81 protein-coding genes and 5 pseudogenes (2 of these 86 cut by a window edge) are annotated in these 115343 nt (G+C 71.7%); 41 read left to right on the forward strand and 45 right to left on the reverse strand.

The window, feature by feature from the left end; translation table 11 throughout:
* Positions 1-258, forward strand: a pseudogene (locus K7B10_RS08200) (IS982 family transposase) (it extends 596 nt beyond the left edge of the window).
* 88 nt (positions 259-346) lie between these two features.
* On the opposite strand, the gene K7B10_RS08205 reads toward K7B10_RS08200, so the two are convergent.
* Entirely contained in the window at positions 347-1117 is a 771-nt protein-coding gene (locus tag K7B10_RS08205) for a transposase (protein ID WP_229335315.1), read from the reverse strand.
* A gap of 136 nt (positions 1118-1253) precedes the next feature.
* Between K7B10_RS08205 and K7B10_RS08210 the strand changes: the two genes are divergently transcribed.
* Both K7B10_RS08210 and K7B10_RS08215 read left to right on the forward strand, forming a co-directional pair.
* Positions 1254-1757 carry a hypothetical protein gene (locus tag K7B10_RS08210; protein WP_229335316.1) on the forward strand — a complete coding sequence of 168 codons (504 nt, stop codon included), beginning with the start codon at positions 1254-1256 and terminating at the stop codon, positions 1755-1757.
* A gap of 170 nt (positions 1758-1927) precedes the next feature.
* A pseudogene (locus K7B10_RS08215) lies at positions 1928-2506 on the forward strand (transposase); the annotation flags it as partial.
* 501 nt (positions 2507-3007) lie between these two features.
* Here the strand turns inward: K7B10_RS08215 and K7B10_RS08220 are convergent.
* Positions 3008-3664, reverse strand: a complete 657-nt coding sequence (locus tag K7B10_RS08220; RefSeq protein WP_229335318.1) for a DUF5701 family protein — start codon at positions 3662-3664, stop codon at positions 3008-3010.
* Between the two features lie 257 nt (positions 3665-3921).
* On the opposite strand from K7B10_RS08220, the gene rox reads away from it, so the two are divergent.
* Positions 3922-5382, forward strand: coding sequence for a rifampin monooxygenase (gene rox, locus K7B10_RS08225; protein WP_229335319.1), 1461 nt, complete (start codon positions 3922-3924; stop codon positions 5380-5382).
* A gap of 185 nt (positions 5383-5567) precedes the next feature.
* The gene (locus tag K7B10_RS08230; protein ID WP_229335320.1) at positions 5568-7643 is read left to right on the forward strand and encodes a DUF11 domain-containing protein; all 2076 of its coding nucleotides are present in this window, start codon (positions 5568-5570) and stop codon (positions 7641-7643) included.
* A 128-nt stretch (positions 7644-7771) separates the two neighbouring features.
* Here K7B10_RS08230 and K7B10_RS08235 read toward each other — a convergent pair whose 3' ends face one another.
* Complete coding sequence (locus K7B10_RS08235) at positions 7772-8329, reverse strand: pyridoxamine 5'-phosphate oxidase family protein (protein ID WP_229335321.1); 558 nt, start codon at positions 8327-8329, stop codon at positions 7772-7774.
* A gap of 179 nt (positions 8330-8508) precedes the next feature.
* Between K7B10_RS08235 and K7B10_RS08240 the strand changes: the two genes are divergently transcribed.
* Both K7B10_RS08240 and K7B10_RS08245 read left to right on the forward strand, forming a co-directional pair.
* A complete protein-coding gene (locus tag K7B10_RS08240; RefSeq protein WP_229335323.1) occupies positions 8509-9171 on the forward strand; it encodes an O-methyltransferase in 663 nt (220 codons plus the stop codon).
* A 41-nt stretch (positions 9172-9212) separates the two neighbouring features.
* A complete protein-coding gene (locus tag K7B10_RS08245) occupies positions 9213-9677 on the forward strand; it encodes a type II toxin-antitoxin system PemK/MazF family toxin (protein ID WP_030862046.1) in 465 nt (154 codons plus the stop codon).
* Positions 9678-9724: 47 nt separating this feature from the next.
* Here the strand turns inward: K7B10_RS08245 and K7B10_RS08250 are convergent, their stop codons facing one another.
* Positions 9725-10594 (reverse strand): TIGR02452 family protein, encoded by an 870-nt coding sequence (locus K7B10_RS08250; protein ID WP_229335325.1) that lies wholly within the window; start codon positions 10592-10594, stop codon positions 9725-9727.
* A gap of 135 nt (positions 10595-10729) precedes the next feature.
* Between K7B10_RS08250 and egtA the strand changes: the two genes are divergently transcribed.
* From egtA to egtD, 4 genes are read left to right on the forward strand one after another with little or no spacing between them, the layout of a single operon-like run.
* The gene (egtA, locus tag K7B10_RS08255; protein ID WP_229335326.1) at positions 10730-12073 is read left to right on the forward strand and encodes an ergothioneine biosynthesis glutamate--cysteine ligase EgtA; all 1344 of its coding nucleotides are present in this window, start codon (positions 10730-10732) and stop codon (positions 12071-12073) included.
* Positions 12070-13419 (forward strand): ergothioneine biosynthesis protein EgtB, encoded by a 1350-nt coding sequence (gene egtB / locus K7B10_RS08260; RefSeq protein WP_229335327.1) that lies wholly within the window; start codon positions 12070-12072, stop codon positions 13417-13419. Before egtA ends, egtB begins: the two co-directional genes overlap by 4 nt.
* Positions 13419-14177: an ergothioneine biosynthesis protein EgtC gene (gene egtC, locus K7B10_RS08265; RefSeq protein ID WP_229335328.1), complete on the forward strand. Its 759-nt coding sequence runs from the start codon at positions 13419-13421 to the stop codon at positions 14175-14177. Before egtB ends, egtC begins: the two co-directional genes overlap by 1 nt.
* Positions 14174-15241 carry an L-histidine N(alpha)-methyltransferase gene (egtD, locus tag K7B10_RS08270; protein WP_229335329.1) on the forward strand — a complete coding sequence of 356 codons (1068 nt, stop codon included), beginning with the start codon at positions 14174-14176 and terminating at the stop codon, positions 15239-15241. Before egtC ends, egtD begins: the two co-directional genes overlap by 4 nt.
* A gap of 236 nt (positions 15242-15477) precedes the next feature.
* Here egtD and K7B10_RS08275 read toward each other — a convergent pair.
* The 3 genes and pseudogenes from K7B10_RS08275 to K7B10_RS08285 form a co-directional block, all read right to left on the reverse strand.
* Positions 15478-16008 (reverse strand): annotated as a pseudogene (locus K7B10_RS08275) (lysophospholipid acyltransferase family protein); the annotation flags it as partial.
* Positions 16005-16859, reverse strand: coding sequence for a GNAT family N-acetyltransferase (locus tag K7B10_RS08280; protein WP_229335330.1), 855 nt, complete (start codon positions 16857-16859; stop codon positions 16005-16007). The gene K7B10_RS08280 and the pseudogene K7B10_RS08275, both read right to left, overlap by 4 nt.
* Before the next feature lie 252 nt (positions 16860-17111).
* The gene (locus tag K7B10_RS08285; RefSeq protein ID WP_372481386.1) at positions 17112-18374 is read right to left on the reverse strand and encodes an extracellular solute-binding protein; all 1263 of its coding nucleotides are present in this window, start codon (positions 18372-18374) and stop codon (positions 17112-17114) included.
* 165 nt (positions 18375-18539) lie between these two features.
* On the opposite strand from K7B10_RS08285, the gene K7B10_RS08290 reads away from it, so the two are divergent.
* Complete coding sequence (locus K7B10_RS08290) at positions 18540-18755, forward strand: dodecin (RefSeq protein ID WP_229335331.1); 216 nt, start codon at positions 18540-18542, stop codon at positions 18753-18755.
* Positions 18756-18861: 106 nt separating this feature from the next.
* Here K7B10_RS08290 and K7B10_RS08295 read toward each other — a convergent pair whose 3' ends face one another.
* The gene (locus tag K7B10_RS08295; RefSeq protein WP_229335333.1) at positions 18862-19356 is read right to left on the reverse strand and encodes a phosphatase domain-containing protein; all 495 of its coding nucleotides are present in this window, start codon (positions 19354-19356) and stop codon (positions 18862-18864) included.
* Between the two features lie 53 nt (positions 19357-19409).
* On the opposite strand from K7B10_RS08295, the gene K7B10_RS08300 reads away from it, so the two are divergent.
* Both K7B10_RS08300 and K7B10_RS08305 read left to right on the forward strand, forming a co-directional pair.
* The gene (locus tag K7B10_RS08300; protein ID WP_229335335.1) at positions 19410-20426 is read left to right on the forward strand and encodes an LLM class flavin-dependent oxidoreductase; all 1017 of its coding nucleotides are present in this window, start codon (positions 19410-19412) and stop codon (positions 20424-20426) included.
* A 27-nt stretch (positions 20427-20453) separates the two neighbouring features.
* Positions 20454-22850 (forward strand): excinuclease ABC subunit UvrA, encoded by a 2397-nt coding sequence (locus tag K7B10_RS08305; protein ID WP_229335336.1) that lies wholly within the window; start codon positions 20454-20456, stop codon positions 22848-22850.
* A 351-nt stretch (positions 22851-23201) separates the two neighbouring features.
* Here the strand turns inward: K7B10_RS08305 and K7B10_RS08310 are convergent, their stop codons facing one another.
* The 6 genes and pseudogenes from K7B10_RS08310 to K7B10_RS08335 form a co-directional block, all read right to left on the reverse strand.
* Complete coding sequence (locus K7B10_RS08310; protein ID WP_229335337.1) at positions 23202-23867, reverse strand: hypothetical protein; 666 nt, start codon at positions 23865-23867, stop codon at positions 23202-23204.
* Between the two features lie 117 nt (positions 23868-23984).
* On the reverse strand, positions 23985-24854 hold the full coding sequence (locus K7B10_RS41230; protein WP_308284563.1) for a stealth family protein: 870 nt from the start codon (positions 24852-24854) through the stop codon (positions 23985-23987).
* A gap of 67 nt (positions 24855-24921) precedes the next feature.
* Positions 24922-25782: pseudogene (locus tag K7B10_RS41560) on the reverse strand (Stealth CR1 domain-containing protein); the annotation flags it as partial.
* Positions 25783-25962: 180 nt separating this feature from the next.
* Entirely contained in the window at positions 25963-26712 is a 750-nt protein-coding gene (locus tag K7B10_RS08325) for a succinate dehydrogenase/fumarate reductase iron-sulfur subunit (protein ID WP_229335338.1), read from the reverse strand.
* Positions 26709-28706, reverse strand: a complete 1998-nt coding sequence (locus tag K7B10_RS08330) for a fumarate reductase/succinate dehydrogenase flavoprotein subunit (RefSeq protein WP_229335339.1) — start codon at positions 28704-28706, stop codon at positions 26709-26711. The genes K7B10_RS08325 and K7B10_RS08330 overlap by 4 nt, the downstream gene beginning before the upstream one ends.
* Position 28707: 1 nt before the next feature.
* A complete protein-coding gene (locus K7B10_RS08335) occupies positions 28708-29412 on the reverse strand; it encodes a succinate dehydrogenase (protein ID WP_030862095.1) in 705 nt (234 codons plus the stop codon).
* A 94-nt stretch (positions 29413-29506) separates the two neighbouring features.
* Here K7B10_RS08335 and K7B10_RS08340 point away from each other — a divergent pair, with 94 nt between their 5' ends.
* The gene (locus K7B10_RS08340) at positions 29507-30385 is read left to right on the forward strand and encodes a LysR family transcriptional regulator (protein WP_229335340.1); all 879 of its coding nucleotides are present in this window, start codon (positions 29507-29509) and stop codon (positions 30383-30385) included.
* 171 nt (positions 30386-30556) lie between these two features.
* Here K7B10_RS08340 and K7B10_RS08345 read toward each other — a convergent pair whose 3' ends face one another.
* Positions 30557-31201: a TetR/AcrR family transcriptional regulator gene (locus K7B10_RS08345; protein WP_229335341.1), complete on the reverse strand. Its 645-nt coding sequence runs from the start codon at positions 31199-31201 to the stop codon at positions 30557-30559.
* A gap of 105 nt (positions 31202-31306) precedes the next feature.
* Between K7B10_RS08345 and K7B10_RS08350 the strand changes: the two genes are divergently transcribed.
* Positions 31307-32437: an FAD-dependent monooxygenase gene (locus K7B10_RS08350; RefSeq protein ID WP_229335342.1), complete on the forward strand. Its 1131-nt coding sequence runs from the start codon at positions 31307-31309 to the stop codon at positions 32435-32437.
* Between the two features lie 52 nt (positions 32438-32489).
* Here K7B10_RS08350 and K7B10_RS08355 read toward each other — a convergent pair whose 3' ends face one another.
* Positions 32490-34661 (reverse strand): putative bifunctional diguanylate cyclase/phosphodiesterase, encoded by a 2172-nt coding sequence (locus tag K7B10_RS08355; RefSeq protein ID WP_308284683.1) that lies wholly within the window; start codon positions 34659-34661, stop codon positions 32490-32492.
* Between the two features lie 107 nt (positions 34662-34768).
* Entirely contained in the window at positions 34769-35599 is an 831-nt protein-coding gene (locus K7B10_RS08360) for an SAM-dependent methyltransferase (RefSeq protein ID WP_229335344.1), read from the reverse strand.
* Positions 35600-36438: 839 nt separating this feature from the next.
* Between K7B10_RS08360 and K7B10_RS08370 the strand changes: the two genes are divergently transcribed.
* The 3 genes from K7B10_RS08370 (at position 36439) to K7B10_RS08380 (ending at position 38226) form a co-directional block, all read left to right on the forward strand.
* Entirely contained in the window at positions 36439-36618 is a 180-nt protein-coding gene (locus K7B10_RS08370) for a hypothetical protein (protein WP_229335346.1), read from the forward strand.
* 78 nt (positions 36619-36696) lie between these two features.
* Positions 36697-37467, forward strand: coding sequence for a bestrophin-like domain (locus K7B10_RS08375; protein WP_229335348.1), 771 nt, complete (start codon positions 36697-36699; stop codon positions 37465-37467).
* A gap of 180 nt (positions 37468-37647) precedes the next feature.
* Positions 37648-38226: a hypothetical protein gene (locus tag K7B10_RS08380; RefSeq protein WP_229335349.1), complete on the forward strand. Its 579-nt coding sequence runs from the start codon at positions 37648-37650 to the stop codon at positions 38224-38226.
* A gap of 161 nt (positions 38227-38387) precedes the next feature.
* Here K7B10_RS08380 and K7B10_RS08385 read toward each other — a convergent pair whose 3' ends face one another.
* Positions 38388-38945: a hypothetical protein gene (locus K7B10_RS08385; RefSeq protein WP_229335350.1), complete on the reverse strand. Its 558-nt coding sequence runs from the start codon at positions 38943-38945 to the stop codon at positions 38388-38390.
* A 355-nt stretch (positions 38946-39300) separates the two neighbouring features.
* On the opposite strand from K7B10_RS08385, the gene K7B10_RS08390 reads away from it, so the two are divergent.
* Positions 39301-39996, forward strand: a complete 696-nt coding sequence (locus tag K7B10_RS08390; RefSeq protein ID WP_229335351.1) for a class F sortase — start codon at positions 39301-39303, stop codon at positions 39994-39996.
* A 65-nt stretch (positions 39997-40061) separates the two neighbouring features.
* Here the strand turns inward: K7B10_RS08390 and K7B10_RS08395 are convergent, their stop codons facing one another.
* Together K7B10_RS08395 and lysX are read right to left on the reverse strand one after the other, a co-directional pair.
* Positions 40062-40991 (reverse strand): polysaccharide deacetylase family protein, encoded by a 930-nt coding sequence (locus K7B10_RS08395; protein ID WP_229335352.1) that lies wholly within the window; start codon positions 40989-40991, stop codon positions 40062-40064.
* A gap of 70 nt (positions 40992-41061) precedes the next feature.
* Positions 41062-44367 (reverse strand): bifunctional lysylphosphatidylglycerol synthetase/lysine--tRNA ligase LysX, encoded by a 3306-nt coding sequence (lysX, locus tag K7B10_RS08400; RefSeq protein WP_229335353.1) that lies wholly within the window; start codon positions 44365-44367, stop codon positions 41062-41064.
* Between the two features lie 59 nt (positions 44368-44426).
* On the opposite strand from lysX, the gene K7B10_RS08405 reads away from it, so the two are divergent.
* Positions 44427-44888, forward strand: a complete 462-nt coding sequence (locus tag K7B10_RS08405; protein WP_229335354.1) for a universal stress protein — start codon at positions 44427-44429, stop codon at positions 44886-44888.
* A gap of 25 nt (positions 44889-44913) precedes the next feature.
* Here K7B10_RS08405 and K7B10_RS08410 read toward each other — a convergent pair whose 3' ends face one another.
* Complete coding sequence (locus tag K7B10_RS08410; protein WP_229335355.1) at positions 44914-46128, reverse strand: CapA family protein; 1215 nt, start codon at positions 46126-46128, stop codon at positions 44914-44916.
* 284 nt (positions 46129-46412) lie between these two features.
* Between K7B10_RS08410 and K7B10_RS08415 the strand changes: the two genes are divergently transcribed.
* Positions 46413-46952: a sigma-70 family RNA polymerase sigma factor gene (locus tag K7B10_RS08415; protein WP_229335357.1), complete on the forward strand. Its 540-nt coding sequence runs from the start codon at positions 46413-46415 to the stop codon at positions 46950-46952.
* 201 nt (positions 46953-47153) lie between these two features.
* Positions 47154-47618: a hypothetical protein gene (locus tag K7B10_RS08420; protein WP_229344853.1), complete on the forward strand. Its 465-nt coding sequence runs from the start codon at positions 47154-47156 to the stop codon at positions 47616-47618.
* Positions 47619-47658: 40 nt separating this feature from the next.
* Here the strand turns inward: K7B10_RS08420 and K7B10_RS08425 are convergent, their stop codons facing one another.
* Genes K7B10_RS08425 through K7B10_RS08440 form a run of 4 tightly spaced genes read right to left on the reverse strand, consistent with a single transcriptional unit; the run spans position 47659 to position 52500 of the window.
* Positions 47659-48102, reverse strand: coding sequence for a hypothetical protein (locus K7B10_RS08425; RefSeq protein WP_229335359.1), 444 nt, complete (start codon positions 48100-48102; stop codon positions 47659-47661).
* A gap of 26 nt (positions 48103-48128) precedes the next feature.
* Positions 48129-48989 carry an Fpg/Nei family DNA glycosylase gene (locus K7B10_RS08430; RefSeq protein ID WP_229335361.1) on the reverse strand — a complete coding sequence of 287 codons (861 nt, stop codon included), beginning with the start codon at positions 48987-48989 and terminating at the stop codon, positions 48129-48131.
* Positions 48990-49037: 48 nt separating this feature from the next.
* Entirely contained in the window at positions 49038-51101 is a 2064-nt protein-coding gene (locus K7B10_RS08435; RefSeq protein ID WP_229335362.1) for a SpoIIE family protein phosphatase, read from the reverse strand.
* Positions 51102-51108: 7 nt separating this feature from the next.
* Positions 51109-52500: a DUF6777 domain-containing protein gene (locus K7B10_RS08440; protein ID WP_229335364.1), complete on the reverse strand. Its 1392-nt coding sequence runs from the start codon at positions 52498-52500 to the stop codon at positions 51109-51111.
* Between the two features lie 201 nt (positions 52501-52701).
* Here K7B10_RS08440 and K7B10_RS08445 point away from each other — a divergent pair, with 201 nt between their 5' ends.
* The 3 genes from K7B10_RS08445 to K7B10_RS08455 are packed head-to-tail and all read left to right on the forward strand — an operon-like array spanning position 52702 to position 55561.
* Positions 52702-53571 (forward strand): YndJ family protein, encoded by an 870-nt coding sequence (locus K7B10_RS08445; protein ID WP_229335366.1) that lies wholly within the window; start codon positions 52702-52704, stop codon positions 53569-53571.
* Entirely contained in the window at positions 53568-54101 is a 534-nt protein-coding gene (locus K7B10_RS08450; protein WP_229335368.1) for a DUF1990 domain-containing protein, read from the forward strand. The genes K7B10_RS08445 and K7B10_RS08450 overlap by 4 nt, the downstream gene beginning before the upstream one ends.
* Positions 54102-54121: 20 nt before the next feature.
* Positions 54122-55561 carry a lipase maturation factor family protein gene (locus tag K7B10_RS08455; RefSeq protein WP_229335369.1) on the forward strand — a complete coding sequence of 480 codons (1440 nt, stop codon included), beginning with the start codon at positions 54122-54124 and terminating at the stop codon, positions 55559-55561.
* Here K7B10_RS08455 and K7B10_RS08460 read toward each other — a convergent pair.
* Positions 55547-56530 (reverse strand): NAD-dependent epimerase/dehydratase family protein, encoded by a 984-nt coding sequence (locus K7B10_RS08460; RefSeq protein ID WP_229335370.1) that lies wholly within the window; start codon positions 56528-56530, stop codon positions 55547-55549. The two genes, K7B10_RS08455 and K7B10_RS08460, sit on opposite strands and share 15 nt — an antisense overlap.
* 182 nt (positions 56531-56712) lie before the next feature.
* Complete coding sequence (locus K7B10_RS08465; RefSeq protein ID WP_229335371.1) at positions 56713-56889, reverse strand: hypothetical protein; 177 nt, start codon at positions 56887-56889, stop codon at positions 56713-56715.
* A gap of 346 nt (positions 56890-57235) precedes the next feature.
* Here K7B10_RS08465 and K7B10_RS08470 point away from each other — a divergent pair, with 346 nt between their 5' ends.
* Positions 57236-57763, forward strand: a complete 528-nt coding sequence (locus K7B10_RS08470) for an HD domain-containing protein (protein ID WP_229344855.1) — start codon at positions 57236-57238, stop codon at positions 57761-57763.
* An 89-nt stretch (positions 57764-57852) separates the two neighbouring features.
* Here K7B10_RS08470 and K7B10_RS08475 read toward each other — a convergent pair whose 3' ends face one another.
* A complete protein-coding gene (locus K7B10_RS08475; protein ID WP_229335372.1) occupies positions 57853-59346 on the reverse strand; it encodes an SDR family NAD(P)-dependent oxidoreductase in 1494 nt (497 codons plus the stop codon).
* A 257-nt stretch (positions 59347-59603) separates the two neighbouring features.
* Between K7B10_RS08475 and K7B10_RS08480 the strand changes: the two are divergent.
* A pseudogene (locus K7B10_RS08480) lies at positions 59604-60494 on the forward strand (DMT family transporter); the annotation flags it as partial.
* Here the strand turns inward: K7B10_RS08480 and K7B10_RS08485 are convergent.
* A complete protein-coding gene (locus K7B10_RS08485; protein WP_229335373.1) occupies positions 60456-61703 on the reverse strand; it encodes a transglycosylase family protein in 1248 nt (415 codons plus the stop codon). The pseudogene K7B10_RS08480 and the gene K7B10_RS08485 overlap by 39 nt on opposite strands.
* A gap of 185 nt (positions 61704-61888) precedes the next feature.
* Here K7B10_RS08485 and gnd point away from each other — a divergent pair, with 185 nt between their 5' ends.
* Positions 61889-63331, forward strand: coding sequence for an NADP-dependent phosphogluconate dehydrogenase (gene gnd, locus K7B10_RS08490; protein ID WP_229335375.1), 1443 nt, complete (start codon positions 61889-61891; stop codon positions 63329-63331).
* A 17-nt stretch (positions 63332-63348) separates the two neighbouring features.
* Here the strand turns inward: gnd and K7B10_RS08495 are convergent, their stop codons facing one another.
* From K7B10_RS08495 to K7B10_RS08535, 9 genes are all read right to left on the reverse strand, one after another.
* Complete coding sequence (locus K7B10_RS08495) at positions 63349-63558, reverse strand: hypothetical protein (RefSeq protein ID WP_229335377.1); 210 nt, start codon at positions 63556-63558, stop codon at positions 63349-63351.
* Positions 63559-63698: 140 nt separating this feature from the next.
* A complete protein-coding gene (locus K7B10_RS08500; RefSeq protein WP_308284564.1) occupies positions 63699-64121 on the reverse strand; it encodes a ricin-type beta-trefoil lectin domain protein in 423 nt (140 codons plus the stop codon).
* 136 nt (positions 64122-64257) lie between these two features.
* Positions 64258-64881, reverse strand: a complete 624-nt coding sequence (locus K7B10_RS08505; RefSeq protein WP_229344856.1) for an aspartate/glutamate racemase family protein — start codon at positions 64879-64881, stop codon at positions 64258-64260.
* Complete coding sequence (locus tag K7B10_RS08510; protein ID WP_229335380.1) at positions 64875-65234, reverse strand: GNAT family N-acetyltransferase; 360 nt, start codon at positions 65232-65234, stop codon at positions 64875-64877. Before K7B10_RS08510 ends, K7B10_RS08505 begins: the two co-directional genes overlap by 7 nt.
* Positions 65235-65248: 14 nt before the next feature.
* Entirely contained in the window at positions 65249-65668 is a 420-nt protein-coding gene (gene panD, locus K7B10_RS08515) for an aspartate 1-decarboxylase (protein ID WP_229335382.1), read from the reverse strand.
* Between the two features lie 638 nt (positions 65669-66306).
* On the reverse strand, positions 66307-67395 hold the full coding sequence (locus K7B10_RS08520) for a DEAD/DEAH box helicase (protein ID WP_229335384.1): 1089 nt from the start codon (positions 67393-67395) through the stop codon (positions 66307-66309).
* Positions 67396-67403: 8 nt separating this feature from the next.
* Positions 67404-69278, reverse strand: coding sequence for a DrmB family protein (drmB, locus tag K7B10_RS08525; protein WP_229335386.1), 1875 nt, complete (start codon positions 69276-69278; stop codon positions 67404-67406).
* A complete protein-coding gene (locus K7B10_RS08530) occupies positions 69245-72364 on the reverse strand; it encodes a helicase-related protein (RefSeq protein ID WP_229335388.1) in 3120 nt (1039 codons plus the stop codon). Before K7B10_RS08530 ends, drmB begins: the two co-directional genes overlap by 34 nt.
* Before the next feature lie 48 nt (positions 72365-72412).
* A complete protein-coding gene (locus tag K7B10_RS08535) occupies positions 72413-75673 on the reverse strand; it encodes a sigma-70 family RNA polymerase sigma factor (RefSeq protein ID WP_229335390.1) in 3261 nt (1086 codons plus the stop codon).
* A gap of 297 nt (positions 75674-75970) precedes the next feature.
* Here K7B10_RS08535 and K7B10_RS08540 point away from each other — a divergent pair, with 297 nt between their 5' ends.
* From K7B10_RS08540 to K7B10_RS08560, 5 genes are all read left to right on the forward strand, one after another.
* Entirely contained in the window at positions 75971-82240 is a 6270-nt protein-coding gene (locus K7B10_RS08540) for a protein kinase domain-containing protein (protein WP_372481542.1), read from the forward strand.
* A 35-nt stretch (positions 82241-82275) separates the two neighbouring features.
* On the forward strand, positions 82276-85212 hold the full coding sequence (locus K7B10_RS08545) for a DUF8741 domain-containing protein (RefSeq protein ID WP_229335392.1): 2937 nt from the start codon (positions 82276-82278) through the stop codon (positions 85210-85212).
* Complete coding sequence (locus K7B10_RS08550; protein WP_229335394.1) at positions 85212-89324, forward strand: Eco57I restriction-modification methylase domain-containing protein; 4113 nt, start codon at positions 85212-85214, stop codon at positions 89322-89324. The genes K7B10_RS08545 and K7B10_RS08550 overlap by 1 nt, the downstream gene beginning before the upstream one ends.
* 74 nt (positions 89325-89398) lie before the next feature.
* A complete protein-coding gene (locus K7B10_RS08555) occupies positions 89399-90640 on the forward strand; it encodes a hypothetical protein (RefSeq protein WP_229335396.1) in 1242 nt (413 codons plus the stop codon).
* Positions 90641-91110: 470 nt separating this feature from the next.
* The gene (locus K7B10_RS08560; RefSeq protein ID WP_229335397.1) at positions 91111-92757 is read left to right on the forward strand and encodes a hypothetical protein; all 1647 of its coding nucleotides are present in this window, start codon (positions 91111-91113) and stop codon (positions 92755-92757) included.
* Between the two features lie 51 nt (positions 92758-92808).
* On the opposite strand, the gene K7B10_RS08565 is transcribed toward K7B10_RS08560, so the two are convergent.
* Both K7B10_RS08565 and K7B10_RS08570 read right to left on the reverse strand, forming a co-directional pair.
* The gene (locus K7B10_RS08565; RefSeq protein WP_229335398.1) at positions 92809-92997 is read right to left on the reverse strand and encodes a DUF397 domain-containing protein; all 189 of its coding nucleotides are present in this window, start codon (positions 92995-92997) and stop codon (positions 92809-92811) included.
* Positions 92994-93860 (reverse strand): helix-turn-helix domain-containing protein, encoded by an 867-nt coding sequence (locus K7B10_RS08570; protein WP_229335399.1) that lies wholly within the window; start codon positions 93858-93860, stop codon positions 92994-92996. Before K7B10_RS08570 ends, K7B10_RS08565 begins: the two co-directional genes overlap by 4 nt.
* 162 nt (positions 93861-94022) lie before the next feature.
* Here K7B10_RS08570 and K7B10_RS08575 point away from each other — a divergent pair, with 162 nt between their 5' ends.
* From K7B10_RS08575 to K7B10_RS08595, 5 genes are all read left to right on the forward strand, one after another.
* Positions 94023-94496, forward strand: a complete 474-nt coding sequence (locus tag K7B10_RS08575) for an ATP-binding protein (RefSeq protein WP_229335400.1) — start codon at positions 94023-94025, stop codon at positions 94494-94496.
* Between the two features lie 84 nt (positions 94497-94580).
* Entirely contained in the window at positions 94581-95747 is a 1167-nt protein-coding gene (locus K7B10_RS08580; RefSeq protein ID WP_229335401.1) for a hypothetical protein, read from the forward strand.
* Positions 95748-95822: 75 nt separating this feature from the next.
* A complete protein-coding gene (locus K7B10_RS08585) occupies positions 95823-97673 on the forward strand; it encodes a DUF4357 domain-containing protein (protein WP_229335402.1) in 1851 nt (616 codons plus the stop codon).
* Positions 97670-98887, forward strand: coding sequence for an McrC family protein (locus tag K7B10_RS08590; RefSeq protein WP_229335403.1), 1218 nt, complete (start codon positions 97670-97672; stop codon positions 98885-98887). The genes K7B10_RS08585 and K7B10_RS08590 overlap by 4 nt, the downstream gene beginning before the upstream one ends.
* Before the next feature lie 40 nt (positions 98888-98927).
* Positions 98928-101069: a UvrD-helicase domain-containing protein gene (locus K7B10_RS08595; protein ID WP_229335404.1), complete on the forward strand. Its 2142-nt coding sequence runs from the start codon at positions 98928-98930 to the stop codon at positions 101067-101069.
* A 35-nt stretch (positions 101070-101104) separates the two neighbouring features.
* Here the strand turns inward: K7B10_RS08595 and K7B10_RS08600 are convergent, their stop codons facing one another.
* The 5 genes from K7B10_RS08600 to K7B10_RS08620 form a co-directional block, all read right to left on the reverse strand.
* Positions 101105-102769 carry an N-6 DNA methylase gene (locus tag K7B10_RS08600; RefSeq protein ID WP_229335405.1) on the reverse strand — a complete coding sequence of 555 codons (1665 nt, stop codon included), beginning with the start codon at positions 102767-102769 and terminating at the stop codon, positions 101105-101107.
* A 96-nt stretch (positions 102770-102865) separates the two neighbouring features.
* Positions 102866-105712, reverse strand: a complete 2847-nt coding sequence (locus K7B10_RS08605; protein WP_229335407.1) for a pPIWI_RE module domain-containing protein — start codon at positions 105710-105712, stop codon at positions 102866-102868.
* A gap of 56 nt (positions 105713-105768) precedes the next feature.
* Positions 105769-109197, reverse strand: a complete 3429-nt coding sequence (locus K7B10_RS08610) for a pPIWI_RE_Z domain-containing protein (protein ID WP_229335409.1) — start codon at positions 109195-109197, stop codon at positions 105769-105771.
* Positions 109190-110308: a pPIWI_RE_Y domain-containing protein gene (locus tag K7B10_RS08615; RefSeq protein ID WP_229335411.1), complete on the reverse strand. Its 1119-nt coding sequence runs from the start codon at positions 110306-110308 to the stop codon at positions 109190-109192. The genes K7B10_RS08610 and K7B10_RS08615 overlap by 8 nt, the downstream gene beginning before the upstream one ends.
* 41 nt (positions 110309-110349) lie before the next feature.
* Positions 110350-111981 carry a PD-(D/E)XK nuclease family protein gene (locus K7B10_RS08620; RefSeq protein ID WP_229335413.1) on the reverse strand — a complete coding sequence of 544 codons (1632 nt, stop codon included), beginning with the start codon at positions 111979-111981 and terminating at the stop codon, positions 110350-110352.
* 235 nt (positions 111982-112216) lie between these two features.
* Between K7B10_RS08620 and K7B10_RS08625 the strand changes: the two genes are divergently transcribed.
* Both K7B10_RS08625 and K7B10_RS08630 read left to right on the forward strand, forming a co-directional pair.
* The gene (locus K7B10_RS08625; RefSeq protein WP_229335415.1) at positions 112217-114349 is read left to right on the forward strand and encodes an N-6 DNA methylase; all 2133 of its coding nucleotides are present in this window, start codon (positions 112217-112219) and stop codon (positions 114347-114349) included.
* Between the two features lie 258 nt (positions 114350-114607).
* A protein-coding gene (locus K7B10_RS08630; RefSeq protein ID WP_229335417.1) for an SWIM zinc finger family protein crosses the window boundary here: on the forward strand, positions 114608-115343 show its beginning. 953 nt of this gene lie beyond the right edge of the window; only the first 736 of its 1689 coding nucleotides appear in the window; it begins with the start codon at positions 114608-114610; the stop codon falls past the right edge of the window.

The raw sequence follows: 115343 nt of genomic DNA on the forward strand, positions 1-115343 counted from the left end.
GGGCAGAGCTGCTGCGGCCCTCGCAAGCGGGAGAAGCGCCGTGAGGGCGAGTCACTGCTGAAATCGGTGCAGCAACTGATCGAGTCGGTGAACGACACCCTCAAAGGCCAGCTCGACCTGGAACAACACGGCGGCCGGACCTTTGAGGGCGTCACCGTCCGCGTCGCCCAACGCGTCCTCGCGCTGGCCGCAGCAATCTGGCACAACCACAGGACCGGACAGCCAATCACACGGTCCCTGATCGCCTACGACCACTGATCAGTTCGGAATGACTCATCTAGGGCTTGTCCCGTAAAGGATCTTCGAGCGGGTGCGCGCGAGGCCGGCCGGTGTTCGATCCCCTTGTCTATCCGCTGAGGACGAGGTTGTGCAGGCGAGCGATGCCGCTCATCGCGTGGTGGACACCGTCGCCCTTCAATCGGCAGTCGCGAAGGATCTTCCAGGCTTTCATCCGGGCGAAGGCGTGCTCGACGCGGGCACGGACCTGGCGGTGGGAGGCGTTGTGCTCTTCCTTCCAGGCGGGCAGTTCGTACTGTCCGCGTTCGCGACGGTGCGGGATGACCAGACCGGTGCCCCGGTAGCCGCCGTCGGCGACCACAGTGGTGCGGCCGACGGCGGCTTTGGCGCCGGACAGCTCCCATGCCTTGCAGACATTGCGGTTACCTGGCAGGGGCCGGCCGACCACCATGACGAGGCGGGTGTCGGCGTCGATGACGACTTGGTGATTCGTGGAGTAGCGGTAGTTCTTCGACTGCTCGGCCACCGTGTGGTCGCGTACGGGGACCAGGGTTCCGTCCACGATCAACACAGTGTCCTTGCGAAACCGCTTGCGCGGCCGGAGCGCAAGCAAGGGGCCGAGGTGTCTGATGACGCGGTCAGCCGCGGACTTTGATATCCCGAGCAGCGGGGCAAGCTGGCGCAGCGTCAAGTTTGTCCGCCAGTACGTCGTGACCAGCAGCACTCGGTTCTCCAGCGGCGGCCTCCACGGCCGACCTCGCCGCCCCTCATCGGCTCCCTCACTGCGCAACGCTGTCACCAGCTTGGCGAAACAGCGTGGGCTCAGCCCAGTGAACGGGGCTATACAGGATGGGGCCGACGCCGTGATCACTCCAGTCACAGCAAGATCATGACGCCAAGCAGGGGCCCTATAGCACTACTCCGTCGCAGGCCGCCTGGCCAGGGCCTCACCCATAACTGCACCATGCTCAAGACGCCGCCGGGGGCCGGCGCGATCATCTGACGAGGAGCAGGACATGGGAAGTCTGTTGAGGAGCATTTCCGGGATCCGCTGGGGAGAACTGCACGACGCGACGGGCGCCGCGGCCGGCGGTATCCCCCCTCTGCTGTCCCGGATCGCCTATGGGGATGAGGACACGGCTCGTATCGCCATCGATGACCTGGGTGACGCCGTCTGTGCGCTGGGGTTCGTCGTCGGTGAGGCGACAGTTCCCACGGTCCCGTTCCTTCTCGAACTGGCCGGGACCCCGCAGGTGGCCTGCAAGGCCGAGTTGTTGTACCTGCTGGGAAGCATCTACCGGACCGACCAATGGCACTCCGCTGCTGCGTCGACCCAGGATCGCAAGCACGGCGCGAGCTACCAGCAGCAAACCGGCTGGGAGGCGGCTGCAAGGGCTGCCGTGTATGCGGGCCTGTCAGTCATCGAGGGTGTCGCCTCCTCCGTGCGGCCGGAGGAGGCGATGCCTGCTCGGAAGTTGCTGCAGGTGATGGACGACACCCCTCGGTTCCCGGAGCTATGAGCGGTCATTGCGGGACAACCCTTGGTGACCTGAGTCAGAGATTCTGTGGCAGTAGGCGGCGACTTCGTCGAGGATCTCGTCGGCGGTCTAGCCGGTTCTCGCGGAAGGTCTCCTGCCAACGTGCGGCGTTCGCGTACCGGAGGACGGTGTTAAGTCCGTGATCTGATGGTTTGGGCGGGGCCGGTCGGCCCGCCGGGTCGGAGAGGCGAGATCGCGTGACTGAGACACAGATAGAGGCCGCTGTCGACGGGCAGCTCCCGCCGGAGCAGGTCGAGGCTGTGCTCGAGCGGGCCCTGCAGGCCGAGATGAGTGAACACCTCGGCTATGACAAGGGCGATCCGGCGGGTCGGGTCAGCGGCAACAGCCGCAACGGCACTGCCGCGAAGACGGTCCTGACGGACATCGGACCGGTCCAGGTCGAGGTGCCCTGGGACCGCAGCGGCGAGTTCGAACCGCAGATCGTCCCGACGAATGCCCGCTGGCGGTCTGGTTTCGACGAGCAGGCCCTGGCCCTCTACGCCCGTGGCATAACGGTTCGCGACATCCAGTCCTATCTGGCGAAGATGTACGGTAGCGACGTTTCACCGGACCTCATCTCGAAGGTGACGGATGCGGTCAACGACGAGATCACAACTTGGCAGTCGAGGCCCCTCGACTCGCTCTGGCCGGTCGTCTACATCGACGCGCTGTGGATCAAGGTGCGGGACGGCAAGGTCGCCAACCGGCGGCTACTTCTTTCGGTTGGCGTCAGCGATCGCGCCACCTTATCCACAACTCATGCGCTGCATCCCTCGCTCGGTCCGTCAACCGCTGACGCCGGGAAGTCCTAAGCCAAGCCTCATAGAACTCCCGCTGCTCCTCCACAGTCCCGACATCGGCCGGATTCGCATGACTGAAGATGAATACACGTTCTCGCGCGACTTCCCTTTTCTTCAATAGATAAAGGGTCTGCCCACCCGTCATGTCGCGCAACATGCCCGAAGGATGGGCATCGATTCGCGCTCCGTTGCAGAGCAACAAGTACCCCAGAGGCTCAATCTGGAGCCTCACATTCTTGAGCGCTTCAAACAGATCAGCTCCAGAAGTCCTAGAGGTTGTCCCGTAATCCCCGGCGGGCGCGCGGCGCCACCTACGGCACCTCGCCGCGCTGTCGGGATCGCCCGAATACGCCCGGTATGAGGACGGTCCTTCGCCTTGCGATGCACCGCATCTGACGCCGCGCTGACCCACCGCGGATTACGGGACAGCCTTTAGGGAGTGCGGCCCGTCGCGGAGGCGAAGCCGAGCCAGGTGTGGCGGTTGCCCCACCAGCACCAGCCGACCTTCGGGGCGTTGCGCCGCTCGCGGCCGTCGCGTCCCGTGCCGTTGCTGATCCAGATCGCCGGGGTACGGGCGTCCGGGGTGCCGTTCGGTTTGCGCAGCCGGGAGCCGACGGTCATGAAGCAGTGGTTGCGTTCCAGCGCCGCCGGCTGCTGGAGCACCCAGTGGATGCCCTCGCCGAGCAGCAGCGGAGTGCGCTCGTCCCGGGTGAGGGCCGGAAGTGCCTCCTCCGGGCTCCAGTTGGACATGTGGTCGCCGCGATCGAGGCCGGTGACCACGTAGAGCGGGGCGTCGGGCACCTCGATGACATCGAGCGGGGCGAAGCCGTCGACATCGGCCATGTCGGTGACGACGAAGCCCGGCTTGCCGTCTCGGCGCAGCAGCGGGGCCAGCGCGGAGGCGGGGACGCGGTCCGGATGGACGGCGAGCAGGCCTGCGCCGTCCTTGGCGGAGGTGTACGCGCGCAGCTGATCGGCGGTGATTCCGGCGAGTTCGTGCACCCCGAGCTCGATCAGGCGCTCGGCCTGGGCGGCGAGCGACGGGAGAGGGGGCACGGCGGGCTGGGACGAGGTTTCGGGTACGGCCACGAGCACGGCACTCCTGCGGTTCGCGGTTCAGAGCAGCGGACCCCGGGGCAACGAGACGGCTCGCCGGAAGGTTCCCGGCAGGAAAAAACGAAAGGCAAGGAGCGTCACGCACTCCTTGCCACTCTCAACATATAGCGCACCGGGGGGCTTGCGGCAAGGCCCCCGCCGTGCCGCACAATCGTCGGCCGAGGCCAGATCCGGCCGATATCAGCGATTCGCGCAGAACATGTGCCGTTGTCGACGTACCTGGGGTTTTCATGATGGACGTGATCGTGGTCGGCGGCGGGCCGACCGGCTTGATGCTGGCCGGCGAGCTGCGGCTGCACGGCGTGCGGGTGCTCGTACTGGAGAAGGAGACGGAGCCCACCCGTCAGTCCCGCGCGCAGGGTCTGCACGTACGCAGCATCGAGGTGATGGACCAGCGGGGCCTGCTGGAGCGGTTCCTGCCGCTCGGGCGGCAGTTCACGGTCGGGGGCTTCTTCGCCGGCCTCGGCGCCTCCTGGCCGCAGGGGCTGGACACGGCGCACTCGTACGTCCTCCACATCCCGCAGGAAATCACCGAGCGGCTGCTGGCCGAGCACGCCACCGAGGCCGGAGCCGAGATCCGGCGCGGCTGCGAGCTGGTCGGTCTGGGCCAGGACGAGCACGGCGTGAGCGTCGAGCTGGCCGACGGCACCCGGCTGCGCGCCCGCTACGTCGTCGGCTGCGACGGCGGCCGCAGTACGGTGCGCAAACTGCTCGGAGTCGGCTTCCCCGGCGAGCCCTCCAGGGTCGAGACGCTGCTGGGGGTGATGGAGCTGGCCGAAGCTCCCGGGACGATCGCCGCCGTGGGGGCCGAAGTCCGCAAGACCCAGATGCGGTTCGGCGCCACGCCGCTGGGGGACGGGGTCTACCGCGTGGTCGCGCCCGGCGCGGGCGTGGCCGAGGACCGTGCCGCGCCCCCGACGCTCGACGAGTTCAAGCAGCAGTTGCGCGCCTTCGCCGGCACCGACTTCGGCGCGCACTCGCCGCGCTGGCTGTCGCGCTTCGGCGACGCCACCCGGCTGGCCGAGCGCTACCGGGTCGGCCGTGTACTGCTGGCCGGCGACGCGGCACACGTCCACCCGCCGACCGGCGGGCAGGGGCTCAACCTCGGTATCCAGGACGCGTTCAACCTCGGCTGGAAGCTGGCCGCCGAGATCGCCGGCTGGGCACCGGAAGGGCTGCTGGACAGCTACCACGCCGAACGCCACCCGGTGGCCGCCGCCGTCCTGGACAACACCCGCGCGCAGATGCAGCTGATGTCGGACGGGCCGGGTCCGCAGGCGGTGCGCCGGCTGCTGGCGGAACTCATGGCCTTCGAGGAGGTGAACCGGCACCTGATCGAGAAGATCACGGCGATCTCCGTCCGCTACGACTTCGGCGGGGGTGAGGCGGGCGGGGAGGTCCACGAACTGCTCGGCCGGCGGATGCGGGACGTGACGCTGGGGGACGCGGCGCCGGGGGGCGGCCGCCTCTACGAGCTGATGCACGGCGGCCGCGGCCTGCTGCTCGACCGGACCGGCCGGCTCTCGGTGGCGGGCTGGGCGGACCGGGTGGACCACGTCGTCGACTCCGGTGGGGAACCGGACGTGCCCGGCGTGCTGTTGCGGCCGGACGGCCACGTGGCATGGGTCGGTGACGACCAGCGGGATCTGCTCGGCCACCTGTCCAAGTGGTTCGGCGCCGCCGCCGGCTGAGCGCACGGCCCGGCAGGCGGCCACGCTCAGCCGATCCCGCGAGCACCCCCCGCGCGCTCCTCCGCCGGGGTGGTTCCCGGGGCCGGGCGGGCGCGGTACGGCACGTCTCGCGGGGCGCGGGAGGGCTCCCGTACGAAGCTGTGCGCTGCTCCCTGCACCCCGCGAGGCCGGAGGTTCGTACGCCCATGACCCACGCACACCTGAGACCGGCCCGGTGGCCGCGCCGCGGACCCGGCGGGACGACCGGGGTGCTGGCCGCCGCGCTCGGCCTGGCGCTCGTACTCGCGCTGCCCGGCTCCGCGCTGGCCGCACCCGGCGATCTGGATCCCTCCTTCGGGCCCGACGGCCGGGTGGTCACCCCCTTCCCCGGGTACGCGGAGGGCCACGACATCGCGCAGCAGGCCGACGGCAAGCTGGTCGTGGCGGGCCTGAGCGAGGGCGGCTTCGCGCTCGCCCGGTACAACGCCGACGGCGGCCTCGACTCAGGCTTCGCCGGGGACGGTACGGTCACCAGCGACTTCGGCGGTGGCGCCCATACGGCCAACGCGGTGGCGATCCAACCCTCTGACGGGAAGATCGTCGTGGCGGGCACCACCGAGGTGATCGCGGAGGAGGGCGGCGGCTGCTGCTTCTTCTCCGTGGCCCGCTACAACACCGACGGCAGTGCGGACACCGGCTTCGGTGACGGCGGCCTCGTACGCCTCGAGGAGTTCGGCGGGTCCGCGGACGGCGCCGACGTGGCGGTCCAGCCCGACGGCAAGATCATCGCCGCGGGCAAGGGCGCCGGCGGAGGCTTCGCCCTGGTCCGCCTCGACACCGCCGGAAACCTGGACCCGAGCCTCGGCGGTGACGGCGCGGTCGTCGCGGGATTCACGCCCTCCTCGCCCCAGGACGCCGGCGGCACCGCCCGCCGCATGGCCCTCCAGCCGGACGGCAAGATCGTCTCGGTCGGGTACGTGGGCAACACCGACTTCGACATCGGCGTGGCCCGCTACCTGCCCAACGGCACCCTCGACACCACGTTCAGCGGTGACGGCATGGTGACCGCGAACTTCGGCGGCACCGAGTTCGGCAACGCCGTGGCGGTGCAGTCGGACGGCAAGATCGTCGCGGCGGGGTCCGGCGGGGCCGGCGTCGCCCTGCTGCGCTACAACGCCGACGGCAGCCCCGACGGCGGCTTCGGCACCGGCGGGCGGACCTCGGTCCACTTCCCGGGCGACGGCGGCGGCGCGAACGCGATGGCGCTCCAGCCGAACGGCAAGATCGTCATCGCGGGGCAGGCCGACGACCCGAACAGCCAGGAGGCCAACGACTTCGGCCTGGCCCGCTTCAACACCAACGGCACGGTGGACACCGGCTTCGGCGGCGACGGCTTCGTGGTCACCGGCTTCCAGGACTGGGACGAAGCCCGCGGGGTGCTCGTACAACCTGACGGCAAGATCGTCGCCGCGGGCTTCGGGGCGGGCTCCGCCTTCGCCCTCGCCCGCTACCAGGGCGGCGACGGCACGGCTCCGCCCCCGCCGCCCGGCGCGAACCTGTCGGTGACGCAGACCGGTACGGCCGCCGTGAGCATCGGCGACCGCGCCTCGTACACGGTGACGGTCTCCAACGCCGCGGCCTCCACCGCCACCGCCACCGGCGTGACCCTCACGGACACGCTCTCCGGAGCAGGAGTGGGCCTGACCTCGGCCGCGGCCTCACAGGGCACGTGTACGACCACGGCGACGGGGGCCGTCTGCGCCCTGGGCTCCCTGGCCCCGGGCGCGAGCGCGACGGTCACGGTGACGGGCGAGCCCCGGGCCGCCGGTACGGTCACGAACACGGCCGTCGTGAGCGCGACGCAGCAGGACCCCGTTACGTCCGACAACACGTCCGTGACGACGACTTCGGCGAACAACGCCCACGGCTGCACGATCATCGGCACCACCGGAGCCGACACGCTGACCGGCGGCTACTTCACCGACGTGATCTGCGGTCTCGGCGGCAACGACACCGTCCGCGCGGGCTACGGGAACGACACCGTCTACGGCGGCTACGGCAACGACAACCTCGACGGCGGCTTCGGCGACGACAACCTCGACGGCGGCTTCGGCGACGACACCGTGAACGGCGGGCCGGGCAACGACATCCTGACCGGCGACTACGGCAACGACCGGCTCACGACCACGGACGCCGTCTCCGGCAACGACACCGCCAACGGCGGCCCCGGCACGGACACCTGCACCACCGACCCGGGCGACACCCGCACCAGCTGCCCCTGACCCCGCCCCCACCCGGGAGAGCCGTCGCCACCCCCATGGCGACGGCTCTCCCCCGTTGCCGGACCGGCTCGCCCCCGAGCGGCGGATCCGGGGGGGGAACCCGGGTGGGGTGCGGCCGGACGTGCCGCTCAGAAGGTCCAGCGGGTGTGGGTGTAGACGCCGTCGTCGCGGCCGAAGCCGTAGGCCGTGGCCGGGCGGACCCCGAACATCGCCACGTCGCCCTTGCGGAGCGCGTCCCCGATGCCGTGGAAGGTGCCCTCGGAGGAGGTGACGTGGGGGCCGTACTTCGTCTCGTACGCCGCGATCACCTGCTCCAGCAGTGCCGGATCGGTGACCTGCTCCGCCGGGCCCTCGACCACGAGGTCGAGCCCCTCGGTGAGGGAGTTGCCCCCGGTGGTGAGCGCGCAGTGGCCGTTGTGGGCGAGGTTCTTCGCCTTCTGCTCGCCCGGGCCGGTCGAGAAGTACAGCGCTCCCTCGTGCCAGGCGGCGATCACGGGAGTGACGTGCAGTCGGCCGTCGGCCCGTACCGTGGACACCCAGAAGACCTCGGCGGCGTCCAACTGCCGCCGGGCCTCGGCCCAGTCGGTGGCGGTCACGTCCGCGGCGCCCGGGCGGGGGTTGAGGGCGGAGCTGTAGCGGGCGTCGAGTTCGGTCGTGGGGTGCTGCGCGGGTCCCTGTGCCGGCATGGCGGACCTCCCTTCCTCTCCTGCCCCCAACGACCGGCCGCCCGCGCGGAAACCGTCATCGGGCCCGCTTTCGCCCGTCTGACCCCCTGCGCTTCCACGGTCTGTTGAAAGATCCGCCCTTCGTGTAAGTTCCCTTTGGGAACTCGTATGTGAGGTCGGCGAAGGGATCGGGAGAGCTCATGGGGCAGCAGACGTGGACGGCCGTTGACGACTACTTCGACGGGCTGCTCGTCGAGGAGGACGAAGCGCTGCTCGCCGCCAACGCGGACGCCGCGTCCGCCGGACTGCCCGCGCACCAGGTGGCTCCCAACCAGGGCAAGCTGCTGCACCTCCTCGCCCGGATCCGCGGCGCGCGCACCGTCCTGGAGATCGGCACCCTCGGCGGCTACAGCACCATCTGGCTCGCCCGGGCGCTGCCGCCCGGCGGGCGGCTGGTCACGCTGGAGGCCGACCCGCGGTGCGCCGACGTCGCCGCCGCGAACATCGCGCGGGCCGGACTGGCGGACGTCGTCGACATCCGGCGCGGCCGGGCCGTCGACCTGCTGCCTGAGCTCACCGGCCTCGCCCCGTTCGACCTGGTCTTCATCGACGCCGACAAGCCGTCGAACCCGGACTACCTGAAGTGGGCCCTCGAACTGACCCGGCCCGGCAGCGTCATCATCGGCGACAACGTCGTGCGCGACGGCGCCGTCGTCGACCCCGACAGCACCGACCCCCGCGTCCAGGGCGTCCGCCGGTTCACCGAACTCATCGCCGAGCACCCGAGGTTGACCGCCACGGCCCTCCAGACCGTCGGCGGCAAGGGGTACGACGGCCTCGTCATGGCCCTGGTCACCGACTGACCCGCACCACGGCGACGCCCCGAGCCACTAACCTCAGCCGCATGACGGCACTTTCCCACCACAGCTCCGACCCCATCGAGCAGCCCGGGCGCGGCGGGGCCACCGCCACCACCGAGGCCGATCCGCACGCCATCGGGCCCGTGCGCACCGAGTACGCGCCCGACAAGGACGGCGACCCCGACCCCGGCGAGATCGTGTGGACCTGGGTCCCGTTCGAGGAGAACGACGGCCGCGGCAAGGACCGGCCGGTGCTGGTCGTCGCCCGGGAGGCGGGCGGGCGGACGCTGCTCGCCGTGCAGCTTTCCAGCAAGCGGCACGACAACGACCGGGAATGGGTGCCGATCGGGACCGGGCCGTGGGACGGCGCCGGACGGGAGTCCTGGGTGGACGTGGACCGGGTGCTGCGCGTGCACGAGGACGGCATGCGGCGCGAGGCGTGCGCCCTGGACCGGGGCAGGTTCCAGCTGGTCGTGGACCGGCTCCGAGAGCGCTACGGCTGGCGGTAGCGGATTCCGTACGTCGCGCGGGGGCCCCGGCCCCTACGCCCCGGCCCCTACACCCCGGAGCCCCCGGAGCCCGCGAGGCCCCCGAAGCCTGCGAAAGTCCGTTCGAACGCCTCCCGCGGCCCCGGATCTCGGTCCAGCACCCCGAACACCACCCGCTCGAAGACCCCCGCGAAGCGTCCGGCCAGCAGGGCCCGGAAGGCTTCCGCGACCTCGGCCGGGTCGTTCCGGAACACCCCGCACCCCCACGCCCCCAGCACCAGCCGCGGATATCCGTGCAGCGCCGCCGTCTCCAGGACGCGCTCCGCGCGCCGCGCCAGGGCCGCCGGGATCTCGGCGACGCGCTCCGGCTCCTGGCGGCGGATCGTGCCCGCGTTGGGAGCCGGTGAGGTCAGGAATCCGGCCCGGAAGGGGGTGTCCAGCAGCTCGCCCCGGTCGTCGCGGAAGACCGGCACCCCGGGGGAGTGAATCACCCGGTCGGTGTAGAAGGTGCTGCGCCCCGCGCGGTGGACCTCGTAGTACTCCGGGGCCTCCAGCAGGGTCTCGTACAGGGCCGAGGCGCGGCACAGCGCCTCCTCCTGCGCCTTGGCCCCGCGGACGTATCCGCCCCCGGGATTACGGGCCGAGGCGAAGTTCAGGACGGCGACCGAGGCCCCGCAGACCGGCCCCGGACCGGCCCCGGCGAGCCTGCGGGCCGCGACCGTGCTGCTCTCCCCCGTGACCTCGACGGCCGTCTCACACCGCTCGACGGGACGACGCTCGTCTGGAATGACCTGGTTTGGCCCATATATTCTGGTTCCGGCCCTGGATTCCGCCAGGGCGGCGGCCAGGGAGACGTGCCGCCCCGACCGCGTCCGGTATCCGCCGGCCGCCACGATGGTCGCGTTCTCCCGCGCGATCTCGCGCAATCTGCTGCTCACGTCGCCATCATCGGCAGCAGGAACCACCCGCGGCCAGAGATTTTCCGCGCGGTGGCGCGCACCCCCCATTTTCAGGCCGACGAGGACGGGTAGGTAGGCATGGTCAGGTCACACCCGCGGACAGGAGACCCTGCCATGCCACAGGACGCGTACGCACCACCGGACCCGAAGACGATGGGCGACTCACCCGCACTCGGCGAAACAGCTGCCGAGGACCTGGTCCACGGCATCTGTTTCAAGACGGGACCGCCCCGCACCCTCGGCGCCGAGCTCGAATGGCTCGTACTGGACGCCGACCGGCCGAGCGCGATACTTCCGCCGGACCGGCTGACCGCCGCCCACGACGCGGCCCGCGCCCTGCCCCTGCACTCCCGGCTCACCATCGAGCCCGGCGGCCAGCTGGAGCTCAGCTCCGCGCCCGCCCCCTCCCTCTCCGGATGCGTGGACGGCCTGCAAGCCGATCTCACCGCCGTACGGGCCGCTCTGCGGTCCCAGGGCCTGGTCCTGCGGGGCACCGGCCGCGATCCACGCCGACCGCTGCGCCGCTTGCTGTGCAGCCCGCGCTACGACGCGATGGAGGCCTACTTCGACCGCACCGGCCCGGCCGGGCGCGCCATGATGCGCTCCTCCGCCTCCGTGCAGGTCTGCGTGGACGCCGGGTACGAGGAACCGGGCCCGCTCGGGTACGGCCGGCGCTGGCGGCTGGCCCACCTGCTGGGCGCCGTGTTCGTGGCGGCCTTCGCGAACTCCCCCGCGCACGAGGGCCCGTACGCCGGCTGGCGGTGCTCCCGGCAGGGGATCTGGCACGACATCGACGCCCGCCGCGCGCTGGCCCCGCCGCTCGACGCCGAACCGCGGGCCGGCTGGACCCGGCACGCGCTGGACACCGAGGTGATGTGCGTACGGTCGCCCGGCGACGGGCCGTGGCCGGTCCCGAACGGCATGACCTTCCGCGACTGGCTCCGCGCCGGAGAAGGGGCCGCCGGCGGGGGCGGCGACGGCACCCCGCGTACGGACGGCCTCCGGCCGCCCACCGCCGAGGACCTGGAGTACCACCTGACCACGCTGTTCCCGCCGGTGCGCCCGCGCGGGCACCTGGAGTTCCGGATGATCGACGCCCAGCCCGGCGACGACGGCTGGCTGGTGCCGGTGGCCGTCGTCCACGCGCTGTTCGACGATCCGGAGGCCGCCGAGAGCGCCTACCGCGCGGCGAAGGCGCTGGCCGACACCCACGGGACGCGGCCCGCGCCGCGCAATCCCCTCTGGCGGTCCGCCGCCCGCCACGGCCTGGCCGACCCGGAGCTGCGCACCGCTGCGGCCGCCTGCTTCCGGGCCGCAGCCGAGGCACTGCCGCGGCTCGGTGCGAGCCGGCACGTCCAGGACGTGGTCGGGGCCTTCGCCGAACGCTTCACCCTGCGCGGCCGCTGCCCGGCCGACGACGGATACCTGCAGCTCACCGGGACGGGGGCCCGCTCATGACCGCATCGCCTTCAGCCGACTCCACCCGGCGGACACCCGCCGGCGACTCCGGCCGCGCCGACCTTCGCGAGCGGGCCTTCACGGCCCTGACCGCGGCCCGTGCCCGTACGGCCCTGCTCACCGACGCCGTCAGCGACCGCGACCTGACCGCCCAGCACTCCCCGCTGATGTCCCCGCTCGTCTGGGACCTGGCCCACATCGGGAACCAGGAGGAGCTCTGGCTGCTGCGCAACGTCGCCGGACACGACTCCCTGCACCCCGAGATCGACCCGCTCTACGACGCCTTCCAGCACCCCCGCGCAGAGCGGCCGAAGCTCCCCCTGCTGGGGCCGGCGGAGGCCCGACGCTACGCCGCCGAGGTGCGCGGCCGGGTCTTCGACCTGCTGGAGCGCACCGCTCTGGAGGGCTCGGCGCTGCTGGACGACGGTTTCGCGTTCGGGATGATCGCCCAGCACGAACAGCAGCACGACGAGACCATGCTGATCACCCATCAGCTGCGCCCGGGCGAGCCGGTGCTCACGGCCCCCGACCCCGGCCCCCCGCAGGGACCGCCGCCCGCGGCCGCCGAAGTCCTCGTTCCCGGCGGCCCGTTCACGATGGGAACCTCGGCCGAGCCGTGGTCGCTGGACAACGAGCGGCCCGCGCACGACCGGGACACCGGGGCGTTCTGGATCGACACGGTGCCGGTGACCAACTCCGCGTACCAGGCCTTCGTCGCCGACGGCGGCTACCGGGACGAGCGCTGGTGGGCCCCCGAGGGCTGGGACCAGATCCACCGGCACGGCATCGAGGCGCCGCTGTTCTGGCGCCGGGAGGCCGGCCAGTGGCTGCGCCGCCGCTTCGGCGTGACCGAGCCGGTGCCCGCCGACGAGCCCGTACTGCACGTCAGCTGGTACGAGGCGGACGCGTACGCCCGCTGGGCGGGGCGCCGGCTGCCCACGGAGGCGGAGTGGGAGAAGGCGGCCCGGCACGACCCGGCCACCGGCCGCTCCACCCGCTACCCCTGGGGCGACGAGGACCCGACCCCGGCGCACGCCAACCTCGGCCAGCGCCATCTGCGTCCGGCCCCGGCCGGCAGCTACCCGGCGGGGGCGTCCCCGCTCGGGGTGCGCCAGCTGATCGGCGACGTGTGGGAGTGGACCTCCTCCGACTTCCTGCCGTACCCGGGGTTCCGGGCCTTCCCGTACCGCGAGTACTCGGAGGTGTTCTTCGGCCCCGAGCACAAGGTGCTGCGCGGCGGCTCGTTCGCCGTGGACCCGGTGGCCTGCCGGGGGACCTTCCGCAACTGGGACCTGCCGGTGCGCCGGCAGATCTTCTCCGGGTTCCGGACCGCGAGGGATGCCTGATGTGCCGGCACATCGCCTTCGTGGGGCCCGAGATACCCCTGGCCCGGCTGCTGACCGAGCCGGAGCACTCCCTCGTGCGGCAGTCCTGGGAGCCGCGCCGTCAGCGCCATGGCACGGTCAACGCCGACGGCTTCGGCGTGGGCTGGTACGCGGAGGGCGATCCGGCCCCCGCGCGCTACCGGCGGGCCGGGCCGATCTGGGGGGACCCGAACCTCGCCGATCTGGCCCGGGTCGTCCGTACCCGGGTCGCGCTGGCCGCCGTACGGGACGCCACCGTGTTCGGGGCGGACGGGGAGGCCGCGGCGGCGCCGTTCGCCGCCGGGCCGTGGCTGTTCAGCCACAACGGCGCGGTACGGGACTGGCCGGACGCGGTGGCGCCGCTCGCGGCCACCCTGCCGCCCGCGGAGCTGCTGTCCCTGGCCGCGAGCACCGACTCGGCGCTGGTGTGGGCGCTGGTGCTGCACCGGCTGCAGCGGGGGGACGACCTCGGCTCGGCGCTCGCCGAGCCGGTGCGGGAGATCGCGGCGGCCGCGCCCGGCTCCCGGCTCAACCTGCTGCTGACCGACGGCACCGGCATCGCCGCTACGGCCTGGGGCGATTCGCTCTGGTACCTGGCCGACGCGGCGGCCGAGCGCACGGTGGTGGCGTCCGAGCCCTACGACGACGATCCCCGCTGGTGCGAAGTACCCGACCGGACCCTGCTGACCGCCCGTGGCACACGGGTCGATCTGACCCCGCTGAAGGAGACCTCCCCGTGAGCGACTTCCAGTTGACCCGCACCCTCGACGAGCACTCCGCCGACACCGCGCTGCGCGCGGACGTCCTGCACGGGCTGACGGCGTCCCCCAAGGTGCTGCCGCCCAAGTGGTTCTACGACGCGCGGGGCAGCGAACTCTTCGAGGAGATCACCCGCCTGCCCGAGTACTACCCGACGCGCGCCGAGCGGGAGATCCTGCTGGCGCGGGCCGGGGAGATCGCCTCGGCCAGCGGGGCGCGCACGCTGGTGGAGCTGGGTTCCGGCTCCTCGGAGAAGACCCGGCACCTGATCGAGGCGATGCCCGCGCTGGACACGTACATCCCGGTGGACGTGAGCGGGAGCGCCCTGGAGGGGGCGGGGCGGACGCTGCTGGCGGAGCACCCGGGACTGCGGGTGCACGCACTGGTGGCCGACTTCACGAAGCCGCTGCGGCTGCCGGACACGCCCGGGCCCCGGCTCGTGGTGTTCCTCGGCGGCACGGTCGGCAACCTGCTGCCGCCGGAGCGCGCCGTGTTCCTGGCCTCCGTACGGGCGATGCTGTCGCCCGGGGACGCCCTGCTGATGGGGACGGACCTGGTGAAGGACGAGGCCGTGCTGGTGGCCGCGTACGACGACGCGCAGGGGGTGACGGCCGAGTTCAACAAGAACGTGCTGGCCGTCGTCAACCGGGAGCTGGGCGCGGATTTCCGCACCGAGGACTTCGCGCACGTGGCGGTGTGGAACCGGGAGCAGGAGTGGATCGAGATGCGGCTGCGGGCCCGGTCGGAGCTGGTGGTGAAGGTCCGGGCGCTGGATCTGGTGGTGCCGTTCGCGGCGGGCGAGGAGATCCTGACGGAGGTCTCCGCGAAGTTCCGCCAGGAGGGCGTGCGAAAGGAACTCGCCGAAGCCGGACTTGAGTTGACTCAGTGGTGGACGGACGCGGAAGGCCGCTTCGCGCTGTCCCTGTCGGTGGCCGACGGCGAGCTCGGCTGGGCCGGCACGCCCGCGAGCAGTGCGGCGGCGGGGAGCGGGGGGACGGGTACGACGGGTACGACGGGCGTGGATTCGGCGGCGACGGCCGCCTGAGCCGCGGCCGCGAGCTCCCGCCGGTCCTCGTGGCGGCCCGGCGGGATCCGCGGCAGCAGCCGGACCTCGGCCCGCACCCCGCGGGCCCGGGCGATCCGCCACAGGGACGCGGTCAGCGGATCGTCCCCGACGAAGGCGGGCGCCGCGGCGGGGCTCCCGTCAGCGAGCCGGTAGGTGAGCCGCACCGGCTGTACGGGCACCCGGGCGTCGAGGGCGGACTGGAAGGCGGCCCGCCGGAAGGGCCCCCGGGCGCGACCGCACCAGGTGCTGCCCTCGGGGAAGACGGTGACGCGGTCGCCGGCCAGCAGGGCGTGGGTGATGGTCTCGACGGTGGCGGGGAGGGCTCGGATCCGCTCCCGTTCGATGAACAGGGTGCCGTTCTGCCGGGAGAGGGGCCCGAGCACGGGCCAGTTCCTGATGTCGCTCTTGGCCAGCATCCGGCAGGGCATGGCGGCGGCGACGAGCGGGATGTCCAGCCAGGAGATGTGGTTGGCGACGATCAGGCGGCCGCCGTCCGGGCCGGGGCTCCCCTGCACGGTGATCCGGATGCCGAAGGCCCGGACGAGGGCGGTCGCCCAGGCGCGCACCAGGGCCTGGCGGGGACGGGTGGGGAGCAGCCGGACCGGCTGGCAGCCCAGGATCCCGAGCAGGATCAGGGCGACGGCGGCGGCGAGCCGGAGCACCGCGCGGGCGAGACCCGCCCGCTCCCCCTCGTGGCCGGCGCAGGCCTCGGGGGTGCAGGGCGAGGTGGGCAGCCAGGCGTTCATGCGGCCGGGACGAGCGAGAGGAAGTGCTTGAGGTAGCGCGGGTTGGTGCGCCGCAGGGAGAGCAGGACGTACAGGTCGGCGCAGCCGAACTCGGCGTCGAGGGCGGGCTCTCCGCAGACCCAGGCGCCCAGGCGCAGGTAGCCGCGCAGCAGCGGGGGCAGTTCCACGCGGGCGGGGAAGGTGATGCCGTCCGGGTTCCAGCGGAGGTGCGGGGTGACGCGGTACTCCTCGGGGGCGAGGTTGCGGGTGAGGACGTTCTCGCGGGTGGCGGCGGCCAGGACCCCGCCGTCGGCGAGCGGTATCGAGCAGCAGCCGGCGAGCCAGTTGTGGCCGGAGCTGTCCATGTAGCGGGCGAGGCCGGCCCAGATCAGCGCGATGACGGCCCCGTTGCGGTGGTCGGGGTGGACGCAGGAGCGGCCGACCTCGACGAGGTCCGGGCGGATCGGGGCGAGGGCGGAGAGGTCGAACTCGCCCTCGGAGTAGAGGCGGCCGGCGACGGCGGCGCGCTCCGGCGGCAGCAGCCGGTAGGTGCCGACGACCTGCCCGGTCTCCTCCTCGACGACGAGGAGGTGGTCGCAGTAGGCGTCGAAGGCGTCGGAGTCGAGGCCCGGCTCGGGCCCGTCGAGGCGGGCGCCGAGCTCGCCGGCGAAGACCTGGTGGCGCAGGCGCTGGGCGGCGCGCACCTCGTCCTCGTCTCGGGCGAGGCGGACGGTGTAGTGGGGGGTGGCCGGGAGGGCCGGGGGCGCCGTGACGGGTGCGGCCGCGGGGACGGCAGCGGTGGTGCGCAGGGCGGTGACGGCCGGGGTCGCGGTGGGGGGAAGGGTGGACGGGGACAGGGGGGCGATCGTCATGGCGGCTCCTGATCCGGGCACGGGAGCCAGGCCGGCAGGTGGTGTGGCCTGGCTCCTTTACTTCTTCCGTGACCGGCTGGATTCGACATGACCGCTCAGCGGCACTTGGATGTGCGAACGCTGAACTCGGCGGGGGCGGCGCGACTCGACACCCGCTCGACGGGATCTCGACACGTGCTCGAAAGGCGCTGGGGCCGCCGTGCGCCCGAAAGGCGCCGGGGTCGCCGTGCGCCCGAAAGGCGGCCGGAGCCCTCAGCGGTCGGAGCTGAGTACCTTGCTGATCGTGTCAGAGGCCGTCTTGGCGGCCTGCTTCGGGTCCTGTCCGGTGAGTACGGCCGTCATGTAGGGCTTGATCGGGTTCTTGCCCTCGACCTCGGCCCAGCGTGCGGACTTCGGGGTGGCGCGCCCCTGGGCGGCTCCCGGCGCCATGCTCGCGGCGCCCTCGTTGCCGTCGACCACGTGTGCGAGGGTGGCCTTGTTCGGTACGTAGCTCATCGTGCGGGCGAGCTCGGTCTGCCAGGTCTCGCTGACGAGCGCGCTGATCACGTCGACGGCCTGGCGCCGGTGCTTCGTCCGCTCCGGGATGATCAGGTCGGAGCCGCCGGTGAAGACGGCGCCGGGCTTGTCGGAGGTCTTGCCGGGGACCGGGAAGAAGCCGAGCTTGCCCTTGAGGGCCGGGTTGGCGGCCTCGATGGCGGAGGCCTGGCCGGGCGGGGCGATGATCTGGCCGACGTCGCCCCCGGCGAACACCTCGGACTGCGGGGGCGTCTCCTCGTCGGCGTTCTTGGGGCCGTCGCCGAGGGCCTGGAGCTGCTTGTAGAACTCCATGCCGGCCAGGGCCTTGTCGTCGTCGAGGGTGCCCACCCACTCCCCGCCGGTCTCGACGGCGAGGTCGCCGCCCTCGTCCCAGATGAACCCGGAGAGGACGTACCAGTTCTGGCCGGGCAGGTAGATGCCCTGCCGGTCGCCCTTGTCGAGCTTCTGGGTGGCCTGGATCCACTCCTGGCGGTTCTTGGGCGGGGTCTTGATGCCGGCGTTCGCGAAGAGGTCCTTGTTGTAGATCACCACGCGGTTGGCGGCGTACCAGGGGACGCCGTACTGGGCCCCGTCGATGCTCGCCGGGTCGGAGAGGCCCTTGAGCCAGTCCTTGCTGCCCCACTCGCGCAGGCCTTCGAGGGTGAGTTCGGACAGGCCGCCGGTCTCGATGTACTGGGCGACCTGGGTGTTGCCGACCTCGATGACGTCGGCGCTCTCCGCGCTCTTGCCGGCGAGGACGGCGTTGACCTTCTCACCGATCCCCGTCCACTCCTGGATCTTGACCTCCAGGTCGACTCCCGGGTGCTCCTTCTCGAAGGAGGAGGTGAACTTCGCGATGAACTCCTCCGAGGCGCTGCCCTTCATCAGCCAGAGCGTCACCTTCTGCGTCCCTCCGGCCGATCCCGCCAGCTGGCTGCAGCCGGTGAGGGCTGTCGCGGCCGCGAGAGCCGTGCACATGGCGAGGAAGCGCATCTTCACGAAGGTCACCTTCTGGAGTCCGGTCTCGGAGATGGCTTGAAATTGGCATAGACCAATGAGCGGGTCAAGGCCCTTTCGCTCGGGACTGTTCACACAAAGTTCGCGTAGTCGGACTTACTGGGGCACCGTGGAACGAGGCAAAAGCCCCCACCGTCGGGAGAACCCATGTCGAACCACACCTACCGGGTGACCGAGATCGTCGGCACCTCCCCCGAGGGCATCGATCAGGCCATCCGCAACGGCATCAACCGGGCCGGCGAAACGCTGCGCAACCTGGACTGGTTCGAGGTCACCCAGGTGCGCGGGCACATCGAGAACGGCGCGGTGGCGCACTACCAGGTGGGACTCAAGGTCGGGTTCCGCCTCGACGGCGAGGACTGATCACGGGGGGCGATCGGCTGCCACGGATACGGACGCGCGGACGGCCGCGCGGGCCGCACGCCACCGCGCCCGGCCCGCGCGGCCGTGCGACCCGCGCGTCACGGCCTCAGGTGCGACCTTCGCCCTCCTGGGCGGACTTGAGCTCCGGCGCGTCCGCCGCCCAGTCCGCCAGGAGCACCTTGAAGCCCGCGGCGCGCGCCGCCTGGCAGACGAGCTCGTCGTCGTCCACGAGCATCCGCACCTCACGGCCCCGGGCGATCCGCCGCAGCACCTCCAGCTTGGTCACCCGGGCCGGCCTGCGGTCCTGGTTCCCGCGCATCCACAGCCGGCCCTCGGGCAGTCCGTGACGGATCAGCCACTCCTGCGTGTCCGCGCGGCACCGTTCCGGGCGCCCGGTCAGGTACACGACCTCGCAGTCGGCCGCCTGCTCCACCGCCAGCACCACCCCGCGCGCCAGCGGCGGGTCGGCCGGGGCCGCGCCGAAGAAGCCGTCCCAGTCCCGGGGACGGCCCTCCAGGAAGTGCTGGCGGTGATCGGTGTCGGCCAGGGTGTTGTCGATGTCGAAGACGGCCAGCGGCCGGCGGTCCTTGCTGTCACTCATGCGGGTCAGCGTAGGCAGGGAATCCTTTCGGCGCCCGTGCGTTACAGCCTTGTGTGATCCGCAGAATCTCCATCCTCGACCGGTCCCGCACCCGCGAGGGGCACACCGCCCCGCAGGCCCTGCGCGACACCGTGGAGCTCGCCCGCGCGGCGGAGCGGCTCGGCTACCACCGCTTCTGGGTGTCCGAGCACCACAGCGTCCCCGGGGTCGCGGGCTCCGCGCCCGCCGTACTGGCCGCGGCCGTCGCCGGGGCCACCCGGCGGATCCGGGTCGGAACCGGCGGGGTGATGCTGCCCAACCACCAACCGCTGGTGGTCGCCGAGCAGTTCGGGGTGCTGGAGTCACTGTTCCCCGGCCGGATCGACATGGGGCTCGGCCGCTCGGTCGGCTTCACCGGCGGGATCCGGCGGGCGCTGGGCCGCGACACCGGGGACGCGGACCGTTTCGAGGAGCAGCTGACGGAGCTGCTGGGCTGGCTGGACGGCACCCAGCGGGCACATCCCGAGGTGCACGCCCACCCGGCGGAGGGGCTGCGGATTCCGGCGTACGTGCTGGCCACCGGTGAGGGCGCCGGGATCGCGGCCCGGGCCGGGCTGCCGCTGGTGGTGGGCGACCTGCGGGCGCGGGACCGGGTCACGGAGGTCGTCGAGCGCTACCGCGCGCAGTTCCGCCCCTCGGCCGCGGGATCGCGGCCGTACGTGATGGTCTCCGGGACGGTGGCCGTGGCGGACACCCCCGGGGCCGCCCGGCGCATCCTGGTCCCGGAGGCCTGGTCCCTCGCGTACTCCCGCACCTGGGGCAGCTTCCCGCCCCTGCGCCCGGCGGAGGAGGTCGAGGCGCTGGCCATGACCCCGAAGGAGCGGGAACTGTACGAGAGCGGGCTCGCGGGGCACGTCCACGGCACGCGGGAGCAGGTCGCGGAGCGGCTGGCCGAGGTGGCCGCGCGGACGGGCGCGGACGAACTGCTGGTCACCACCTCCACGTACGACCGCACGGCGCTGCTGGACTCCTTCGAGCGGCTCGCCCGGCTGGCGGGGCTGACGGGACCGGCGGGGCCGGACGGGCTCTGACCGCGCACGGCCCGTAAACTGGGGCGAATGCACCACTCCACCGCGCCCGAGACCCACCACGACCCCTTCGTACGGGTGAGGGGAGCCCGGGAGCACAACCTGCGCGGCGTCGACGTGGACATCCCGCGCGACGCCCTGACCGTGTTCACCGGGGTCTCCGGCTCCGGCAAGAGCTCCCTGGCCTTCGGGACGCTCTACGCCGAGGCACAGCGCCGGTACTTCGAGTCGGTGGCCCCGTACGCGCGCCGCCTCATCCACCAGATCGGCGCCCCGAAGGTGGACTCCGTCACCGGGCTGCCGCCCGCCGTCTCCCTGGAGCAGCGGCGCTCCTCCCCCGGATCGCGCTCCTCGGTGGGGACGGTGACCCTGCTGTCCAACTCCCTGCGGATGCTGTACTCGCGCGCCGGCAGCTACCCGCCGGGCGCCGGACGGCTCGACTCGGACGCGTTCTCCCCCAACACCGCGGCCGGCGCCTGCCCTTCCTGCCACGGTCTCGGCAGCATCCACCGCACGAGCGAGGAACTGCTGGTGCCGGACCAGGGCCTGTCGATCCGTCAGGGGGCGATCGCCGCCTGGCCCGGGGCCTGGCAGGGCAAGAACCTGCGGGACATCCTGGAGGTGCTCGGGTACGACGTGGACGCGCCCTGGCGGGAACTGCCGGCGAAGGACCGCGAGTGGATCCTGTTCACCGAGGAGCAGCCGGTGGTCACGGTGCACCCGGTGCGCGACGCGGACCGCATCCAACGGCCTTACCAGGGCACGTACATGAGCGCCCACCGCCACGTGATGCGGACCTTCTCCGACAGCAAGAGCGCGACGCTGCGGGCCCGCGCGGAGCGGTTCCTGACCGATTCCCCGTGCCCGGCGTGCGAGGGGCGGCGGCTGCGGCCGGAGGCGCTGGCGGTGACGTTCGCGGGCCGTACGATCGCGGAGCTGGCGGCGCTGCCGCTGACCGCCCTGGACGCCGTACTGGCCGGCGCGCCCCCGGACGGGGAGGCGGCGCGGGTGCTCGTCGAGGACCTGCGGGGCCGGATCGGGCCGGTCGTGGAGCTCGGGCTCGGCTATCTGAGCCTGGACCGCACCGCACCGACCCTGTCGGCGGGCGAGCTGCAGCGGCTGAGGCTGGCGACGCAGCTGCGGTCCGGGCTGTTCGGGGTGGTGTACGTGCTGGACGAGCCGTCGGCCGGGCTGCACCCGGCCGACACCGAGGCGCTGCTCGGCGTGCTGGACCGGCTCAAGGCGGCGGGGAACACGGTGTTCGTGGTCGAGCACCACCTGGACGTGGTGCGGCACGCGGACTGGCTGGTGGAGGTGGGTCCACTGGCCGGCGAGCACGGCGGCCGGGTGCTGTACAGCGGGCCGCCCCGGAGGCTGGCCGGGGTGGCCGGGTCCGCGACGGCGCGCCACCTGTTCGCGGGGCGCGAGGCGGATCCGGGGCGGCGGCCGGTGCGGACGGCGAGCGGATCGGTGCGGCTCACCGCAGTGGAGCGGCACAACCTGCGGGGTGTGGACGCCGCGTTCCCGCTCGGGGTGTTCACGGCGGTCACCGGCGTGTCGGGGTCGGGGAAGTCCACGCTGGTGGGTCAGGTGCTCGCCCGGGAGGTCGGGGAGCGGATCGCCGACCCGGGGTTCCCCGTGCGGCGGCTGGTGGAGGTGGACCAGAAGCCGATCGGCCGGACCCCGCGGTCCAACCTGGCCACGTACACGGGGCTGTTCGACGTGGTCCGCAAGCTGTTCACGGCCACTCCACAGGCCCGTGAGCGCGGCTGGAAGGCGGGCCGGTTCTCCTTCAACGTCCCGGGCGGCCGGTGCGAGACCTGCCAGGGCGAGGGGTTCGTCTCGGTGGAGCTGCTGTTCCTGCCCAGTACGTACGCCCCGTGCCCGGAATGCGCCGGGGCCCGGTACAACACCGAGACCCTGGACGTGCGGTACGACGGGCTGAACATCGCGGAGGTGCTGGGCCTGACGGTGGAGTCCGCGGCGGCCTTCTTCGCCGGGGTCCCGGCGGCGGCGCGCAGCCTGCGGGCGCTGGAGGACATCGGGCTGGGCTATCTGCGGCTGGGCCAGCCCGCGACCGAGCTGTCGGGCGGCGAGGCGCAGCGGATCAAGCTGGCGACGGAGCTCCAGCGGCAGCGCCGCGACCACACCCTGTACGTGCTGGACGAGCCGACGACCGGGCTGCATCCGGCGGACGTGCGGGTGCTGTTGCGGCAGCTGCACGGACTGGTGGAGGCCGGGCACTCGGTGGTGGTGGTGGAACACGACATGGAGGTGGTCGCGGGCGCTGACTGGGTGATCGACCTGGGTCCGGGCGGCGGTACGGACGGCGGCCGGATCGTCGCGGCCGGCACACCGGCGGAGGTCGCCGCCACGGGCGGGAGCCGGACGGCGCACCACCTCGCGCGGGCCCTGGGGCAGCCTTAGGTTCCAACGGAGTTGGTGGGCTGCGGGCGGGGCGAGCAGCCCGTTCGTCGTCATGGCAGGCAGGGCCTGCGGCCGCCGTGTTCGCGTGGGCGCTGACCCGACGGCCTCCGGCGCGGGCGCGCCTGCGGGCCGGCCGACGAGCACGGCGCCCTCCTCGTCCGCCTTGTTCCCCTCGCGCCTGTCCCCGTCCTCGCCCCCCCGCGTCCACGGGTCCGCTCACCAGCACCCACAGCGGGCCGTGCCCCGACACCGACGGACCGCAGCGGCCCGGACTCGAAGTCGTGCTCCGCGCGTGCGGGAACCACACCGGCCGGTCCTGGCGGAGGTGAGAGCGGCCCGGCGGCAGGTGGCCTACGCGTCGCCCGGGAGCAGGTGCTGCGCGAGTTCGCGGAAGGTCCACTTCCCCTGCTGCCGGGTGAACATCCACACCAGGTCGTGGCGGTCGGGCCAGGCGGCGGGGACGCCGAGGACCCGGTGGGCGCCGAGGGCGTGGATCAGGCGGGGGATGCCGGTGTGCTCCCAGCAGACGAGTACGGGCATGGGCCCGGCCAGTGCGGCCCGCGCCAGGGCCTCTTCGGCGCCGACGCCGAACTCGGAGCGCAGGGGGGTGCGGAGGGCGGCGATCAGCGGCTCGACCGTCTGGCGGCAGCGGGCGGGGGGCCGGCCTCCGGCACCGGCCGGGCCGCCGGCCGCGAAGACGACGGCGGGGCGCGGCAGCGACGATCCACCGGCGGGCGGGAAGAGGCGGTGCAGTTCCTCGGCCCGGCGGCGGCCGCGCCCGGCGAGGGACCCGGGGTCCTCGTTGCCGTCCTCGTCCTCGCCGAGGTCCCCGGCGTACGGCTTCTCCGCGTGCCGGATCACCATGACCAGGGCGTCCTTCGGCGCGGGCTCCGGGCCGTGCGCGGCGCTCCCGGACGGGTCCTGCGCGGAGCAGCCGGTCAGCGCGAGCGGGGCGAGGGCGGCGGCCGCCAGGAGGGTGCGGCGGCGCGGTCCGGACCCGGCGGGGGCATCTGGCATGGGGCCCACTGTCCCCCACGGGCCGGACGCCTGCGCGGCGCGGCGCGTCGTACGGCCGCCACGAGCGCCCGGTCGGCCGATCGGATCAGCCGATCGGCCGAGGGGCCCGTACGGCCCTCACCTCTCGTAGGGCGAGGGCACCGGGAAGTACGCCTCCAGGAAGGCGGTGACCGCGCGCTGCTGCTCCTCGGGGGAGAGCCCGGGTGCCGTGTCGTCGTCGGCGAGGCAGAACGCGTCGGACCAGCGGTCGGCCGCCAGGCCGGGCAGCCGGGCGATCTCCTCGGCCCGGCCGGTGCTGACGTACGCGTGGTGCAGTTCGCCCTCCACGGCGCGGCCGTCGGCGAGGGCCAGGTGGGCGGCGAGGGTGACGGGGGCGAGGTCGTCGGCACTGCGGAAGACCGAGCGGCTGATGGTGTCCAGCCGGCCGGGCAGCCGCTCCTCGACGTGGGCGAAGAGGGAGCGGCTGAGCGGGTACGGGGTGTGGGCCAGGATGTGCGGGTAGGTACGGCCCACGGCCTGTTCGATCGCGTGGCGGGTGGCCTTCTGGGAGGCGGTGAACACGTCGTCGTCGACGCCGGGGGCGCTGGGGGCCACGGCCCGCCGGTCGTGGAAGACCTTGGGCAATCCGGAGGAGAGGAAGTAGTTCTGGGGGCGCTGCGGGCGGCCGAGGAAGATGTCGTCGTTGAAGTAGAGGAAGTGCTCCGCGAGGCCGGGGATGCGGTCGAGCCGGCTCTCGATGGCGTGGGAGTTGAAGACGGGGAGGCCGGCGGGGTCGGCGAACAGCTCCCGGTGGTCGACGACGGTGACCCGGGGGTGGTCGGTGGCCAGCCAGGCCGGGGTCTGGTCGTCGGTGACGATGAAGACGCGGCGGATCCAGGGCGCGTGCGCGGCGATGGAGCGCAGGCAGTAGCGGAGCTCCCCGCGGTCGCGGTAGCGGTTCTCGGCGTGGTCGACGGGAGCCCGCCCGGCGGCGCCGGCTCCGGCCACCGCCGCGGCCGCCGCGGCGCCCGGCGGCGCCGTCTCCGGCCACCGCCGCGGCCGCCGCGGCGCGGTCCCTGCGGCGGCGCCAGGCGGGGTCGGCGGCGTCGACCCAGGTGATCACGGCGTCGACGGGGAAGTCGATGTCGTCCGGGAAGCGGCCCGCGAAGGCGTCGACGACGGGATGGTCGCGGTCGCCGACGCGGGTGGTGGACGTGGCTTCGAGGGTGGGCACCCACCAGCCGTACGGGGTCTCGCGCAGCCCGGCGATCGCACCGATGCCCGACTCGGCGGCCTCCCAGAACTCCAGGTCGCAGCCGGTTTCGGGGCCGTAGGCCACGGTCCGGCCGGAGGTGACGACCGGCTGGAAGAGCAGGATGCCCTTGACCTTCGGGTGGGGGGTGCCGACGGGCGGGCCCTCCTGGGCCGCGACGGCTTCGGGAAGGCTTTCGGCGAGGACCTCGACGGCTTCCCCGGTTGCGCCACTGCCGTCGTCGCCGCCGTCACCGTCGCCGAGGAGCCGGGCGTACACCGGGAGCCCGGCGAAGGCCGCGGCGCATGCCTTCAGGGCGGCCTCGCGGTCGCCCGGGGCGATGGCGACCCGGTGCCGCAGCCCCCCGTCGGGGACCAGTCCGTACGGGACGGCGGCCCTCTCCAGTGCCTCGGCGACCGCGCTCAGGTTGGCGTCCCGGGCTCCGGCGGGCAGCAGGTCGTCGCGGACCCGGGAGAGCCGGCCCCTGTGGCGGACCATGCCGGCCGCCGTCCCCAGCAGCTCGTCCTCACGGGCCCGGCCGGGCGGGGGCGGCACCCGGTTCCCGCTCCCGGTGCGCTCCCGCTGGGCGGCGTCCGGCTGCTTCGGCACGCCGCCGGGCCGGCGCAGCGTCCGTACGATCCGGCGCAGGCCGACGGGAAGGGGGAGACGGGGCAGGCCCTGCATATACGACCTCGCGAGACGGCGCCGGTGTGCGGCACCCGAGGATGCGGACGGCACCCGGCGTGCGGGGGTGCGGCGCCGTCCGGCAGGCAGGGGCGGATGCCTCGTTCACCTCCACCTTTCCCTTGGTTCATTTTTCACGCAAGGGCCGGGAGTCCGTTATCCCCGTCTCACAGGCACTTCTCAGTTTCCTCCGTGCTTGCGGACCGCCCGCAGCCATTCGCGGTTCATGGCGGCGATGGACGGCAGCGGGATGCCCTTGGGGCAGGCCGTGGCGCATTCGCCGGTGAGGGTGCAGCCTCCGAAGCCCTCGTCGTCCATGCGGGCCACCATGTCGAGGACGCGGGTCTCCCGCTCCGGCGAGCCCTGCGGCAGCACGTTCAGGTGGTTGACCTTGGCGGAGGTGAAGAGCATCGCCGAGCCGTTGGGGCAGGCCGCCACGCAGGCCCCGCAGCCGATGCACTCGGCGTGCTCGAAGGCGGAGTCGGCGTCGGCCTTGGGCACGGCGGTGGCGTGCGCCTCGGGAGCCGATCCGGTCGGGGCGGTGATGTAGCCGCCGGCCTGGATGATCCGGTCGAAGGCGCCGCGGTCCACGACGAGGTCCTTGACCACCGGGAAGGCGGCGGCCCTCCAGGGCTCGACGTCGATGGTGTCGCCGTCGGCGAAGGAGCGCATGTGCAGCTGGCAGGTGGTGGTGCGCTCGGGTCCGTGGGCGTCGCCGTTGATGACGAGGCTGCACGCGCCGCATATCCCCTCGCGGCAGTCGTGGTCGAAGGCGACCGGGTCCTCGCCGCGCAGGATGAGGTCCTCGTTGAGGGTGTCGAGCATCTCCAGGAACGACATGTCGCGGGAGATGCCGTCGACCTCGTACGTGACCATGGCGCCGGGGGCGCCGGGGTTCTGCTGGCGCCAGACGCGCAGGTTGAGCCTCATGCGTAGCTCCGCTGGGTGGGGTGGACGTACTCGAAGACGAGGTCTTCCTTGTGCAGGACGGGGGCCGCTCCGGTGCCCTGGTACTCCCAGGCGGCGGCGTAGCCGAACTCCTCGTCGCGGCGGGCGGCCTCGCCGTCCGGGGTCTGGGACTCCTCGCGGAAGTGGCCGCCGCAGGACTCGGCGCGGTGGAGGGCGTCGAGGCACATCAGCTCGGCGAGCTCCAGGTAGTCGACGATGCGGTTGGCCTTCTCCAGCGACTGGTTGAACTCCTCGCCGCTGCCGGGGACCTTGATCCGCCGCCAGAACTCCTCGCGGATCTCCGGGATCCGGGCGAGGGCCTTGCGCAGGCCCTCCTCGGTGCGGGACATGCCGCAGTACTCCCACATGAGCTCGCCGATCTCGCGGTGGAAGGAGTCCGGGGTGCGGTCCCCGTCGACGGCGAGCAGCTTGGCGAGGCAGTCGCGGACCTCCCGGACGGCGGCCGCGGCCTCGGGGTGGGTGTCGTCGACGGCCTCCTGGTGCGGGTGGCGGGCCAGGTAGTCGTTGATGGTGGAGGGAAGCACGAAGTAGCCGTCGCCGAGGCCCTGCATCAGGGCGGAGGCGCCGAGGCGGTTGGCCCCGTGGTCGGAGAAGTTGGCCTCGCCGATGGCGAAGAGGCCGGGGACGGTGGTCTGGAGGTCGTAGTCGACCCACAGGCCGCCCATCGTGTAGTGCACGGCGGGGTAGATCCGCATGGGGACCTCGTACGGGTTCTCCGCGGTGATCCGCTCGTACATGTCGAAGAGGTTCCCGTACTTCTCCGCGACCTTGTCCCGGCCCATGCGGCGGATGGCGTCGGCGAAGTCGAGGTAGACGCCCTGGCCGCCGGGGCCGACGCCGCGGCCCTCGTCGCAGACGTTCTTGGCCGCGCGGGAGGCGATGTCGCGGGGTACGAGGTTGCCGAAGGAGGGGTAGATCCGCTCCAGGTAGTAGTCGCGCTCGGCCTCGGGGATCTGCGCGGCGGGGCGGGTGTCGCCCTGGGCCTTGGGGACCCAGATGCGGCCGTCGTTGCGCAGGGACTCGCTCATCAGGGTGAGCTTGGACTGGTGCTCGCCGGTGCGCGGGATGCAGGTGGGGTGGATCTGGGTGAAGCACGGGTTGGCGAAGTAGGCGCCGCGCCGGTGCGCCCGCCAGACGGCGGTCGCGTTGGAGTTCATGGCGTTGGTGGAGAGGTAGAAGACGTTGCCGTAGCCGCCGGAGGCGAGGACGACGGCGTCCGCGTAGTACGTGGAGACCTTGCCGGTGATCAGATCGCGGGCGACGATGCCGCGGGCCACGCCGTCGACGGTGATCAGGTCCAGCATCTCGGTACGGGCGTGCATCTCGACGTTGCCGGCGGCGATCTGCCGGGACAGTGCCTGGTAGGCGCCGAGGAGGAGCTGCTGACCCGTCTGGCCGCGGGCGTAGAAGGTGCGGGAGACCTGGACGCCGCCGAAGGAGCGGGTGTCGAGGAGGCCGCCGTACTCGCGGGCGAAGGGGACGCCCTGGGCCACGCACTGGTCGATGATCTCGACGGATATCTGCGCGAGACGGTGGACGTTGGACTCGCGGGCGCGGAAATCGCCGCCCTTGACGGTGTCGTAGAAGAGGCGGTGCACCGAGTCGCCGTCGTTGCGGTAGTTCTTGGCGGCGTTGATGCCGCCCTGCGCGGCGATGGAGTGGGCTCGGCGCGGGGAGTCGGAGAAGCAGAACTGGACGACGTGGTAGCCCTGTTCGGCGAGGGTGGCGCCGGCCGCGCCGCCGGCCAGGCCGGTGCCCACGACGATGACGGTGTGTTTGCGGCGGTTGGCCGGGTTGACGAGCTTGGCCTCGAAGCGGCGGCGGTCCCAGCGTTCGGCGATGGGGCCTTCGGGGGCCTTGGTGTCGGCGATGGGATCGCCGGTGCCGTAGTGGGTGTAGTCGGTGTGGGCGTGATCGGTGTGGGCGTGGTCGGTGCGTGCGTGGTCGGTGCTCATGTCAGCTCACCACTCCGGTCATGACGGCGACGGGCACGGAGACGAAGCCCGTGAAGAGGACGAGGGCGAGGGCGTTGGCCAGGAACTTCAGGGCCCGGTCGCGGCGGGCGTTGCCCGCGCCGAGGGTCTGGGCGGCGCTCCAGAAGCCGTGCCGGACGTGCAGGCCGACGGCGGCCATCGCCACGATGTAGATCGTGTTCCCGTACCAGGTGGAGAAGGTGGCGAGGACGTTCTGGTAGGGGTGGCCGGCCCACGCGCGCTCGTTGACGGTGAGCGTGGTGAGGTCGAGCAGGTGCCAGACGATGAACAGGGCGAGGATGATGCCGCCCCAGCGCATGGTGCGGGTGGCGTAGCTCGCGCGGCGGCGCTTGTGCGCGTACTTGACCGGGCGGGCCTTGATGTCCCGGCGGCTGAGCTGGTACGCGGACACGGCGTGGCCGACGACCGCGGCGAGGAGCACCACGCGCACGATCCACAGGGCCCACTCGTGGTGGAGGAAGGGCGAGCCGAGAGTGCGCAGCCAGTGGGCGTAGCCGTTGAACTCGTCCGCCCCGAAGAAGATCTTGAGGTTGCCGAGCATGTGGACCACCAGGTATCCGAGCATGATCAGCCCGGACACCGCCATCACGGACTTCTTGCCGACGGTGGAGTCCCAGAGCGTGCGCGTGGTGGACGGCCGTCGGCCCGTCCGCGTTGCCAGAGCCATGCCACCGACGGTAAGGACCAAAGTCCCCAGAGGTCCAAGACATGATGGCGCTTATGTCAATAGGGGTTGCCTATGGGCGGCGTATCCTGGGGCGATGCAGTTCCAGCAGCTCCTGTACTTCGTGGCCGTCGCCGAAACCCGTCACTTCAGCCGGGCCGCGGAGCGGGTGCACGTCGCCCAGCCGTCCCTGTCACAGCAGATCAAGTCGCTGGAACGGGAGCTGGGGGCGGAGCTGTTCAGCCGGGCGCGGGGGAACATCGCACTGACCGACGCGGGCGAGGCGCTGCTGCCGCTGGCCCGGCGGATCCTGGCGGACGCGGACACGGCGCGGCTGGAGGTGCAGGAGCTGGCGCAGCTGCGGCGAGGGCGGGTCCGGCTGGGGGCGACGCCGAGCGTGTGCACGGGCCTGCTGCCCGGTGTGCTGCGCGCCTTCCACACCGCGCATCCGGGCATCGAGCTGCTGATCGAGGAGAGCGGCTCGCTGGACCTGGTACGGGAACTGGCGCGCGGGGCCCTGGACCTGGCGCTCATCGCGCTTCCGCTGCCGCCTTCGGCCCCGGCGCTGACCACGGTGGAGCTGCTGACGGAGGACCTGGTGGTGGTTTCGTCGGCGGAGCTGCCGCCGCCGGCGGGCGGCGGGCCGCTCACGGTGTCCGCGCTGCGGGACGAGCCGATGGTGATGTTCCGCCACGGCTACGACCTGCGGGACCTGACGGTGGCCGCCTGCCGGGCGGAGGGCTTCGAGCCGGTGTTCACCGTGGAGGGCGGGGAGATGGACGCGGTGCTGGGCTTCGTGCGCGCGGGACTCGGCGTGGCGGTGGTCCCGGCGATGGTCGTCGACCACGGCGGCCCGGGGCTGCGCGCCACCCCGCTGGCGGGCTCTCCGCTGCGCCGCACCATCGCCCTGGCGCACCGCACGGACGTCGCTCCCCCGCGCGCGGCCCGCGAGCTGAAGCGCGTCCTGCTGGGCTGACCCCGCCGCGCCCCTCGCGGGCACCACCGGCGGGGGCGGGGGCGGCAAGGTCGGGGCGCTCCGTGCGGGGCGGCGGGGGCGGGCATGCACTCGGCATGGGGCGGGCGCGGCCAGGGGCACGGGGCGGGGCGGCCGGAGCACGGGACGGCCCGGGCGGAGGCCGCTCGCCCGTCAGCCCGCGCCTGCGGGAAGGGCCTGGTCGAGCCCGTCGGCCAGCATCGCGAAGGCCTGGTCGGCATCGGCCACGGCGGCCGGATGGGCCTCGTCGGCACTCTGGCCGGCGGCCATGCGGAGGTAGTTCTCCCGGCCCAGCTCGTGGCGGACCGCCACCAGGTGCATCGCGGCCAGCCGCGCGGCGAGCGGCCGGACCGACTCCGCTTCGAGCACGGCGGCCAGCAGCTCCACCTCGCGGTCGGTGTAGTGGGACATCCGGCTCTCCAGGCTGGCGGTGGAGTAGAGGAGCCGCTGGAACGCGACCACCCCGGGATGGTCGCAGAGCCCGGTGATCGGGTCCCGGTCGGCGAGGGCCGCCAGGAAATGCGCGTGCAGCGCGGCCACCGGCGTCCGCCCGGCGGGCCGGTCGCGCACGATGCGCGCCGCCTCGTCCTGGTGGTCGGCGAACCGGTCGAGGACCAGGTCCTCCTTGCTCGGGAAGTACCGGAAGAGGGTGGGCTTGGAGACCTCGGCCGCGGCGGCGACGTCCGCCACCGACACGGCATCGAAGCCCCGCTCCAGGAAGAGCTCCAGCGCCGTGGCGGCCAGCCGGCCGCGCGTGCGGAGCTTCTTGTTCTCGCGCAGACCCGTCGTGTTCTCCATGGCGCGAGCCTACCACAAATCCATGACCCGGTAACTTTCTTAACCGGGTTGCATTTTCCGCCGGGAGCCGCTTTCCTTGAGGCAGCGACGAGGAGAGGAACTCCGATGACCGACGTACTGACCGACGCGACGACCGGATCGCGGGCCGGATCGCGGGCCGGCGCACCGACCGACGTGCTGATCGTGGGCTCCGGCCCCACGGGGCTGACCCTGGCCTGCGACCTCGCCCTGCGCGGAGCCGTCGTCCGCGTCATCGACCAGCGCAGCGAGCCGCACCACGAGTCCCGCGGCAAGGGGCTCCGGCAGAGCAGCCTCGACGTCTTCCGGCGGCTCGGCGTGGCCGAGTCCCTGACCGCCATCGGCGACGGGGAGGTGGTCCTGCGCAAGTACTTCGACGGGGAGCACATCAACGACACCCCCGCGGGCGGCAACGGGATCCTGATAGGGCAGTGGCAGATCGAGGCGGCGCTGCGCGAGCGGCTCGCCGGGCTGGGCGTGACGGTGGAGTACGGTGCCCGGCTCGCCGACATCACCCAGGACGCGGCCGGGGTCCGGGCGGAGCTGGCGGACGGCGGCGTGATCGCGGCCCGCTACCTCGCCGGGTGCGACGGCGGGCGCAGCACCACCCGCAAGCTCCTCGGGATTCCGTTCGAGGGGAGCACGGAGGCGGAGCCCGCGATGGTGGTCGGGGATGTCCGGGCGCCCGGGCTCAGCCGGGACCACTGGCACCAGTGGTTCACCTCGGAGGGCGGCGGGACCATGCTCTGCCCCATGCCGGGAACGGACACCTTCCAGCTCCAGGCCTCCCCCGAGACGGACGGGCACGGCCGGCTGCTGCCGCCCTCGCTGGAGAGCTTCCAGCGGCTCTTCGACCGGCACGCCCGGATGCCCGAGATCCGGCTCACGGACGCCACCTGGCTCTCCACCTGGCGGGTCAACGTCCGCGTGGCCGGCCGCCTGCGCGAGGGCCGGGCCTTCCTCGCCGGGGACGCCGCGCACGTCCACCCCATAGCCGGCGGGCTCGGCATGAACACCGGCATCGAGGACGCGGCCGCCCTGGCGCGGACCCTCGGCGCCGCCCTCGCCGGGCAAAACGGGGAGGAGGTGCTCGACACGTACCAGTCCGAGCGGCTTCCGGCGGCCACCGAGGTGGTGGCCGATACGGCGCGCCGCTACGAGCGGGTCGTGGAGGCCGTCCGGACACCCGGGCGGGGGATCGAGGCCGGCCTGGAGTGACCGGGCCGGCGGGCCGGCACCGGGCCGGTGTCAGGCCTGCGCCGGGCCGGCGTCAGGAAGGCGTGGGCACGGCGTCCGAGAGCGAGAGGGTGTGGATGCGGTCGGGGGCGCCGGGGCGGGCGTAGTACCAGCCCTGGGCGGTGTCGCAGCCGAGGTCGCGGAGCTGGGCGGCCTGGGCGCCGGTCTCCACGCCCTCGACCGTGACCGCGAGTTCGAGGCTGTGGGCCAGGGCCACGATGCCCTCCACGATCTTGACGTCGACCGGGTTGGCGGGCTGCTGCTGCATCCCCTTGGTGAAGGAGCGGTCCAGCTTCAGGACGCTGACCGGGAGGCGGCGCAGGTTCGCCAGGTTCGAGTAGCCCGTGCCGAAGTCGTCGAGCGCGATGTCCACGCCGAGGGCCGCGAGCCGGCGCAGCGGTTCCAGGAGTTCGTCGTCGGCCCCGATCAGGGCCGATTCGGTGACCTCCAGGCACAGGGCGCCCGGGGCGAGGCCCGAGTTCTCCAGCACCGCGACGGTGTCGGCGACCAGGCCGGGGTGGTGCAGCTGGGTCGGCGAGAGGTTGACGTTGATCCGCAGGGCGGAGCCCCCGTGCTGGCGCTGCCAGTTGCGGGCCTGGCGGACGGCCTCCTCCAGGACCCAGCGGCCGAGCGGCACGATCAGCCCGGTCCGTTCGGCGAGCGGGATGAAGCGGTCCGGGCCCAGTACCCCGTACTGGGGGTGCGACCAGCGGACGAGGGCCTCGGCGCCGTGGACGCTGCCGTCGTGCAGGTGGACCAGCGGCTGGTACTCGATGAAGAACTCGCCGCGTTCCAATGCGGCCGGGAGGGCGTTGGTCAGGCCGTGCCGGGTGATGGCGCGGGCGTCGGCCTCGGCGTCGGCGAACTCGAAGCGGTTGCCGCCGGCCGCCTTGGCCCGGTACATCGTGATGTCGGCGCTGCGCAGCACCTCCGCGGCGGTGCGCTCGCGGGCCGGACCCTCCACGATGCCGATGCTGCCGCGGACCGACAGCTCGCGGCCCTCGATCCGGATGGGCACCGACAGTGCGGACAGGATCCGGACGGCGAGTTCGGTCACCTTCTCCTCGGTGTCCGAGCCGGTGGTCAGCGCCACGAACTCGTCGCCGCCCAGTCGGGCGACGACCTCGCCGGGACCGGTCGCGCAGCTCTGCAGCCGGTCGGCGACCTCCACCAGGAGCCGGTCCCCCGCCGAGTGGCCGAGGCTGTCGTTGACGGCCTTGAACCCGTCGAGGTCCAGGTAACAGAGGCCGAAGCGGCTGCCGCCGGACCCGCTCAGGGCCTTCTCCAGGCGTTCGAAGAAGAGCGTCCGGTTCGGCAGCCCGGTCAGGGCGTCGTGGGTGGCCTCGTAGCGCAGGCGCAGGTTCAGCAGGCGGCGTTCGGTGGTGTCCTCCATCAGCGCCAGCTGGTACTGGGGCACGCCCTCGGCGTCGCGCAGCAGCGACACCGTCAGGTTGGTCCACAGCACGGTCCCGTCGTGGCGGTAGTACGGCTTCTCCACGCGGTAGCTCTCGCGCTCGCCACGGACGAGTTCGCCGTACATCCGCCAGACGTGCGGGGCGTCGTCGGGGTGGCCCCACTCGCTGACGTTGCGGCCCCGCATGTGCCCGTGCATCCCGCCGAACATCTGCAGCAGCGCGTCGTTGACCTCGAGGATGTTGCCTTCGAGGTCGGCGATCCCGATGCCGACGGCCGCGCCCTCGAAGACCGCCTTGAAGCGCTCCTCGCTGGCGTGCAGGGCCTGCTGGGCGTCGATGCGGGCGGTCAGCGCGGAGCGGGCGATGGCCTCCTGCTCCTTGAGGGTGCGCTCGCGCAGGGCGCGGGCGAAGCCCGCCGCTATCCCGTGCTGGAGCCGGGCGCAGCGGGAGCGGTACTCCTCGGTGCCCTCCACCCCGACGCCGTCGGGGCCGCAGTAGAGCACGAGGTACGACTCGACCACGCCGAGCGTGCCGGCCAGGGCCTCCGGGTCGGTGCAGTGCACGGCGACGAGTTCGGCGCCCACCCGCTGGGCGACGCCCGCGTCGAAGGGCCGGGCGTGCAGGGCCTCGGCGAGGGTCCGGGCGAGCGGTATGAGGTGCTGCTCGAACTCGACACGGGTCAGCGAGGTCGCGGTGACGGGGAAGATCGCCCGTCCCCAGATGGTCGCGAAGCGCCCGATCCGGTCCTCCAGCCCGCTCCGCAGCGCGGCCGGGCCCGGGCTCGCCGACAGGCCCGCCGGAGTCGGCGGGCCTGTGGGAGGGGCGGTGGACTGCGCCGTCTGAGCGGGCCCCTCGTTCTTCGGGGTCGGTGTGCCGGAGGGCACCGCGGCCGTGGATCTCACGCCTTGCGTCCCACTCCGCCGAAGCCCGAGAAGGCGTACGGGTCCTCGGGCGCCTCGCCGTCCTCCGGGTCCTCGGTGCCCTCGGGCTGCCACAGCGGCATGAACACGACGCCGGGTTCGACGAGCTCGAAGCCGTCGAAGAAGCGGCCGATCTGCTCGCCGCTGCGCATGACGAGCGGGTTGCGGATGTCCCGGTAGACGCCGACGGTACCGCTCGCGACCTCCTGGGAGAGCGGGATCCCCTCGTAGGAGGCGTGCGTGACCACCAGGAGGCTGCCGGGGGCCAGCGCGTCGCGCAGCTCGGCGACGGCGGCGTACGGGTCGTCCGAGTCCTCCAGGAAGTGCAGGACGGCGACGAGCAGCAGGGCTACCGGGCGTTCGAGGTCGAGCAGCTGCGCGACCTCGGGGGCGGCGAGGATGTCCTGCGGCTTGCGCAGGTCGGCGGCGACGATGCCGCTGCGCTCGTCGCCGCCGAGGACGGCCCGGCTGTGCGCGACGGCGACCGGGTCGTGGTCCACGTAGACCACGCGGGCCTCGGGGCTGGCTGCCTGGGCGATCTCGTGGACGTTGCCGAAGGTCGGGATGCCGGAGCCGATGTCGAGGAACTGGGTGACGCCCTGGGCCACGGCGTAGCGGACGGCGCGGCGCATGAAGGCCCGGTTGGCCTGCATGATCTTGGGCAGGCCCGGCAGGAACTCCATGGCGCGGCGGGCGGCCTGGCGGTCGACCTCGAAGTTGTGGGAGCCGCCCAGGTAGTAGTCGTAGATGCGGGACACGCTCGGCACCGATATGTCGATACCTGGCGGGGCCCAGGCGGGGCGCTCCATCGGGGTCTCCAAGCCGTAGTCCTGCGCGGTCGTCCGGGATCGGACGCCTGTCCGAGCCGAATGTACTGATCATTGCCCAACGGAGCGAGCAAAAGCGGAAATTGGTGATCCGTTCTTCATCACACACCAAAGGCCTCCAAGGCCCCTCCCGCAGCGAATGACCGAAACCGACAAGTCGCTTTTGGGAATGCGCAGGTAGATGATCGGAATTCTTCATTCCGTGGCTCAAACCTCTACGGTCTTCGCATCACCCATTCAGGCGAACCACAGCCCGGCTCCGCGTGCGCGGGCGCACGTGAGCCCATGCTCCCCGGGTGAACAGAGCCCGTACCAGACGCCTGCTGGTGGTCCCGGTCCTGCTGTGGGCGGCGCTGTCCGCCACACCGGCCGTGGCTGATAGCAGCGCCTCCACGACGATCGACGCCGGGGACGGCGCGAACGCCGTCTGGCTGGTCGCGACCGCCGGAAGCGGCGCGGCAGCGAGCGGCCGGGGTGGCGGACATCACGGCGACGACCACGGAAACGGCCACGGGAACGGCCGGGGAAACGGCCGCGGCCCGGGCCACGGGAACGGCCACGGAGGCCACCACGGACACGGCGGACACCACTGCCCGCCGCCTCCTCCCCCGCCGTGCCCGCCGAAGCCGACCCCCACCCCGACTCCCACACCGACACCGACACCGACACCACCGCCGCCCCCGACGCCGAAGCCGCCAGCGCCGAAGCCGACTCCGCCGCCTCCGCCCGCGCCGCCACCCCCGCCCCCTCCGCAGGCGAAGCCGCAGCCGAGGCCGCCGGTGCCGGCCCCGCCGAAGCCGGTGGCGCCGCCCCCGCTCCAAGTGAAGCTGCCCGCACCCGTGGTGACACCGCCGCCCCCGCCCCCGAAGAAGCCGGTGGCGAGGCCGGCCTACCGCACGGCTGCCGCGAAGCGGCCCGAGCACCACATCTCACCGGTGACCTTCACCTTGATGACCGCGGCTCCCGCTGTGCTCGCGATCGTCGCGCTGCGCCCGCGCTAGGGGGACGGCACGACCTGGAGGCGGCCCTGCCCGGCCGCTGCCCCGCACACCACCTTCGTGACCCGATTGGGAGTCGTCTTGTCGGAATGGCTCGTCCTGACCCTCGCGATGGCCGCGGCATGCGCCGTGGTGCTGTCCATCACCTTCTTCAACCACCGGAGGATCGGTGACGACGACGATCCCAACGAGACCCCGGACGTCATCGAGTACATGACGATGATGATCGGCGTGATCTACGCGATCGTGCTGGGCCTGGCCATCGCCGGTGTCTGGGAGGGCCGCGGGGCCGCCCAGGAGTACGTGCGCCAGGAGGCGCAGGCCCTCCACGAGATCAGCGTCCGCTCGGAGGTCTACCCGGCGGACGTGCGCAAGAAGATCCGCTCCGATGTCGACGCGTACGTGACGTACGTGGTGGACACCGAATGGAAGCAGATGGCCGACCACGGCGATCTCACCGACCACAGCGGGGAACTGCTGGAGCGCATCCGCCGGGACGTCACGGACTACGAACCGCAGACCGACCACGAGGGGCAGGCGTACCAGCCGCTGGTGGACCAGGTCGCGCTGGTGGACGACGCGCGCAGCGCCCGCGGCCAGAGCGCCGGGGCGACGATGCCGGGGGTGGTGTGGTTCGGGCTGATCGCCGGGGCGCTCGTGACGGTGGGCCTGGTCTTCACCCTGCAGATCCGCCGCTCGTTCCGGGAACTGCTGCTGGCGGGCCTGTTCAGCGCGCTGATCGCGTTCCTGCTGTTCCTGATCTGGGACTTCGACGCGCCGTTCGGCCGGGGCGTCGCGGCGACCGCGGAACCGTTCCTCGCCCAGTTCCCGCATCTGCCGCTCGGCGGCTGAACGCCCGGCAAACCGGGGACGGGTCTCCCGTCCCCGGTTCGGCCTACCCCCGTGCCCCATTCGCCCGTTCCTGATCGCGGGTCACCGCGCCCGGACCTAGCGTGTCGGACATCGAGGCGCACGACCCCCCACGTGCGGAAACCGTTCCGCGGCTGCTCCTCGGAGATCCGGAGATCAACCATGGGTGCGATACGCAGCAACGCCACCGCCCTGCTGAGCGCCGGCGCCATGAGCGCCGTACTCGCGCTCGGCGCCCTCGGCGCGCCCTCCGCGGCCGCGGCCGAGGCCCAGCCCATCACCTCGTTCGGCTTCGCCCTGACCCCGTCCACGGTCGCCCCGGGCGGCCAGACGGTGCTCTCCGTCACCGGCTGCAACGCCGCCTACGCCACCGTCTCCTCCGGAGTCTTCGACACCGTGAGCGTCGCGCGCGGCCAGACCGCCCGGGTGACCGTGGACCGCGACGCCCGGCGCGGAGCCGTGTACTCCGTCTCCTTCACCTGCAACGGGGAGACCGGTTCGGCGGACCTCACCATCACCGGTGGCACCACCAAGCCCACCACCAGCTCCACCTCCACCTCCACGTCGACGGCCGCCTCCGCGGCCACCCGGGGTGCTTCCCTCGGCGTCCGCGGCGGTCTGGGCGGCAGCGTGGCCGGGATGGATCCCCGGGAGCTCGGCGCGGGCGCCGCCCTCTTCCTGGCGGCCGCCGGCGGTACGGCGTACGCACTGCGCCGCCGCGCCTCCACCCGCGGCCACTGACCGGCCCCGCCGGCCACGTGCGGCAGCACACCGCGCAGCCCCACACCCACACCCCAGAGCACCGACCGCCGGTCGCCCCGAATCCTGATCAGGATTCGGGGCGACCGGCGGTTCCCGGGGCACTGCGGCGTGCGAAGGGCTCGACCGGGCGGGCCCGGCCGTCAGGCCCGCCCGCGCAGCGGACGGCGCCGGCGCATCACGTGCACGCCCGCGCCCAGGGCCGCGGCGCCGACCAGGCTCGACCCGATGGCGGTCTCGGCGGTGGACGGGCCGAACGAGCCGCCGATACCGCCCTGTGCGCCTCTGCCCCGCAGGATGGTGAACCGGTGGGTGGCGACCAGACTGTTGTCGTGGCACTTGACCGACAGCGTGTGGTTGCCGGGCGAGGCGTGGTTGAAGATCCGGACGCTGGCGAAGCCGATGGAGCCGGCCGACAGGTTCGTCTGGGGAAAGTTGCCGGCCGACCAGACGGTGCCGCCGTGGCGGCAGCCGGCCGCGCTGACCTGCATCATCGAGCCCTGGTGCACGGAGTACGGGTTGACGGTGACGTTGCTGGGCCCGTTGCCGTTGTTGCCCCCGTTGCCGCCCTGGCCCGACGGGGATCCGCCCAACGGGGCTCCGCCCAGGGGGTCCGACGGGTTCGCGGCGGCGAACGGGGTACTGAGCCCGACGGCGACGACAGCCGCCGCGGCCACGGTGAGGGCGCGGAGAACACGCATGGTGGAACCTCCAGCGGGAAGCGCCCCGGAGCGGTCGCCCGGGAAGATCGACGAGAACGCCTCCCACGACGAACCCTCAGGGCGGGTCGCAACCAGCGCATTTCCGGCTTTGGGCCGCAAGGTTGAGCGACACGCCGAGGCGTGCGCGGCTCGGCTGACGGATCCGCAGGTCACGACCCGTCAGGCATTTATGTGACGAATACCTGGATGGGCGCACCCCTTCCGGCCGTGCCGCCACCCGTTCGCCCTTCACCGATCGCCGTCTTGCGCACGCAGCCTTAGCGTGCGTGAGGAAGGGCGTACAGGGGTGGGACAAGAACGCGGGTCGGGACCCCCGCGTCGGGAAGGGAGAGCCATGACCGAGGACGAGAGCGAGCAGCCACCGAGAAGACGATCCCCCTGGGGCGTGCTCGCACTGGTCATGCTCAGCGGCCTCGCCATGATGCGCAACGGAGCCGACATCGGCGACGGGCCGCCGCAGCCGACGGCCGCGGCGGCGGTCGGGGTGCCGGCCGAGCAGCTGCCGGCGAATCCGCCGGCGCAGGGTGAACAGCCGATGCAGCAGGCCCAGCCGCGCCCGGAGGTGGCACCGCTGGACCACTCGTCGGTGCAGCGCATCCGCATCCCCAACATCAAGGTGGACGCGCCGGTGATGACGGTCGGGCTGGACGCGCAGGGCTGGATCGAGGCCCCGCCGCCGCAGGACCCGAATCTGGCCGGCTGGTACCTCAACGGCATCTCGCCGGGCCAGCGCGGTTCGGCGGTGATCGTGGGCCACGTGGACAACGCGAGCGGCCCGGCGGTCTTCTACGGCCTGGGCTCGCTGCGCAAGGGCAACCACATCGAGGTGGAGCGGTACGACGGACGCACGGCGGTGTTCGAGGTGTACGGCGTGGAGGTCTTCTCGAAGGAGACGTTCCCCGGAGCCCGGGTGTACGGGGACAACGGGCGCGCGGAGCTGCGGGTGATCACCTGTGGGGGCGGCTACTCCAAGGCCCGGGGCTACGACGGCAACGTCGTCGTCTTCGCCCGGATGGTGGAGGCCCGCTGAAGAGCGGGCCCGCCGCCGCGCGGACCCGCCCGAACCCCGCCCCGCCCCGCCGAGGAGGAGTCTCCTCAGCGGGGCGGCAGTGCGGGAAGCGTCATCCGGTAGCCCCGGGACAGCAGTTGGGGCAGGTAGGTGCTCACCGCCTGCACGCTCTGCGAGCGGTCGCCGCCCGCGTCGTGGTTGAGCACGATGACGCCGGGCGCCGCACCCTTGAGGACGTTCGAGACGATCGTGGTGGTGCCCGGCTCCTTCCAGTCCAGGGTGTCCACCGTCCAGGCGAGCGGCTCCATGCCCAGCTCGGCCCCGATCTCGAACGCCGCCCGGTTCCAGGCCCCGTACGGCGCCCGGAACCACTGCGGCGCCTCCCCCACCGCCTGCTGCACGACCTCGCTCGTGCGGGCGATCTCGGAGGCGAGGGCGGGCCGGCTCAGCGTGGGGATGAGCGGATGGGTCCAGGTGTGGTTGCCGATGACGTGGCCCTCGGCGGCCATCCGGCGCAGCAGGTCCCGGTTGTCGGTGGCCATCTCCCCGCACACGAAGAACATGGCGCGCACCCCGTACCGGGCGAGGGTGTCGAGGATGGCGGGCGTGTACCGCGGGTCGGGCCCGTCGTCGAAGGTGAGCACCATGGCGCTCGCCGTGCTCGCGTCGGCCGGCAGTTCGAGGATGGGCCGGGTCCGTACGGCGGGCCGCGCGGCGGGCGGCCGCAGCGGGGTCTCGGCGGTCATGGGGCTCAGCCGGTACGCAGCCTGCCCGGGCGCCTGCGGTCGCAGGGCGCGGACTCCGCCCGGTCCGGCGGCTCCGCCGGGTCCGGGCGGCCCGGCTGCCGGGCCGCCGGAGGCGGCGCCGAGGCCGGCGCCGGGTGCACCGCCCGCCCCGTTCTGGCCGGGCGCTGCGGTCTCTCCGCCGGTGAGCAGTCCGGAGGCAGCGGCGACTCCGAGGAAGACGGCGGTACGCAGGAGCACGCGTCGCCCTACTGTCGGCTCGTCATTTTTCATTATTACTACGTATCAACGACATCCCCGCAGATGTCGAGAGGCGCGGACGCGCGCCCTCCCCCTCACCCGATCAGCCGCGCCGCACCAGGGGGAACGGCAGCGTCTCGCGGATCGTGAGGCCGGTGAGGAACATGACCAGCCGGTCCACGCCGATGCCCAGGCCGCCGGTCGGCGGCATCGCGTACTCCAGCGCGTCCAGGAAGTCGTTGTCGAGCTCCATGGCCTCCGGGTCTCCGCCCGCCGCGAGCAGCGACTGGGCGGTGAGCCGTCGCCGCTGCTCCACCGGGTCGGTCAGCTCCGAGTAGGCGGTGCCCAGTTCGGTCCCGAAGGCGACGAGGTCCCAGCGCTCGGCGAGGCGCGGGTCCTTGCGGTGCTGCCGGGTCAGCGGGGAGACGTCGGTGGGGAAGTCCTTGTAGAAGGTGGGCAGCCCGGTCTTCTCCTCCACCAGCCGCTCGTACATCTCCAGCACCACGTCCCCGCGGGTGTTCTCGGGTGTGTGCGGGACGGCGGCCCGGTCGCAGAGCCGCCTGAGCACGTGCTCCTCGGTGTCGGCGCCGACCTCCTCTCCGAGCGCCTCGCTGATCGCCCCGTACATCGTCTTGACCGGCCAGAGCCCGGAGATGTCGTGGACGACGAGCTTTCCGTCCGGGCCCGCCCTGTGGGCGACGGGCGAGCCGAAGGCAGCGGTCGCCGCGCCCTGGATGAGCTCGCGCGTCAGGTCGAGCATCACGTCGTAGTCGGCGAAGGCCTGGTAGGCCTCCAGCATCGTGAACTCGGGGTTGTGCTTGTGGGAGACGCCCTCGTTGCGGAAGGTGCGGCCCATCTCGAAGACCTTCTCCAGGCCGCCGACGCACAGCCGCTTCAGGTACAGCTCGGGCGCGATGCGCAGGTACAGGTCGAGGTCGTAGGCGTTGATGTGGGTCCGGAAGGGCCGGGCGTTGGCCCCGCCGTGGATCTGCTGGAGCATCGGGGTCTCGACCTCCAGGTAGCCGCGGTCCAGCAGCCCCTGGCGCAGCGCCTGGACGGCCGCGGAGCGGGCCCGTACGACGTCCCGCGCCTCGGGGCTCGCGACCAGGTCGAGGTAGCGGCGCCGGACGCGCGCCTCGGGGTCGGCGAGACCCTTGCGCTTGTCCGGCAGCGGGCGCAGGCATTTGCCGGTGAGCTGCCAGGAGGAGACCACGAGCGAGGGCTCGCCGCTGCGGCTGGCGCCGGTCTCGCCGCTCGCGACCACGTGGTCGCCGAAGTCGATCTGGGAGGTGAAGGAGTCCAGTACGGCGGCGCCGCTCTCGTCGCGGGTGAGCATCAGCTGCATGTCCCCGGACCAGTCGCGCAGGACGGCGAAGACCACGCCGCCGAGGTCGCGTACGAGCATCACCCGGCCGGCGAGCGTGGCCTGCTCCCCGGAGCGGGCGCCGGGCGCCTGCCCGGGCAGGGCGGCCAGCAGCCCGGCCACGGTGTGGGTGCGCTGGCGGATGCCCACGGGGTACGGGTCGGTGCCGGCCGCCCGGATCCGCTCCATCTTGTCGTGGCGGACGCGGACTTGGTCGGGCAGGCGCTCGGCCCGTGCGGCCGTCTCGTCCTGGCCGCCGACGAGGTCGAGGCCGAGGGAGTCGATGGGGGGCAGTCCCTCGGTGCTGGTGGGGGCGATGAGCCCCTTGGCGTGCCCGTTGCCCCACAGTTTGCGCAGGCTCGGTACGGAGACGAAGCCCTCGGCGATGCCGGAGGCGAGGCTGACCCGGGCGAGCGAGCCGGCGTCCTGGTAGCAGAGGAACCGCGGGTACCACTGGGGCCCGTACTTGACGTTCGAGCGGTACAGGGCCTCCAGCTGCCACCAGCGGGAGAAGAACAGCAGCAGTTTGCGCCACAGCTTGAGCACCGGCCCGGCGCCGATCCGGCCGCCCTCCTCGAAGGCGGAGCGGAAGACGGCGAAGTTCAGGGAGATCCGCCGTACGCCCAGGCCCGGCGCGGCGGCGCAGAGCTCGGCGACCATGAACTCCATGACCCCGTTGGGGGCGGTGCGGTCGCGGCGCATCAGGTCCAGGGAGATGCCGTCCTTGCCCCACGGGACGAAGGACAGCAGGGCGATCAGCTCGCCCTGTGCGTCGAAGGCCTCGACGAGCAGGCAGTCCCCGTCGGCGGGGTCGCCGAGCCGGTCCAGCGCCATGGAGAACCCGCGCTCGGTCTCGGTGTCGCGCCAGGTGTCGGCACGCTCGATGATCCGCTGCATCTCCTCCTCGCTGAGAGCGGAGTGACGGCGGATGAGGGTGGTGGCCCCGGTGCGCTTGACGCGGTTGACGGCCTGGCGGGTGACGCGCATGTCGCGGCCGTCGAGGTCGAAGTGGGCGACCTGCAGGATCGCCTCGTCGCCGAGCTGGAGGGCGCCGAGCCCGGAGCGGGCGTACGCGGTGGCCCCCTCCTCGGAGGCGCCCATGACGGCCGGCTGCCAGCCGTGGCGGCGTGCGACGGTGAGCCAGGCGTCGACGGCGGCGGACCAGGCGGCGGGGTCGCCAACCGGGTCGCCGCTGGCGAGGCAGACCCCGGCCTCGACGCGGTAGGTGACGCCGGCCCTGCCGTTGGGGGCGAACACGACGGCCTTGTCGCGGCGGGTGGCGAAGTAGCCGAGGGAGTCTCCCCGGCCGTAGGCGCCGAGCAGGGCCCGGATGCGGGGCTCCTCGTCCCCGTGCAGGGCGGCGGTCAGCCGCTGCGAGCGGAACAGGGTCGAGGCGGCGTTCAGCAGGGCGAGGGCGCCGAACAGGCCGAGGAAGAAGTACAGCGGGCGGGGCGGGTGACCGTCGAACTGGCGGGGCGAGACGAGACCGCCGAAGACCTGCCGGGCGGCCCAGTCCAGCCACTGCCCCTTGGGCAGGGTGCCGGGGAACAGGGCGACCAGTCCCCAGCCGACGAGCACCGCCACGAGCAGCCCGAGGCCCAGGACGAGCATCGCGCGCCAGAAGGCGCCGGGCCGGGAGGCGGCGTAGAACTCCTTGCGGGCGGCGATCAGGATCCCGAGGGCGGCCACGGCGAGGGCCATCGAGGGCCCGCCGATCCAGTAGTACTCGTCGGCGATGATCAGGACGTCGACCAGGACGAGCAGGGCCAGATAGGTGACGACGATCCACCAGGCGACCTTCTTGCGGGTGCCGAGCGCGGCGGCGAGCAGGAAGAGGAAGACCGCGTAGGCAAGGTTGGCGCTGACCGGCACCACGATCTCGTCGAGGAAGCGCACGACGTGCCGGAGCAGGTGCCGCAGCGTCGGGGAGAGCGCCAGTACGGCGCACAGGAGTCCGAGCGTTCCGAAGAACGCGGCGAACGCGTCGGGCACCCGGTTCAGGAAGCGGTTCCGGGTGCCCCGGGTCTCCTCCACGGTGGCACTCATGGTTCGCACTGTAGGGAGGCCCGCGCCGCCGCGCGCGGCGAAGGACATACCGTGGGGAGGTGACTGAGCACGTGAACACGGGATTCGAACGCGGTACCGACGGCCCCAAGGTGATCCTCGCGGGGGTGGACGGCTCGGAGTCCTCGCTGCGGGCGGCGGCGTACGCGGCGGGTCTGGCCCGGCGGCAGCACGCGCTGCTGGCGCTCGTGTACGTCCAGCCGGTGATGCCGGCCGGGGCCTCGCTGGGCGCGCCGGTGGCCGACACCACCGGGGAGATCGCGGAGGGTCTGGTCGCCGAGATCCGGGAGGCGGCGGAGCGGGTCAGGGGCGTCTACGAGGTGCGCTGGCAGTTCCACACCTTCCGCGGCGACCCGTACGCGGGCCTGGTGAGCGCGGCGGACGAGCTGAAGGCGGACGCGGTGGTGGTCGGCGCCTCGGAGCAGGCCGGGCACAGGATCGTCGGCTCGGTGGCGGTCCGCCTGGTCAAGGCGGGCCGCTGGCCGGTCACGGTGGTTCCGTGACCGGAGCGTTCTGACGGCGGGGCGGCTACTTCGCCATCGTCAGGCCGTCCTTGGCCGCGCCGCGGCTGAGGACGGCCTCGCTGACGGCGTCCCGCGCGGTCTCGTACTCCTCGTCGCCGGGGTCCTGGGCGAGGGCGGCGGGCAGGTTGACGACCTTCCCGGCGGACAGGTCCATCATCTGCGGGATGAACTCGGCCTTGGTGACCTGCCAGCGCTGCCCCGCGGCGGCCGGCGGGACGAACGTGAAACGGCCGATCGAGCCGTAGTTGCCGCGCATGTCCCGCGCGCCGGAGTAGTTGAACATCTCACCGGCGACCTGGTCGCCCATGCCGTAGACGATCCACGTCCCGTTGACCTTCTCGTAGGCCTGCGGGATGTGCGCGTGCGTGCCCAGGATCATGTCGACGTCGGGGCGCCCGCCGCTCTGCGAGGCCGTCAGCTCCTTGCCGAGCGACAGCTGCTTCTCGTCCGGCTCGGTCTGCCATTCGGTGCCCCAGTGGACGCTGACCAGGACCACGTCCGCGCCGGCCTTCCGGGCGGCCCGCGCGTCCGCGATGATCTTGCCCTTCTCCATCAGGTTGACCGCCCAGGGCTGCCCCTCCGGCATCGGGTAGCCGTTCGTGTCGTAGGTGTACGCGAGGTGCGCGACCTTCGCGGAGCCCGCCGTGTACAGGGTGGGCGCGGCCGCCTCGGCCGCCGTACGGGCGGAACCGGCGTGCTTCAGCCCGGCGCGGTCGAACGTGTCGAGGGTGCGCTTCAGCCCCTCGGCCCCGGCGTCCAGGGTGTGGTTCGAGGCCGTGGAGCAGCCGTCGTACCCGGCGTCCTTGAGCCCGTCGGCCACGTCCGGCGGGGACTGGAAGGCCGGGTAGCCGGTGAACGGCCCGCCGTCCTCCCCGTACACGGTCTCCATGTGGCACAGGGCCAGGTCGGCCGCCGAGACCACCGGCTTGACCAGGGAGAACATCGGCCTGAAGTCGTGGCCGTCGCCGTCCGCGTCCGCCGCCGCCCGTTTGATGACCGAGTCGTGCGGCAGTACGTCGCCGGATGCGACCAGGGTGAAGCCCCTCGCGGAGCCTTCGGCCGGGGCCGAGTTCGCCCCGGAGCCGGTGGACGGCGACGGGGCGCGGGGCTCGCCGAGGCGGGCCGGCGCGGGATCCTTGCCGGAGGAACAGCCGGCGGCGGCCGCGGCCAGCAGGACAGCCGACAGGAGCGCGAGGGCCTGCCGGGTGCGCTTGGTCATCTGAGCCAGCTCTCATTAGTAGGACTATCTGACCATCTGTAATCCATGGGGCGAGATGTCACCAGTCGGCCGGCGGCTCCGGGGGATCTCGGGGGGCTGCGGGGCGCCCGACCTCGCCCGGGCGGCCGTTCGCCGCGCCGTTCGACCGTTCACCGCCGGGCACGGCCGCCCACCGGACGGCCCGGACGCTTGGGCGCAACGGCGGCACCGGACGGTTCCCGGGGCGCTCCGCGCAGGTGAGGGTGGGTGCGTCGGAGCCGAACGGACCCAGGAAGGAGCCACTCGTGCCCCTCTCCCCCACCCTCCTGCGCACGGACCCCGAGGCGCTGGCCGAACTCCAGCGCGACCACGGGCGGGCCCTGTTCGGCTTCCTGCTCGGGCTCACGGCCGGGGACTCGCAACGCGCCGAGGACCTCGTGCAGGAGACGCTGGTGCGTGCGTGGCAGCACCCCGAGGTGCTGCAGAGCGCTCACGACTCCATGCGGCCCTGGCTGTTCACGGTGGCGCGGCGGCTGGCGATCGACGCCCGGCGGGCACGGCTGTCCCGCCCGCAGGAGGTGGACCCGGAAGGGCTGGAGCAGGCGCCCGCGCCCGAGGACGCGGTGGCCGGCTCCGTCACGGCGATCGACGTCCGCCGGGCCGTGGGCTCCCTCGGGCCGGAGCACCGCGAGGTGCTGATGCAGGTCTACTTCCAGGACCGCTCGGTGGCCGAGGCGGCGGCGGAGCTCGGGATTCCGGCCGGAACCGTCAAGTCCCGTACGTACTACGCCCTGCGCGCCCTGAGGAAGGGCCTCCAGGGATACGGGTACGGCCTCGGCGCCTGAACGAACCGAATGCACGCGGATCGGACACAAAACGCATCGAAATCGGCCTCAGAGCGTTCAAGTTGGGTAAACATGCCACGTTCCGCGAGTCGCTCGGTGAAGGCTCATGGCTGACGACGGGAAGCTCGACGCGCGGGAGAAGGTGGAACGGTGCAGCCCGAGGGTACGAACGGCACCAGTGACGGCGGGCTCGCGGTGCCCATGGCATGGCTCTACGCGGAGTACATCGCCGACGAACTGCTGCGCACGGGCCGGCTGATCCCGGTCAGTACCCTGGAGTTCCGTGCCGGGCGGGACACGCTCGCGCTGACGATCTACCTCTCCGACGCGGCCGGCGAGCTCTCCGGGATCCGGGTGGTCTCGCAGCTCGACGAGTGGATGTCGCTCACGGCGTACGGGCACCCCTGGCGCGACTGGGTGGACACCCGGTTCCTCGCGCTGGGCGAGGAGGCCAGGGAGCGCGGCGGCGGCGAGGACCCGGACCTGGAGCTGGCCCGGGCGGCCTGGCACTGGCTGGACCGCACCGAACTGTTCGCCACCAACCTCGACCCGGGACGGGCCGGCCACGCCGGCAACCCGGCCGGGCTGGACGAGAACGCGCGGGTGTGGACCCCGGCCTGGCAGCTCGGCCTGCCGCTGGGGCACTTGGCGATGCACCTGTTCTGAGACGGACACCGGGCCGGGCGCCGGGGCTGCGGGGCCGGGGTCAGCCGGCCTGTCGACGGACGCTCGGCGCCTCGGCCGGATCCATCACCAGGCCGGTGAAATCGGCCTCGTTGCGCTCTGCCCGGGTGACGTACCACCGGGCGATCAGCCACATCACCGGGTAGGCCGCCAGGCCGAGCGCCACCCAGGCCAGCGGCCCCGACTCCGCGCGCGACAGCGTGAACAGCACCGGCAGCGTCCCGACGAGCAGGGCGAGGGCGCCCAGCGCGCCGAGTCCGGCCCGCAACTGACTGCGCATCAGGGCCCGGACGTACGTGGCGCCCAGGGTGGTCTGCTCGGAGATCTCCGAGCGGGCCGGGGTGTGTGCCGGCGGGCGGCTCCGGGTGCCGCGCGGCACGCCCGTGACGACCTCGCGGCGGGGCGACGGCGGCGGCTGCGGGCGCGCGCGGGGCTGCTGCGGGCGCGGCTGCTGCTGGTCGGCCATGGGGCCGGAGTCTACGCAGGCGGAGGTCATTTGAGGAGACGGGAGAGCCTGCGGTCGGCGAGCGGCTTGCCGCCCGTCTGGCAGGTCGGGCAGTACTGGAGCGAGGAGTCGGCGAAGGACACCGAGCGCACGGTGTCCCCGCACACCGGGCAGGGCTCCCCGTCCCGGCCGTGCACGCGCAGCCCGCTCTTCTTCTCGGCCTTCAGGTTGCCTGCGGCCACGCCGTGCGCACGCTCGACGGCCTCGCGCAGGGTCCGCCGGACGGCCTCGTACAGGTGGGTGACCTGCTCCTCGTCGAAGGAGGCGGCCAGCTTGAACGGCGAGACCTTCGCCGCGTGCAGGATCTCGTCGCTGTACGCGTTCCCGATGCCCGCGATGACGCTCTGGTCGCGCAGCACCCCCTTGATCTGCCGGCGCTCCCCCGCGAGGAGCGCGGCGAACGCGGCCCGGTCGAACCCGTCGGCGAGCGGGTCCGGTCCGAGGCGGGCGATGCCGGGCACCTCCTGCGGGTCGCGTACGACGTACACCGCGAGGCGCTTTTGCGTCCCGGCCTCGGTGAGGTCGAAGCCCGCGCCCCCTTCCAGGGCGACGCGGAGCGCGAGCGGGCCCTTGCCGGGACGCGGCGGCTTGTCGGGCAGGGCGTCCTGCCATCGGAGCCAGCCGGCCCGGGCCAGGTGGGTGACGAGGTGGAGCTCGCCGATCCGGATCGCCAGGAACTTCCCGTGGCGGGCGGTGACCCCCGCCCGCTGCCCTTCGAGGGCGCCGAGCGGCGGGTCGTACGTCTTGAGCACGCTGACGGCGAGCGGGAGGACTCGCTCCACCACCCGCCCGGCGAGGTTCTCGTCGAGGAACTCCCGCAGGGCCTCGACCTCGGGCAGCTCGGGCATACCCCCACCCTCCCCCGCGACCCCCGCCCCGGCCACCCGGGCGCGGGGTCAGGACATCACGAACTCGCACCAGACGCATTTGCCGCTGCCCCGGGGCTCCACTCCCCAGACGTCCGCCAGGCGGTCCACCAGCATCAGGCCACGGCCCGATACGCCGGACTCACCCGCTTCGCGCCGGCGCGGGAGGGCGCTGGAACGGTCCGCCACCTCGACGCGCAGGCGCCGCTGCGGGCCCGTCAGCACCCGCAGGGTCACGATGGCGGGGCCGTCCGTGTGCATCAGGGCGTTCACGATGAGCTCGTCCGCGACGAGTTCGATCTCATCGGCCCGTTCCCGCGCACCCCACGCCCGCACCGCCGCGCCGATCATGTGGCGGGCCGCGACCAGGGCTTCCGGGTCTCCCGGGGCCACGTGCTGCTGGAGACGGCCGCCGCCCTGCGGAACGTCCTCCGCCTGGCGGCGCAGCAGGAGCAGCGCCATGTCGTCGTCGCCGCCGCGCTCGTCGATCACCCCGCACAGCCGGTCCGCCAGCCGCCCGAGGTCCGCCGGCCCGCTCCGGATGAGCTCGGTGAGCAGCTGGATCCCGTCGTCGAGGTCCGCGCCCGGGTGCTCCACGAGGCCGTCCGTGCACAGGACGAGCGTTTCCCCCGGATCCAGTTCCACGGTGGTCACGGGGTACTCCAGGCGGCCGAACTCCGCCGACAGGCTCAGCGGCATCCCGCCCTCCACCGGGAGGCGCCGGCAGTCCCCGTCCCGGGTCCGCAGGAGCGGGTCGATGTGCCCGGCGCGGACCACTTGCAGGACGCCCGTGGAGAGGTCGGCCTCGACGTACGTGCAGGTCGCGAAGCGGTCGGTGTCCAGCTCGTGGAGGAAGACGGAGGCACGCGCCATGACCGTGCCCGGCGCGTGCCCTTCGGCGGCGTACGCGCGCAGCACGATCCGCAGCTGGCCCATGACCGCCGCCGCGTGCGTGTCGTGGCCCTGGACGTCGCCGATGACGGCCCCGACCCGGCCGCCGGGCAGCGGGATGACGTCGTACCAGTCGCCGCCGATGTCCTGGCCCATCCGGGCGGAGCGGTACCGTACGGCGATCTCCGCGCCCGGCACCGACGGGATCCGGCGCGGGAGCATCGCCTGCTGCAGGCCCTCCGCCAGATCGTGCTCCTGCTCCAGCAGCATCGCCCGCTGGAGGCTCTGCGCGATGCTGCTGCCCAGCGCGATCAGCAGGTTCCGCTCGTCCTGGGTGAAGCCGTCCTTGTCCTGGTAGAGCAGGCCGATCGCGCCGATCGGGCGGGCCTGGGCGATCAGCGGCAGGTACGCGGCCGCCGAGATGTCCATGGACGAGATCTTCGACCAGAGTTCGGGATAGCCCTCGGCGAACTCCTTGGCAGAGTCGAGGAAGCGCGGCTGCAGCGAGCGGACGACCTCGCTCATCGGGTACTGCTCGTCGATCCGGGTGTACCGGGTGCCCGGTACGAAACTGTCGGCCGGCCCCTCGGCCACGAGGTGGATCCGCCCGGCCTCGACCAGCCCCATCACCATGCCCATCGAGCCGAGCCGCTCCAGGCCGTGGGCGTCGCCGATGACGTCGATGACGTCCCGTACGGTCCTGGCGTGCGCGAGGGCGGCCGTGGTGCTCTCGACCACCGAGGTCTGGCGGCGGCGCTCCTCGTCGAGGCCGAGGCGTTCCGCCGAGTGGCTGAGCTCCTCGGTGGCGTCGCGGACGATGCCGATGATCCGGAACGGGCGGCCGTCGGAGCCGCGCATGACACGGCCCTGGGTGTGCGTCCAGCGCAGCTGCCCGTCCTGGGTGCGGATCCGGAAGTACGCGCCGTAGCTGTCGTCACCGCTCTTGAGGACGCTGGAGACGAGGGCGTCGAGCCGCGCCGCCTCGTCGGGCGGGACGCGCGGGCCGAGGGATTCGGGCCGGCCGTCGTATTCCCCGGGCGTCATGTCGTACACCTCGAGGGCCGCTGCGTCCATGTGCAGGAGACCGGTCTCCAGGTCCCAGTCGAAACTGCCCATGCGGTTCAGCGAGAGCGACCGGTCCGGGTGTGCGGGCCAGTCGTCCGGCAGCGATACGGTGGTCGGCACCGATCCACCATGACACACGGGCCGGTCAGGCGCGCTCCAAGGAGCTCGCCGGGTTCGCGGGCGGTTGTTGCCGGTCCGGGCCGCCGAAGGGGTCGTACGGGGCGTCCCGGCCGTCCTGACCGGACGGGGCGAAGGGGTCGTCGCCCCGACCGAACGAGTCCCCCTGCGCGAACGGGTCCCCTTGCGCGAACGGGTCGTCGGAGTCGGGCCGGCGCGGCGTCGAACCGTCGGCCTCCTGCGGGAGCCCCGGGTCGGCGAATGCGTCCCGGGGTACGTCGCCCGGCTGGTTCGGGGGCGCGTCGGACCGCGGCGCGGCCGGGGGCTGCCCGGGCCGCTGCTGCTTCTGCGGGGCCTGCGGCGGGGCCTGGCCGGGGCCGTCCTGCCGGTCGGGGCGCGCCTGCTGGTCCGGGCCGGCCTGCTCGCCCTGGGCCGGTACGCAGTCCGTGGCCTCGGGGGCCGGGACCCCCACGGGACCGCTCGGGGGCTTCGGCGGGGCCGGCGGAGCGGTCCTGGCCAGGCCGTTCGTCCCGGCGCCGGCGTCGTTGCCGGTCTCGGGCGGGGCGCACGGCTCGGCCGGGGCCGCCGCGGGCGGGGTCACGGGACCGGTCGGGATGCCTCCCGCCGGGTCGAACGCGGGGACGGGCTGCGGGGTGGCGTCCTGGGCGCCGTCGTCGCCGGTCTTGCGCTCCAGCCAGGTGTTGTCGGCGATGTTGACGATGACCAGGCTCTTGATCGGGTGCGGGGTCGGTTCGATGACGATGACCTGGTGGGGCTGGTAGCCGCTCCACTGGTCGCCCTTGAGCGCCGGGGAGCCCTTCGGGGCGCGCGGCGCCTGGAGCGGGTTTCCGCAGGCGCAGCGGACCCGGGGCATGCCGTGGTCGTCGACGAGGACGGCGGTGCCGGCCTGCAGGACGGACTGGAAGGCTTCCCCGCGGCCGCTGCGGAAGGCGTGGTTGGTGACGCGGGTGTCGGCGCGGAGCACGACCGGCGTCAAGCCGCGCAGGAACGCGGGGAGCTTCGCCCTGTCGACGGAGACGGCCTGGGCGAATGCCTTGGCCTTGGCTTCGTCCTCGGTGAGGGCGCGCAGCTGCTGTTCCACGTCGCAGCTGCCGAGCCGCTTGGTGCCGGCGTAGAGGCCGGGCGTGGCCGCGTTGACGGTCCGGATGCCCTGGCCGGTCGCGTTGGGCAGCGGAGGCTGCGCGGGGGCGGACTCGCTGGTGGCCGAAGTCGCGGTGAAGGGGTCGGGTCCGGCCGACCCCACGGGCTGGAGCAGGACCTCCTGGCTCTCCGGGCCGGCCGCGCTCTTCGGTTCCTCGGGAGCGCCGCAGGCCGCGGCGAGCAGACCGAGGAGCGTGAAGAGGGCGGCGCGGACCGGAGTATGACGGCGTGGAGCCTGACGAGGTGTCCGTACGTGCACGTGAATCTCCCTTTCGCCCCGGTTGCTCCCTCCTGTCTGCCGCATCCGCGGCAGGGCCGCAACCGGAGCGGCGCGGCGGAGCGGGGCCGGGCGGGGCAGAACCCGGATCACGTCTTGAACATGTTCAAGGAGTCTCGTAAGGTCATGACCGTGAGTTGAACGCGTTCAAAGCGTTCGGCCGCGCGGGGAGGGGAGCCCACGGTGACGGTACTGGTGCATCTGATCGTCACCCTGGGCATGCTCTACGTGATCCCCGCAGGCCTCCGCCTGATCGACCCGGTCGGGCTGCGCACGGCCGCCCGCGTCTGGCCGCTGTTCGCCGCCCCCGGGGCCGTCTGCCTCTGGCTGCCGCGCGGCGCCACCGCCACGGTGCTCGCCGCGCTGTACGCCGCCGCCACCCTGGCGCTCGCGGCCCGGGCCCCGGCGCGGCTGCTGCGGACCCTCCGGACGCCGACCGCCGGAAGCGGCCCGCTCGCACCGGCCGAGATCGCCGTGCTCACCGCGCTGATCGCGCCGTCGGTCGCGGGGACCGCCCTCGTCGCCGAGCGCGCCGGGTACCGGCTGTTCGGCTTCGACCTGGACATCCTGGCGCTGACCGTGCCGCACTTCCACTTCGCCGGATTCACCGCCGCCCTGGTCGCCGGGCTGGTCTGCCGCGTCACGGCCACCGCGCCCGGCAGCACGGCCCTGTCGCGCTGGGCCGCGTACAGCGTCCCCGGCGGGACCCTGCTCGTCCTCCTCGGCTACTTCGTGGACGACTGGGCGGAGCTCGTCGGCGCGGTGGTGCTGACCGGCGGGATGTGGGCCGTGGCCCTGCTGACCTGGCGGGAGATCCGGCCCGGCGCCCGCGACCGCACCACCGGGGCGCTGCTGGCGACCTCGGCCGCGGTGCTGGTGGCCACCATGCTGCTCGCCCTGTGGTGGGCGCTCGGCGAGGCCACCGACCTCGTACACCCCACGCTGACCTGGATGGCCGCGACCCATGGTCTCGGCAACGCCCTCGGCTTCGCCCTGTGCTCGCTGCTGGCCTGGCGCCGGCTGACCGTCGAACGAATGGAGATCACGCCATGACCCGCCTCATCAGCGCCGGCCGTGACACCGTCAACTACCCCGACCGGGGCGCGACGCGGCGGCGGCCGCTGCCCGCCGGATACCATCACCTGCACCACCGCACCCGGATCGGCCGCGGTCGGGCCGCCTTCGAGGCCGCCGGCACCGCCGTCACCACCTTCGGTGCCCACCGGGCCTCGGGCATGCTGGTCCGGGCCGGTCACGGCGCGGTCCGTCCCGGGAGCCGGGTGGTGGTCGGAATCGGCTGGGGGCCGCTGCGGATCAGCGCCCCGTGCGAGGTGATCTGGACCGCGTACGAGCCCGCGCGCATCGGTTTCGCGTACGGGACGCTGGCCGGCCACCCGGAGTGCGGGGAGGAGTCCTTCATGGTGTCGCTGGACCCGGACGGCGCCGTGTGGTTCGAGGTGACCGCCTTCAGCCGCCCGGACGCCTGGTACACCCGGCTCGCGGGCCCGGTGGTCCCCTTCCTGCAGCTGCGTTACGCCCGATGGCTGGGCCGCACGGTGCGCAAGCTGGCCGCCGCGGCCTGATCCGTCCGATACTGGAGGGGATGGACTGGTTCACGGCGCCCGGCTACTGGCTCGGCCGTCTGGTCTTCCAGCGGGCCCTCGCCGGCGTCTACCTCTTCGCCTTCGTCGCGGCCGCCCTTCAGTTCCGGGCCCTGATCGGTGCGCACGGCATGCTGCCCGTGCCGCGCTACGTGCGGTACGTGCCCTTCCGGCGCGCCCCGAGCCTGTTCCAACTGCGCTACTCGGACCGGCTCTTCGCCGGCTGCGCCTGGGCGGGGGCGGCGGTGTCCGCGGCCCTCGCCGCGGGGGCGGGGGACGCCGTTCCGCTGGGCGCGGCCATGGGGATGTGGGCGCTGCTGTGGCTGCTGTACCTGTCGATCGTGAACGTCGGGCAGACCTGGTACTCCTTCGGCTGGGAGTCGCTGCTGCTGGAGGTGGGCTTCCTCGCGGTCTTCCTGGGCAATGCGCGGGTGGGACCACCGGTGCTGGTGCTGTGGCTGCTGCGCTGGGTGGCCTTCCGGGTGGAGTTCGGCGCGGGGCTGATCAAGATGCGCGGGGACTCCTGCTGGCGCAAGCTGACCTGCCTCTATTACCACCACGAGACGCAGCCGATGCCGGGGCCGCTGAGCTGGTTCTTCCACCGGCTGCCGAAGCCGCTGCACCGGGTGGAGTGCGCCGCCAACCACGTGACCCAACTGGTGGTACCGGTGCTGCTGTTCACACCGCAGCCGGTGGCCTCGTACGCGGCCGGGATCATCGTGGCGACGCAGCTGTGGCTGGTGCTGTCGGGCAATTTCGCCTGGCTGAACTGGATCACCATCACGGTGGCCCTGTCGGCGGTCGACTTCACGGGGCTCGCCGGGGCCCCGCCGGCCGCCGCCTCGCGCGCGGCGCCGCTGTGGTTCGCGGTCCTGGTGTGCGCGGTGACCGTGCTGGTGCTGGTGCTGAGCCGGCGTCCGGTGCTCAACATGATCTCGCGGCGCCAGGTGATGAACCGCTCCTTCGACTCCCTGCACCTGGTCAACACGTACGGGGCCTTCGGCACGGTGGGCCGGATCCGGGACGAGGTGGTGGTCGAGGGCACCGCCGACCGGATGCCGCGGGAGGACGGGGAGTGGCGGGAGTACGGGTTCAAGGGCAAACCGGGTGACCTGCGCCGGATTCCGCGCCAGTTCGCCCCCTACCACCTGCGGCTGGACTGGCTGATGTGGTTCGCCGCGCTCTCGCCCGACTATGCGCGGGACTGGTTCGGGCCGTTCGTGGAGCGGTTGCTGGCGGGCGACCGGGACACGCTGCGGCTGCTGCGCCACAACCCCTTCCCGGACGCCCCGCCGCTGTACGTACGGGCGCGGCTGTACCGCTACCGGTTCACCACGTGGCGGGAGCTGCGCGAGACGGGCGCGTGGTGGCACCGCACGCTGCTGCGCGAGTACCTCCCGCCGACCCGCCTCGCCGAGGCCTCCTGGTCAGAGCCCGAGTAGCGCGGCCTCGCGCTCGGCCGAAATGCCCTTGTCCGGGCGGTCGGGGCGGTGCGGAGCGGTGCCGCCGATGGACTGGAGCCAGGCCCAGGTGTCGGCCACGGTCTCCTCGACCGGGCGGCACTTGAGGCCCGCCGCCAGCGCCTCGGAGACGTCCCCGCCGAACATGTAGTCGTGCAGTTCGCCCTCGGGGAGCCAGATCGGCAGTTCGGTCCAGGGCTCCACTCCGGCCTCCGCGATCCGCTCCTGGTCGATCCAGTGGAACTCGGCGGCGGCGCCGGTCACGGCCGCGCAGGCCTCGAGGAGTGCGCCCATCGTGGCGTGCCCGGCCGGGGAGACCAGGTCGTACGGGCCGCCGCGCCCGGCCTCGGCCGCGTCGAGGGTCCAGTGCGCGAGGTCGCGCACGTCGATGTACTGGAGCGGGAGCCCGGGCCGGCCTGGGGCCAGGGTGGGGCCGCCGCGGGCGGTCCGGTTCAGCCACCAGGGCAGTCGGCCGACGTTCTCGTACGGCCCGAGGATCAGCCCGGCGCGTACCAGCAGGGCCCGGTCTCCGAAGGCGTCGACGGCGGCGATCTCACCGCCCCGCTTGTCCTCGGCGTAGGCCGTGGACCCGGCGTCGGCCGAGCCCTCGACGAGCGGGCCGTCCTCGGTCAGGCCGGCGGGGGCGGGGTACGCGTACACCGAGCGGCTGGAGACGTACCCGTACCGCCCGGCGCGGCCGGCCAGCAGCCGGGCGCTGTCGCGCACGGCGGTCGGGGCGCCGCTCCAGGTGTCGACGACGAGGTCCCACTCCCCCGCGGCGAGGGCGTCCAGGCCCCCGGGGGCGGTGCGGTCGCCGTGCAGGGCGCGGGTGCCCGGCGGCGGCGCGTGGTGGCCGCGGTGGAAGACGGTGACCTCCCAGCCCCGGGCGAGGGCGTCTTCGGTGATCGCGCGTCCGACGAATTCGGTACCGCCCAGCATGAGTAGCTTCATGCGGTCCAGCGTGCCGGGGCCGGGGGCCGGCCCGGAAGTCTTGATCGCCCACAGCGATGACGCTCACGGCGTAGGGCCGACGGGAACTCGTCGCGGGTCCCGGACGATCGGCGGGGCGCACGGCCGGCTCAGCACCGCGCCCCCGTCGCCGGGCGGCTCGGGGGCGCTGCGTGACGGTCGGGCTAGTCGATGCCGGGCAGGATGTGGGGCTCCGCCAGGTCGTCCTCGTAGCCGGCCAGTCGAATCGGGGCGGACCGGGCCCAGACTTCGAGGCTTCCGAGTTCGTCGACGTGAGGACGGAACCGTCCCCCCTGGTACGTCCTCGGCTTCTCGTCGGACTTCGTCGTCGTGTCTGTCACCGCGCACTCCTTTGTGTCGCGCAACCCGGCGGGCGAGCCGCGCGCCGGGCACAAGGGATAAAGGGTTTCCGGACGCGGTGGCGCCATGGTGGAGCGTGGCCTGGATACGGCCGGTCTGTGCCACTCAGAGTACACATATGAGCGCGCCCCCGCTCGATGGATTGGCAAAATCCGCTCGACGGCTTGATTTCGCCCGGAATTCAGTAAGTCGTACGCCGATGTGACCGAGTCGGGTGGTCTGCTCGACGCCGGTGAAACGACCGGAGTACGGGCGGCGGAGGGAGCGACGGTGGCGGCGAGGTCCGGAGTGCCGGGGGTGCCGAGGGTCGACAGCATCGAGGAGCTGATGGAACTGCTGCTCGCCTGCCGCGGGGCGTGGGACACGCCCGACCGCAGCGGAGACCCGGTGGATCTGCACGATCATGGGCTACAGACTGCGGCACTGCTGCGCCGTTCGCATCCGTTCGACAAGGAGCTCCAAGTCGCCGGCCTGGTGCACGACCTGGGCCATCTGCTCTTCCCCGGGGACGACGCGGGCCACGCCGACCACGCGGCGGAAGCGATCCGTCCGCTGCTCGGCGACCGGGTGGCCCGGCTGGTACGGCTGCACGTGCCGGCCAAGCGCTACCTGGCGGCCGTGGAGCCCGACCGGGCGCTGTCCCCGCAGAGCGCGCTGACCCTGCGGGCGCAGGGCGGGCTGATGGACGAGGCGGAGGTCCGGGCCTTCGCCGCCGATCCGGACGCGGAAGCGGCGGTGACATTGCGCCAAGCGGATGACGCGGGCAAGGTCGTCGGGATCGACGCGGGCGTGATGGAGGACTGGCGGCCGGTCCTGGAGCTGGTGGCGGCGCGGGCGTACGAGCGCATGCCCTGAAAGGGCCGTGCCCCGGCCCCTTCGAGAGGGACCGGGGCACGGGACCGCGCGGGTGGGCCGGCCGGCGGAGGGCCGCCGGGCGGGAGGGCCTACCAGTTGGCGGGCGCGTAGTCCTTGAGGAAGACGCCGTACAGGTCCTCGCCCGCCTCGCCGCGGACGACCGGGTCGTAGACCCGGGCCGCGCCGTCGACCAGGTCGAGCGGGGCGTGGAAGCCCTCCTCGGCCAGGCGGAGCTTGTCGAAGTGCGGGCGCTCGTCGGTGATCCAGCCGGTGTCGACCGAGGTCATGAGGATCCGGTCGGCCTGGAACATCTCCTGGCCGCTGGTGCGCGTCACCATGTTCATCGCGGCCTTGGCGGCATTGGTGTTCGGGTGCCCGGCGCCCTTGTAGCCACGGCTGAAGACGCCCTCCATCGCGGAGACGTTGACCACGTACGCCCGCCCGCTGGCCGCCCTGCGGGCGGCCTCGGCCATCGCCGGCCGGAGCGCGCTGATCAGGATGAACGGCGACGTGTAGTTGCACAGCTGGGTTTCCAGCAGCTCCACCGGGGAGATCTGGTCGATGGTCTGCACCCAGGTGTTGGTCTCGACGACGTCGGGCAGCAGGCCGCCCGCGTCGATGGCGGTGCCGTCGAGGTGCCGTTCGATGCTGGCGTTGCCCGCGACCAGGGCGAGGTCGGCGACCTTCTGCGCGTCGAGCCCGCTGACGCCGACGGGCAGCGCCGCCAGGCCGTCGACCGCGCCGGAGTTGAACGCGCCGATGACGTGGTGGGCGGGGAGCTCGCCGGCCGGCAGCGGGGCGCTCTCCCCCTCGACCAGCGCGGCGTACGCGCTGGGCAGGCGGCGCACGGTCTGCGTCGCGTTGTTGATCAGGATGTCGAGCGGGCCGGCCTCGGCCACCTGGTCGGCGAGGGCGACGGCCTGGGCCGGGTCGCGCAGGTCGATCCCGACGACCTCCAGGCGGTGCATCCAGTCCGCGGAGTCCTCCATCGCCTTGAAGCGGCGGATCGCGTCCTTGGGGAAGCGGGTGGTGATCGTCGTGTGGGCGCCGTCGCGCAGCAGCCGCAGCGCGATGTACATGCCGATCTTGGCCCGGCCGCCCGTGAGCAGCGCGCGCTTGCCGGCGAGGTCGGCGCGGGCCTCGCGCTTGGCACGGTTGTGGCCGGCGCACTCCTGGCAGAGCTGGTGGTAGAAGTAGTCGACCTCGACGTACCGCGTCTTGCAGATGTAGCAGGAGCGCGGGCGCTGGAGTATCCCGGCGATCCGGCCGGCCTCGGTGACCGAGGAGGGCAGGATGCCCTCGGTCTCGTCGTCGATGCGCTCGGCGGAGCCGGTCGCGGTCGCCTCGGTGACGGCCTTGTCGTTGGCGGTCTTGGCCGCGCGGCGCTCCTGGCGGCGGCGCTGCTTGACCGTGCGGTAGAGGCCGGCGGTGGCGCGGCGTACGGTGATGGCGTCGGGGTGGTCGACGTCGATCTTGTCGAGTTCTTCGAGGACGCTGAGGCAGAGGGCCAGCCGCTCGGGATCGATGCCCGGTCCGTAGGCGTGGTCGTCCGCGCTCACGTGGTTGTCTTCGGTCACCGTCATGGCCGCTGCCGTTCCTTGCTCACTCGTCCGCGTCCGCCTGCTGCGGAGGTCCCAAAACCGCCACTGTACGGATCCGACGCGCCCGGAACCAAACCCGTGCCCCGGCATCTCACGCACCGCGACGGGGGTGTCACCGCGGGCAGGGACCGGCCGGTCCCGCCGCGGGCCCCGTACTCCTTCCGGAGTATGCCCGGGGTACGACTGGTGACCAGCCGTAGGGGAGGAATAGGCCGCTGAGGTCGGGCATTGTGGAAATCATGAGTGCCCTTGCGCTGTCGGTCCTGCTCTGCCTGGTTTCCGCCCTCGCGTACGCGGGCGGCGCGATCGTCCAGGAGCAGGTAGCGGTGAGCACCCCCGAGCGCCCGTACGCGGCGCTGCGCCGGGCCGGCTGGTGGTGTGCGGTCGGGCTGAACGGCCTGGGCGCCCTGCTGCACGTGGTGGCCCTCGCGTACGGGCCGCTCAGCCTGGTCCAGCCGCTCGGTGCGCTGACCATCGTGTTCGCGCTGCCGATGGCGGCCCTCTTCGTGCACCGCCGGGCGGGTGCGGCGGCCTGGCGCGGTGCGGTGCTGGCCACGGTGGGGCTGGCCGGGCTGCTGGCGCTGACGGGCGGGGACGGGAACGCGGACCGGCCGCTGGCGGGCGGGGAGCGGAGCCTGCTGCTGATCGTCACCGGGGCCGGGGTGGCCGCGCTGGTCCTGGCCGCGCACCGGATGCACCGGCCGGTGCTGCGCAGTGTGCTGCTGGCGGTCGCGGCCGGTTCGGCCTTCGGCATGGCCTCCGTGTTCACGAAGTCGGTGGCCGAGAACGCCGGGGCCTTCGCCTCGGGCCCGGACGCGCTCGGCTCCACGTGGCCCGATCTGGCGGCGATAGCCGTCCTGGCCTCGGGCGGGCTGCTGCTCTCCCAGGCCGCCTACCGGGGTGCGGGGCTGGCCGCGCCGCTGGCCACGCTGACCGTGGTCAACCCGGTGGTCGCGGCGGCGGTCGGCGTCTCGCTGTTCGACGAGGGTTTCCGGTTCGGGGCGGCGGGCACGGCGGCGGCCCTGGCCAGCGGCGTACTGGCGGCGGCCGGCCTGATCCTGCTCGCGATCGTGCCGCCGCACGCACGGGGGTCAGATGCTGACGCCGCGGCCGCGGAGGTACTTCAGGGGGTCGATGTCGGAGCCGTAGCCGGGGGACGTGCGCATCTCGAAGTGCAGGTGGGGTCCGCTGGTGTTGCCGGTGGAGCCGGAGCGGCCGATCCGCTGGCCGCCGGAGACCTGCTGCCCGGCCTTGACCCCGAGGGCCGAGAGGTGGGCGTACTGGGAGTACCGGCCGTCGGCGTGCCGGATGACGACCTGGTAGCCGTACGCACCGGCCCAGCCGGCGGAGACGACGGACCCGGGGCCGACGGCCTTCACGGAGGTTCCGGTGGAGACGGGGAAGTCGACGCCCGTGTGGTGGCCGCTGGACCAGGACGATCCGGCCACGTGGTACGCGGTGCCGACGGCGGCGTCCACGGGGGCGACGAAGCCGCCCGAGGCCGGCTGCTGCTGCGCTGAGGCGGGGGCGGGGGCGGGCTTCTCGGCCGGCTTCTCCGTGGGCTTGGGAGCCGGCTTCTGCGCGTTCGGCTCCACCGGCTTGACCGGCTCGGCGGTCCGCGGCGGCTTCTCGGGGTTCTGGGCGGGGGGCGCCGCCGGCGGGGCGGGCGCGGCGGTGACGCGCAGCGTGAGCCGCTGGCCGGGGAGGATCAGGTTCGGATCGCTGCCCACGGTGGCCCGGTTGGTCTCGTACAGCGCCTGCCAGCCGCCCTCGACGTGCTGACGGGTGGCGATCGCCGAGAGGGAGTCGCCGGGCGCGACCACGTACGGGTTGGGCAGGACCGAGGTCCCGGTCGGGCGGGGCGTGGTGGCCGGCGGGGCGGCGGGCTTCGCCTCCTTGACCTGGACCTGGACCTTCACGCCCTGGCCCTGGCCCTGTGGGGAGACGGCGGGCGCGGGGCCGCTGCGGGAGAGCCCGGCCTGCTTCCCGCACGCCGGCCAGGCCTGCGGGCCCTGCCCGCCCAGGACCTTCTCGGCGACGGCGATCTGCTGGTCCTTGGTGGCCAGGTCGGCGCGGGCGGCGTACGCGGTGCCGCCGAAGGCGCGCCACGTGCTCTGGCTGAACTGGAGCCCGCCGTAGTAGCCGTTGCCGGTGTTGATGTGCCAGTTGTTGGTGGACTCGCAGTCCGCGACCTTGTTCCAGGTGTCCACCGAGGCGGCATCGGCGGTTCCGGCGCCGATCAGAGGGAGTGCGAGTCCCGCGCCACCGGCGGTGACGGCGAGCGAGGCGCGGTTGATGCTGCTCGGCTGGTACCGGCGGTGCCGACCCCGTACACCCATGGGAGCCCCCATTGAAGACATCAGGAACCGCACAACCTAACGGCGCAATCAGAGCATGACAAGGGGCGCAACAGGGCGCACACCCGGGGAAGTTGACATTGATTCGCATGGCGGGACGGCTCGCGGCATCTCCGCCCATGTAGCGTCGCTCCCACCCGCACATCGAAGCACTCAGGAGCGCATGCATGAGCAGCACCGCCCAGATCGGCGTCACCGGGCTCGCGGTGATGGGGAGCAACCTCGCCCGGAACTTCGCCCGCAACGGCTACACGGTCGCGGTCCACAACCGCACGGCCGCGAAGACCACCGCCCTGGTGGAGGAGTTCGGGCACGAGGGGTCCTTCGTCGCCGCCGAGTCCGCCAAGGAGTTCGTGGACGCGCTGGAGCGGCCGCGCCGTCTGATCATCATGGTGAAGGCCGGCGAGCCGACCGATGCCGTGATCCGCGAGTTCGCCCCGCTGCTGGAGCCGGGGGACGTCATCATCGACGGCGGCAACGCCCACTTCGAGGACACCCGGCGGCGCGAGAAGGAGCTGCGCGAGCAGGGCATCCACTTCGTGGGCGCGGGCATCTCCGGCGGTGAGGAGGGCGCGCTGCTCGGCCCGAGCATCATGCCGGGCGGCTCCACCGAGTCGTACGCCTCGCTCGGTCCGATGCTGGAGAAGATCTCTGCGAAGGCGAAGGACGGTACGCCGTGCGTCTCGCACGTCGGCCCCGACGGCGCCGGACACTTCGTCAAGATGGTGCACAACGGCATCGAGTACGCCGACATGCAGCTCATCGCCGAGGCCTACCACCTGCTGCGCGAGGTCGCCGGCTACTCCCCCGCGCGGATCGCGGAGACCTTCCGGGAGTGGAACCGGGGCCGGCTGGACTCGTACCTGATCGAGATCACGGCGGAGGTGCTCGCCCACACGGACGCCGAGACCGGGCAGGCGTTCGTCGACGTGGTGGCCGACGCGGCCGAGCAGAAGGGCACCGGCCGCTGGACCGTGCAGATCGCGCTGGACCTGGGCGTGCCGGTGTCGGGCATCGCGGAGGCGGTCTTCGCCCGTGCGGTTTCGGGCCACGCAGAGCTGCGTGCGGCCTCCCGCGGGCTCGCGGGCCCGAAGGCCGCGCCGCTGTCGGCGGAGGCGGCGGACGCCTTCGCCGCCCAGGTGGAGCAGGCCCTGTACGCCTCGAAGATCGTCTCGTACACGCAGGGCTTCCACCAGATCCAGGCGGGCAGCGAGGAGTACGGCTGGGGCGTGGACCTGGGCGCCGTGTCCTCGCTGTGGCGGGGCGGCTGCATCATCCGGGCGGCGTTCCTGGACCGGATCCGCACGGCGTACGACGCGCAGCCGGACCTCCCGAGCCTGCTGGCGGACCCGGGCTTCGCGCAGGAGATCGGCGAGGCCCAGGAGGACTGGCGGGCCGTCCTGGTGGCCGCCGTGTCACAGGGCATCCCGGTGCCCGCCTTCGCCGCCTCCCTGGCGTACTACGACGCGCTGCGCGCGGAGCGGCTCCCCGCGGCCCTCACCCAGGGCCAGCGGGACTTCTTCGGGGCGCACACCTACCGGCGCACCGACCGCGAGGGCTCGTTCCACACCCTCTGGAGCGGCGACCGCTCCGAGGTCCGTACGGCCTAGTAGGGGGCGGACACCCCCTAGGACTCCCCGCTCAGCGGCCCGGGCTGCGGGATCGGCGCGGGCCCGGGCGGCGGCGGGATCGGATCGGGCTCCGGCACCGGAGCGGGCACGGGCGGCACGGGCTGCGGCATCGGCTCGGGATCCGGGAAGGGACCCGGTCCGGGCCCGGGCGGCACCGGACCGGGTCCGGGGACGGGCGGCTCCGTCATCTCTACGTTTCGCACCATGAGCCCCACCTTCCCCGGATCCGCCCCGCCACGCCCGGCGGACGGGGCCCATACGAGTGACCGCCCCGGCGCTTCGCGCGCCGGGGCGGTCGTGCAGCGGGGTGCCGGGGCACCCGCGTGCGGTCAGTCGGTGCCGCGCGTCACCACAGGGGTACGGGCAGCGGGGCGGTGCTCAGCGTCGGGATGGTCCAGCGCTGGGGGTTGGTGGCGTTGCAGTCCCAGAGGTAGAGCTGCGTGCCGGTGTTCATGTTGTCGGCGTCCAGGCAGCGGCCCGACGTGGGGTGGTAGATCGTGCCGTCGGCGTGGGGCAGGAACTGCTGGCCGTAGCTGCCGTTGCAGGGGTAGAGCCAGAGGAGCGTGCCGTTGGTGGTGCCGGCGTAGGCGGCGTCGATGCACTTGCCCGCGACGCGGATGGTGCCGTCGGCCCGGATCTCGAACTTCTGGGCTTCGCCGCCGTTGATCATGTTGCAGTCCCAGGCCTGGATCCTGTTCCCGTCCGTGGTGCGGCCGTTGTCGTTGTCCATGCAGTGACTCGACTTGGCCGAGAAGGACATCGGGCCCATGGCGCCGCAGCATCCGTGCGGTGCCCATCTGCGATTTCGAGGACGAGCTCCCGCTACCCCCTGAGGCGCTCGCGACCAGGTAATTCCCGATGGAACACAACGGCCCGCCGGTACGTCCGGCGGGCCGTTGCGCTTGTCAGGAGGCCAGGGCCGCCGCGAGGCCGGGGGCCGGGCTGGACAGGATCGGGGCGGGGGTGGTGGTGAGGGCGGCCGCGTCGGCCATAGAGGCCTGGGCCAGGACCACGGCGTCCACCTCCGTGAGCGCGTCGGCCGCCCGGGCCACCAGGTCCAGGTAGCCGGCGGTGTCGCCGGCCTCGAAGCGGGACCAGGCCCGCGCGACCAGGTGCGTGGTGATCGACACCGGGCGGCCGGCCCGCCCGGCCTCCTCCTCCAGCAGGGCGACCGTCGGGGCCAGCGTCGACTCCACGGTGGCCAGGACCGCGATGCGCGGGCCCCTGCGGGCGGCCTCCGCGGCCATCGGGCGGTCGACCCGCAGCACCGGGACGCCGAGCTCCGGCGCCAGGGACTCCGCGACGGCGCCGATGGTCGAGCAGGTCACGAGGACCGGTCCGGCGGAGCCGGCCAGCAGGGCCCGCAGGGCCGGAGCCACCGCGTCCGGGCCCTCCGTGCGGGCCCGGTCCAGCAGCTCCGGCGCCACGAGGTGGCGCAGTACGGCGCCGGGGTGGTCGCTGTCCCGCAGGGCGTCGAAGACCGGCACGTGGACCGGCGACGTGTGCAGCAGGGTCAGGGGCGTCACCAGAGGTCGGGGCTCGCGTCCAGCTGCGCCTTCGCCGCCGCGACGACCTCGGCCGGCGCCTCGGGAGCCCGGTCGGGGTGCCGGCCCGCCCAGGCGGCCGCGTACGGGCACAGCGGGACGACCGGCACCGCTTCGGCCGCGGCGATCCCGTAGAAGGTCTTCACGAGGTCCCCGGCGATGCCCCGCCCCTCGTGCCCCGGCTCGACGACGGTGTGCACCGCCACGAGGGCGTGGGGCGCCGCGTCGAGCACGAAGTACGCGATGAGGCCGACCACCTCGCCGTCCTCGACGGCGAGCAGCCGTCCCGCCTTCCGGTCGTCCTTGAACTCGATGGCCCCGGCCCCGGTCTGCGACATGGTCCCGACTCCCCTCAGACAGCCACCGCGTGGGGGCTGCGCTCCTGGTCCGTTCCCGGCACCGGGGCGGACGGATCCGCGCCCAGTTCGACGATGCGGTTGTCCGCGTCGACGTGCACGACCCGCGGCTTCAACACCCTTGCCTCGGCGTCCTCGACCTGCGCGTAGCTGATGAGGATGACGAGGTCCCCGGGGTGCACGAGGTGTGCGGCGGCGCCGTTGATCCCGATGACCCCGGAACCGCGCTCGCCCTCGATGACGTACGTCTCCAGCCGGGCGCCGTTGGTGATGTCCACGATGTGGACGAGCTCTCCGGGCAGCAGGTCCGCCGCGTCGAGCAGATCGGCGTCGACGGTCACGGAACCGACGTAGTGCAGATCGGCCTGGGTGACCGTGGCCCGGTGGATCTTGGACTTGAACATTGTCCGAAACATGAAGTAACTCCCGAAATGTCTGCTCCCTGCCTGCTTTCTGCAGGTCAAGGGCGGTTTCGCGAGCCTACAACGATTCGCATGTTCGGTCAGCTGTCCGCAGGTATTTCAGGACTCACGCTGACCGTTTGCTGACTTTTCTGACCCGTCATCATTCCCTTTCCGAGTCGCGCACAGGGGATGCCGGAAGGTCGTGAGGTCACCGGTCCGCCATCGCGCTTGAGGACCTCGATGTCTCCCTCATGCGGAGGTGCCCCCGCCGCAGCTCGGCCCGCCCATTCGTGCCCAGGACGCTTTCGCGGTCCTCTGTCTCACCCTGCCATCCTGGCCTGGGCCACCCACAAACCACACAGCGACCTCCGTGTGACCGAAGTCCCATACCTCGGGAACCGACCGGTCACCTCGGCGGCAAAACTCCACGCTCTCTGCGTTGAGCTCCGGCATGAACTGTCACCAGTTTCTTGACCTCTTCATCAGCATGCTCTCCATCCATGGAATTCATTCCCGGGCACGAGCCCAGATCTCCGGATATCCGCCAAACCGGGCCGACTTCGTAACTTTCCGGATACCGGCGCAGATCAATCGAGCGACGGTGCAGGAGACTACTGGTCCCGCGTCCGCCTCGCCCTGGCTGAGTCAGCCTATCCACGCGCCAACACGGCGTGAGGGATGTCCTTAAGGTGCCCCGGCTCTCTCTCCCCTGCATGTCCAAAGTGCAGATCATGAAACGCCCGAGTCGACAGTACGTAGTACGCCATCCGCAGTTCCGCGGAAGTGGGGTCCGTTCCTGCGTCGGTCTCCGTGTCAGGCACCACGACCGTGTCGAACTGGAGCCCCTTGGCACTGGCGCGGTGGACGATGACGATGCCGGGGCGCGATAGGTCGAGTGTCCGGTACCGGCCAGCCGTCGCTTGCGCCGTGTACATCTGTGGCCGGAGCTGCGGGGCTCTGCGTTCCAGCCGGGTGAGGAGTTCGAACTGGGACTGGGTGGAGTGCACGACCACGCCGATGCTACGGCCGGGCCGTCTTTCGGCAAGACCGATCACCAGGTCCGCGACCGCTCCCTGGTGCGAGAGCGAGTGCAATCGGGGCACGGGGCCCTCCCGCTCCGGAAGTGCGGGCGGACGGGGACCCAAATGGAACCTGGCCCCCAGCTCGGCTGTCTGCCGGGTGTTGCGGTAGTTGGCGTCGAGTACGTGGGGGGAGCACTTGCCCAGGCTCTGCGCGATCTCCACCAGGGTTGAGCTCGACTCGGTCAGCCTCTGGCATTCGTCGGCGAAAACTGTGGTGCGGGCCTCGAGTATCCGGCACAAACGGTAGAAAGCAGGGGGCAGATCCTGCCCTTCATCGACCACCAGCGTCAACGGACCGCCGGGCTCCGCGAGCGCGGCTCGCTCGTAGAAGGCCGGCCAGTCGTACCAGCCGTCGTCGGAGCGGGGGGCGTCCGGGCCGTACCACCTGGCGAGCCAGGAGTGGGCGGTCGCCACGGTAACGGCCGCACTGCTGGAGCACAGCGCCGACACCATCGGCGCCAGGGACTGCCGCAGGAGGTTGGAGCGGGTCAACAGGACCGCCGGCGTACCGGTGAGGGCCAGCATGACGGCCCGCTGGGCGGCCAGCACGCTCTTCCCGCTCCCCGGTGGCCCGTCGATCACGTGGTTCCCGTCGAAGGGCAGCCCATCGAGCAGCGCGCGCTGCGTGGGTGTGAGGTCGAGGTAGGTCAGAGTCACAGTTCCGCTCATTCCCGGGTGGCCGCGGTCCGGGCGGCCGCCACGATCGGCTCGAAGAAGCCGGGGACACCGCCTCCGCCCACGACGAGGGCTCGGTCCAGCAGGGTGTTTCCGGTCTCGCAGCTGGTCTCCGGAAGCAGCGCGCAGGCGTGGCAGGCGGCGCGGTTGAGATTGCCGAAGCCCTGACCGGTGTGCTCCGAGCACAGCGGGTCCGCGGAACACCAGGCGGCGGCCTCGGCCATCCGCAGCAGTGTCTCGGCGAGCCGAGGCTGCTCTCCCTGCTGTACGAGGCCCCCGAGCGTCCCCTCCGCATCCCCGGCCGCCGTGTACACGAGCACCCCGTACTGGTCGTGTTCGGGCCGGGCATAGACACGCTCGCGCAGGCTGGCCGTGGTGTAGCCCGACTCGAAGGACAGCTGACGCACCAACAAGTGCCCGAGAGTGTGCAGGAGCACGAAACGAGAGGGGAGCTCCGAGCCCGTCAGGGCCTGGAGCCGGTCCTTCTGGAACGAGCGGTCCAAGTCGGCTCGCAGCCCCGCCACCCGGGCCCGTACGGCGCCATGCTGTTCCCAAGCGGTCAGCGCAGCCGGGTCCAGGGTGATCAGAACCCCTTCACCGAAGACTTCGACTGCGGGCAGCCAGCGCAGCCTGCGCGAGGTGTCGGCGGGGACGATCGCGGCATCCGGGGAGACCCGGCTGAAGCCGGACAGGGCGCGTACCTCCCGGAGCCGGTCGGCAAGGATGATGCGCCCGACGCGCCGGTGCAGTGCGGCCCAGGGCTCAGCGGTCTCCCCGTCCAGCCCCAGCCCGGAGCCGCGTACCAGGAAGTCCCGCGTCATCGGCGGTTCGGTGGCCGTCAGCGCCGACCATTCCTCGCGGCGCAGGTCGGATCCCGCGGCAGACGCCGTAGCGGCGGTGGCACCACCGGCAAGGGCAGGCGTGCCCGTCCCCGTCTCCTCGGCGATGAGCGCGTCCAACAGCTCGTCGCCCGCCCCCGTGTCCTCCTTGACCATGTCCCGGAGGATCTCACCGCGGGGGGTCCCGGCGGCCTTGCACATTGGTACCCAGTAGTCGCTCTCGCGGACCCGGTCGGCGAGAGCCGATCCATCCGGAACCGGCGCCTCGGCTTCGGGGAGGGAGAGAGCCGAGTGGACCACCGGGTAGTAGAGGTTGCCCGCGGTGCGCTGCACGACCTGGACGGGCTTGGCGCAGTCGGTGGCTTCACGCGCCCTCTGCCAGGGGTTCCGTCCGGAACACCGCATGCCATGAGTGCCCAGGACGTCCAACAGGTCGCGGGACGCGCCGCACCCGGCGGCCGAGCAGGAGACGGAGAGCGCCTCCAGACCGGTCGCCCGGTCCGAGACACGGAAGCGCAGCTGCTCGCGCGAGCCGCAGGACTGCCGCTGCGCGGCGTCGAGCCGCGCATGCGCCCAGAACCACCAGTCCACGTCGCCGAGGTGCCCCCCGGCGCAGATCTGCACAAAACGCATGGGGGCAAGTCGACGTACCGGCGTGCAAGACGGGCAGCTCGGAGGTGTCCCGGGCTTCTCGTCGGTGATCCGCCAGCGCACCATGCGGCGACACGACCCACAGAACAGCCAGGCCGGGAAGCGAATGTACGGTGCTCCGGGCACGTCGGGGCGGTCAAAACGGTCGTTGAGGGTCGCGGGAGCGGCGAAGAATCCGGTCACGCCGAGCCGCGAGGCCAATCGCGGGGATTCCACCGGCTGACGCAGCCGCGGCCAGTCCCCGATACCGGTCGCGACGAACGACTCGCCCTGGATGTCGAAGACCGCGCCGACGCCGAACGGGAGCACCGTCTGGGCCTGACGGACTCTAAGCTTGCGGTTCACTGGTCGGCTCCCTTCACCGTCACCTGGCATTCACGATCCACGCTGCGCATGGAGTGGAGGGTCTCCCACAACCCCCCGTGCTGTTCGAAGTTCTTCAGCAGGTTGTGCTGCCCCTTGCCCTGACTGCGGTAGTAGAGCTCCTTGCCCTCCTGCCTGGCATTGCGGGCCGCCTCCTCCCAGGCAGTGAGCAACTCCGCGAGTTCGGTACGGACCGCGTGCGCCGCACGCCGGTCACTGGCTCCTGCCTTCCGCGCGAGAAGTTCTGCCAGCGCCCGTGCCGCACCGGTGTGGTCCGGCAGGTCCCCTGCCTGGTTCTCGGCGCTCAGGCCGAGCCGGTGCCGTACGAGGATGACGAGCGCTGCGTGCAGGGCGCGCCGGCGCGCCGGCACCGACCACGGTGTGACGCTGGTCGGTTCGACGTTCCGGTAGAGGGCCCGGTGATAGGGGTCGAATGTCTCGTAGTGTGAACGGTCCCTGGGGCGGGTGGCGTTGAAGAAGGTGACGATCAGTCCGGGTACACCATGACGGCCGACCCGGCTGGTGGCCTGGATGTACTCGGCCGTGGTCTTGGGCTGCCCCTGCATCAGCATCAGCGCGAGCCGTTTGACGTCCACGCCGACCGACAGCATGTTGGTGCAGGGCAGGAAGGAAACGGCTTCAGGTTCCGTCCAGGGCTTCTCCAGCCGGTCCAGCAGCACGGGCTGTTCGGCCCTTGCCAGGTTGCTGGTCAGCTCTTGTACCTGGTGGTCGGCGAGTTGCCGGGCACCGGATCCGGCGTCCAGGCCGGTGAGCTGGGCGGGGATGTCGTCCGCCGCTGCGGTGACGGTTCGGCCGAGTTCGCGAAGGCTGTGATGGTAGGCGACGAGGGTCCAGTAGGAGTCCCGGTGCTCCTCCGGTAGTTCCCATGCTCCCTGGAGCATGGCCGCGGCGGTGGCGACCGCTGCACGGCCGGCGGTATGCCCTTGGGCCATGACGCCCAGGTAGCGCCGTCCGGGGCGTGAGGTGTCGGGCTCGGCGAAGTAGGAGTGCCGGGCGTCGAGCCCGGCGGGCGGGAAGAGCTGTACGTCGGTTCCGTAGAGGGAGCGGACCTGTTCGCCGGAGCGGCGGATCGTCGCGGTGGAGGCGACCACCTTGGGGCCCGTTCCGTCGGCCGTCGCGCACAGGCCGAGGATCGCTGCCTCGTACAGTCCGACGGTCGTACCGAGCGGACCGGTCAGCAGGTGCAGTTCGTCCTGGATGACCAGGGAAGGCGGGAGGCTGCTGCCCCCTGCCCCGAACAGGCTTCCCGCTCGTGGCTCCCAGGCGAGCCGCGCGAACTTGTCGACGGTACCGAGAACGAAGGTGGGCGGCCGGTCGTACAGCTGCTGGTCGACCACGGCTACTGGGAGCTCGTCATGGAAGGCGCACGCGTCGCGCGGGCAGAAGAACGCGAAGGAGTCGGCGCCCGCCCGGATGCCGTAATCGGCGTGGTCGGCCGAGCGGTGGGCGGGCACGATGCGGGTGCCGCACCAGGGGCAGCGGTCGAGGATGAAGACGTCCTCGGGTCGGGCGGCGGACCGCACGTCCTGAGCCGCCGCTACCGCTGCCTCGTACGTGTTGGGCGAGGTCGCCTCGCCGACCCACAGACCGATCGAGAACGGCTCGTCACCGTAGCGGGCGGGATCGCCGCGGCGCATCGTCTCCAGGGCGCACACGGTGGTCGCGGCCCGCTGGAACTGCTGGGTGGTCAGCAGGCTGAGGGTGTAGCGGCTGAGGACCGCGGTGCCGCCGCCCTTGGGGTCGCGGCGGCGCAGCACCATCACGAAGGCGGCGAGCAGCAGGTAGGCCTCCGTCTTGCCACCGCCGGTGGGGAACCAGATCAGGTCGGTCATGCCCCGGTCGGGGTGGCGGGGGTCGGCGACGCCGTCCAGGGCCAGCAGGAAGAACGCCAGTTGGAACGGCCGCCAGGTTGATTCGGGGTCAGGTGCCGGGTCGACGGACATGGCGTCGCCCCGGGGCCGCCGCTCGCCCGCCTGGTCGCGTGCGGAGTGACGCATCTGCAGGGCCATGGCGAGGTTGGCGGCGCGGAAGGCTTCCAGGACTTCGGGGCAGCCGGGATCGCACAAGGTGCGGACGCCGGACTCCATCCGGACGACGGCAGCGCCGATGCGCTCCAGGATCCGGTCGGCGGCATCCCGGCCCCAGGCGGGTACCGCGGTGTCCTGCTGTTCCTCGTACCAACGGCGGTAGTCAGAGGTGAATTCCGTCAGTTCCTGCCGCAGCTGAGCGACGGGCAGGCCCGGGTCGGCGAGGTGTAGCACGTTGAGTACGGGTGTGCCGCTGAGGCCGGCCGCACGGGTCGCGGACACCTCGGCCTCCGGCAGGACCACCGCACGCAGTCCGGTCACGACCTCGCCCTCGCGGCATTCCTCGACGGCGCAGCCGTGGCCGACGGCGTGGGTCCGCACGTGCCGGTACTGGAGCCGCAGCTCCTGCTCTTCCGGGTCCCGGCTGGCCAGCCGGACGCTGGGGTACTCCAGTACCCGGCCCTCGCTGGGACGGACGTCGAGCGCCACCTGGAACAGCATCCTGTCCCACTGGGCCGAGCGGCCCAGCGTCGGTTCGGTGCGAGCTGTGTTCACCAGCGCCACCGTGACCAGCAGACCGTCTCCGAGGGGGCGGCGGCGGATCCTGAGCTCGGCCCGCCCGTCGAGGACGCTGACGGCATCGCGGTCCGGCCCGACCCGGTGGGTTTCCTGCGGCAGTGCGACCCGCTGCCACCGGCGCCCCTGGTCGCCCTGGGCGCGCAGGGTGCGGTAGTGGGCGCCGCCGCAGCCGATCTCGATGGTGTCACTGTCCGTGTAGAAGCTGAGGCCGAGGGAGGAAGGCAACCAGGCGTTGGATTCCGGTACGGGGTCGTCCGCTGGGTCGGTGTCGAGGGCCGCTCCTTCGGTTCCGATGCCGTCCGCGTCTTCGGCTGCCAGCGTCAGCTGCCTCTGGAGATCGGCGTCCTGGGGGTAGAGCGTGCCCATGAGGTACTGGCGGTCGGGCGGCGCGTCGAGGACTTCGTCCTCGCCGTGAACCGGTCCGACCAGCTGGCGGGTCAGATAGTCGACAAGTTCTTGTCGGGGGTCCATGGTGTCCTCGGGAGACGTACGGGTATGCGGGCCGGGGTGGATGGGTGCTCAGCCGCGGCGCCACCGGTCACGGAGCGGCCTGCGCTCGGACGCGGTCATGGCTGCCAGCTCTTCCTGGAGTTGGGCGATGCGTACCCACGCATCGTGCTCGGCCTGAGCCACCCGTCCGTTCGCCGCGGACTCCGCCTCGGCGACGCGCTGGGCGGCCCACCTTTCGACAACCTCCACCCGGGCATCCGCCTGTGCATCGGCGTCCTGGAGAGCCCGCTCCCGCTGCGCGAGTGCGGACTCGGCCGATCGCAGGCGCTCTGCCAGCGCGGAAATACGCGCCTCGTGTTCCTGGGCGGCACGCCGGAGCAGCTCCTCGGCTTCGTCCGCCCTGCGCCGGGCAGCTGCCAGGGCGCGTAGCGCGTCGGCCGCAGACTCGGCGGCCTGTCGTGCTGCCTGGAGGTCCGCCTCGGCCTGGCTCCGCAGCCGGACCATGCGTTCATCGGCCGCGCGACGCAACGAAGCCGCTTGACGCTGCAGGGCCAGGTCGACGCGATTGAGCAGTGCGGACTCCAGCTCGTCGAGCTGTCGCTCGGTGTCGGCGGCAGCGCCAAGGGCATGCTTCCGCTCCTTTTCGAGCGCGTCCGCAAGCTCCTGCCGGAGCCGGCTTTCGGACGCCGCCCCGTCCGCCCGCAGAGCCGCGATGCGCCGCTCGTAGCTCTCGCGCACGGCGTCCGCACGGTGCCGCTCGGCCGTGCCGTCCTCGGCAAGCGGCCCGCTCTGCGCGACCGCGGTGGCGGGCTCGACCGGCCCCGCGGCAGCCACCGCGTCGGCCGGGGGCACCCGCTCCGTCGCCGGAGCCCCGGCGGCAGCCCGCGCGACGGGTACCGCAACGACCTGCTCGGGGGTCGGGGTCGGCACGGCTGCCTCGACGGGCTCGGTCTGCCGGGCAGGTTCCGCGGCGGCCGTCCCCTCGGCCGCGGACCGCAACGGCGTCGAAATCTGCTCGACGCCAACCGGGCCACCGGTCTCGACCGGCGTGGACGCTGTCGTGGCCTCGCCGCGCGCGGTCGGCTGGGAGATGAACTCACGCAGGGCATCACGCACCGCGAGCCGCGACTCGCTGCGCACCAGGGGGCGCTCGGCGAGGTAGACCCGGGGGGAGACACCATTCAGTGCCTCGAAGGACCGGTCGAGGAAGTCCGGGGGACGCTGGCCCGCGTCCTTGAGGGCGTCGAAGAGCTTCTGCAGCACCTGCAGAGCCGCGACAGCCGGGCGGTCCAGCGTTCCGCGGCTCTTCACCGCCTCCACCACGTCATCGGCGGCGGACTGCCCCAGGAGTCCGGCCAGTTCGACGTCGCCGAGAGCCACCAGCGCGTACTCGGCGAGCCAGACGACGGTCCCTGAGAACACGACGGGAATGGCCAGCGCCTGCTCCCAGTCCGGCGGGTACCTTCCGGCCGGGCGCGCCTCCGGCTCGGGCCCGGGGTCCGGCCTCGGCGGCGACTGCGGGCCGGCATCGGGCGCCCGCTGAGGCTGCGGCTCCGATGCCCGCTCCGGGCCCGGCCCGGCGGCCGGCCGTGGATCCGGCTCCGGCTCCGGGTTCCGCGCTGGTCCTGCCTCCGCAGGCAGCACTGTGGAGGCACCGGACAAGGACAGTTGCACAGCCACCTCCAGCGCCGCTGGAGCCTCGGGCTCGACACCGGCAGCCACATCAGGCTCCCTCGGGGGCTGCGGAGCAAGGGGTACCCGCTGAGTCGGCACGGTTGCCGGTGTGCGCAGTCGGCGGGCCTGCTTCGCCGGCGCCTTGCGTTTGCGCGGCTTCGGGTCCGGCGGTTCGGCGTGCCCCGGGCCGATCCCGTGGGCCAGCAGCATCTCGCGGAAGGCCGCGAACGCCTTCACTTCGACCTGACGGATCCGCTCCCGGGTGACGCCGAACTCCTTCCCCAGGTCGTCCAGTGTCGACCGGTCGCCGCCGTCCAGGCCGGTGCGGCGCAGCAGGATCCGCGCATCCCGTGCGTCGAAGCGGGTGAGCAGGGAAAGCAGGTGCTTGCGCCCCATCTCCTGCATCGCCAGGTGTTCCGCCGACGGCAGGGGCCGTTCCAGCGCGACCAGGTCCCCCAGGTGCACACCGTCTCCGATGACCCGGTCCAGGGAATCCGTACGTCGGCTGACCCGCCGGATCTCCTCGACCCGCTGCACGCTCAGGTCGCAGGCCACGGCGACATGGACAGCGCTCCACGGGCGGCCTTCCGACTGGAGCCTGCGTTCTGCTGCGGCGACTTTGCGGATCTGTTCGTGGAAGTGCACCGGGATGCGGATGACCGCCCCCTCGTCCGCCACGGCCCTGCTTATCGACTGCCGGATCCACCACGTCGCGTACGTGGAGAACTTGTAGCCCCTGGTGGGATCGAACTTGACGGCTGCCCGGAGCAGCCCGAGGGCCCCGTGCTGGAACAGGTCCTCGTGATCGAGGCCCTGTCCCCCGTGGCGGAGGGCAATACTGTGGGCGAGCCCCTGGTTGTGCACGACGAAGCAGTTGCGTGCTCTGACTCGGAGGTCGGTGGCCGCGAGTGCGGCGATCTCAGCCTCAGTCGGCCGGCTCTCGATCCGATCAGCGCCACCCCGCACCAGTACGGCGAGACCCACTTCCTCCTCGGCCGTGAGCATGCGCTTCTCGGGTCGCCGCGTGAACCGGTCCTCGTTCAACACCGCCAGCGCGGCCCGGACCGCTCGGCCGACATCCCCGAGAGGCCGCGTGGGCGCGCCCGAGTCCGGGTCCTGATCCGGCTCGAACTCCTCCTGTTCGGCGCATTCGGGTTCCGCCACGGGAGGCTGCGTCTCCGCTTCGGCCTGCACGTCTCCCTCATGCACACCCGGCCCCCTGGGGGCTCCCGTCACATCCTGCGGCCGGGCCGCTTCCCGGAGCGAGCGTGTCTCCGCCGGGGTCAACCCCGAGAGCCTGGCCACCCCCTCCACGACGGTTGCACTCACCCGGCCCTGCGCATCCGCGTACCTGCCCAGCAGCGCATGCGCCGCCGGCACCCGGCCCGTCATCGCCGGGTGCACAACCTTTCGCGCGTCACGATCGTCGTGGTCCGTATGCTCCGCTTTCCGTCGGACCTGAAGCCCCAGGCGGGCCAGCTCGCCCCGCAACCGCTCCTGCTCGGCCTGCGCCAGCCCGAGGCTTCCGACGCGGCGCTGGAAGTCCTGCTCGGAGACCACACCGCCCACCGCGGCCTTGCCGAGTTCGGCGTACAGCTCGCGGAGCGCGTTCCGGAGTCCGGCCGCATCCCGCTCGCCCCGAGCGTCTTCACTCACGGCCACCCCTCCCTCACCCGTTCAAGAAATGACCCTAGGTTCGATCTGTTGACAATGTCAACAGATCTCGCACTAGGAATCACACAGAAGACGTGTGTACATTTTGAGCTGCGAGGAAGGCACGAGAGGGCCATGCCATCTCTGCGACCATGAACAGAGCACCTGCCGCCCATGGGGGGCAGGTGCACGGGGTGGACCAGCAGGGGGCGCAGCGACGTGGCAGGGAGAGGGGCGGCAGTGACCGAGCGGGTGATCGGGGGCCGGTTCCGGGTGACGGGAGTCATCGGGGCCGGGAACATGGGCGAGGTCCACCGGGCCGAGGACCTGCACCGCGCGGAGGGCGACGTGACGCGTACCGTCGCCGTGAAGACCGTGCTCCGCCGCCGCTCCGGAGCCGTGCTCGACACCGGTGCGGATGCCAAGGCCGTCCAGCGGTTCGCCCGTGAGGTCCGGATCATGCGCCGTCTGGAACACCCGAACCTCACCCGCCTCATCGACGGCGGTGTCGACGACGCCGACGGCGGGCGCCCGTACCTCGTCATGGAGTACCTCGACGGCGAGACCCTGCGTGACCTGATCGAGGAGGAACGGCAGCTTCCCGTCTCCTGGGCCGTCGCGATCGGCGCTCAGATCGCCGCAGGTCTGGCCGCGGCGCACATGGCGGGCGTCGTCCACCGCGATCTGAAGCCGGCCAACACCATGCTGATCACCGGCGGCACCGTGAAGGTGCTCGACTTCGGGATGGGCCGGATCGCCGACGATCCGGAGGAGACCCGGCTCACCAGCACCGGCGTCAGCGTCGGCACGGCCCGCTACATGGCACCCGAGCAGTTCGAAGCCAAGCAGGTCACACAGGCAGCCGACCTCTACGCCCTGGGCTGTGTCCTGTACGAGATGCTGGCCGGGGTACCGCCGTTCACCAGCGGATCGGCCTACGAGCTGGGGCGCAAACACGTCGAGGAAGAGCCGACGTCGGTGCGGCTCGTACGGCCGGCCGTACCTGCCGGACTGGCCCGTCTGGTGGACCGGCTGCTGGCCAAGGACCCCGCCGAGCGGCCCGCCGACGCCGTCGCCGTCCGCGATGCCCTGCTGCCCCTGCTCCCCGATGCCTTCGCGGCGGATGGGACCCACCCCGGCGATGAAGCCTCCGCACTCCCCCACTGGAGCGCCCTCGACCCGGTGCGCGTCCTGCGGCACACCACCAGCCCGACGACGGCCACCGCACCCGCACCGGTCGCGGAGAAGCGGCCCTCCGCGGGTCCCGGCGGCGCCGGGATGGACGTCTTCGGCGTGCACAGCACCCTGATCAAGGACTACCGCTCCTTCACCGAGGGCGGCACCGTCATCCGGGACGACCGCATCGCCGCGTTCGTCGAGGACGACCTGAACGCGAAGTCGCAGTGGCCGGACCCGTGGCTGTCCCTCAACCCCTTCTTCGCGGGCGGCGGCACGGTCGTCGAGCTGGCCGGGCAGGGCGTCCTGCACCGCGAATGCGCGCAGATCTTCCAGGCCCGGAAGACTCCGGGCGCCACGGTATGTGACGGCCGCCCGCTGACCCTCCACCAGCACCAGCGCGAGGCGATCGACGCCGCCGCGTCCGGTGACTCGTACGTGCTGACCACCGGTACCGGCTCCGGCAAGTCGCTGTCGTACATCATCCCGATCGTCGACCGGGTGCTGCGCGAGCGGGAGGCGGAGGGACCGCGCTCCGCCAAGCGCGTGCGGGCGATCGTCGTGTACCCGATGAACGCCCTCGCCAACAGCCAGCTGAAGGAGCTGGAGAAGTACCTGCGGGACGGGTACGGCGAGGGCCGCGAGCCGGTCACCTTCGCCCGCTACACCGGCCAGGAGGACGACCAGCGCCGCAAGGAGATCCGCGACAACCCGCCGGACATCCTCCTCACCAACTACGTGATGCTGGAGCTGATGCTGACCCGGCCGGCCGACCGCGCCAGCCTGATCAGCATGGCCCGCGGCCTGGAGTTCCTCGTCTTCGACGAACTGCACACCTACCGCGGCCGGCAGGGCGCCGACGTCGCCCTGCTCATCCGCCGGGTACGCGAGGCCTGCCAGGCCGAGCGGCTCCAGTGCGTCGGCACCTCCGCCACCATGTCCACCGAGGGCACGGTGGACGACCAGCGCAAAGTGGTCGCCGACACGGCGAGCACCCTCTTCGGTACGGTCGTCCGCCCCCGGAACGTCATCGTCGAGACCCTGATCCGGGCGACCGACGAGGCACCCGGGACCGTCCCGGCCGAGCGGCTCCGCGCGCCCGCCGCCCCCCGCGCCTACGCCGACCTGGTCCGCGACCCGCTGGCCCGCTGGATCGAGACCCGGTTCGGCCTGGCGGTGGACGCCGGCCGGCTGGTACGCCGGCAGCCGGCGAAGATCGAGGTCGCGGCACAGGAGCTCGCCGACGCCTCGGGCGTGGACGCCCAGCAGTGCCGGGACGCGATCCGCGCCACCCTGGAGTCCGGCTCGGAGGCACGCCACCCCGTGACCGAACGGCCCCTGTTCGCGTTCCGGCTGCACCAGTTCCTCTCCATGGGCGACACGGTCTACGTCACCCTGGAGGGAAAGCTCACCCGCCACCACACGCGCTCCTACCAGCTCGAACAGCCGGGCAGCGGCGGCAAGCTGCTGATACCGCTGGCGTTCTGCCGGGAGTGCGGCCAGGAGTACCTCACGGTGTGGCGTACGGAGAAGGACGGCGAGGTCCGCTACGAGGCCCGCCGGGACACCATGGCGACCGGCGGACGGCAGGGCGACGGCTACCTGTACGTCGACCACGACCGGCCCTGGCCTTCGACCACGCAGTACGCGGTGGACGACCGGCGGCTGCCCGAGTCCTGGCTGGAGCTCGACGACAAGGGCCAGGAAGTCGTCAAGAAGACCTACCGCGACCGGGTCCCGCGCGCGATCACCGTGGACCCGCGCGGCATCGAGGGCCAGGGCGACCTGCAGGCCGCCTTCATCCCCTCGCCCTTCCTGTTCTGCCTCCACTGCGGTGTGGCGTACGAACAGACCCGCGGCAAGGACTTCGCGAAGCTGGCCACCCTCGACCAGGAAGGTCGCTCCTCGGCCACCTCCCTGATCTCCGCCTCCGTGGTGAAGTCACTGAAGGCGGTCCCGGACGAAGCCCTGGACAAGGAGGCCCGCAAGCTCCTCACCTTCGTCGACAACCGCCAGGACGCCTCGCTCCAGGCCGGCCACTTCAACGACTTCGTCCAGATCACCCAGCTGCGCGGGGCGCTCTACCGGGCCGCCCTCGAAGCGGGCGAGGACGGCATCCCGCACGAGGAGCTGGCCACCCGCGTCGGGGAGGCCCTCGCCCTCGGCCTCGTCGACTACACCGGCGAGAGCGAGCTCGCGCCGTCGATCGCACGCGCCGCCGCCAAGACCCTCCGCGACGTCATCGCGTTCCGGCTCTACCTGGACCTGGAGCGCGGCTGGCGCATCACCATGCCCAACCTGGAACAGACCGGCCTGCTGGAGATCGACTACGAGGACCTGGACTGGGTCGCGGCCAAGCAGGACCGCTGGGACGGCACCCACGAGAAGCTGCGCACCGCCGACTCCGCCCTGCGCGCCGAGATCATGAAGGCACTGCTCAACGAGATGCGCCGGTCCCTGGCCATCGACGTGTCCTACTTCCGGGACGACTTCGACGCACTCCAGCGGGCGAGCGAGGAACGGCTCGTCGACCCGTGGGTCCTGTCCGCCTCCGACCGGCCCAAAGTGGGCACCGCCTACCCGCACCCCTCGGGCAAGGGCATGGACCGCTCGGCGCTGTTCCTGTCCGCCCGCGGCAAGTTCGGCAAGTACCTGTGCCGTGCGGACCGCAAGTTCAAGGAACTCGACACCGACGAACTCCAGCTGGTCATCGAGCAGCTGCTGAAGGTCCTGGCGAAGGCCGGGCTGGTGAAGGAGGTCTCCGAGGCCCCGCAGCGCGCCGGCCGCTTCCGCCGCCCGACGGGCCCAGCCACGATCGGCTACCGGGTCGCCGCGCAGTCCCTGGTCTGGCGGGCCGGCAAGGGCGAGACCGGTACGCACGATCCGCTGACCCGCACCTACCAGAGCGGCGACGGCCCCCGGGTGAACACCTTCTTCCGCGAGCTGTACAAGGACGCGGCGGGCGCCCTGGCCGGCCTGTTCGCCCGCGAGCACACGGCGCAGGTCTCCCCGCAGGAGCGGGAGCAGCGTGAGGAGGCCTTCCGCAAGGCCGAGCTGAAGTTGCTGTACTGCTCGCCGACCATGGAACTGGGCGTCGACATCTCCTCGCTCAACGCGGTGATGATGCGCAACGTCCCCCCGACGCCCGCCAACTACGCCCAGCGCTCGGGCCGGGCCGGCCGCAGTGGCCAGCCCGCCCTGGTCACCACGTACTGCGCCACCGGCAACAGCCACGACCAGTACTACTTCCGCCGCTCCGAGCGGATGGTGGCGGGCGCGGTCGCCCCGCCCCGCCTGGACCTCGCCAACGAGGATCTGGTCCGCTCCCACCTCCAGGGGATCTGGATCGCGGAGGCGGGCCTGAAGCTGGGCCGCGCCATCCCGGACGTCCTCGACGTCTCCTATCCCGACACCGGAGAGCGGCCCGCCCCGGACCTGAACCTGCACCCGGAGATCCTGGCCGCGTCCCTTGACAAGGACGCCCAGCGCCGCACCGTCGACGCGTCCCAGCGCGTCCTCGGCCCGCTGCTGCCCGACTTCGCCGACACCACCTGGTGGTACGACGAGTGGATCCAGGACCAGGTCCGCACGGTCCCCGAGCGCTTCAACCGTGCCTTCGACCGCTGGCGCAAGCTGTTCACCTCCGCGCTCGACGACCAGTTCATCCAGAACCGGCGCCGGCTCGACTACAGCCTGACGGAGGGAGACCGGATCCGGGCGAACTCCCGCCGTCGTGAGGCCGAGACCCAGCTGAACCTGCTGATGAACGAGAGCGTCGACAGCAAGTCGGTCCTCTCGGACTTCAACCCGTACCGCTATCTCGCCTCCGAGGGCTTCCTGCCCGGCTACAGCTTCCCGCGGCTGCCGCTCGCCGCGTACATCCCGACCGTCGGCCACCGCCGCGGCAACGGCGACTTCCTCCAGCGGCCCCGCTTCCTGGCCATCCGCGAGTTCGGTCCCGGTGCGCTGATCTACCACGAGGGCGCCCGCTACCAGGTCACCCGGATCCAGCTCCCGCCGGACTCCTCCGGCGACCTCGCCACCAGCGAGGCCCGCCGCTGCGCGCAGTGCGGCTACCACCACGACCCCGAGGAGCGCAACGACCGCTGTCTCATGTGTGACGAGCCGCTCGGCTCGGCCACCTACGGGCTCCTCCACCTCCACACCGTGTACACCACGCGCCGCGAGCGGATTTCCTCCGACGAGGAGGAGCGGCGCCGCGCCGGCTTCCGGCTGGAGACCTCCTACCGCTTCCACGACCACGGCACCCGCAGCGGCCGCCTGAACGCGTCCGTCACCGACGCGGCGGGCGCTCCGGTCGCCGAGCTGGCGTACGGGGACTCGGCGACGGTCCGCATCACCAACACCGGCCGGGTGCGGGCCAAGAGCGACGAGCCGAACGGCTACTGGCTGGATCTGGCCGACGGCCGCTGGATGAACGACCGTGACGCCTCCCAGGCCTCCGGCGACTCCGCCGAGCTGCCGGTGGTCGACGAGGACGGCAACGAGCGGCGCCGCAAGAAGCGCGTCATCCCGTTCGTGGAGGACCGCCGCAACATCCTGGTCCTCACGCTCGACGAGGCCCTCCCCGAGCCGATCGCGCTGTCGCTGATGTACGCGCTGGAGCGGGGCATCGAGGCCGCCTTCGAGCTGGAGGACGCCGAGCTCACCAGCGAGCTGCTGCCCCCGGACAACGGCCCCCGCCGCCGCATCCTCTTCACCGAGGCCGCCGAGGGCGGGGCGGGCGTCCTGCGCCGCCTCCAGGCGGAGAAGGGCGCACTGGCGAAGGCGGCCCGGCAGGCCCTCGCCATCTGCCACTTCGACGAGGACGGCACGGACCAGGGCGGCCCCCACCCGGACCGCCCTTGCGCCCTGGGCTGCTACGAGTGCCTGCTGACCTACGGCAACCAGCTGGGCCACTCCCTCATCAACCGACACGCGGCAAAGGAGCTGCTGGTCCGCTTCGCCTCGGCCACGGCCGTGCGCGAGACGCGCGGCGAGTCCCGCTCGGAGCAGTTCCGCCGCCTCCTCGACCAGGCGCCGGACGCTCCCGCCACCACGCGGTTGGAGGCCGCGGTCGAGGAAGCCGTCGCGGTCGCCCAGGACAACCTGCTCACCTGGCTGAAGGCACGCGGCCTGCGCCTGCCCGACGAGAGCGAGACCCTGATCACCGAGGCGAACGCCCTCGCGGACTACGTGTACAGGCTGCCCGGCGTCAATCTGGCGGTCTTCGTCGACCTGCCGGGGACCGAGCCGACGGCGCTGCGCGACGAGGACGCCGAAGAGCGCCTCCTGGACGCCCGCTGGGACGTCGTCCGCTTCCCGCACGACGCCGACTGGGACAAGCTCGTCGCCCCGCACGCCCGCTACTTCGGCACCCCTTCCGCTCACTGACTTCCGCCAACTGACACGAGGACGAGACGACTCATATGGCACTGACGTACACCGCGGGTTCCCTCGTGACGGCCCGCGGCCGCGAGTGGGTGGTGCTGCCCGAGAGCGAGCCCGACCTGCTCGTCCTGCGCCCCCTCGGCGGTTCGGACGACGACATCGCCGCGGTGTTCCCGGCGTTCGAGGAGGTGAAGGGCGCCGAGTTCGCGGCCCCCGAGCCCTCCGACCTCGGCGACCAGCGTGCAGCCGGCCTGCTGCGCACCGCCCTGCGCATCGGCTTCCGGTCGGGCGCGGGCCCGTTCCGCTCCCTGGCCGGTATCGCGGTGGAGCCGCGCGCCTACCAGCTGGTGCCCCTCCTCATGGCCCTGCGCCAGCAGACCGTCCGCATGCTGATCTCGGACGACGTCGGCATCGGCAAGACCGTCGAGGCGGGCCTGATCGCGAGCGAGCTCCTCGCCCAGGGCGAGGCGACGGGCCTGGCCGTGCTCTGCTCCCCGGCGCTCGCCGAGCAGTGGCAGCAGGAGCTGCGCACGAAGTTCGGCATCGACGCGGAGCTGGTCCTCTCCTCGACCGTCTCCCGCCTCGAACGCGGCCTGGACCTCGGCCAGTCCCTGTTCGACCGCTACCCCCACGTCATCGTCTCAACCGACTTCATCAAGTCCCCGCGCCACCGCGACGACTTCGTCCGCCACTGCCCCGACCTGGTGATCGTGGACGAGGCCCACACCTGCGTCGCCGCCGAGGACACCGCCTCCGGTGCCCAGAACCAGCTCCGCTACGAGCTGCTGCGCCGCGTCGCCGAGGACACCGAGCGCCACCTGGTCCTGGTGACGGCGACCCCGCACAGCGGCAAGGAGTCCGCGTTCCGCAACCTGCTGGGGCTGGTCAAGCCGGAGCTGGCGCAGGTGAACCTGGAGTCGGAGTCGGGCAGGAAGCTCCTCGCCCAGCACTTCGTGGCCCGCAAGCGGGCGGACGTACGCCAGTACCTGACCAAGGAGGACGGCCTCGGCGACGACAGCCTCGCCGAGCGCACCGCCTTCCCCTCCGACCGGTACTTCAAGGACGAGACGTACAAGCTGTCCCCGGCCTACCGGGCCCTGCTGGACGACGCCATCGCGTACGCGAGCGAGCGCGTCGAGGCGGCCGGCAGCCAGGGCAAGCGGGAGGCCCGCATCGCCTGGTGGTCGGCGATCGCCCTGCTGCGCTCCCTGGTGTCCTCGCCGCGGGCCGCGTCCCAGACCCTGCGCACCCGCTCGGCCGCGGCCATCGCGGCCTCCGCCGAGGAGGCCGACCGGCTCGGCGCCCCGCTCAACAGCGACGCCGCCGACAGCGACACTCTCGAAGGCATGGACGTGGCACCCGGCGCGGAGACGGACGGCACGGGCGACCGCCTGTCCGAGCTCGCGGAGCGGGCGGCAGCCCTTGAGGGCGTCGGCGACGACCTCAAGCTGAAGGCCCTGATCAAGCACCTGAAGGCCCTGCTCGCGGACGGCTACCACCCGATCGTCTTCTGCCGCTACATCCCGACGGCCGAGTACCTGGAGGCCGAGCTGGGCGCGGGCGAGACCGAGGACGGCAAGAAGAAGCGCTCCCCACTCGGCGCCAACACGGTCGTCAAGGCCGTCACCGGCACGCTCTCCCCGCAGCAGCGGGTCCAGCGCATCGAGGAGCTGGCGGCCGAGGCCGGCGCGGACAAGGCCGCCCGCCGCGTCCTGATCGCCACCGACTGCCTGTCCGAGGGCGTCAACCTCCAGCACTACTTCGACGCCGTCCTCCACTACGACCTGGCCTGGAACCCGACCCGCCACGACCAGCGCGAGGGCCGCGTCGACCGGTACGGGCAGAAGCGCGACGAGGTCCGCGTGATCACCCTGTACGGCGATGACAACGGCATCGACGGCAAGGTCCTGGAAGTGCTCATCAAGAAGCACCGGCAGATCAAGAAGGACCTCGGCATCTCGGTCTCCGTACCCGACGAGCTGTCCACGGGCGTCACGGACGCCATCGTCGAGTGGCTCCTGATGCGCGGCCGGGAGCAGGAGGACGCCCTGTTCAGCGCGGACGCCTTCAAGGTGAGCACGGCGAGGCTGGACAGCGACTGGAACTCGGCCGCCGAGCGGGAGAAGGCCTCCCGCTCCCGGTTCACGCAGCGCTCGATCCACCCGCAGGAGGTGGCCCGGGAGGTCGCGGCGGTCCGTGAGGCCCTGGGCGGCACGGGCGAGGTGGACACCTTCGTCCGCGAGTCGCTGCACGCGCTGGGCGCCGTACTCCGGGGCGTCGGCGAGGACTTCACCGCCCAGGTCGGCGGCACCCCGGCGGGCCTGCGCGACGCGCTCGCGCCGGTCGTGGGCGCGGAGGTGGTGGAGAAGGACCGCCCGATCCCCTTCCTCAGCGATCCCGCGGTCGGCCGCGGCGAGGCAGCCCTGGTCCGCACCGACCCGGTGGTCGGCGCCCTCGCCGCCCACGTCCTGAACGCCGCCCTGGACACCCAGGCCGACGGCGCCCGCCCGGCCCGCCGCTGCGGCGTCATCACCACGGACGCGGTCACCACCCGCACCACCCTCCTCCTGGTCCGCTACCGCTTCCACCTCACGCTCCCCTCCCGCACGGGCGACAAGCAGCTGGTCGCGGAGGACGCCCGCCTGCTGGCCTTCCAGGGCTCCCCGAAGAACGCGGTGTGGCTGCCGCAGGAACAGGCCATCGCCCTTCTCGACGCCACGGCCACCGAGAACACCGATCCGTACTTCGGCGAACGCACGATGACCCGCATCCTGGACCAGCTCCCGGACGTGTCCGACCACCTCGCCGAGTACGGCGACGAACTGGCCGCCGACCTCGACGCCTCGCACCGCCGCGTGCGCGCCGCGTCCGGCGACATCGTCCGCGGCCTGACGGTCACCGCCCAGAAGCCCGCCGACATCCTCGGCGCCTACGTCTACCTGCCCGCCGCCGTCGCCGCCGGAGTGTCCGCCTGATGTCTGCCACCACCCGCAACCAGGTCTTCACCGCCGTCCAGACGGTCGGCGCGCTCCTTCCGGCCGACATGCTGGTCCGGATCTCCGAGGGCAAGGACGTCCCCGGCTCGAAGCCCGCCGATTACGGCCTGCCAACGTCGCGTTCGGTACGGGATGAGGCCGAGCGCAGCTGGGAGTACCTCAAGCCACTCTGGCGCGACCTGCGCAAGCGCCTTCCGGGGCACGAGGAGACGGGCCAGCCCGCCGCCGACCCGACGGGCCTGGCGGGCAGCGACTGGCTGACCCCGCTCTGGCGCGAACTGGGCTTTGGCCCGCTGACGCCGGTCGGCCCGGCCGGCATCACGGCCGACTCCGACGCGGAGAAGTCCTTCCCCGTCTCCCACCGCTGGCGCCACGCCCTCATCCACCAGGCCCCCTGGAACGCCAACCTGGACAAGCGCCCCAACGGCGCGGGCACGGTCCCGCCGCAGTCGATGCTCCAGGAGTGCCTGAACCGCGTCGACGCCCACCTGTGGGCCGTCCTGACGAACGGCCGCCAGGTCCGCCTGCTGCGCGACTCCAGCGCCCTGGCCACGGCTTCGTACGTCGAGTTCGACCTGGAAGCGATCTTCGACGGCGAGCTGTTCAGCGAGTTCGTCCTGCTGTACCGCACGCTGCACGTGTCCCGCTTCGAGATCGCGGAGGACGCGGCCCCGTCGGCGTGCTGGCTGGAAAAGTGGCGCACGGAGGCCATCGCCTCGGGCACGCGGGCGCTGGACCAGCTCCGCAAGGGCGTCCAGGAGGCGATCACCGCACTGGGTACGGGCTTCCTCCGCCACCCGGCGAACGCCGCCCTGCGCGAGGACGTCCAGCCGAAGGCCCTCCAGGCGGCCCTGCTGCGGCTGGTGTACCGCCTGCTGTTCATCTTCGTCGCCGAGGACCGCGAAGCGCTGCTGTCCCCGAAGGCGGACCACCAGGCCCGCGACCGCTACGCGGCCTACTTCTCCTCGGCCCGGCTGCGCGCGCACGCCCGCAAGCGCCGGGGCACGGCCCACGGTGACCTGTACGAGGCCCTGGGTATCGTCCTCGCGGCGCTGGGCGACGAGGCCGGCCGCCCGGAACTGGCCCTGCCGGGCCTCGGCGGTCTGTTCAACGACACGGACGCGGACGCCCCGCTGCGCGACCTGAAGCTGTCCAACGAGGCCCTGCTGACGGCTGTACGGCACCTCTCCCAGGTCCGTGACGGCAGCCGCTGGCGGGCCGTGGACTACCGCCACCTGGACGCGGAGGAACTGGGCTCCGTCTACGAGTCCCTGCTGGAGCTGGAACCGAAGCACAGTGCGTCGGAGCGCACGTTCACCCTGGTCGAGGTCGCGGGCAACACCCGTAAGACGACGGGCAGCTACTACACCCCGTCCTCGCTCATCGAGTGCCTGCTGGACTCGACGCTTGACCCGGTGATCGCGGACGCGGTCAAGCGCGGCGAGGAGGCAGCCACGGCCGCCGGCGCCGCCGCCGACCCGGCGGACTCCATCGTCAACGAGCTGCTGTCCCTCACGGTCTGCGACCCGGCCTGTGGCTCCGGCCACTTCCTGGTGGCGGCGGCCCGCCGCATCGCCAAGCAGGTGGCGGCGGTCCGCGAACGCAACCCCGAGCCGACGCTCGACGCGGTCCGCCACGCCCTCCACGAGGTCGTCGCCCGATGCATCTACGGCGTAGACCTCAACCCGATGGCGGTCGAGCTGGCCAAGGTTTCGCTGTGGCTGGAGGCCCTGGAGCCGGGCAAGCCGCTGGGCTTCCTGGACGCGCACGTCAAGCACGGCAACGGACTGATCGGGGCGACGCCCAAGCTGCTCGCCGACGGCGTCCCCAACGACGCCTTCAAACCCATCGAGGGTGACGACAAGAAGACCGCCGCCGATCTCCAGAAGCGCAACCGCATCCAGCGGGGTGGTCAGGATGAACTCCTCTTCGACACCGCCGGCCCTCTCGACAACAGTCGTTACGCAGCCGAGCTGGCCCGCATCACCGCCGCCCCCGCAGACTCTCTGGCCCAGGTCCGCGATCAGGAGTCGGCGTACCGCGCCTACATGGAGTCCGCCGACTACCTACAGGACCTGCACGCCGCCGACGCCTGGTGCGCCGCCTTCGTCTGGCCCAAGCAGCCGGACGCCCCTGAGGCCCCCACAGACCAGGTCTTCCGCGCCCTGCGTGGGCGGGACCAGGCATCGGTCCCGGACACCACCCACACCGAGACACTTCGCCTCCGCGACACCTACGGCTTCTTCCACTGGCATCTGGAGTTTCCCGAGGTCTTCTCCGTCCCGGAATCAGGTGCAGGCATCCAGCCGGAGACAGGCTGGGTGGGGGGCTTCGACGCGGTGGTGGGGAATCCGCCATGGGAGCGCGTCAAGCTCCAGGAACAGGAGTTCTTCGCCCAGCGCGACCCGGAGATCGCCAACGCGACGAACGCGGCTGCCCGGAAGCGCCTGATCGCCCAACTCAAGGAAGACCAGGACGGACAGGTTCTCTACGGGGAATTCGAGGCCAGCAAGCGCCGCGCCGAGGGCGAGAGCCATTTCCTCCGCCTCAGCGGCCGCTTCCCGCTCACCGGCCGTGGCGACATCAACACATACGCCGTCTTCGCCGAAACCGACCGCATCCTGACAGGCCCGCGCGGTCGCACGGGGATCATCGTCCCGACGGGCATCGCGACGGACGCGACGACACAATTCTTCTTCAAGTCGCTGCTTACCAAGGGCCAGTTGGCGGCACTATACGACTTCGAGAACGAGGAAAAGATCTTCCCCGGAGTCCACAACCAGATGCGCTTCTGCCTGCTCATGCTTCGGGGCGCTGGCAGCCTGAACGAGCCGACGCAGATGGTGTTCAAGGTGCGCCAAGCCGACCAGATCGCCGAGCGGCGATACCAACTGGCGGCCGACGACATCCTCCGAATGAACCCCAACACAGGCACCTGCCCGGTCTTCAGCACTCGCCGGGATGCCGAGATCACGCTGGGCATCTACCGTCGTATGCCCGTCCTCATCGACGAGTCCCGCAAGGACGGCAACCCATGGGGCATGTCGTTCATGGCCATGTTCCACATGTCGAACGATTCCCACCTCTTCCGCCCCGACGCCCAGCACGGCGAGACCTTCGAGAGCCTCCTCAAGGACGGCTGGAGCCTGGAGAGCAACGTCCTGGTACGCGAAGACGAGCGGCTCCTCCCCCTGCACGAGGCCAAGATGCTGCACCACTTCGACCACCGCTTCTCAACGTACGAGGGCGCTACTGAAAAGCAGCTCAACAAGGGCACGCTGCCGCGCTTCACCTTGGAGGAGCACCAGGACGCTGCGGCTGCCCCAATGCCACGCTACTGGGTTCCTAAACAGGACCTTCCCACAGGTGAGTTCGATAGGAACGGCCTAGAGATCAAGCTCGCGGGCGTCGACTCCCGCCTCGCAGCCAAGGGGTGGAACCGGGGCTGGCTTCTCGGCTGGCGTGACATCTGCCGCGCCAGTGATGAACGAACCATGATTGTTTCGGCATTTCCGCGTACGGCAGCGCCTGACGGCACGTTGTTGATGCTTCCGGGCCGGGGACCCGTGGCTGGTCTTCTTGCAGGCTTGTCGTCGTTCGCCCTGGACTTCGCTGCTCGCCAGAAGGTCGGTGGCACTCACCTAAAGTTCTTCACGGCGTACCAGCTGCCCATCCCGATGCCAGCTCAGCTTGCTGTACACGACACCTTTATTTCGCCACGCGTGTTGGAACTCGTCTACACCGCCAGCGACATGCAGCCGCTTGCATCTGACCTCGGCGACACGGGCGCCCCCTTCCGCTGGGACCCGGATCGCCGCGCGGCGATCCGCTCCGAGCTGGACGCCTTCTTCTTTCACCTGTACGGCGTCACGCGCGCCGACACGTCTTACGTCCTCGACACCTTCAATGTCACCCGCGACAACGACATCAAGGCGTACGGCACGTACCGGACCAAGGAGCTGATCCTCGCCGAGTACGACCGGATGGCCACCGCCGGCGTCAGCATGGAGAACCCGTTGATCGACGGGGAGAACTACACCTCGACCCTCACGCCGCCCCCGGGCCACGGCCCCCGGCACCCGGCAGCTTGACACCCGCCAACGCCTACGCGGCCCGGACCGGAGGGGAAGCCACGGTCCGGGCCGTGACCCGAAAGGGGTCGACCATGGATGACGAGATCCAGCTGTTCAGAGACGGTGATGGCTTGGCGGTCATCGGAGACCCGGCGGCGGTCGAACGCTTCCTCGTCTCAGAAGGACTGCCGGTGAAGGGCCTCGGGACGCGACGGTTCGGGCCCGCCCTCGGCAGCGCGTCCGGATTCGCGCAGGTGGGTTCCGACATCGCCGCCGGCTCGGGTCGCTGGGTGAAGCTGACCAAGGAGTCCGCGCAGCGTATCGACAAGATCGGGCTGAGGAAGAGCGCCACGACGGGTCTCGAAACAGGCGTGCTGAAGGGACCCAAGGGCCAGGTCAAAGGGTTCGTCGAGTTCGTGAAGGGGTCGGGACCGCTCAAGGGCAACCCGGCCCAGCTGGCGGGCATCGCGACGGTCATGGCGCAGTTCGCGATGCAGCAGGCCATGGACGAGATTGCCGACTACCTCGCCACGATCGACGAGAAGGTCGACGACGTGCTCCGCGCCCAGCAGGACCAGGCGCTGGCGCAGATGATCGCGGTGGACCTCGAGATCAAGGACGCCCTCACCATCCGGGAGAAGGTGGGCCGGGTTTCCGAGGTCACGTGGTCGAAGGTGCAGAACATGCCGACGACGATCGCGTACGCCCAGGCGTACGCGCTGCGTCAGCTCGACGCGCTCGCGGAGAAGACGGAGCGCAAGAGCAAGATCGGTGAACTGGCCAAGGTGTCCAAGGAGATCGAGTCCAAGGCGCGGGAGTGGCTCGCCGTTCTGGCGCACTGCTTCCGGCTCCAGGAAGCGTTCGCCGTACTCGAACTCGACCGGGTACGGGAAACGGATCCGCACGAGTTGGACTCGCACCGCCTAGGGCTTCGGGCCGCCAGGAAGAACCGGATGGATCTCATCTCGGAGAGCACCGAGCGTCTGGTGGACAGGATGCACACGGCCGCCGGCACGGCCAACGCGAAGGTGCTGCTGCACCCGACCACTTCCCGCGAGGTGGTGCACGCGCGGAACCACGTCGAGGTCGCCGTCGTCGATTTCCACGGACGGCTCGGGATCGAGCGCGATCAGGAGTCGTTGGAGGCGCGACGTTGGAAGGACGCGGCCGTGGAGGTGAGGGACAAGGCGCTGGAGAAGGGCGCGGAGAACGTCGATGCCGCCCGGCGCCTGGGCACCGAGACGCTCGGCCGGGCTAAGTCGGCGACGGGCAAGCTCTCCAGCGGGATCGCCAATCGAGCGCTCCGCCGACACGGGGGCGACGACGAAGGCTGAGAGAGGCGGCAACCGTCAGCCACGTGGGCTCCCGGTGGACTGGGCCAGTGAGCACCTCGGGATTGCGACAGGCCTCGACAGGCCTCACGTGAGCCGTTCCGGCCTTGTCAGTGTCCGTCTGGATGCTGCTCGTCGCCGGCGTGTCCTCCGGAATCACCGTCGCCGTTGTCGGAGGCGGCAGCGGCGACAGCGAGGGCGTCGCCGCGCCGCCGGTCAGCCCGTCGATATGGCAGGACACCCGCACCTATCCCGCCCATCCCCCGCAAGGGCCGGGGGCGGTCCCAGCGCGTCACCCACCGTCGAGGGCTTCGTCATGGGGGAGAAGGCGAAGAGCGGCGGTGAGACGGCAGACCGTCGTGAGGCTCGCTGCCGACGCCACGTGGAGCTGACGCCCCGACCCCGCAGAATCCCAGCCCGGCACCATCTGGACGGCCGGTCAGCGTCGACCGGTCGCCACGAAAGGATCGTTCATGGAGCCTCGCGGCTACCGCATGGTCGTGTCGACCCGGCAGGACTTCGTCACCACGTCCGCTCATGTCGAGCGGCAGCTCTACGCATGGCTCGAAGGCAAGCGCTACGACACGTCGGCGCTCGATGAGGGGCGCAACGACATCGCCCCGAACGTGACCCTGGATCAGGACTCCTCGTCCGGCCAGCACGGCGCGTATACACGCTGGCGGATGCGCGAGACACCGTCGCCGCAGATCGGGACATGGCAGTCCACACTCGTCGTCCGCGCGGACCTCCAGGACGATCAGCGCCGCACCTGGATCCAGGTCGACATCGAGAACCGGCCGTCCCTCCCCGGACGGTTCCCCACCCCCGCGAACACCCCCGGCATCGCGCGCCTGCTCCTGGACGCGCTCGACGCCGGGGACGGCCTGGCCGAGGTGAAGGCGAAGCCGACGTTCATCGAACCGGAGGACGTGCCGGAGGTCATCGAGGAACTGTGCGACACCGAGCGTCGGCTGCCGATCGTCGTTGCCAGCGTCCCCTACGGCGTGGACGCGGACGGCTGGGCGGAGGGAACCGTGGAGCAGGCGTTCAAGCACCTGCCCGGCCTGGCCACGCTGTACGTCCTGTCGCCCGAGGCCCAGCCGGCGTTCAACGAAGTGCTCGGATTCCACCCTGTGTTCGGCGGAGGCATCCGAACTTACCTTCCGGGCGTCGATCCCGCGTGGAAGCCCGATGCCCAGCGGCACCCCGTGATGTCTCGGAGGGCGATCGAGGCCGACATACGCAAGGCCGGGAAGATCCTTGCCGCGCTGCCGCAGCGTCAGGCCCAGCGCCACCCGCTCCCGGAGGCGCTCGCCTCACTGCCCATCCTGCGCACCCGGCCGCGTCCTCAGACACATGGCTCGGAAGTCGAGAGGCTGACGAGCGACAACACGACGCTTCGGGAGATGCTGGACGAGGCCGGGGAGTCCGAGATCGCCCAGGCGAAGAGGATCAGCGACCTCAACTCCGATCTCGACGCCGCCGATCTCACCGCGGACCAGCTCCGGGGTGAGAACGAGGAGCTCTACGACCAGTTCCAGGCCGCCCAGAGGCAGGTCCGTTTCCTCCAGGAGCGGTTGACGGAGGCGGGGCAGTACGAGCTCGCGTACGCGGCGCCCGTCGCGCCGGACATCACCTACCCCGAGACGTTCTCCGACCTCCTCGACAGGTTTGGTGAACTTCCGTACCTGAGTTTCACTGGTAAGGAGAAGACCACACGCGATCTCGACAGCCAGTCCGTGGACAACTGGCTCCAGGTGGCGTGGGACGGTCTCCTCGCCCTCAACCACTTCGCAGAGGTCTCGGCCAAGGGTGAGGCCAGCGGTGACTTCCTCAGCTGGTGCAAGGGGGAGAAGTCCCGGAGCTATCCGTTCCCGGCGGCGAAGGTGGCGATGCGGGAGTCGGACCGAGTCGCTCAGGACGAGAAGATGCGCAAGCAGCGGATGCTGCCGGTGCCGGAGGAGGTGGAAGAGAAGGGGGTGGTCTTCATGCAGGCCCACCTGAAGATCGGTCTGGGCAACACGGTCGCCCCCCGGCTGCACTTCTACGACGACACGCCTCGGACCGGAGTGGTGTATGTCGGCTACCTCGGCCCACACCTCCGGAACACCAGGACCTGAGCCGGTCCCGGCCGGCGGGTGTCCTTACCCGCTGGCCGGGCGGTGCACCGCTCAGGCGTTCGCGGCGAAGGACACAAACCGGCCCCAGCCCTCGCGCCCGACAGCGAAGGCCGGGCGGGTGACGTCCTTGGAGTCCCGTACATGCACAGCGGTCTCAGCAACAGCGACCTCGACGCAGCTGTCCCCCTGTGCGCTGCTGTAGCTGGACTTGAACCAGTCGAGGTCGGTCACGGTACTCATAGCGCTCCTCGCATCTGCTCAAGCAGGCCGACGGAAGCCATCGGGGAGAGGGCCTGCGAGCGCAGTCTCGCATAGCGCATGTACAGCCTGCTGACCTCTTTCCGGTCCGCGATCAGCCGCCCGTTCTCCTGACCCTCCGAGTATCCGCGCCACTGGCCATCAGGAGTCTCAAGCAACTGGATCGGCCCGGCCAGGCACGCATGCTGTTCGCTCTTCGTCGGCATGATCTGAAGGACGACACTGCGGGGTGTGATGGCTTCGATGACGTGCTCCAAGAGGTCGCGCGTGACATCCACGCCCCCGAGGCCGCGAGTGAACACGCCCTCCTCGACGATGAAGTCAAAGGTCGTGTGCGGCCTGTCCGTGAGCAACCGCTGACGCTCCAGTCGGGCGCTCACCGTGGCCTCCACTTCGGCATCCGACATCGGCGGTATGTCGTTCTCACACAGGGCGCGCATGTACGCCTCCGACTGCAACAGCCCCGGCACCAGCCGGCACTCGTACGTGCACAGGCTCACCGCCACCCGTTCCAGCCGCGCCCAGCGCCGGAACCACGCCGCCAGCCCCGGCTCGCCCCGCGTCAGATGCCGGGCCGCCTTCCGCAGCGCGCCCGTGTTGCCCAGCGCCTCCTCCGCCCGTTCCACGAAGTCCTCGTCCGGCATCCGGCGGCCCAACTCCACCGACTCCACGGTGTGTTTGGAGAACCGGACCCGCGTCCCGAACTCCACCCGGCTCAGCCCCGCATGCTCCCGCAGGGCCTGGACGACGGCCCCGAACGTCCGCAGACTGTCCGACGGGTCGGGCTCGCGCTCCCAGTCCCCCGCCGCCCCCTCGACATCGACCTCACCACCCGCGATCGTCATACGCGGCCACCTCCAAGTACGTGCATGGGTCCTCCCCGCGACTGACTGACCCAGCGTGACGGAAATCAGCTCGTACCGTCCACTCTTCGTGCCCGTACGCTGACTCCGCGTACGGGGTGGACCCCTCGCGGAACCCGCCCCACGACCGCCACCGTGGCCCCTATGAACCCCTCCTCCCCACAACTCGACACCGTCCCGGGTGTCTTCTCCCTGTTGCTGTCGTCCACCCGGCGCGGGGCCCGCCTCGGCCGGTTGCTCGCCGTCACCGAACTCCGCAGCTGGGGCGTACCCCCGAGCGTCACGGAGCGTGCCGAGCAGATCGTTGCCGAGCTGACCGCGAACGCCGTGCTCCACGGCCGGGTCCAGGGCCGGGACTTCCGGCTCGGCCTGTCGCTCTCCCCCGCTCCCCGGACCCTGCGCATCGAGGTCACCGACGCCCGCCGCGACCGGATGCCCGTGCTCCCCCAGCCCTCCAGCGGTGAGACCGGCCGCGGCCTGCTGCTTGTCTCCGAACTCGCCGACCGGTGGGGCGTCGTGCCGTATCCGCCGAGCGGCAAGACCCTGTGGGCGGAGACGGATCTGCCGTCCCTGCACCCGGCGAACGAATCCGGCCAACCGGCCGGGCAACGCCTTTGATCAAGGAATGCCGGCCGCTTTACGCTTCCCCGGCGGGCGGCATCGCCCGCCGCAGCCGGCTCGACCGTTCCAGGAGAGTGCTCCGTGCCTTTTCCGCCCAGCGACATGCTTGCCGCGCAGAGCAAGTGGCTCTACTTCCAGGGCTTGGAGCACAAACTCCGCGAACGCCATCCCGAGCTGGCCCACCGGGTCTTCTTCAACTCGGGCGGCCCCTTCTTCTACCTGAAGGTCAACCTGTCGGGCGAGTCCGGCGTCGCCCTGGCGATCACACGGTTCGGCAACACCGAAACCTGGGCCATCCTCGATCCCCAGTCGGACAGCGAGCCCTCCGTCTGGGCCCCGAGCACCCCCGGCGAGGTGCTGGTCGACTCCCTCGCCGCCCATGCAGCCGCCCATCTCGCCGGCGTGCCCGTCGCCTCCCCCTGGCGCTGGCACCAGAGCGAGCGAAGCGACATGACCGACCTGGCCGACCTCCTCACGGACAGCGGGGTCAAGGTCCGGCGTGTGGTGGCGGGGAACGGGTGGTTCGCCTACGGTCCCCGCCACGAGCCGAAGCTCGGCCTCGTCGAGAGCTCCAGGGGACACCACCTCGACGCCGAGCTTCCCGGAGGCGTCCTCGTCCGGGTGTCGATCAAGCCGAACCTCGGCTGGACCGCCCACGTCCACACTCCGGAGTGGAACGCGTGGGGACGCATCGATCTCAGCCGCGCGCTGACGGGGCGGGAGCGTCCCGTCCCAGGGGTACCGCTCGCCTCGGCCTCGACGGAACGGATCGCCGAGGTGATCAGTGGGGGGTTCCCGACATGGGCCGAGGTCCGCCCGTGGGACCCGTTCAGGGGCTACACCCCGCCCTCACCCTTCGGTTTCGACCCCACTGAGGCCGTGCTCGCTCAGCTCTCCCCGCTCGGCTTCGGCGATCTCCGGGAGGGTGTCGGCGGCGCCCTCGTCTCCGACTCCCACCACGTCGAGTGGTACGAACAAGAGCCCAAGACGCCCGGGAACCTCTTGAAACCCGAGCTGGTGCGCCTGAACGGGCTTGCCGCCGCGGCCGGGGAGGACGCCCCGAAGCGCCTCATCCTGATCACGAACTGCGGGCTCAGCCGCCCGGCGGCGGCCTTCGCCGACCAGGCCAAGGCGTTCGTCTTCCACTTCAACCCCGAGACCGGCCGGCTCGACCCGCTGAACCCGCGCGCCCAGGAAGCCCTCCCGCCCTGGGAAGACTCCCGCAAGCACGACCTGGAACCCTGGTGACTTCCACCGCCCCACTGTCAGCACCACCGCATAACCTGCCTGAAGTGATCTGACCATCAGGAGAGTGTCAAGCCCATGACAGCGGACGAATACCCGGAGTTCCGGCTGCACCTACCGAAGGGCGGGCCCGTCGCCCGCGGGCAACTGTCGGCTGACCGAGGTGCGCGGGGTAGCCAGAAGTTCGTCGTGTCTGCGGGGTCGCCGGCCAGAGCCCAGGAGGCCCCTTCGTTCGAGATACGCAAGCCACCCTCGTTCCGTGAGCGGCGGCAACTGATCGCGGACGGTTCGATCCGGGAATCGTCCCGGTGGCCGGGTTATCTGGAAGCGAATCGGGACATCGAGTGCTCCTCACCCTCTGCCGCCGCCGAGATCCTCATGGGGTGTAGCACCAACGGCCTGGGGGCCTGGAAGACGGCGGAGGGCCAGCCACTTGCCAAGTATCTCGGCCAGCAATCCCCCGGCCCCAACCGCGCCTGGCTCGTGCGCGGCTCCAACGTCACCGGGCTCGACCTCGTCCAGCGCACGTGGCTGCCCGAGGGGCTGGTGACCCTGGCCGCCTCCCGGCTGCGCCAGGGAGTGGAGGCGGGCAGCAGCAAGGAGCAGGTCCGCACCCTTGTCCAGGAGGACTACGAGTCCACGGCGACCTACAGCCAGAAGCAGGACCTGGTGGAGGAGCTGCACGCGTTCCTGTCCCGGATGAAGCCGGGCGACACCGTGTGCACCATCTCGGGCGGTCGCCTGTACGTCGGGGAGATCACCGGGGAGGTCGAGCAGACCGAGTCCGAGGACCACCGGTCCAACCTGCGCCGCCCGGTGACCTGGCAGGACGAGGGGTACGCGTACGAGGAGCTGCCCGAGGAGCTCCAGCAGAAGCTGTCCATCCAGCACGATGTGGTGGAGCTGACCAGCGTCCAGGCCGTCATCGACGGTCTCGGGCTCACGGACGAGGAGCTGGCCGACGAGGCCGAGGCGATAGAGCGGGATCCGAGCGTGGAGATCCCGGCGCTCGCCGCCCGGCGGGAGCTGGAGCTGCCGGAGCCCACGGACGAGCTGGCCGCTGAGCTGCTGGTCCACAAGACGGACTGGCTGCGCGAGGTCCGGGACCTGCTGTGGGACGACCGTCAGCTCGTCCTGTACGGGCCACCCGGCACCGGCAAGACCTATCTGGCGCTGAAGCTGGCCGAGTTCCTCGGCGGTGGCCCGGAGCAGGTGAAGCTGGTCCAGTTCCACCCCTCCTACGCCTACGAGGACTTCTTCGAGGGTTTCCGGCCGCAGGAGGACCCCGAGACCCGGGAGGTCGCCTTCCGGCTCACCGCCGGACCCCTGCGCGAACTGGCCGACCTGGCCTCGCGGGAAGGCAACCGGCACCTGCCCCACTTCCTGATCATCGACGAGATCAACCGGGCGAACCTGGCCAAGGTCTTCGGCGAGCTGTACTTCCTCCTGGAGTACCGGAACAAGTCGGTCCGGCTGACGTACTCCGGCGATGACTTCGCGCTGCCCCCGAACCTGTTCGTGATCGGCACCATGAACACCGCGGACCGCTCGATCGCGCTCGTGGACGCGGCCATGCGGCGCCGGTTCGCGTTCGTGGAGCTGTCCCCGCGCACCGAGCCCACCAGCGGGCTGCTGCGGCGCTGGCTCGAATCCCAGAAGAAGGACTCCGAGCCGGCCGAGCTGCTGGACGCGCTCAACGCCCGTATCGACGACCCTGACTTCCGGATCGGGCCGTCGTACCTGATGAAGAAGGGCGTGTACCGGGACGGCGGGCTGGAGCGCACCTGGCGGACGAAGATCCTTCCGCTGCTGGAGGAGCACCACTACGGCGAGGGCATCGACATCGAGAAGCGGTACGGGCTCACCGCGCTGCGCAGCTCCCTGCCACAGCCGCTCCCCCAGCAGGCGGCGCAGGAGCCGTCCGCGTGACCACCGTGATCGAGCTCGTCGAGCACGCCCCGGCCACCGGCCACGTCCTGCCGGACGCGGTCGGCCGGGCGCTGGCCGCCGCCCGCATCGTGGACGCCTCCCCCGACCCGTACACGCCGGGCCGCTGGCTGTTGCGGGCCGGCAGCAAGGTCGGGGCGGTGTCCGTCGACGTACCGGGCGGCGGCGGGAGCGGGCCGGTCACCGTCCGCGTCACGCCAAAGGTGCCCATCGCGCGGCTGTTCTTCCTGCTCGGCTACAGCCTCGACCCGAAGGGCGGCTGGCGGGACGGTCAGGTCGACGTGGGTGAGCACCGCGAGGTGCTGCCCGCGCTCGCGCACGCCGTGGAGCGGCAGACAGACCGGGCCCTGCGGAAAGGACTGCTCCAGGGGTACCGGGCGACCGAGGAGAGCGCGCTGGTGGTCCGCGGGCGGATCCGCGAGGCGGACCAGATACGGCACCGCTTCGGGGCGGCGCTGCCGGTCGAGGTGGCGTACGACGAGTTCACCACCGACATCGCCGAGAACCGCATTCTGCGGGCGGCGGTCGAGCGGCTGCTGCGCCTGCCGGGCGTGCCGCGCGAGGTGCGCCGCCGCCTGCTCCACCAGCGGGCCCGCCTCGCGGACGCCACCCCGCTGGTTCCCGGACAGCCGCTGCCCGCCTGGCGGCCGTCCCGCCTCAACACCCGCTACCAGCCCGCCCTGCACCTGGCCCGGGCCGTGCTCGACGGGTCCTCACCCGAGCACGTGCCCGGCGGCCTGCGCATCGACGGTTTCCTGTTCGACATGAACCGGCTCTTCGAGGACTTCGTGACGGTCGCCCTGCGCGAGGCGCTGCGCGGCTCGGACCTGACCGGCGCCCTCCAGGACCCGCACCACCTCGACGAGGAGGATGCGATCCGCATGAAGCCGGACTTCGTGCTGTACGGGCCGGACGGCAGCCCGCGCGCGGTAGCCGACGCCAAGTACAAGGCGGAGAAGCGGGACGGATACCCGGACGCCGACCTGTACCAGATGCTCGCCTACTGCACCGCGCTCGGACTGCCCGAGGGGCATCTCGTCTACGCGAAGGGAAATGCCCCGCATGCCGCCCACCGGGTCCGGCACGCGGGCATCGTCCTCCACCAGCACGCCCTGGACCTGGACCGAGAACCGGCCGCGCTCCTGGCCGATATTGCCGCCCTTTCCCGGCATATGGGTGCTGACCTGCCCGTATGATCGGCGGCGGAGTGTCCGTCCAGGGTGGGGAGTTCACGTCGTGCCACAGCTCGCGTTCGCCAACAGCTTCTGGGAGAGCTACGACGTCCTGGAGAAGCCGATCAAAGCCGGCGTACGCAAAGCGATGGAGAAGTTCCAGAGGCTGACGGTCGCCGAGCTGTACGCCGACAAGGGACTGCACCTGGAGTCCGTCGACAAGGCACGCGACCCCCGGATGCGGACGATCCGCGTCAACGATTTCTGGCGCGGTGTGGTCCTCTCCCCCGACGACGGCAGTGACGTCTTCCTGCTGGTCAACGTGGTGCCGCACGACGACGCGTACACCTGGGCGGCCAAGCGCCTGTACACGACGAACAAGGCCACGCGGGGCCTGGAGGTCCGCAACGTCGTCGCGATCGAGCAGCTGACCCCGGCCCTGGAGAAGGCCGCCGCGAAGGCACCGGCCCTGCTGTTCGGGCAGTACTCCGACACCGTGCTCCGCGATCTCGGCATCGACGACCAGGTACTGCGGGCGGTGCGTACGGTCATCGACAAGCCCCAGCTGGAGGCTTTCGGGACGCTCCTGCCCGAGGACCAGTTCGAGGCGCTGCAGTACCTCGCGGAGGGTTTCACCCCCGAAGAGGTCTACCGGGACGTCGTGGCGGTACGCCGCCCGGCCAACGCCGGGCCCGACCCGGACCAGAGCCTGGCCGTGGCCATCGCCAACACCACGAGCCGTATCACGCTCGTGACCAGCGCTGACGAGCTGACCGAGATCCTGAACAAGCCGTTCGCCGCGTGGCGGGTGTTCCTGCACCCCTCGCAGCGCCGGGTCGCCTACCGCGTGTCGTACGGCGGACCGGTCCAGGTCACTGGCGGACCCGGCACCGGCAAGACCGTCGTGGCCCTGCACCGCGTCAAGCACCTGCTGTCCCGCGCGCCCGACACCCGGATCCTGCTCACCACGTACACGAACGCGCTGGCGCAGGCTCTGCGCGAGAACCTCGCTCTGCTGCTCGACGGGGACCAGGCACAGCTGGCCCGGGTCGACGTGACCACGGTGAACGCCTTCGCCCACCGGACCGTCACCCAAAGCGGCACGCGGGTGCCGTCCCCCGTAGGCGACCGGGAGGAGCGGCAGATCTGGCAGCGCGTGCTGAAGAAGCTGCAACTCCCCTGGTCCGAGCAGTTCCTCGCGCAGGAGTACCGGCACGTCATCCTGGCGCAGGACATCCGCGACCCCGACACCTACCGCACGGCTCTGCGGCGGGGCCGGGGCAACGCCTTGTCCACCGCCCGGCGGGAACAGCTGTGGCCGGCCGTCGAGCTCTTCGAAGAGATGCTGAACAGCCAGGGTTCCACCACTCACCTTCAGGTGTGTGCGCGAGCCGCCCGGCTGCTCGCGAAGACCACGCCGCGCTACGACCACGTCGTGGTCGACGAGGCGCAGGACCTCCACCCGGCCCAGTGGCGGGTGCTGCGCGGCGCGGTCGCGCCCGGCAGCGACGACCTGTTCATCACCGGGGACCCGCACCAGCGGATCTACGACTCGAAGGTGTCGCTCAGTTCACTGGGGATCTCGGTGGCCGGCCGTACCACCCGGCTGCGCATCAACTACCGCAGCACGGAGGAGATCCTGACCTGGTCGACGGGCATCCTGGCCCCGGTGGCCGTCGAAGACCTCGGCGGAGCGGGCTCGGACAGCCTGGCCGGCTACCGCTCCGTCCTGCACGGGCGGCGGCCGAGCGTGGCAGGGCACGGTTCCGAGCCGGCGGAGGTCGCGGCGCTGGTGGACCGCCTGCGGGAGTGGATCGCGCAGGGCGTGCGACCGTCCGAGATCGGCATCTGCGCACGCTTCAACCTGCTCCTCGACAAGGTGTACGAGCGGCTGGTGGCGGACGGGATCCCGGTGGCCCGAGTACGGGACAACCCCGGCCCGGCGGTGGACGGGGTGCGCCTGGCCACCATGCACGCGATGAAGGGGCTGGAATTCCGCTGCGTGGCGGTGATCGGGGTGACGGCGGGTGCCCTGCCGTTCGGCCGCGAGGTCACCCCGGCTTCGGTCGATGCCCTTCAGCACGAGTCGGACCTGCTGCGGGAGCGCTGTCTGCTGTTCGTCGCGTGCACCCGGGCCAGGGAGGCGCTGTACGTCTCCTGGTCCGGGCCGGCGAGCGAGTTCGTTCCGCAGGCCGCCGAGCTCTGACCCGGACGGCGGCAACGGGGCGAGCGCGTTCCTGGCTAGGCTTCCTTGTCGGTGGACGGCATGAGTGCCCCGTTGCCGAGTCCGTCGCGGGCCAGCTCCACTGCCTGACGGCCGAGGTCCGCGGCCTCTCGGACGCGTTCCTCGAACTCCTGGATCGCGATGAACGCCCGCCCATAGCGGCGCTGCGCCTCGATCTCCATCTTCGGGACCCGGCCGCTTCGGGCGTCGAAGCGATAGGTGCCGCTGGCGCTGGTCGAGCGCCGGGCGTTCGCCGTGCTGTGCAGGAAACCCCGTAGGTAGTCGGTGTCCAGCTGGTCGCTGACCGAAGCCGGCTCGGCATCGCCGTAATCGACGAGTCCGGCCCGCGCGAGTTCGGCGACGCTCACCGTCGAGGCGTCCAGGGTTCCGGGACCGGTCCCCTCGGCGAGGGCCGGAAGGAGTGCGGCGAGCTGGGCGAGCTGCTGCTCCAGCCGTGCCCGCAGGGATTCATACTCTGCACGGTAGTCGCGGTGCGAGGCCAGGATGTGCCGGCCGGGGGTGAGGTCGACGGCGTCGTCCAGCAGGTCGACCAAGGGAGCGTCCACCACTTGGTGCGGGGCAGGATCCAGTGGTCCGTCCGGATGGTTGGCGGTCAGATCGACCAGCCGCACGGTGGTCGCCACGTCACCGGTGCTCAGGGGGCGGGTGAGCTGCCAGACATGGACAGGGAGTGCGTGCGAGGCCGCGACTCCGCCGGGCAGGGCGACGATTTGTGTCAGTACCCCGCGCCGTACGAGCTCGGCCCGGATCCGGCGGCCTGCCTTGCGGTACGCGACCGATGCGGGCATGACCATGAGGACCCGGCCGCCCGGAGCGGTATGGGCGTACGCGTGTTGCAGCCAGGCCAGTTCACCCTCGGCCTTGGGCGGTGTGCCGAACTCCCATCGCGAGTCCAGCAACAGGGCCTCCCGGCCCCAGTCGGTGACGCCGACGGGCGGGTCGCACACCACCAGATCGGCTCGCACCTGCGGCCACTGGTCGGCGCAGAGCGAATCACCTTCGGTGACGGAGACATCCGCCTGCCCGCCCAGGTCGGCCCGGAGCTGGGCCAGGCGCGCACTGTGCGGCTCCCGCTCCTGCCCGAAACGTTTCAGCCCGTGCCTGGGCCCGACGGTGAGCAGCAGCGTGCCGATGCCACAGGCCGGGTCCAGCACGGTGGTGTCCGCGGGCAGGGTCCCGGCAAAATGGCGCAGGGCGCGAAGGATCCGCTCGGAGGTGACGTGGTCGGAGCCGGAGCGGCCGACGGAATCGGTGATCCGGGTGGCCAGCCCTTCGACGACCGAGGCGGCGGAGCCGGAGCGGACCAGTTCCTCGGACAGCCGGACGGCGTCGGCGGGAAGATCCGGGGTGGTTTCGGCCTGCGCCAGCCGCCTGGCGATGTCTGCGACGCCGGCGACCGTCTCCTCACCGTAGGCGGCCCGCACCGCCTGCCAGAGCCTGACCTCGTCCGAGACGTCCTGTCCCTTGTGCTGCCTGTCCAGCCACGCCTGCACCTCGGTGAAGGCGAAGAGCGGACTGTTCACACCGCCACCTCTGGGAGCGGGAAAGTCTTCATGGCGACGACGCCAATTGGAGACAGCCGCCCGCGTCACACCTGCGAGGCGGGCGATCTCGGACCCGGAAACCAGCTGCTCCGGCGAAGCACCCTCCACATCAGCCATGACGCCAGCGTACACGACCACCCCAGCGATTGACTTTCACAACATGTTGACACCGTACACACACCGTGTCATACGAGGCCTACCAGTGCCGGTCCACTACTCCTCGTCGCAGTCGTCCTCGGGGAAGTCGAAGGCCAGCTGCTCGACGGACCCCTGGCTGTCGGCAGACTGCTCCTCCTTGGCGTCGGTGTCGACCGTGTCGTCCTCGTCGTGCGGGAGGGCGTACTCGTCAGCGAGCCGCGCGAGGTGCAGGACCAGTGGCAGCCCGAGCACGTCGCGGTAGTCGTCGTCACAGATGCGCTGCTGGTGGACGACCGCCGCCCATGCCTCCGGATCGTCCCCCGGCTGAAGGCAGGCGACCGTCAGTTCCAGGAGCTCCGGATTCCACGCGTTGGCCTTCGGCCGGAAGGCGTTCTTGCCCGAGGCGTTGGTGTGAGCGGTGAGCTTCGCGTCCTCGTTGGTGAGTTTGGTCTGCGTACTGGCCTTACCGGCCGTGCTGTAGAAGACACGACCGGAGTCCCCGGCCACACGGGACACCCACAGGCCGCCGGCGAAACCGGCCCGCTGCATGCCCTTGTGCTTCGCGTCGAGCTCCTCCGCCTCCGCCCACCACTGAGGGGTCTCGTCACGCCCGCTGTCGGCCACGCGCACGACCCGGAGCTGCTTGCCGTAGAGGCCGATCCGCTGGACGGGCCCGCCGTCCAGACCGAGCCGGTCCTGCTGCAGTCCGTCGTTGCGCAACCACGGCCAGCGCTTGCGCACGTCCTGCGCGTGTACGAACACCAGCGTCGGGGCGCTGCGCAGGCCGGCCACGGTCTTCTTGACGAATGCGGCCACGTGCGCGGACTGCTGTGCCGCCGAACTGAGATCCGTGTCCCTGCCCCGTCCGGTGAGGGACTTCAGCAGCTCCGGGTACGGCACCCACTCGTGCATGTCGGCGGTCTTGCCCAGCACACATTTCGTTCCGGGTCGGATGAGGACGGCGATGGGAGTGAACTGCGACCTTCCGGTGGGACCGTCGCGGCGCTGCTCGACCAGGTGGAAGGCGAGCTGGTTGAGCCCGGACGGAATCAGCTCGTCACCGAAGGTGTGCTGCGGGATGAAGCGCGTACCGGTCTGCCGGATGCCGTCCGCCCAGGCCGCCTCGGCACGGATGACGGCCTCCTCGGCCGCCTTCTGCGGCTCCAGGTCCTGGTCCAAGGGGCGGAGGAACTGGGTGACCAGACCGGCCTCGGCGCAGCCGAGGCGGATGGCGTACTTGGGGTCGGCCCGCCGCTTGGCGTTGCGGAAGCTCTCCTCCCCTTCCAGCTCCACGAAGGCGACCTGCGCACCGGTCACCGGCAGGCGACCCGGTGCCAGTGCCGCCGCGACCTTGCGGCGGCGGTCGTCGATCGCCTGTTCGTGTTCCTTTCCGCGGCGGGGCACCCTCTCCCCGCCGAGCGGCGCGCCCAGCTCACCGAGCGGCAGTGCGCACAGCTTGACCGAGAGCTCCGGTGTGTCCCACCGCCAGATCTCACCCGTCCCTTCCCGCCGGTGGCCGACCAGGCCAAGGCCCGCTTCCGCTGCCGCGAGCACCCGATCCCGCTGGTCATCGGTCTGGTAGAGGACCAGACCGACGAGCCCGGCGCCGTCGAGGGCCGCGGCGAGGCGGGCCCTGCGCTTGACCGCGTTGTCGGCGAGACGCTGTTCCCGCTTTCCGAGGGCGGCGGCCAGGTCCCCGGGCTTCTTCTCCACCTTGGGGACGGACGGCAGAGGCTGGAGCTGGCGCTTCGGCGGGCCGGCGTACCGGCTGCGTACGAGCAGCGGCACCGGTACGAGCTCCGGGGCGAGCGCCTGCTCGGCCCACTCCGTGAGCCGCCGCCGCTCGCTCGGCATCAGACCGGTGCCGACAGGATGTGCCCCCATCGCCGCCTGGTGGCCGACGGCCAGAGACAGCCCGCCCCTCCCGCCGATCCAGTGGTCGGCCTCCTTGACGAGTCGGTCCACGGACGGCAGGGCGTCGAGCGCGGTGACGTAGCCGAGCATGCCCTGCACTCCGCCCTGGCTCCAGTCCGTGGTGCCGTTGCGCCAGCGGATGGCCGCCACGGAGAACGCGGGCGAGGACGGGCCGTCCGGGACGAGCGAAGTGTCGGGCAGCAGGTAGACGGAGACGCCCCTCTGGTACGGCATCCACACCTTCCCCGTGACGAAGCGGCGGATGCCGGTCGCCAGGTGCACTCGGGGGACGGAGGAGAAGGGTGAGGTGCGGACCGTGATCCTGATACGGGCCGCATAGTAGGAGGGCGCCTTGCCCGACTCGATCTTCCGCGGGGGCCAGGACATCAGCTCCGCACCGCCGCTGCCGAGGCCCCGGGCGCCCGGGAGCTGGGCCACCCGTCGGAACGCCAGGCGTTCGCCGTTGTGCTCGTAAGGTTCCTGCCGCTCGATCCGGCCAGCCAGGACCTCCGGCAGCAGCCGGTACACGTGGTTCGCGGGCAGGGCGGTCCCCCCGGGAGACAGCTCCTGTTCGAACAGGTCCACCATGCCAAGTTGCCAGTACGGGAGCGCCGGACCCAGGTCCCGGAAGGTGTCCATCAGCTGGGCACCGGTGGCGGGGTCGTCCGGGTTCTTGCCGAGGTTCCTGAGCCACGCGGCGATGTAGGTGTTCATGACCGACATCGGGTACTCCTGCTCGCAGTACAGCCAAGGGCGCTGCGAGCCGAAGGTGGCCGTCCCGTCGACGGTGACGATGTCGGGTGCGGTCGCACGCATCAGCTGGTTGACCGCCTGCGTGGGCACGGTGCGGCGCCAGGCGGCCTCGCGCTCCGTCAGGCCGGCACGGCGCAGCTCCAGAAGCGGCCGCTCCCATTCGGCGGGCAGCGCGAGCGTGTGCATCGGGACCGCGAAGGAGCCGCGCGAAGGGTCGGCCGTGTAGGCCGCAGTCCGGATGTGCTGGTATTCCACTGAGTGGTTCTCCCTGTACGAGGGCGGGTGTGGCACAGAGGTCGGTTCGGCGTCGGTCAGCCCATGTCGGCCAGCGCCCGGTAGAGGGGCTCGTACAGCTCCTGCACGAGCGACTTGTCGATGGCGGCCAGATCGGAGTCGGGGTCGTCGAGGAAGTAGGGGGCGAGCGCCTCACGCATGCTCGCCAGCAGGCTGGTCTCGGGGGTGTCGGTGGCCTGGAAGCCGGCCTCACGCGGCGAGAACGCGGCGTCGACGAAAACCACCCGGGCCGGCACGCCTCCACGTACCAGGCGGCCGATGACCTGCCAGATGACCACCAGTTGGTCCCAGGTGAACGCGGTCTTCTCGTCCTCGCGCAGACTGGACCAGGCCAGGCGCCGGGTCAGCAGACGGTTCCACTGGCGGCGCGCGCGGCTACGGAAGGCGACCGCTGCCCGGTCAGGGGTGGCTGCGGCCAGCGCGGCTTGCTTGAAAGTCCCGTCGGTGTCCCTGAGCTGGCGCACCGCCCAGTCGTTGATCGCCTGAATGGCGAGAGAGATGTCGTCGGGCCTGGGGTGCGGCCGGGCCAGGAAGTACACGCTTCCGATGGCGGCCTTCCCCCCGCTGAGCACGATGTTGTGCCCACGCTCCACAGCGAGCAGGGGAGCCACCAGCAGGTCACCACCGACCGCGGGAAAGGACCGGACGTCGCCACGAGGCAAGGTGCGCACCCCGTTGTCCTCGGGCATCCTGGTCCAGGCGGTGTCGGAGTCGGCGTCATCGGAGACGAGTTGGGTCACCCGGCCGTTCCACTCGGGGATCTGGTTGAGGTATTCAGCGGCCCGGCGGGCCTCGTCGTAGCTACCGACGAGCAGCAGGATCCGGCGCCGCTCCGGGTCTTCGATCTCGGCGAGCTCGGTGTCGAGCATGCTGACGGCGTCCGGCAGGCTGCGGTCGGGTACGGCGAGCTGGTGCAGCATGTGGATCAGCGCCTGCGGTCGCTCTTCCGGGTCACAGCCGGACAAGCGGAGGGGTTTGGGGTGGGGGCTGTCGGGCCAATAGAGGAACTCCTTGCGGAACTCGGTATCGAGCACCGCGCGGATCTCGGAGTCGAGCGGACGCAGGATCGCGCCGACCGGGGCATGGAGGTGGTATCGGCTCGACGTCCCAGCCCAGCTGGTGGCAGACATCAGCAGGACGTGCGGGCCAGGGCGGCCGTCGACGGCGCACAGGTCGCCCAGTCGCATGAGCAGCTCCCTGCCCACCCCGTTGCAGCGGAAGAAACGCAACTCGCCACTTCGGTCGCCGTCTCGCTCGCGCTCGTCGTGCCGGAACTGGAAGCCGAGCACATTACCCATGGGTGATTCGGGAATTACGGCCTCGTAGTCCTTGGGCGGTCGGCGGGAGAGCACGTTGGAGGTGACGTCCAGGTTCAGGGCCGCCTCGACCCGGGGCCACAGCGTGGTCATGAAGTCCAGCCGGCTGTGCAGCGCGGCCAACAGCAAGGTGAACTCGAACCGCCTGACCTGGAGGTCCGGCTGGTCCAGGACGCCGGAGTCCTGGTCGACGACGGCGGCGAGGGTCTCCCGCAGGCGCTCCCGCGTCCGGGCACCCTGCGGGGCGTGCAGGAGTTCCAGGGCCAGGTGGACGAAGGTGTTGACCACGGAGGTGATCTCGTCCTGCTCGCCGTCGGACTGGTGCTCGTGCAATGGGCCGTCTCGGAAACGGAGCAGGGCCGCGTCCAGGACACGGGCGGCTGCCGGGAGCTCCTCGCCCTTGCGCCGCGCGGGGAACCAGCTGTCGAGCAGAAGGCTGTGCAGGGTGAAGGCGCTGAAGTAGTCGACGCTGATCCACTTCCGGATTTCGGCATGCTGCACCAGCAGGGCGAAGATCCGGTCCGTCGCCGCGCTGACCGTGTTGACGGCGTTGGTCCAGTCGTCCACGTCCCGAGCGGACAGCTGAAGCCGCCCGTCGCGTGCCATCTGCTGGAACTTGTGCACGGCGACCTCGTCGAACCACGAGTTCGGCGACCGTCCCACGAGTGTGCTGGCCGGCGCGAAGGCCGTGTCGAGCTGCATCTGGACCCTGTCCGCCTCGTCGACGATGACCAGGTCGCTCAATCGGCAGGCGAGTTCGAGATAGCGCAGCTGCTCCTGGTGCTGGTGCCGGGGCACCGCGCTGTGTACGAGCCCTGCAGGGGTGGCGACCCAGACCTGGGCGTCGACCAGGTCGCGGGCGGCCCGGTGGCGTGGGCAACGGTTCCACAGTGGGCATAGACGGCGTTGCGGAGTCGGCCGGCTCCGGCGCGGACCAGGATCCCCGTCGAGTGACGGGTCGCCCTCGTCCTCGGTGTGCTCGGGAACCGTGTAGAGGCCGAGGCAGGGCGCCTCCCGGATGCCGAGCGGCCGCCGCGCCTCCAGTCCGCGCAGCACGTCCACCGGGCAGGCGCTGCTGAGGTGGGTGAACCCGGGATGGTCGTGTCCGAGCATGGTGGCGGCCCCCGCGGTGGCCGTCCGGCGGTGGAGCCGGCTGATGTTCCGCTCCCGGGTCGAGTGTCCGAGTACGGGAGCGGCTCTGATGCCCAGACGGTCGAACTGCTCGACCACGGCCAGGGTCTCGGCGACGTCCCCCACGACGATGGTGACCCGGAGGCCGGGCGGCTGGCTCACCACATGGAACGTGAGGATGTCGCGGATGGTCGACTTGCCGGCGCCGACCATGCCGACCATGTGCAGCAGCCGGTCGATCTGCAGCCGGCCCTGTTCGACGAACCGCCCGAGCTCGTCGTCGCGTACGAGCAGCCTGACGCGGCGCAGTCGCCGCGCCCAGCCGCTGCGTGGACCGTCCGGTGCGAGGGCTTCGACGGCGTCCATGGCCATGGCCGCCTTCTCCAGGTCCTCCCACGTCACCTCGACGGGGGCACCCCTTCCCGCTGTGGGAGCGTCGAGGGCGTGGGATCGGGGCAGCGTGTCCGACAGCAGGTCCTCGGTGAACTCGACCGAGTGGATGCGGTCCTGGACCCGGAAGGTGTACTCCCCGGCCGCGGCGGACGCAACCTCCTGGGTCGCGAACGCGGGTGCGCTGGTGAGTAGTTCCTCGAAGACCTGGAATCGCTGGGCGGCCCGGGCCGGAGTACGGCGGCGTGGCCGGCTCTCCAGGCTGGCCAGGTCGTATCCGCGAAGCTGCTGGGGCACCGACATGTACGCCGTGACTTGCTCTCTCCAGGCCCGCCCCCGCCTCAGATCCCAGAGGTAGTGCCGGGCCCGGAGGATGCGCAGGCGCTGCTCATCGGTATGGACATCGCCGAAGGCCTCGCTGTACGGGTAGCCACCGAGCAGCGGCCAAGTGTCCGCGGCCGTGCGGCTGGGCATGGCGCTCTCCAGCAGGTAGAGGCCTAGCTCGACGTCGAGCAGGTCTCCGGGCCGGAAGGCCGCCAGGGCCTGGGGCCAGGCCTCGGCGAGCTGCCGAGGTGAGCAGCGCCGGTGCCATCCACTGCGGTCACGCATGCAGGCCTCCGTCGCGTGTGTGCTTCGTTTCGGACAGTTCGCCGGCGACCAGCCGGAGAAAGGCACGGTCGTCCAGCAGGGTTACGCGTTCGACCAGGTCCTCGGGCAGGTTGCGCAGGAACTGGCGCCCGTACGCCTCGTTCTCCTGAAAGCGGTAGCGCGGTACGACGAGGAAGGCCCGCTCATAGGGCGGTTCGGTGCGGAACGGGGTGAGCGTGCGGGCGAGCAGGACGGGGTTGACCCAGTCCTTGACGTCCACTGCCCAGTGGCGGCCGCCGGGCAACGGCACCCGGAGGTCATAAGCGTCGTAGTTGGGCCACATCTCGGCCCGGATTCCGAACCTCGCCAGCAGCGCGGACTCCAGCTCGGTCTCCGCGAGCCCTGGGCTGGTGATGAACATCCTCAAGGGGCGGCTGAGCTGGAATACCCCTCCCCGCTCCGCCCGGAGCGCCCTGCCGGGGCGGCCGGCCCGCCCGTCCCGGCGGCAGCGGTCGAGCTCGCACCGGTGGCCGCCCGGCAGCAGTGGCACCATCAGGCAGCCGCACCGCTCGCACTGGCTGTAGGCACCGTCGCGCAGATACGAGGCAGGGGCCGGCTCGTAGCAGCGCTTGATGACCTGCTGAAGCAGCATCCCGCATGCGGGGTCGCCGCCGAGGAGAGCGAGCTCGACGCCCGTCAGGACGGGCTTGGTGGTGAGCAGCTTGCGGAACGCGGTGTATGCGTGCGGCGCATTCGCTGCGCGGCAGACCGCCAGTGCCTCCAGGATCCGGTCGTTCTCGAACAGTTCCGCTGCGGGGTCGGCAGCGCTGATCTCCCATTCCAGACATAGCTGGTGCGGCAGCCGGGTTTCGGGGTCGACCAGCCGGGTGTCACCGGTGCGCAGTTCCTCGGGCAGGGCGAGGGGCCACCGCCCCAGCGGGCGTTCGGCAGCCCACCGCGCCATGTCCGGCACGCTCCCCGGTGGTTCCACGCCAGCCCGAAGGCAGTGCAGGACCAGGCGGTTGTAGGCGTTCTGCACGTTGGCCGGATAGACCGGGTTCGGGACTGTGCGCTGCCGCGAGAGCATGAGCAGCGCGCATGCGACCAGGCGCAGCAGGTTCTCGTCCGGCATGGCGGAAGTACCACCGGACCGTTCGGGCAGGCTCGCGGTTGTCATTCGCCCCCCGTCTCAGGCTCGTGTGCCAGGGTGTTGCTGGGACACCACCGGGATACCGGACACCACCGACAGTGGCGCCCGGGGCGGGCCTCATAGGTCTCGTCCTCGCGCCACGGACCGGCGTACTTGCGCAGTACGGCCATGGCCTTTGCGAGCCGATCGGGGTCAGTGGGGTCGATGACGTACGGGTGAGAGCCCGTCGGGCGCAGGACCTCGACCTCCACCCGGGAGCCTGCGGGGTCACCACCGAAGGCTCCACGGGCGAGCAGCACGACGGCGAGCGCGAGTTGGGGGTACTCCTCCAAAGGGTCGTCGTGGTACCAACGCGCCTTCCGGGTGGTCTTCAGTTCGTGCCACACCCAGGCGCCGTCTTCCCGGTACAGCAGGTCGGGCTTGGCGATGACGACCGCCTGCGCAGCGGTGTCGTGTACGACCCGCAGCGGTTCCGTCTCGACCTGGTCAATGAGGGCGGCGTCGTGGAACGGGCAGGCGCTCACGTGGTGGAGCAGCATCTGCCGGCCGGTCTCGGCCTCCTCGTCGGACACCTGCCACCGGCCACTCGTCCAGTTCTCCGCCTCGGTGGGCATGTCGGCGACCGTGCAGGCCGGCCACCCGTCCCGCTGGTGCAGATGCTCGATCCAGGCGTGCACTGCCTGGCCGAGCTTGGCCGCACTGCTGTACTCGTCGTCCTTGGGCAGATGCAGCCCGCGCAGGAGCTCCTGCGCCGGGCATTCCCGGTGGTACCGCAGATCACTGACGGACACCTTGCGCTGGGGGCGCACCTGCGAGGGAAGACCGAGCACGCCAGGGGTGCGAGGCACTGCGGCGCACCCCGTGAACTGCTTGCAGTCGATGCACGAGGAGCCGGGCACCGGGTCTCCGCCTGTCACGACACGGGTGACGTGCGGGTGGCCGTGCTCGGCGTAGAAGGCCTCCGCTTCCTGAACCGTGCCGTCGAACTCCACGGTGTGGCGCCCGTCGCCCAGCCCCACTTCGACGACTCGGACACGTGCCGGTCCACTACTCGGTCCGTACGGCTGGAATTTGTTCCTCCACTTTCGCGGCCAGGGGGCGGTGCGGCCGCGTGCCGCCACATAAGCCGTGATGGCGATCTCACCGGGGGTGGAGCCCTTCGGGGTGCCGTGACGCAGCCGCCGGAACTCCCGGGTGAGTCCGTCGGCGGACTCGTATCGGCGCCACCAGGCATACATCTCCCAGAACTTGCCGTTCTCACGCTGCACCACCCAATAGGGGCGTACGGGCCGCAACCGGTCCGACGCGCCCCCCGCGGCACCTCCATGGCCGAGGTACGTGCGCACCGCATGCTCGGCGTAACGACGGTGCCCGGGGTGCAACCCGGGTGTCCGCGAGGCGAGTGCGGCGAGCGCCGCCTCGGGAGAATCACCCCCGAACTCGACCCGGTCGATGACCTCCATGACCGGTCCGAGGGTGAAAGTCTCCAGCACGGCCTTGGGAAGCTGCGACCTGTGGGCGGGGAAGAGCGCCGGGCGCGCCTTCGCCGCCGCGTGGGACGGGCAGGTGTGCTCTTCATCCCCACCCGTTCCCGGTCCGATGCGCAGCAATCCCTCGTCCCCGGTCAGCCAGGCCGGCTTCTGCCATACACCCATGAGCCCTCCCTTGCGCATCCGCCAGACGTCCGTGCACATCAACCAGGAAAGCAACCGTTGTGGATATAGTCAACCAGATTCGAAATTCACAGTCACAAGCTTCTGTGTACTTGGCTGCTCACTGCCTGCCGCGTAGAGTCCGGCTCAGGCGCACGCAATGCGTTCAGTCCCCCACGTGGGCAGGTCGCGCCCCTCAGAGGGCGGACGGCCAAAGACTTCGAGGAGGGGAGGCACCATGTCCGGCAACCGCGTGGAGGTCACTTCGGCGGACATCGCCCGGATCACCGGTGTTCGCCCCACCGCCGTCAGCAACTGGCGCCGCCGCCACGAGGACTTCCCCCAACCCGTCGGCGGCACAGAACGCAGCCCCCGCTTCGACCTCGAGGAGGTCGAAGCATGGCTGCGACGGGAAGGGAAGACACCGGAGATCCCCCCCGCCCAGCGGCTGTGGCAGGCCCTGGGCTCGATGGGGGACGTCATGCCCCTGGACGACGCCGTAGGCATGGCAGGAACGCTCCTCCTCCATCTCCATGAGCATCCGGGCACCACGGTCCCCCCTACCGCCTCCGACTGCAGCCGACTCATGCAGGCGGCCGACCAGACCCTGAGCCTCGCCCGCGGCGCCCGCGCCGGTATCACGGCTCTCCTGGCCCACTCTCCCGGCCACGAATTCGGCCCGCGCCAGATCCAGTTGCTCCGTGCCGCCGCTGACGCAGCCAACGCGGACGGTCCGGCCGCCGCGTTCGAAGAGCTCTGCACCCGGTACCTGTCAGGCGGTCCCAGGGCCGGCTTCAACCCGACCCCTCCGACCCTGGCCATCCTCATGGTCGCCCTTGCCGGCCCTACCCACGGCACGTTGCTCGATCCCGCCTGCGGCAGCGGCACGATCATGCTCGCCGCGGCCGATGCCGGTTTCACCCGCCTTCACGGCCAGGAGCAGAATCCCTCGCTCGCCAGGCTCGCCGCCCTGCGCCTGGCCTTCCGCGCCGCGGTATCCAGCGGCCCGACGGTCGTGTACGACGTGCACACCGAGGATTTCCTGCGGCATCCGGCCTACCCGCGCCGGGCCTCCGCCGTCGTCGGCAATCCACCCTTCGCGGACCGCACTTGGGGCTACGAGGACCTGGCCGACTCTCCCGTGTGGGAGTACGGCGTGCCGCCCCGCGGCGAATCCGAACTGGCCTGGGCTCAGCAGGCCCTGGCCCATGCGCTTCCCGGTGCACCGGTAGTCATGCTGATGCCTCCGGCCGCCGCGGTACGCCCCTCCGGACGCCGCATTCGGGCCGCGCTGCTACGGCGTGGCGCCCTGCGCGCCGTCATCTCGCTGCCACCGGGCTTCGCCGCCCACTACGCCCTCCCGCTGCAGATTTGGGTGCTGCGCCGCCCGGAGGCCTCCGCCCATGCCCTTGGGGAACGGGCCGGCACCGACCACGTGCTGGTGGTGGATGCCAGCGAGGTCGCCGAGCCCCTCCCCGTCGTGATGGAGATCTGGTCCGACTACCTCGCAGCTCCGGAGTCCTTCGCCCCCCGCCCCGGCATGGCCCGTACGGTCCCACTGATCGAGCTGCTCCACGACGCCGATGTCACTCCCCGCCGCCATCTTCCGCAGGCAGAGCCGGGTAGGATGACCCAGGAGGCGCTGGTGGCCGCCCGTTCGGCGTTCGAGGCCGCCTCATCCGCTCTACCGACACGCGTGCCCCCATTGCCGCTCCGCCCCGAGCTGTCCACCGACGAACGGCCGACGGCGCGAACAGCCGCCCTCGGAGACCTGATCAAGAGCGGCGCGATCATCCACCATCGCCCGGGCCCGCCTAACGGCTCCGACGAGGCGCCCTCCGAGCTGGGCGAAGCCCGGTATCTGCTGGTCCGGGACATCACCTCGGGCCGCCCGGCCTCCGGCGTCGGACCGGCCCCGGAGGAGCCATTGCTGTACCCGCTCATCCGGGCCGGCGACATCCTCCTCCCCACGCTGGCGCGCGAGGTCGTGGCACGGGTCGCCACGGGGGAGGACGTCGGGGCGTACGCCGGCTCCGGTGTTCACCACCTTCGGGTCACCGACCCCGAGCTGGTCGACCCGTGGTATCTCGCCGGGTTCTTGTCCAGCGCCGAAGGCGGCCGGCAGGCCGCCTCCGCGGCAAGTACCCAAGGCATCCGCACCCGGGTTGATCCGCGCCGGGTGCGGCTTCCGTTGCCGCCGATCGACCGGCAACGCGCGTACGGCCACGCCTTCCGCTCCATCGCGGAATTCACCGCAGCCGTACGCGCCGTCCACGACCTTGGAATTGATCTGGCACGTGACCTGGCAGAAACCGTCACGGCGGACCTGCGTGCGTCCTTGACCGACAGTCGGCCCACCGCACACCGATAGAACCCGTGGCCGCCGACGTTGTCCAACACCCCTGCTCCCTTGTCTCGCCGAGCACCCAGCGCGGGCGAGCTCGGGCCGCGGCCGCCCGGGGCTGCCGCGGCAGTCCTTGCCTTCACGGCCGGCTCTCCCGAGGTGAACGTGTGGGTGACCGCGCTCCCGGAAGCGGGCTCGGGCCTCGCCCGTGACCTGGACCGCGAAAGGACTTGAACCTTCCTCACAGCGCGGTGGCGAGGGCTTCCGTCCGATTGAATGAATGCCGTGACACATGCTCTGGGTTTCGCCGAGAACGACCTGCGCCGACTGGCGGGGGCGCGCTCCTACGAGCGGGGGCTCGCCTACTTGTCCGCGATCTCACGGCTGGAGATCGGAGACGAAACGATCACCGCCATCGTCGACGGAAGCAACACCTACCAGGTGGAACTGACCGAGGACGAGGACAGCGGGCTCTCCGGCTGGTGCGACTGCCCGTACGGCCAGGAGGGCAACTTCTGCAAGCACTGTGTGGCGGTCGGCCTGGCCGTCCTGGGGCAGGCCGAATCCGTACCGCAGCAGCGGTCGGCCGCCGCTTCACGCACCCGGCTGCTGGACGGCTGGCTGGAGTCCCGCACCCAGGAGGAGCTGCTTGCCCTGGTACGGGAGCAGCTCGCCGACGACCGTGACCTGCGGCGCCGCCTGGAGTTGCGCGCGGCCGCCGCTGGCGAGGACACCGGCGTCGTCCGCGAGCGCGTTCTGAGCCTTCTCGACACCCGCCCCTTCGCCCGCTACGGCTACGTCGAGTACGCCGACGCCCACGCTTACGGCCGGCAGGCGGCAGAGGCGGTCACGGCACTGCGAGCACTGACGGCGAGCGGCCGGTCGGCGGACGCGGTGGAGGTGGCCCGCGAGGCTCTCCAGAGTCTGGGCCGCGCGTACGGCGAGATCGACGACTCGGACGGGCTGGTCGGGGACGTGGCCACCAGGCTGGCCGAAGCCCATCTCGAAGCCTGCCAGACAG

The organism is Streptomyces flavotricini (genome assembly GCF_020639365.1).
Lineage (GTDB): Bacteria > Actinomycetota > Actinomycetes > Streptomycetales > Streptomycetaceae > Streptomyces > Streptomyces flavotricini.

What these genes read in the sequence shown, in the direction of transcription:
- K7B10_RS08210 (WP_229335316.1), top strand. Translation starts at nt 1,254, where the DNA reads ATGGGAAGTCTGTTGAGGAGCATTTCCGGGATCCGCTGGGGAGAACTG.
- rox (WP_229335319.1), top strand. Translation starts at nt 3,922, where the DNA reads ATGATGGACGTGATCGTGGTCGGCGGCGGGCCGACCGGCTTGATGCTG.
- K7B10_RS08230 (WP_229335320.1), top strand. Translation starts at nt 5,568, where the DNA reads ATGACCCACGCACACCTGAGACCGGCCCGGTGGCCGCGCCGCGGACCC.
- K7B10_RS08235 (WP_229335321.1), bottom strand. Translation starts at nt 8,329, where the DNA reads ATGCCGGCACAGGGACCCGCGCAGCACCCCACGACCGAACTCGACGCC.
- K7B10_RS08240 (WP_229335323.1), top strand. Translation starts at nt 8,509, where the DNA reads ATGGGGCAGCAGACGTGGACGGCCGTTGACGACTACTTCGACGGGCTG.
- K7B10_RS08245 (WP_030862046.1), top strand. Translation starts at nt 9,213, where the DNA reads ATGACGGCACTTTCCCACCACAGCTCCGACCCCATCGAGCAGCCCGGG.
- egtA (WP_229335326.1), top strand. Translation starts at nt 10,730, where the DNA reads ATGCCACAGGACGCGTACGCACCACCGGACCCGAAGACGATGGGCGAC.
- egtB (WP_229335327.1), top strand. Translation starts at nt 12,070, where the DNA reads ATGACCGCATCGCCTTCAGCCGACTCCACCCGGCGGACACCCGCCGGC.
- egtC (WP_229335328.1), top strand. Translation starts at nt 13,419, where the DNA reads ATGTGCCGGCACATCGCCTTCGTGGGGCCCGAGATACCCCTGGCCCGG.
- K7B10_RS08280 (WP_229335330.1), bottom strand. Translation starts at nt 16,859, where the DNA reads ATGACGATCGCCCCCCTGTCCCCGTCCACCCTTCCCCCCACCGCGACC.
- K7B10_RS08290 (WP_229335331.1), top strand. Translation starts at nt 18,540, where the DNA reads ATGTCGAACCACACCTACCGGGTGACCGAGATCGTCGGCACCTCCCCC.
- K7B10_RS08295 (WP_229335333.1), bottom strand. Translation starts at nt 19,356, where the DNA reads ATGAGTGACAGCAAGGACCGCCGGCCGCTGGCCGTCTTCGACATCGAC.
- K7B10_RS08305 (WP_229335336.1), top strand. Translation starts at nt 20,454, where the DNA reads ATGCACCACTCCACCGCGCCCGAGACCCACCACGACCCCTTCGTACGG.
- K7B10_RS08310 (WP_229335337.1), bottom strand. Translation starts at nt 23,867, where the DNA reads ATGCCAGATGCCCCCGCCGGGTCCGGACCGCGCCGCCGCACCCTCCTG.
- K7B10_RS08325 (WP_229335338.1), bottom strand. Translation starts at nt 26,712, where the DNA reads ATGAGGCTCAACCTGCGCGTCTGGCGCCAGCAGAACCCCGGCGCCCCC.
- K7B10_RS08330 (WP_229335339.1), bottom strand. Translation starts at nt 28,706, where the DNA reads ATGAGCACCGACCACGCACGCACCGACCACGCCCACACCGATCACGCC.
- K7B10_RS08335 (WP_030862095.1), bottom strand. Translation starts at nt 29,412, where the DNA reads ATGGCTCTGGCAACGCGGACGGGCCGACGGCCGTCCACCACGCGCACG.
- K7B10_RS08340 (WP_229335340.1), top strand. Translation starts at nt 29,507, where the DNA reads ATGCAGTTCCAGCAGCTCCTGTACTTCGTGGCCGTCGCCGAAACCCGT.
- K7B10_RS08345 (WP_229335341.1), bottom strand. Translation starts at nt 31,201, where the DNA reads ATGGAGAACACGACGGGTCTGCGCGAGAACAAGAAGCTCCGCACGCGC.
- K7B10_RS08350 (WP_229335342.1), top strand. Translation starts at nt 31,307, where the DNA reads ATGACCGACGTACTGACCGACGCGACGACCGGATCGCGGGCCGGATCG.
- K7B10_RS08360 (WP_229335344.1), bottom strand. Translation starts at nt 35,599, where the DNA reads ATGGAGCGCCCCGCCTGGGCCCCGCCAGGTATCGACATATCGGTGCCG.
- K7B10_RS08380 (WP_229335349.1), top strand. Translation starts at nt 37,648, where the DNA reads ATGGGTGCGATACGCAGCAACGCCACCGCCCTGCTGAGCGCCGGCGCC.
- K7B10_RS08385 (WP_229335350.1), bottom strand. Translation starts at nt 38,945, where the DNA reads ATGCGTGTTCTCCGCGCCCTCACCGTGGCCGCGGCGGCTGTCGTCGCC.
- K7B10_RS08390 (WP_229335351.1), top strand. Translation starts at nt 39,301, where the DNA reads ATGACCGAGGACGAGAGCGAGCAGCCACCGAGAAGACGATCCCCCTGG.
- K7B10_RS08395 (WP_229335352.1), bottom strand. Translation starts at nt 40,991, where the DNA reads ATGAAAAATGACGAGCCGACAGTAGGGCGACGCGTGCTCCTGCGTACC.
- lysX (WP_229335353.1), bottom strand. Translation starts at nt 44,367, where the DNA reads ATGAGTGCCACCGTGGAGGAGACCCGGGGCACCCGGAACCGCTTCCTG.
- K7B10_RS08410 (WP_229335355.1), bottom strand. Translation starts at nt 46,128, where the DNA reads ATGACCAAGCGCACCCGGCAGGCCCTCGCGCTCCTGTCGGCTGTCCTG.
- K7B10_RS08420 (WP_229344853.1), top strand. Translation starts at nt 47,154, where the DNA reads ATGGCATGGCTCTACGCGGAGTACATCGCCGACGAACTGCTGCGCACG.
- K7B10_RS08425 (WP_229335359.1), bottom strand. Translation starts at nt 48,102, where the DNA reads ATGGCCGACCAGCAGCAGCCGCGCCCGCAGCAGCCCCGCGCGCGCCCG.
- K7B10_RS08430 (WP_229335361.1), bottom strand. Translation starts at nt 48,989, where the DNA reads ATGCCCGAGCTGCCCGAGGTCGAGGCCCTGCGGGAGTTCCTCGACGAG.
- K7B10_RS08450 (WP_229335368.1), top strand. Translation starts at nt 53,568, where the DNA reads ATGACCCGCCTCATCAGCGCCGGCCGTGACACCGTCAACTACCCCGAC.
- K7B10_RS08455 (WP_229335369.1), top strand. Translation starts at nt 54,122, where the DNA reads ATGGACTGGTTCACGGCGCCCGGCTACTGGCTCGGCCGTCTGGTCTTC.
- K7B10_RS08460 (WP_229335370.1), bottom strand. Translation starts at nt 56,530, where the DNA reads ATGAAGCTACTCATGCTGGGCGGTACCGAATTCGTCGGACGCGCGATC.
- K7B10_RS08470 (WP_229344855.1), top strand. Translation starts at nt 57,236, where the DNA reads ATGGAACTGCTGCTCGCCTGCCGCGGGGCGTGGGACACGCCCGACCGC.
- K7B10_RS08475 (WP_229335372.1), bottom strand. Translation starts at nt 59,346, where the DNA reads ATGACGGTGACCGAAGACAACCACGTGAGCGCGGACGACCACGCCTAC.
- K7B10_RS08485 (WP_229335373.1), bottom strand. Translation starts at nt 61,703, where the DNA reads ATGGGTGTACGGGGTCGGCACCGCCGGTACCAGCCGAGCAGCATCAAC.
- gnd (WP_229335375.1), top strand. Translation starts at nt 61,889, where the DNA reads ATGAGCAGCACCGCCCAGATCGGCGTCACCGGGCTCGCGGTGATGGGG.
- K7B10_RS08495 (WP_229335377.1), bottom strand. Translation starts at nt 63,558, where the DNA reads ATGGTGCGAAACGTAGAGATGACGGAGCCGCCCGTCCCCGGACCCGGT.
- K7B10_RS08500 (WP_308284564.1), bottom strand. Translation starts at nt 64,121, where the DNA reads ATGGGCCCGATGTCCTTCTCGGCCAAGTCGAGTCACTGCATGGACAAC.
- K7B10_RS08510 (WP_229335380.1), bottom strand. Translation starts at nt 65,234, where the DNA reads ATGTCGCAGACCGGGGCCGGGGCCATCGAGTTCAAGGACGACCGGAAG.
- panD (WP_229335382.1), bottom strand. Translation starts at nt 65,668, where the DNA reads ATGTTTCGGACAATGTTCAAGTCCAAGATCCACCGGGCCACGGTCACC.
- drmB (WP_229335386.1), bottom strand. Translation starts at nt 69,278, where the DNA reads ATGCCAGGTGACGGTGAAGGGAGCCGACCAGTGAACCGCAAGCTTAGA.
- K7B10_RS08530 (WP_229335388.1), bottom strand. Translation starts at nt 72,364, where the DNA reads ATGGACCCCCGACAAGAACTTGTCGACTATCTGACCCGCCAGCTGGTC.
- K7B10_RS08540 (WP_372481542.1), top strand. Translation starts at nt 75,971, where the DNA reads ATGGGCGAGGTCCACCGGGCCGAGGACCTGCACCGCGCGGAGGGCGAC.
- K7B10_RS08545 (WP_229335392.1), top strand. Translation starts at nt 82,276, where the DNA reads ATGGCACTGACGTACACCGCGGGTTCCCTCGTGACGGCCCGCGGCCGC.
- K7B10_RS08550 (WP_229335394.1), top strand. Translation starts at nt 85,212, where the DNA reads ATGTCTGCCACCACCCGCAACCAGGTCTTCACCGCCGTCCAGACGGTC.
- K7B10_RS08555 (WP_229335396.1), top strand. Translation starts at nt 89,399, where the DNA reads ATGGATGACGAGATCCAGCTGTTCAGAGACGGTGATGGCTTGGCGGTC.
- K7B10_RS08560 (WP_229335397.1), top strand. Translation starts at nt 91,111, where the DNA reads ATGGAGCCTCGCGGCTACCGCATGGTCGTGTCGACCCGGCAGGACTTC.
- K7B10_RS08565 (WP_229335398.1), bottom strand. Translation starts at nt 92,997, where the DNA reads ATGAGTACCGTGACCGACCTCGACTGGTTCAAGTCCAGCTACAGCAGC.
- K7B10_RS08570 (WP_229335399.1), bottom strand. Translation starts at nt 93,860, where the DNA reads ATGACGATCGCGGGTGGTGAGGTCGATGTCGAGGGGGCGGCGGGGGAC.
- K7B10_RS08575 (WP_229335400.1), top strand. Translation starts at nt 94,023, where the DNA reads ATGAACCCCTCCTCCCCACAACTCGACACCGTCCCGGGTGTCTTCTCC.
- K7B10_RS08585 (WP_229335402.1), top strand. Translation starts at nt 95,823, where the DNA reads ATGACAGCGGACGAATACCCGGAGTTCCGGCTGCACCTACCGAAGGGC.
- K7B10_RS08600 (WP_229335405.1), bottom strand. Translation starts at nt 102,769, where the DNA reads ATGGCTGATGTGGAGGGTGCTTCGCCGGAGCAGCTGGTTTCCGGGTCC.
- K7B10_RS08610 (WP_229335409.1), bottom strand. Translation starts at nt 109,197, where the DNA reads ATGCGTGACCGCAGTGGATGGCACCGGCGCTGCTCACCTCGGCAGCTC.
- K7B10_RS08615 (WP_229335411.1), bottom strand. Translation starts at nt 110,308, where the DNA reads ATGCCGGACGAGAACCTGCTGCGCCTGGTCGCATGCGCGCTGCTCATG.
- K7B10_RS08620 (WP_229335413.1), bottom strand. Translation starts at nt 111,981, where the DNA reads ATGGGTGTATGGCAGAAGCCGGCCTGGCTGACCGGGGACGAGGGATTG.
- K7B10_RS08625 (WP_229335415.1), top strand. Translation starts at nt 112,217, where the DNA reads ATGTCCGGCAACCGCGTGGAGGTCACTTCGGCGGACATCGCCCGGATC.